This window comes from Amycolatopsis kentuckyensis, from assembly GCF_041679295.1.
Classification (GTDB): Bacteria; Actinomycetota; Actinomycetes; order Mycobacteriales; family Pseudonocardiaceae; genus Amycolatopsis; species Amycolatopsis kentuckyensis_A.
Window position 1 is genome coordinate 1 of record NZ_JBGDMD010000007.1, and the last position, 114,764, is coordinate 114,764.

The window sequence follows — 114,764 nt, forward strand, 5'->3', positions numbered from 1 at the left end:
GAGTTGCCGGTCTACACGCGGCTAGGCGACACCCGTGAGACCGCCCTCACCTGGGGCAGGATCGCCGACATCCTCTACCAGCGGGGAGAATATGAGGAGGCAACGTCTCTCCAGCTCAAACGCTTAGAGACGAACACTGGCCTAGGCGACCTCGACGGTATCGCCGCGGCTAACTGGGACTTGGCCACGATCCACCTTGCGCAGCAAGACCACGAGTCCGCGGCGCCCAGGCTGATCGAGTCCTACACGATCTTGCGCCGTCTTCGACGCGCCGATGGACTCGCGGTCGTCGCCCTGACCTTGGCCAGCTTGCTCGCGGCAGCCGATCGGATCCCCGAAGCCCAGCACGTAGCCGGCGAAGGCCTTCAGTCAGCTACGAAGATCGGCGCGAGCGACCTAGTAGAACAGCTGACGAACCTGCTCGATAACCTCAGCCAAGGGAACGACGAACGATGATCATTCACATTGAAAGTGACACCACCGCCGGCCTGGAATCCGCGAAGGCCACCCTCGACGAGCTGATCGGCGAATGGGGATACTGCGTGCACGAGACCCCACTCAGCGCGACGGCTTTAGGGGATCCTGCCCGAGAGAACGAGAAGTCGGTCGACCCGGTCGCGCTGGCAGCGTTGATCGTTTCCATTCCCTCAGCCGCGCTGGCCGTGACCGACCTGACAGACCGCATCCGCAAGCGCCGACGAGCACAAAGCCTCATCGACAAAATCAGAAACGACCTCGACGGGAACATCACCCTCACGCTGATCACCGACGACGGCCCACGTCACCTGTCTGAACTGAACCCCGACCAACTCCTCGATCTGCCAAAACCGGAAGATCCGTCGGCGTAGCTCCTCGCCGACCCGCCGCACCGATCCGGACGAGCTCCATCGGCTGCCCGTACAGAACGCACTCCCATGCCACTGGTCGTGCGCCAACGTCCTGTCATGCCGCCGAGCGGACGACGACACAGTCACGATCGATGCAGTGCGCTCCGCCTGGCCTGAGGTTTCAGTCGGGCATGACCGACGCCGACCAGGCGCCGTCGAGATCAAATCTTCGATATGGACTCCGCGTGCGGCGAGACAATGCCGGATCCAGCCCTGTTGATGCAGGCTTCGGCTGTCCCAGGTGAACTGCAAGGCGTCTCGTGCGCCCAGTGCTCGCACGCGACATGCTCGGGCATTGCACCGCCGCACGTTCCAAACGGACGAGAGCGACGAGAGCGACGAGAGCGACGTACTCGCGATCCGGGTAAATGGGCACGCGGCCCGGCCCCGCGCAGCTGCATAGCCCTGGCCGCCCCGGACCGCCGAGCTCGCCGCGCAGGGCTGCGAGTTCATGGCGGCCACGCACTCGCCGATCCTGGTCCCCGTGCCGGGGGGCGCGGGTCCTGCAGATCGGCGGCGACGGCGTGAGCGAGCAGGTCGGCCACGACGAGACCGTGGCGGTCACCCTGGCCCGCGGGGTTCCTGGCCGGCCCCGACAGGTTCCTGCACCACCTGCTCGCGGAGGACTGACCTCGCCCCTCCAATGCTTGCGGGCGATTGAGCCCTGCTGGAGGGCGACGACGTGCTCAACGTTGCGGTGCAACGGGATCGCGAGCTCGGCGGGGTTGATCCCCAGCAGCATCTGCGCAGTGGGGATGCAGCTACAACAGCACCCTATCGATGTCGGCTCAGCAGACACCGGCGTACGGCACGCCGCGCCAGATCGTGAAGTAGTGCATCAACGACAGGCAGCGGCCAGCGAGGAAGGCCGGCGGCACCGACGCCTGCGTCACCGTGCCGGTCTGGGCCGAGATCGTCACCGTCGCCCCGGCCGGGCCGCCTTGGGCGACGTTGTCGGCCAGCAGCGACTCCGCGGTAGTGGGCTCGAGCACCGCGCCGGTAGCGGTGTCGGTGGCCTTTCCGGTGGCTGCGTCGATGAGGTAGTCGTGCCCGGCGGGTGGTTCCGGTGTGGCTGGTATCGCCGCAGCTACCAGCACCGACACTCCTGCGGCGGCGACGGCCAGCGAACCCCAGGTCGCCTTGCGCACGGTCCCTCCCGAGCCTGGTACGAAACTGCGACTCATGTTCGCGGCGCCGCGATTGCCGGCGCGGCGACCGCTAAACACGCGTGGGACAAACATGATCACTTGCGAAGGTAGCCGATCCGGCTCTGGCTGGCCGTGCGACATGCCGGAGTGACCGGACGGCCCGGCCCAGGTGTCGACGCTGCCGTGAGAAGCCACGTGCGCACCCGGGTCGAGCCGTGCTGGTGCTACTGGATGGACACCGAGGTGACGGTGACGTTGCCGGTGAAGCCCGCGGTCGAACCCGGGCCAAGGACCGGGCTGAACGCGGTGCCGCCGCCGGAGAGGGTGTAGGCGACCGCGCCGGTGTAGTTGCCGGTAGAGAACTGGTACGAGCCCGGCGCGTTGGTGCCGGTGGTACCCGAGTCAGCCCAGCACAGGTGCGCAAACGGCACGACGCGCCAGACCTTGAAGTAGATCGACGAGCTCGCGCAAGTAGTGGCCGGGATCGGCCGGATCGCCACCGTTGCCGGCTACGCCTCACTCACCTGACCGGCCGTGCCCGACGTGGTCGCCGCCGCAGCCGGCTTGAGAACCTCGCCAGTGGCAGTGTCCGTAGCCTCGCCGGTGGCCACGTCGATGAGGTAATGGCGTCCCGTCGGCAGCGCCGGCGCGGCCGAGGCGACCGGCGCCATCAGCAGCGATATCCCGGCTCTGGCGCCGCCAGGGCACCACAGATCGACTTTCGCATGATCCCTCCCGAATCTGACGCAAAACATTCCGGCCCGCGGTTGCGGCGCCGGGATTGCCACTGTGGCGACTGTTCGCCCGGTCGAAATACGCATGATCAAGAATCACTGCATCGGCTCAGACGGTAATCAACCACGCAAAATGCCGAGATAACCGGACAACTGCCGGCGTCACGACGCTGGTTGATACTCCGTTTTACCTGCATATTCCACATCTTTCCGCGGCGCGGCAGAAACAAGACAAAAAGGCGAATTGCACGCCACTGTCGGTCGTCGTTAGCACGCAGAAGACCGACTTCGCGTGTAGTTGATCACCGCCGACTGGTGGCTGCTTGTCCGGTTCGTGCCGTGGTCAACTCTTTCGGCTGGACGGTGAACACCGGATCGGCGCGGTGACGCCTCCCAGGCTGTCGATCAGCTACGCTGCCCTCGAGCGCTGGCTACACTGCGACAAGCAACGATTGCTGCAGGTAGCAGTACTCGGGATGTGTGTCGGAGCGTGGGGAGGCGATGCCGACGTGGTGTTCAACGCGGACGTGATGCGGCGCCAGGCCGGCGAGCTGGACGCCGAGCTCGAGCAGGCCCGGTTCACCGGCCATTCCCGCGACCGTGCGGTGACCGCGGTCGTCAGCGGGCACGGCCGCCTGATCGACCTGAAAATCAGCGCGGCAGTGATGCGCGGAGCACACCCGCAGACTGTCGGTCCCGACGTGGTGGAGGCGGTGTCGGCCGCCCGTCGCGCCGCCTGCGGTCCCGCGTTCGCGAAGATGCACGCCGTCCTGGACAAAGACCAGGTATGGCAGCCCCAACCCGCCGGAGCCCGTCCGGACCAGCCCCAGCCCGCGCCCGGCTACCAGCCACCGGCGGCGTCCCCGGCTGCCGAGCGGCGGCCGCGGGAGGACGTCGTCGAGGAGGACTTCGACGAGCTGGACTTCTTGACCGACGACGACAGCGACGACGAGGACCGGGGGCGCTGGTGAACTACCAGGACGAGCTGCACAACCTAGCGCGCGAGATCGACGCCGCCACGGCGGCGGTCGCCCAGACCGCCCAGCAGGCCGAGCACCAGCCGCTGCAGGTACCGCTACCAGGTGATCTGGGGTCGATCACGGTGTCCGGCGCCGGCGAACTCACGGCTGTCACCCTCGAGAGCACCGAGTTGCACCAGTACTCCGCCGATGCCCTCTCCCGCACCCTGCTGCGCGCCATACAGGACGCCGAGACCCAGGCCGAACGCCGCCGCGCCGACACCATCGCCGCCGCGGTGGCCGAGACGGGCCTGGCATGACCTTCGACCCCAACGACATCACCGGCCGCGGCTACCGCGTCTACCCCGAATCCCTGCGCAAAGCCGCCGACGACGCCACCACCGCCGCCGAGTTCGTCACCACCTTCGCGCAGCAGGACCTGGCCGGGACACTGCTCGGCGAGTTCGACCTGGGGCTGCCCGGGACCCTGACCGAGATCATGCCCAACAAATACGGCGCGGGGACCGTCGAGCAGTACAACCGGGCCATCGAGACCATCCGCGGGATCTCGAGCAAGAACGCCGAGACACTGCACCAGCTGGCCCACGCTCTGCAGACCGCGGCCTCCTACTACGAACAGCAGGACGCCGCCGAGTACGAACGGCTCAAGAAGCTCGAAGGAGGCCTCCCGTGAGCGCCTTTCCCCCATCATGGTCAAGCGCCCCTCCAGCGCCGGTCACACCGCCGCAGGCCGGGATGCCCTACCCCACCGACGCCGACGCGAAGATCCGCTATTGGGCCGACTTCATCGGCGCCCACGGCATCATCACCTTGCTGGACAAACTTCGTGTCTTCATCGCCGGCGACATCGGCAAGGTCCTCCACCTCGCCGACACCTTCGCCACCGAAACAGCCCTGACCAAAGCCGCCGAGCAGCTCAACGCCGCCCAGCTGACCCTGGCGAAGGCCTGGCACGGCGACGCCGCCGACCAGTTCAACACCTACGCCGGCAAAGCCGTGACCGCCCTGGACAAGAACCAGAGCTCGATGATCACCCTGACCAGCACCATGTCCTCGATCGCCCAGACGATCATCGACACCTACAAGAACCTGCTCATGACCATCGGCAAGTGCGCGATCAACCTCGCCCAGCTCGGCGGGAAGATCGGCATCGCCGTCGTGGAATCGGCTGCTCTGCCGCCACTGGCCATCATCGGGTTCAGAGACGTCGCCGACGCAATCAACTCCGCGTTCGCGACATTCTGGAACGACTGCCTGGCCTTGCTCGGCGGGCTGATGAGCAACATCGGCAGTCTACTGGGCAACCGCATCCAGCTGACCACCATCGAAGCCACCTTCGCCAGGCTGCCCGACGTCGGGGACAGCACCGAAGTCATCGACGACCCGGGTCGCTGGCGGGTCAAGCCCGGAGCCACCCACACATGATCGATCACCGAACTCTCTGCGTTGTCGCCGCCGTGCTGGGACTGGGGCTGGGCGCCGGCTGCTCGCCCGGTCGATCGCCGGCTCCGGCAGAGCCGTCAGTGTCGATCCCGCCGATCCCCGGGACCGGGATGAGCGGGGCCGGGCGGTTCCGTGCCGATCCGTGTGCCGCGGTCACCGTCGACCAGCTCACCGCCATCGGCTTCGCCGGCGGCGAACGCCGCCGCGACGGCAACCGATGCGTCACCACGTTCGGCGCCGTCGCCAGCGTCAGCACCGCGAACCGAGGTAACAGCCTGCGCACCCTGTATCAGGAGCATGCCTTGGGCCACGACACCGGCAACCACTGGGAACCGATCACCGTCGAAACCATCTACCCGGCAGTCATCGTCACCATCGAAGAGAACGTCCCCAGCAAGCAGGCCGAGGGCCCGCTCGGGTGCACCCTCGCACTCGCCGCCGACGACACCACCCTCGTCTACATCAACGCCGCCACCGCCGACGAGCCCGAAGCCGGCCCGTGGCAGCACGACCCCTGCGGTGCCGCCACAAAGATCGCCGCCCTCACCGTCAACAACCTGACCGCGTAACCGCGCCACACTTTCAGTTGCCTGTCCCGGCTCGGCCGAAAGGGATTTTCCGCGCCTGACTGGGTTCCATGCAGCCAGTAGTGCGGGCGGCCACGGCAGAGATCACATGGCTCACAACCAGGCTCTCTGCGGCTGGTTGAAGCTGCCGAGATGCGCGCTCATGTCGAATTGAGCGCGTCGCCGAGGGACCTGTCCGAGTGACGGTGATCGCTGGTCTCAGGCTGGTGCTGACCTGGTGTTCCGCGCAGGCTATGAGGTCTCGGCCGACAGTCCCCAGACGGGGCGGCACGTTCCCAGGTAGTCATGGCCTGGACGTCTGGCCCCTAGGAAGGTCAGACCTCACCCGGGCGCAGTAGTTGCGGCCTTCCATGACAAGCCGGTCAAGCCAGTCGCGCAGTAGTGCCGTTTCGGCCGACCGGAACGGAAGTTCGTCCTCCGTGGCGGTGTCGCGCCCGTGAGCGCACCGAACGTCAGCAGTGACGCCGCGATCCGTTTCCCGCACGGAAACTTGTTGCCATAAAGGGACTCCCGTCGATTATGGCGCGTCGCAGCCGCCCGGAAGAACAGCTCGTTTCGGCGCGAGGGCAGCGCCTCGTCAACGCACGCACGGAAACCGACGTTCAGCCCAGGCCGGTCTCCTGAGGCCCAGAATCCGTCGGCCGCCGAAAGCGGCGACAGGTCGCCGACTGCTGAAGTTTCGGCTCGGGAGAGGCGCCCTCCCCAGTGCCCTCTCCCGAGCCGGGAATCCTTGTACCGCCGGGGGTTGAGAGCGGTCCAGATCCCCGGAAGGGTCCACTGTGGTCACTCCCTGTGGACCACAATGGATCACCTTCTACAACCAGGGTGCCCCAGGACCCAGTAATTCGCCACAACTGTTGCGGATTTTCTGATAATAACTTTGAGTGTCACCCTGTGCACGAAACGCAGCACCCGGCGACGACCTCTCCCACCAGACGACCACGGCTGGGCGTGGCTGCAGCGCAGTGCAGCAGACCCGCGGCCCGGGGCAAGCCCACCGTCCACGAGGGACACGACCGTCACCCTCCCGCCGGCTTGCCCCGGCCCCGCGGGGCCCGCTGGCCAAGGGCCGCGTCCAGCGCCCACCCGGGCCGCCGCGGCCACCGAGGAGGAATCCGTGTTGAAATACTTCGTCTCCACCCACCGCACCCAAGGTGAACGGGACAACGACTCCAACAGCCTTCCCGGTACGGAACTGGTCGATCTTCCCGGCGAATGCCACGACGACCCGGACTCACCCATCTGCGGCTGCGCCCGCAGCTTCGTCGGCATCACCAGCCGGCAAACCTCCACCACCGCCGAGGTCATCGAAACCAACATGACCGCCGCTGAATACATCGGCCGTTTTCACGCCGGCCTTCTCGCCCTCGGCTGGAAGGACACCGTGGAGACGCGCAACGGTGTCATCGATGCCGCGGTGGAGCTGCTGCTGCTCGCCGCCCTGTGGCCGGTGGGCACCGTCGTCGAACGCCGGGGTCGGGAGATCCGCGTGCGGAGCTTCCCCACCGAATCCTGACCGCCTGCCGCCGGTTCATTAGCCCGCTCGAGGGAGTCCTTCATGTCTTGTTCTGCCGATGCACGGCGTGCCCGCGCGTTCCTCCAGCACGCCGCCGAACCCACCAACCCGGTCATCGCCCGCTACGTCGCCGAGGTCGGGCCCGTCGACGCCGCCCACCACGTCTCCGAAGGCTCCGCACCCTCCGGCGTCCTCACCGAATCGCGCCACGACGTCGGCTGGATGCGCGCCGACGCCGTCCTGCGCACCGCCGCCGAGCTCGGCGCCCGCTTCGTCGTCCCCGAAGACGACGAGTGGCCGGCCGGCGTCGTCGGCGGCCTGAGCACCCTGGCCGCCGACGACGCCACCCTCGGCGGGCTGCCTCTGGGCCTGTGGATCCAGGGCGAGCCGCGGCTGGACGAGCTGGCGTCGGCACGGTCGGTCGCGGTCGTGGGAGCACGGGCGGCCACCCAGTACGGCGAACACCACGCCGCCGAGTTCGCCTACACGCTGGCGTCTCGGGGTGTCACGGTGTGGAGCGGCGCGGCTTATGGCATCGACGGTGCCGCCCACCGCGGAGCGCTGGCCACCGATCGCCCGGCCTGCACTGTCGCCGTCCTGGCGTGCGGGATCGACTACGGCTACCCGGCCGGACACGTGGGTCTGCTCAAGCGGATCGCCGGCTCCGGCGCGGTCGTCTCCGAATACCCGCCCGGCACGCCGCCCGCGCGGCACCGGTTTCTCCAGCGCAACCGGATTCTGGGTGCGTTCACCCGGGCAACGGTGGTGATCGAGGCCGGGCGGCGCAGCGGCGCCCTCCACGCCGCGCGCTTGGCCGACAAGCTCGGCCGACCCGTCCTCGCCCTCCCGGGTCCGGTGTCCTCCGTCGCGTCCGCCGGGTGCCACCGGCTGATCCAGGACGGCACGGCCCGTCTGGTCACCTCGGCCGACGATGTCATCGCGGTGATCGAGGAGTCCGAGCGGGAGGTGGGCGCGGAACCGGAGGCGGGCGTCGCGACGGATGTGGCCGATCGACGCTAGCGCACGCCCCGACGGCGGCCCGCACCTCGCGCTGACCCGGTGACCTCGCGCACTGTCCCGGGCCGCCGTCGGACGCGCGCTCAGGGGCGGTGGCGGCTCACACGTTCGTGGGCCGCCACCGCCTCCCCGCGGCCTACACGCCGGGGAGGCCGAGCCGAGGAGCGCCGCTACGTGACCCAGTACCTGACCACCGGTGAACTAATCGGATCGTTGCCCGACACCTGTGCCGACACCCTGCACGTCATCGCTCTGCCCTCCGACGCGGACAGCACATCGGCGGGGCGGCTGACCTCACCGTTCGGCGCTGCGTTCCCGGTCACCCTGGTGCGGGACATGACCACCACCGAGATCGCCGGGCACGTGCGGGACGCCCTGCCGGCCCACCGCGACATCGACCTGGTTGTCGTCGTGATCGCCGAGAACCACTCCCGGAACCGGCTGCCGCTGCGGGCCGCGATCGCCGCGCTCGAGGCCGACCTGCGCCCCGCCGGGCACACCGTCGTCGGCCGATACTGGGCCCCGCACACCCGCCCCGGCGCTCCCTGGCGCGACTACCGCCGCTCCAATCACCTCGGCACCGTCATCGCCCCGCGCACCGACCTTGACTTCGCCGCCCCGGTCCAGCTGAGTGGCGATGCCCCGACCCCGACCTGGGGTCTGCCCTTCACCGAATCCGGTGACACCTTGCCGGCCGACCTCGGCCGGTTCGCCCGCCGGATCGTGCCGTTCCTGGTGCGTCGTGGGGACGAGGCGAACCGGATCGTCGTACACGCCACCATCCAGGCCGGCCGTGGCGAGTTCATCGACGACGTGACGGCGTTCGCGGTCACGACTGCGCTGGCTGACAACGCCGTCTACGGGCCGATGTTCCTGCCGCCGAACGAGGTCGATCCTCAGCGGGTCGAGCAGCTGTGGATGGCCTTCTACCGCGGCACCACCGACCCCAACGCTCGTGCCCGGCTGGCCACGCTGATCGCGGCCAGCGCCCTACGCCGAGGCGAGCGCCATCTCACCGCCTGCGCTCTCGCCCACGCCCACGGCGCAGCGGGCGCCGCCACCGTCGGGTTGCTTTTCCAAAAGCACGCCAGCACCGACGTCGTCGAGCAGCAGCTGGACCAGACCGCCGGCCGCGTCGCGGCGATGCCCGGGGTCCGCGCGAACCGCTGGTAGCGCCCGTCCGGCAAGCCCAGTTGGCCGCAAGGGTCCTGGGGCGTCGTTGCGCGCCCCAGGACCCTCACGGCCTCTGCCTTTCAAGAGGCCACCTCGTGCATCACGTGATTCAATCGTCTGGCGGCATCGGTTCCTGGGCCGCCACGGAGCTCGTCTGCCGCGAGCACCCGGGCGACCCGATTATCCTGCTCTTCGCCGATGTACTGATCGAGGACAGCGACCTCTACCGCTTCAACGCCGACGCCTCACATCGGCTCGGGATCCCGATCACCCGGGTCTGCGATAGCCGGACACCGTTCGAGCTGTTCACCCAGCGCAGCTACCTCGGCAACTCCCGCATCGCCCCATGCTCGCAGGCACTGAAGCAGAAACCCTGCCGACGGTGGCTGACCGAGCACACCGACCCAGGCGACACCGTCCTCTACGTCGGGCTCGAGCCCGACGAGCAGCGCCGAGCGCCGGCGGTCACAGCCGGGTGGCGGCCGTGGCGCGTCGAGTACCCGCTGATGCAGCACCCCGACCTCACCAAGGACGACCTGCTGGCCTGGTGCCGGGGCGTCGGGTTAAAACCGCCACGGTTGTATCGCTTCGGGTTCAGTCACAACAACTGCGGCGGCCTCTGTGTGCGCGGGGGTCAGGCCCACTGGCGACGCACCCGCGACGTCTTTCCCGATCGGTTCGCCTGGTACGCCCAGCTCGAACAGGATTTCCGTGCTGCCCACGGGGATGTGGCGATTCTCAAACACCGCCGCCACGGCCAGACTCACCCGTTGCCGCTGCGCGCCCTGCACACCGGGTCCGCAGCCGCATCGCCCCTCACCGAACTGGACATCGAGCACGTCCTGCGCCTGCTCGGCCTCGGCGAACGGTCTGACGATCGTCGACGCCGTCTCCAGGTGGGATCCCTTGCCACGGCGGGAGATCGGGCCGGGTGACGTCCCCGCGCGCCTCTCGCGCCCCGGTGGAAGGCGGTTGCGGGGTGCTGGGCGTTCGGCCGTCGCGGTGTGACCGGACCGAGGGAACCAGGCCCGCGCCGGCGGTGCACACCCACTAGTCCACAGCACCGGCTCGCTTCGCGGTTCCGGGGCGTGGTGCACCGCCGGCGCTCGGCCTGGTGATCCGTGGCCGTCCACCCGCGAGCCCGCCGCCCCGCGCGGCGGGCAAGCACCGGCCACGACGAGAGGACCCTGACCGTGTCGAAGGAAACCAGCACGTGGCTCAACACCAACGTCCTTATCGGATTCACCGACAAGCGCGGCCACGCCTGGCACTACCGGGCCGAAGATCAAGGTGCCGAGCCGAATCACTACCCCGGACCGATCCCCATCACCGACGTCAAACGACGCCTGTTCGGCTGGAGCGCCGAACCGGCCCGGGTGTTCGTCGAAGACCGGTTCGGGCTCCGCCTCGCCGAGCACCACCTGGGCGTCACCACCTCCGACACCGGCGACCTTCTCGCCATCCACACCGACGAATACGGCATCCACCAGTACGGCACCTGGCTGCTGGACAACGTCGCCGCCCTGCTCGACGACGGCCTCGCCATCGGCTCCGCCGGGCTGCTGCGCGAACGCAAGCAAGCGTGGGTCAGCGTCGAAGTCCCCGACAACGTCACCACCCCCGAAGGGGTGGAGTTCCGGCCCAACCTGCTCGCCTGCTCCAGCCACGACGCCAGCCTCAAAACCCGCTACAAGCGTGTCGTCACCAACGTCGTCTGCGACAACACCATGAGCATCGGCCTACGCGAAGACGGCCAGGAAGTCGCCGTCGTCCACAAGCGCAACAGCTCCCTGCAGCTGCTTTCCGCCCGTGAGGCCCTGCAGATCGTGCACACCGTCGCCGACGACTTCGCCGCCGAGGTCAAGAAACTGTGTCAGACCACGGTCACCGATCGAGCCTGGAAAGCCTTCCTCGACGCCCACACACCGATCCCCGACCAGCCGGGCCGGGGGCGCACCAACGCCGCCAAGAAACGCTCGGCGCTGACCCGGTTGTGGACCAGCGACAGCCGGGTCAGCCCGTGGAAGAACACCGGGTGGGGTGTGGTGCAGGCGGTCAACACCCACCTGAACCACGAGGCCGTCATCCGCGGTGCCGGCCGCGCCGAACGGAACATGACCCGGGTGATGACCGGTGAACTGGGCAAGCACGACCGCAACGCCGCCGCGACCCTGCACAAGATCCTCGCCGCCGTCTGACAGCTTTCCGGTCCCCGCCCTTGCTCGCTGTTCCGGCTCACGAAAGGACTCCTGCCATGGGCACCAGCACGATCCCGCCGATGACGTGCGGCACAGACGGCTGCACGAACACCGGCCACGGAATCTCGATCGCGGTGTCGCGCCCGAGTATCTACCGCTACCGCGACTGCATCGCCTGCTTGGACGCGCTCGCCCCTCGCTGGATCAGCGGGTTCACCGACGAGCGTGCCTACGCCGACCGCAACAATGAACTCGGGCGCCTGAAAGCGACAGAGCTGCGGGCGCAGGCCGCGCCGCTGCTGGCCGCGATCAGTGAGGCGCGGGAGGCGTTCACGATGCTGGCCGACCTTGTCGGTCCGGTGCTGGCCCGCGACGCGGTCACCGCGATCGTCAACGCCGGCGACCACGTCGTCGACGGCTCCGTCACCAACTGGTGGGCCGCCTACCGCTACCCCGAGCACCACCCGCGCACCGCACCGGCCCGCGCGGCGTACCGGTTCGATCACGTCTGGACGGTGCGGGTCGACGGCCTCGCCGTCGGGACCGTCCGTCGAGTCACCGCCGGCGTGCTCGACCGCTACGAACCCCGCACCCTCACCGGATCCGTCCTGCGTCCCGATCTGCCCGAGGACGAGCAACCCGCCTACGACTCCGTCCACGCCGCCGCCGACGCCCTCATCGCCTGGACGGACGGACGCGAGCCTGCACCCGATGCCGTGGCTCCCGACCACTCGTGACCTCGCGGTGTCGTGCGGCCTCGATCACGCGACCAGGTCCCGCGACACCGGTCAAGGCCACACCTCGACACATCAACGTTCCGACCCCAGGCACGGGGCCTTGACCGGTGCCACGGCGGGACCTGGGTGACCGCGGTCGTCCGCACACCACCCCACGTGAGGCCACCTGAATGAACCGGGAATCCCCGAGCGGCACGCCTTCCCCCGGGCGAGCCGGCTCCCGGTTCGGGGCTGGCCGGGCCAGCGCACGCGCCGCGCTGCCCGGCCAGCCCCCTCACCTCGCTACCTGCCCTCGGAGATTCGAGCATGTCCCAGCCCGCCACACTGACCGCTACGGAGCGGGAGGTCCTCGACGACGTCGCCCGCGGCCTGAGCAACCTCCAGATCGCGCTCAAGCAGTTCCGGTCACACGAGACCATCCGTACCCACGTGAAGAACATCCTCGCCAAGCTGAAGGCCCGCAACCGCGCGCACGCCGTCGCTATCGCCTACGACACCGGTCTCCTCCGGTGCCCGCTACCGCACCTGCCGACGACGCAAGCGATACCGCGGCTGGTGTCGCCGCCGGGCCACGCCAGGTGCGAACCCGGGCAGCCGGGCCGGGCAGCGACCGCACCTGCTCGTCACGACGTCCGCGAACGGCCAGGGCCGCAATGACCGAGCCAACGCTGTTCTCGCTGGAGAACCAGCGCGAGAGCCGTCCGCTCGACGTGGTGTCCTGGGGTGCCGGTGTGGAAAGCCCCGCCTACCTCACCGAAATCCTCACCAACCCCACCCGGCACGACGTCGACCCCGAGAATCTGGTCGTGCTGCACGCCGTCGTCGGCTCGGAGTTCACCGACACCATCACCTTGTCGCATATCGGTAATCCTGGCTATCAGAACTTGCGGACGTCTCGAAGCTCGGGATCAAGGCATCCGGTAGCCGGTCACGTGCAACATCAGCCACGGTCGGCCGAGGTCCCTGAAGCTCAACAGGGCCGGCGCCTGCTGGCCTCCGTCGATGTCATAGCTTGCGCCGTCCGGACCCCGATCGGTCAACCTGTCCAGGACGCCGAGGCGTCCTGCGGCGGCCCCGGCCGACACCGTACAGCGCGATAAAGTACCCACCGGACCTGCGGCCGGCTGGGCGCTCGACGATCACCGTTGTCCAGCCGATCTGCTTCAGCCCCAACGCTGTCGCGGTCCCCGCCGGCGCCCAGTCCGACCACCAGTGTCTGGCGTCCGCCGTTGTCCACTGTGTCCATGAGGCTCTACTCGTCAATCCATCCGAGTTCGACGGCGAACTCGTGCATGGTGTCTTCGACTGCGGGCAGTGTGAGGAACGAGATGGCATACAGGACAACGAGGAGCCCGATGGCAGCGACCCAGGAGCGAACAGGGGTCTGCGGCGCGGAATGATCCCGGCGAAGCCGTGTCTGCGGGAGCCGGCGGTCGGCCGGCCTCAGCACCCACGACGCGATGGCACACACCGCCAACAGCAGCGGCGGTCCCCACGCCGCGGGACCGTCACCGGCTACCCAATGCGACAGCACAGCACCCGACCACAGGAAGAAGGCGCCCGCGTACGCCCATTCCTTGACCAGCGGGAACCTGGGCACGCCGATCGCGACGGCTGCGGCTGCCTGCCACGCGCCCAGGAGGTAGGCGAAGAAGTGCGGGTATCCCAGGTGGTGCAGCTGGATTTCCACCCACTCGATCGTCAGGAGGTTCCAGACCGACCCGGCAGCCAACTCGAAGACGATGACGAACGTGATGGCCCAGAAGGCGATGGAGCGAACCCGGCTTGAGTTCCGGTCGCTTCGTGCGACGGTCGCGGGCTTCTCACCGGTCGCGTGCTGCGACATTACGGTCATTTGAGTTTGCATTTCGTTCTCCTTCGAAGTGAGGACCGGAGGGGCCGACCCACGTCGTGAGGGCGGTCCGGAGAGCGTCCACGTCTGGCCGTTCGCCGGCGCGGGTGACCCAGGCGACATGTCCATCGGGACGGATGAGTACGGCGTCCGCGCCGAGTCCGGAGCCCTTGGCTGGACGGACGCGGACGAGATCGACGCGATCCGCCCAGCCGGTCACGACGGCATCGAGGGGCGGGAGACCACCGAGATCCAGCAGAACCGCGCGGGCGCGGTGCAGAAGCTCGTAGACGCGGCCGTGTTCGAGGTCGAGGTCCGGGATCCGCCTGCCGAGAAGGTCGTCCGTCCCGGCCATCGGATACTTGATGTCGGTCGCCGTGATCATGCCGGCAAGACGCAGCCGCACCTCGTCGATGTCGATGAGATCGCCCAGCACCTCGCACAGAGCGGAGGTGTGCTCGTCCGCCCGGTGGAGTGCGGTCTGGGCGCGAGTGTTCTGCAGGACCCGGGCGGCGACGGGGTGGCGTTCGGTCTGATAGGTGTCGAGCAACAGGTCCGGGGCCTGGCTGCGGACGACGGCGGCGAGCTTCCAGCCGAGGTTGACCGCGTCCTGCACACCGGTGTTCAGGCCCTGACCGCCTGCCGGGAAGTGGATGTGCGCGGCGTCGCCGGCGAGAAGAACCCGGCCCTCGCGGTAACGGTCCACCTGGCGCGCCGCGTCGCCAAACCGGGAGAGCCAGCGTGGCGAGTGCAGCCCGTAGTCCGTCCCGGCGATCTTGAGCAAGGCCGCGCGCAGGGTCTCCAGGGTCACCGGCTCGTCCCGGTCGGCGACATGATCGAACTCGTTGGTCAGCACCCGGTACCAGTCCGGGCCGCGCGAGAGCACCGAGAAGACACCGTGCTCGCGCCGTTCCTGGAAGATGTCGTCCTCGGGCGGCTCGGCGAGCTCGACGTCGCCGAGCAGGGCGGTCATCGTGGCCGACGTGCCGGGGAACTCGATGCCCGCGAGCCTGCGCACGGTGCTGCGGCCGCCGTCGCAGCCGACGAGGTAGTCCGCCCGGACGCACGCCCCGGACGCGAGCTCCACCGTGACACCCGTTCCGTCCTGGGTGAACCCCACCACCTCGGTACCGCGTCGCAGCCGTACCCCGACCTCCGCCGCGCGCTCCGTCAGCAGCCGTTCCACCTCGGACTGCGCGATGACGAGAACGTACGGATGCCGCGTCGCCACATCGGACACGTCGAGCGGGATGGTGGAGAAACGCACGGCCTGGCTCGGCTGTCCGCGCTCGAGGAACCGGTCGAGAAGGCCCCGCTGGTCGAGCGTCTCCATTGTGCGGATGTGCAGACCACCGGCGCGCGATTCCACCGTTCGCGGCTCCGGGAGACGCTCGAGCACGAGCACATCGACCCCGGCGAGTCGCAGCTCGCACGCGAGCATCAGCCCCGTCGGCCCCGCTCCGGCGATCACTACCTGCGTGTCGGTCACGGTCAACTCCTTGGTCATCATTTACCGGCTGATCTGCCGACGAACCGTCACCGCTAGGAGCTTGTCCGGATTGCGGACGGCGTAGAAGTTGGTGATCTTCCCGTCGATGATCTCGATCAGGAAGGCACCTTCGACGCGGCCGCCGAGGTGGGCGACGATCGCGGGGGCGTTGTTGCAGTTGACCATTTCGACCCGCAGGTCCGACATCTGCCACTTCTTGTGGAAGAGATCCAGGAGGACGGCGGCGACTTTCTCCGCGCCCACTACCGGGCGGCGTGCCGCGGTGGTTTTGCCGCCGCTGTCGGCGGTCCAGGTGGCGTCCGGCGCGAGCAGCGAGAGCAGCCCGGCGAAGTCACCGGTGGCCGTGGCGGCCATGAACTGCTCGGTGATCCGCGCGGTCGACGCGGTATCGGCGGGCTCGAAGCGCTTGCGTCGTGCGTGCACGTGTTCGCGGGCGCGGTGGGCCACCTGGCGTACCGTCGCCACCGGTCTGCCGACTGCCGCGGCGATGTCGTGGTGGTGGAAGCCGAACACCTCGCGGAGCACGAACACCGCACGTTCGTCGGGGGTAAGGGTTTCGAGCAGCACGAGCATCGCCATCGACACCGACTCGGCGAGCACGAGGTCGGCCGCCGCGTCGTGCTCGTCGAGCAGCAGCGGCTCGGGCAGCCACGGGCCGACGTACTCCTCACGTCGCCGCGCGCTCGCTCGCAGTGTGTTGAGCGCCTGCCGGGTCACCAGCCGCGCCAGGTACGACTTGGTGTCCCGCACCGTCGCGAGGTCCACCTCGGCCCAGCGCAGGTAGCTGTCCTGCAGCACGTCGTCGGACTCGGTCGCCGAGCCGAGGATCTCGTAGACGATGGTGAACAGCAGCGGCCGTAGCACGGTGAACCGCTCGGCATGCTCGTCGGTGGTCACGCGACCTCCAGCGTGGTGAGCACGGGACGGGGGCCGGCTTTCGGCCAGATCAGCGAGCCTGGCTTACGGGCCTCGCGGCGGGTCTTCCAGACGGCGAGCTTGCAGGTCAGCTCCTTGATCGCCGCGCCGACAACGCCGCCGAAGTAGGCGTTCACCGGGGTGTCGTCCTTGCGGGCGATCTGCCGGACGGCGCTGTGCCGGCCAAGGCTGACACACGCTCCCGAGAAGCGCAGGCTGATCACGGACGGTTCGGTGCCCGCGATCCGGCTCAACACGGTGTCGGCGGCCTGCGCCCCGAGCGGCCCGGCCGCATAGCAGCTCATCCGCAGCGGCTGGCCCGACGGCGCCGCGGCGTCGCCTGCCGCGACGATGCGGTCGTCGTCGACGCTGGTCAGTGTTTCGTCGGTGAGCAGCCGGCCGAGCGTGTCGGTGCGCAACCCGCTGACCCTGGCCAGTTCGGGCACGCCGAACCCCGTCGACCAGATCGTCAGTGCGCTCAGCCGAACCGACCCGTCCGCGAGGACCACGGCGTCAGGCCGGACCTCGGTCACCGCGGCCTTGACCATGGCCACACCATGCTGGGACAGCCACCGGACCACCGACCGGCGACCCGGCTCACCGAACCCCGGCGCCAGGGGTCCGCCATACACCAGCGTGACCGCACGCCCCTGCTCGGCCAGCTCGGCGGCGGTCTCGATACCGGTCAACCCCCCGCCGACGACGGTGACCGCGGCGTTGAGGGGCAACTCCTCCAACCTGGCGCGCAGTTGCTGCGCGGATTCTAACTCGGCCAGGGGAACGGCGAACTCGGCTGCGCCGGGCACCGCTGACGGTGCCGTTCCGGTGCTGCCGACCGCGTAGATGACATAGTCGAAGTCCAACGCCTGACCCGACGCCAGCTCCACGGTGCGTGCGGCGGTGTCGATCCGGGTGGCGTTGTCGATGACCAGCCGGACGCCGTCGCCGAGCAGCGTGCCGTAGTTCACTTCGGCCTCGCCGGTACCGGCCACGAACTGGTGCAGCCGGACCCGGTCGACGAACCTCGGACGAGGGTTGACCAGCGTGATGTCCACGCCGCCGTACTTCCGTAGCCGGTTGGCCGCAACCGTTCCGGCATAACCTCCGCCGATCACGACAATCTTGATGTTTCGTGTGCTGTGCTCAGACATGCCTCCCAAGACACCGCGGACCCACCGAAACGTGACACCACCCGACGTGACGCGGCACACATCATCCCGAATGCCCTGCTTGTCCTGTTCCGGTGGCGCCGCGAGAGAGTTCCGCGGCGTATCCCGAGCACGTGTTGCCCGCCAGTTCGTTCCAGGCGGTCGCTGTTCCGATGTGGAGATTGAGAAGGCCGGACAACACTGTGGCGGGTAGCTGGGCGGCGAGGTCCATCAGCGCGGTGTTGCGGCTGAGCCGGGCCTGAATGCCCAGGCGGTTCAGGCGGCGCATGAGCTGGCGAGCGCTGATCGGCCGCTCTGCGGCTGGAAGTACTCCGACTTCAGGTGGCTGACCCATTCCGGCTACGTGAGGTCCACCGGCAGGAACTCGGTCATCGTTGGCTTCAGGTCGATGACGGAGGTGCCCGAGATCGTGTCGAGGCCGACCACCGTCGTCAGTTCGCGGCGGGGCACGGATTCGATCCTCGCCACGGCCGTAGATGCGACAGAACAACCGGTCCGGTTCGGCGTGCACCCGCTCAACCACCAGCGGGTGTTCTGGTTCCTCACCATCCGCCAGGATCAACCCGGCGTCCGCTAGCCGGCCGCAGCGCACCTCGACCGCGCGGCCGTCCTGCCGCTGGAGGCCGACGACCCGCTGCGGCTGTCCACCGCGCTGTCGTTCTCGGCCGACCGCGCGATCCGGCGCCGGAAGTTCCGCGCCGCCGATGCGCTGTCCGACGCTGCGCGCCGCGACACGCGCATCCATCTCGGCCTGCGAACCTACGAAACCCTTCAACGCGCCAAGATCCTCGCCCACCTTGACGAGCACGCCGAGGCGCTGCGGCTGTTGTCCGGCACTGACAGCATGATCGAGCACCTGCCGCCCGCCGACGAACTGCCGCCCTCGGGCTACTGGTACATGGCGCCGTTCTTCCTCGGCCAGCGCGCGTTTGCCCTCAATGCCCTCGGCGATCGCACCGCCGCCGGCCAGGCCGCCCGTGATTGTCTGGCCGAGATGCCCCCCCGTATGGACGTCATCGGAGTGGGCGTCTCGCCGCCGTGAACTTGCCGAGCTGACCTGACCAGCCAGTCGACTTAGTCTGGATAGGACCGCCGGTCTGCTGTGTCTGATGGTTCGTCGCCGTGGCATAGCGGGTGTACCGTGGAGATACCAGATCTTGGTATGGCCTTCCCCATGCATTGAGTGGCATGAGGACGGTGGTCACGATGACGCTGCTGCGGCAGAACCGCGAATTGAAACGGCTGGGAATCTGGAATTGGTCCCTGCCCGCCTTCGCCGGGAAGCTACCGGACGGCCGTAACTACAACGCCTGCCCCTCGGCCGGGGTGTGCGCGCAAGCGTGTTACGCCCGCAACGGCACCTACCTTTTTCCTCAGGTGAGGGCACGGCATCAGGAAAATCTGCGCTGGACCTTGGACGACCTAGCGGGCTGGCAGCACGCGATGCTGGATGAGTTGTCGCACAAGCGGTTTATCGACGCGTGGGTGCGTATCCACGACAGCGGCGACTTCTACTCCAGTGCTTACCTGTCCGCGTGGCTGGAGATCATGCGCGCCCGTCAGCGCACCCGGTTCTACGCCTACACCAAGGAAGTAGCCGCGTTTCGGGAGCTGGTTGAGCCGAATCCGCCGCGGAACTTCTGGTGGGTCTACTCCTACGGCGGCACCCAAGACTCCACATTGGACCCTGCAGTGGATCGGGTTGCCGATGTTTTCCCTGATGAGCAGTCGATCGCGGCCGCGGGCTGGCATTCGCAGGAGGAGTCCGACTTGCTGGCCGTGCTCGGGCCGACACCGGTCGGGATCCCGGCGAACAACATCGCGCATTTCAAGGCCCGCCAAGCCGGGCGCCGCTGGAGCCGCTGGCAAGCCGGCGTCGACGCCGCCCGCGCCGCCCGCCGCACCGCCGCCCGGTCCACCGCAGCGCCCGGCGATGACCGGCCGGACACGTCCGAGGGCCCACGGTAGCGCTGCCCGGGACCACGGCGGCCGCCTGCTGCCCAGCGGTGCCGGTCAGGTGCAGCGCCGCCGTGGCCACGGTCTGCGCTGTCACCGGCTCCACGACGTGCCGCCCCGGGGCCGCCGGGGCCGCGATTGCGGCACCGGCGACCGGATCTGCACACCTCACGATCGATGAGGAGACCTGAAGATGTCGAACGAGTTGATGCCGTATCTGCACGCCGTCGCGGAGGTGCTCGGTGAGCCGTGGCGTGCCGCCACACCCCTCTGTGTCGGTGAGGACGCCGCTTTGATCGGCCCGGACGGCGGGTGAATCAGCGTGACCGTCGCGTCGGGCGCGGCGCGGGATCGGCTGGTTTTGGAGGCCTGGCTGGACTCCGAGCTCAGTCCGCACCAGCCCACCGGAATGGTCCGGCCGTCGGTGACCGTGGCGCGTACCCGGCCCGCCGACGCGGTCGGCAAAGACCTCGCCCGGCGGCTGATCCCCAACGTGGTCGAACTGATCGACGCGGCGAAAGACCTGGCGCACCGGCGCGCATGCGACGCCGCCGACCTCTCCAACGTTCTCGCCGCAATTGGCGCGGGCTTCGGCACGACCCCGGCGGCAGGGGCGAACACCGTGTCGGTCGGTGCCTACGGTCAGCCGCTGTTCGCGACCGCGCAGGTGCTGCAGCCGGTCTGGCGCGACCGCCAGCGCCGGGTGCGGTTCAGCATCGACGTCACCGTCGAGAATGCGCTCGCACTGGCCGCGCTCGTCGGTGAACGCGCCGCCGCCGACCACGCCGCGCCCGACACCTTCCGCTGACCTTCGCCGCCGCAGCGACTGCACGTCCCCGACTCCGGCGCCCTACTGGCGCCGGAGTCCTCTTCATCTCCCTGGAAGGACGATGCCATGGAAGCCCTGACCCGTGTGATCACCCTCTCCGATCACCAGCCCCGGATCGTCGACATCCGCGCCGACCTCAACGTCGGCGACGCCACACTGCGCGTGCACGGCCTCAGCCCGAGCGTTTCGCGCGAGACCCGCGACCGGGTGCGCGCGGCCATCCGCAACAGCGGCCTGTCCTGGCCCGACGGCGTCGTGCACCTGACCGCCTCCAGCGCGCACCCACGCTCCGACGTCGATCTCGCCGCCGCGGCCGCGGCGCTGCTGGTCACCGGCGCCGTGCCGGTACGGCGGCTGACCGCGACCGCGCTGATCGGCGAACTCGGCCTCGACGGCACCGTCCGGCCGGTCCCCGACATCCTGGGCCGCGCCGTCGCCGCCGCCGACGCCGGTTTCACACACCTCGTCGTGCCCGCGGCCAACGCCGCCGACGCACGCGCCGTCCCCGGTCTCACTGTCATTCCTGTCGCTCGCCTGGACGACCTGATCAGCTGGCTGCGCAGCAGCCCCGCACCGGCCCTCCTCCCCGAATCAGGCGTACAAGGACAGCCACGCACGTCGTGGGCTCCCGAAGCCTGGGCTCAGCTGTCGTCCACCGCGGTCCGAGCCGCCGCTGTCGCGGCAACGGGCGGACACCACATCTTGCACGTCGCCGATCCTAGTGATCCGGTACTCCTGTTGCCGCGGCTGATCCGGACGCTGATGTCCGACCTCTCCGACGCCGACACCGTCGAAGTCAACAGGTTGCACTCCCTGGCCGGCGAACCACTGCCCGACAACGGCGGGTTCACCCGCCCGCCCGCCGTGTCCCTGCACCCCACCGACACGATCGCCGCGATCGTCGGCTCGTTCACCCGGCCCGGACTTCTCACCCTCGCCCACCGCGGCGTCCTGACCGTCGAAGACCTCCCCGACTTCTCCGCCTCGACTCTCGAGGTGCTGCGTCCGGCAATGGATAACGGCAGCCTGTCCATCGCGGACGCAGCCGGCACCGGGTCGCACCCGGCTGGGGCACGCATCGTGTTCACCACCCGGGACTGCCTCTGTGGCAGCGCCCGGGCCGAAGAGTGCCGCTGCCCTCCGGCTCAGCGTGCCCGCCACCTCGCACGGATCCCGCTGTGGCTGCTCGACCGCGTCGACTTTTTTGTCCGGGAGGTCACTGTTGCCGAGCCCGATCCGTCGCTGCCGTCGCTGGAGTCATTGCGGGAGGGCGTCGCCCGGGCCCGGCAGCGCGCGCGCCACCGGTGGGGTGCCCTACCGGAACCCGGCGCCGAGTTCGACTACACAAAAGCCGTCGCTGGCCTTCCTGCCAAGACGGTGGACAAGCTCGATGATGCGATCCGGCACGGCCGGATTACTTCCCCCACCGCAGCGCGGTGTCTGCGGCTGGCCTGGACACGTGCCGACCTGGACGGCCGGGCGCATCCGGACATCGCCGATATCTGGCTGACGCTCGCGCACCGCAGCGGAATGCTGGACCTGCTGCGGAATCCGGCTCCGAGGTGAGCTGCACCAGAGATCGCGTGTGAGGCCCGAGCCCGATGGGGACAGTGCCGCTGCAGTTGAGCTCAGGAGAAAGTTGAGGAACGCGTTGCTGCGCCGAGAAAGCGGGCGCGGGTGTTCCGGTCGGGCCGACGCACTCTAGCGGAGCCTGACGTCAGCGGAAGCCCGCCCGAAGACGACTTCGGCGGCGGATGGGCAGAGATGGGGCGGGCTTGCCGCCGACGCGGGCGGCCCCGCTCGGGCGAGTGCGTCCCGACCGGGACACCCCGCACTCCGCTCCTTCTCCACCGCCACGCGGTGATGGAGAAGAAGGTGGTGCGGGGTTCGTGACCGGTCACCGGATCCATCTCCGGTGACCGGCCGGCCCGTCTGAAGGAGCACCTTCGTGACCAGCACGATGGATCTGCCGACCCAGCGCGACACCGACACCCCCACGACGCCGGACACCGAGCCCGCCACGTCCACTCTGGACGCTGCTGCCACCGACCACCCCACCGCCGACGACGCATCGTCCACCGACGTCGGGGACACCCCGGTCGCGGAGCTGTCCGACGAGGACCGCGCGGCGCTGCACGCGACGTGGGACGCCGAGGTCGACACCGTCCAGCACGTCGACCCGCACGAGGTGCTGCTCGCCGAGAACGTGCGCACCGACAACGCCGAGGCCGACGAAGAAACCACGGTGAACTTCAAGACCCACGGCGTCAAGACCGCGGTCAACGGCTACCGCGACTACGACACTGGCACCATCGTGGTCACTGAAGGCCAGCGCCGCGTCCTCAACGCCCGCGAGGCCGGCTGCACCGTGCCGGTGTGGATGAAGACCCCGCCGCCGGCCGACGAGCGCAAGGCCACCATCGAGCGGATCGTCAACCAGCTCATCGAGAACGACGCCGCCCTCCGCAAGCCCGTGACTCTGGCCGACACCGCCCGTGCCCTCAAGCAGCTCGCCGCGTTCAACCTCAAGCCCGCCGGGATCGCCCGCAAGCTCGCGCTCGGCAAACAGGGCAAGACCTACGTCGAGAACGTCCTGCAGGCCGGGCAGAGCGAGCTGGCGCTCAAGGCCGCTGAGCGCTACGACCTCGATCTGCTGCAGGCCGTAGTCGTCGCCGAATTCGACGAGGCCGGCGACACCGACACGGCCAAGGAACTCATCTTCACCGCGCGTACGGCGCCGAACAACTTCGCCCAGCTCGCCGAACGCAAGCGCACCGAACGCGCGGACAAGCAGCGGCTCGCGGCCCTGACCGAGGACCTCACCGAGGAACTGACCGCCGCGGGCGTCACGATCTTCGACGAGAGCCTGCCCGACAGTCACGGGGACGCGCGCACGCTGGACCGGCTGCGCCCCACCCCCGAACACGAGCCCCACACGGAGCTGACCGTCGAGGACCACGCCTCCTGCCTGGGACACGGCGCGTGGATCGAGACCGACCACTACGACGAGCAGGGCAACCAGATCCCGGTGGCCGTCTACGGCTGCGCCGACTTCCTCGCCCACGGTCACGCCCTCAGCTACGCCCCGGCCGGCCGCGCGGACTTCACCCCCGTGCCCAGCAGCACCAGCACATCCGTCGACCACGAGTCATCCGACGAGGAGGACGCAGCCGGGCAGGCCGATGAGGTCGCGAACGCGCGTGCTGCCCACGCCGCCGCCGAACTGGAGCGCCAGAAGGCGCGGATCATCCGCAAGTGGGTGATCCAGAACAACAAGGACTGGGACGCCTCGCAGGCCCCGCGCCGGCAATGGCTGGCCGCGCTGGTGCAGCGCAGCACCGCGCCCAAGGGTGCGCAGTTGTTCCTCGCGCTGCAGAAGGCGCACGGCGGCTACGCGCTGCGGCGCGCGTTCGAGCGCAACCACCCGCTGGGGATGAAGCTGTTCGGCATGCCGGTGGGGGCCACGCTCGCCGACCTGACCGACAAGATCGCCAAGGCGCCCACCGCGGGGAAGGCCACCCTCTACGACCTGGTCCTCACCCTGTGCGCGATCGAAGACGACCTGTCCCGCAACACGTGGCGCAACCCCTGGGGGCCGGGGCGGGAGTACATGACCGCGCTCATCGGCTGGGGCTACCCCGCCTCCGACGTCGAGCGGAAGGTCGTCGACCCCGAGACCGAGCAGGACGTCATCGCCGCGCAGCTCGGCGACCTCGCCACCGACGCCACGAGCGACGGCGGCGAGAGCGGCGAGAGCGGCGAGAGCGGCGAGGCCGACGGTGCCGAGGCCCCGGACGACGACGTCTCCGACCACACCGACGTCGAGGACCCCGCCGACGACCCCACCACCGGGATCGACGGCGTCAACGATGACGCGAGCGCGGACGGCCAGAGCGACACGGCGACCGACCACTCCGATGACGCCGCCGACAGCGGCCCCGATCACGAGCCGGTCAAGCAGGACACCGAGGCCGAGGCAGAGCTGATCGGCGCCGCGATCTAGCCGGACCGTCGCCGGACCCGGTTCCTCGCCAGGGGCGGGCTCCGCACTACTGCCGGGCCCGCCCCCCGCTCCTACCTATCCCGTCGTCCTCGCCTCCCGCCGGGGCCCGTCGCCAGCCCCGCGCGTGAACGGAGTTTTATCCGATGCATCCGCACCTTCCACCGGTCTTCAATCACATCCACCACACCAGCACCTACGCCGCCGGGCACCACCCCGTCTGGCCGTATGCCCCGCTGCCGCCCGGCCCGTGCTGGACCCACGCCACCTGCCGATGTGGCTGGGCCGAGATCGCCGAATCCCACAGCGACGCCCGCGCCCTGGCCCGCGACCACCGCCGCTACGCCGCCGACCACCCCGCTTACCTGCCCGGTTCGGCGCTGCGCATCGGCGGCCGCGCCCATCAGGCCGACGCCACCGGCACCCACGTCTCCCGCGTCGGTGCCCGCCACGGCTGGGCCCTGGCCGACGGCATCGGCGACTACTCGCTCGCCGCGCACGCCGCGGGCAGCGCGGCGGCGACCGCCGCCTCCGTCGCCGCCGACCGTGGCGCGGTAGCCGGGCTGCTCGCCGCCACCGCCACCCTCGCCACCGTCCACCCTGGCGACACCGTCATGGTCGTCGCCACCCCGCTCCCACCCGAACGTGGCAACGGATGGGACGTCGCCTGGGTCGGAGACTGCCGCGCCTACGAATACGACTCCCACACCGACGTCCTCACCCAGCTCACGGTCGACCACACCGAAGGACAGGAACTCCGTGACAGCCTCGCCGCGCACTACCGCGATCGGCCGCAAGAACTCGAGGACCTGGCCGCCAGGCGAGACAATGTCGTAACCAGCTCCGTCGCCACCGCTGACCACGACTCCCTCGGCCACGTCACCACGACCGGGCCGCGCCACCGGTTGCTCCTCACCAGCGACGGCGTCCACAAACCCGTCCCGCACGCCTCCCTCGTCCGAGCGTGCCGCACCTTTAGCGACCCGGCGGCGTGCGCGAACCGGCTGACACTCGCCTCGCGGTACCACGGCGGCACCGACAACGCCGCCGCGATGGTCATCGACCCCGTCCCGGCCCCGGTCGCGGCCGAGCTGGTGCCATGACCACGACGACTGTGTCGGCACCGGCACCGGCACGCCTCAACGCCACCGGAGATCTGCTCGGCGCTGCCTTGAGCGCCGCGGGGCGTGGGTGGCCGGTGTTCCCGCTCACCCCGCGCGGCAAGAGGCCCGCCATTCCCGACTGGCAGCAGCGAGCCACCTGCGATCCCGACCGCATCCGCCGCTGGTGGCGCCGCCACCCGAGACATAACGTCGGCATCGCCTGCGGGCCCGCGAGCCTGCTGGTGCTCGACCTCGACGCCGCCCACGGACCGATTCCCCGCCCATGGACCCGCCTTGGCGTCACCCACGGCCGCGACGCGCTCGCGATGCTGGCCCAGCAGGCCGGCGAACCCGACCCGGTGGACACCTTCACCGTCGCGACCCCACGCGCCGGCGAACACAGATACTTCGCCCGGCCACCCGGGTCGCGGCTGCGCAGCACCGTCGGCGCCCGCGGCCGCGGGCTCGGCTGGCACGTCGACACCCGCGGCCCCGGCGCGCTCATCGCCGCCCCGGGCTCCCTCGCCGTCGTCCACGGCGCCCTGATGCCCTACACCGTCATCTGGGACCTTCCGGTCGCCGTCCTGCCCCGCTGGCTCATCACCGCCCTCACTCCGCCACCGGCACCGCCGCCGGCTGCGTATCCGCCACCACCGCCGCTGCCGGCGACCAGCCGCCGGGTCACCGCCTACGTCCGAGCCGCCGTCACCGCGGAGTGCCGCAACGTCGCCACCGCCACCGAAGGCCACCGCCACATCACCGTCTACGCCGCCGCAGCGGCACTGGGCGAACTGCACGGCAACGGCTGGATCAGCGCCGCCGCGATCACCCACCACCTCACCAACGCTGCCCGCCACCACCTCGGCGTCGCCGACTTCGACTCCCGCGAACTGACCAGAACCATCCGCGACGGCATCGCCGCCGGCCGCGAACACCCCCGCATCCTCACCGACCGCCCAGCACCTCGATCGCGACTCGCCATCAGCTGAAGGGAGAAATTCGCCATGCCCGAAACCGTGTCATCGGATCCCGCCGCCACCCCCGGCACACCGGAGCTGCTCTGGCTCTGGCAACGGCAACCGGACAGCACCGACCTGAAAAAGGCCCTCGTTCCCGCCCACCGGATTCCCGCGGGCTGGCTGCCGTCGCTTCAGCACCACTACGCCGAGGGCGACCGTGTCGACTTCGCCTGGGACGGCCAGCAACAGCCGGGCACAGTCGTGCGAGACCAGGGCATGTACCTGGCCATCGCCGGCGAGCGCCCCGGCTCGGGCTTCGCCATTCACAAGACCGACGTCCGTCCGCACGGCGCCGAACCCGCCGCACCGGCCGATCCGGTCATCGACGCCGCGGTCGACCCGCATCCCCATCCCGTTGTCCGCCGGGAAGGCCACACCGCGACCGCGTACTGGAACCTCGGCCGCCCAACCGCCGACGGCTGGCTGCCCTTGGCGCGGCTGCACATCGCCTTCCAGCCCGACATCGGGTTCGTCGCCACGCTCTCCAGCGTCGAAGAACTCGACCAGGCCGGCGAACACCGCGAACGTCAGCGGCCGCTCGACCCGGTCGTGGTCCACCACCACCCGACGCGCCGCCCCAGCCACCACGCCGTGCGCACCTGCCTGCGCGACGCCATCGCCGTCGTGATCTCCGCCGCCGCACAACGCCAACCGGTGGTCTGCGCCCACTTCGTTCCGATCCTCGCCACCACCGTGCAGGGGAAGTAGCCGGCAGTCGGCCGGGACCGGGCGCGCCGCGCGGCGCGCCCGGTCACCAGAAAAGCACAGCGCGGCCCGGGCCTCGCCACGGTGCCGATCCACCGTCAGGCCGTCGTCGGCCCGGACCGCGCTGTGCTCGCGAGGGCCCCCGTTCACCACCGGCGGCGCCGTCCGCCGGTGACCGACCGTTCACGGAGGGGCGCATGACAGAGCCGACAATCCAGGTTCCCGACGGATACTGCCCAACTCGCCTGCGTGGGCTGTGGGCCCTCGTCGGCTGCCTCGTCTGCGGCGGCAACGGCGAATTCCTGGTCAGCGACCGCGACGACACCATCGAGCCGTGGGACTGTGACGAGCCCGAACCGACGTATCCGCAGCCCTGCGACTGCCTCTGGTCACCCCCGCCGGAGGACGTGCGCGCGCTCGACGAGGCACAGACGCGCCTACGGCGTCACCGGGAGCGGATGCGCGAGGTTTTCGACGCGATCGGCCCGCGCCAAGTCGGCGGCACCTACTGGTGCGACTACTGGTATCGCTGGTACCTCGTCGAATCGATTGAGATCCGCTTCCGCGACGGTGACCTGACCGACCCGAGCTGGTCGATCACCGCGCGCTGGGCCAGCAGCGACCGCGGCACGCGCCACACACCGTGGGATCCCCGCTGCCACAGCACATCCGTACCCGTGTGCCAGCCCGGTCCGGCTCCGGCACCGCCGGAACTGCGCTACCCCGCCGCGGTTTCCTGCCGGTGGTGCCGTTCTCGGTTCGCGCTCGTGCGCGCCGTCCACCACGCGTTCTTCGCCCGCTGAAGGGAAATCCCGATGTTCGCACTTTCTTCGCCTGACGTTCTCGGCCGTGCCGGGGCCGCCTTCTCTCGCCGTCCCGCGGACGCAACAGCTGACGACGGGGTTGGTGTCCTGCGCCGCCGCGACGAACCGGTCCGCTGGCACGGACGCGACGAGGCGACCCGGGAATACGTCCACCCGGGCCGCACTGTGATCGAGGTGCCGAACCGGCCCTGGCCGATCAGGAGCCCGGAGGACTGCGACGACCAGACCTCCACTGGGCTCTGGTTCGACGCCACCGGCACCCCAGAGCACGCCCCTGACGACCGCACGGCGTCCGATGGTGTCGTGCTGCTGTGCCGCCGATGCGGCCTGGACTGCACCTGACGCCCGCGAAACCGACACCGTCATGTCCACTGCAGACATAGGTAGGACCCGATGCCCAACCACATCACGCCGCATGGCCTCCCCGCCGACGTTCTCCGCGTCGACGAAGGACTGGTGTGCGGTGACGACCAGCCCTACTTCCCCGCGCAGTTAGGCGAGCCGACGTTCGCGGCCCACGACGAAGACGGCCGCCGCTACTACACCGTGACGCCGCGGTTTCGTCGTGTCGTCACCGAGTGGATTGCCATCACCGTCGAAGCCACCTCCGACCACCTGCGCTTCCGCTGGGACGGCGACGACCTGATCGTCACCGACCACGACGCGCTCCACGACGACACCGACCCGACAAGCGGTCCCGCCGTCGAACGCATCAGGCCCGACACTGAAAACCGGTACGTCTTCCCGACCTGGCTGTGGCACGAACACGACACCACCACCGAACGCCTCGACGACACCGCACGCGCCGCGCTGGCCGTCCTGGCTACCGACGACCCGCTCCACGTCGACACCGTGATCCGTTACGTCACCGAAAACACCTACCCCGCGCCCGATCCACAGACGCTCCGGAACATCCGCACCCAGCACCGGACGCTCACGGGGTCGCCCACGACGCCAGCCGACGCCACCGAATCCGAGGAGAGCCACATTGAGTAGCGACTACGCCGGTATCCCCACAGGATGCGACGTCACGCTGGCACGCCCGGGCGACGAGGCCGGCGCCAAACTGCTCTCTGACGGCGACTTCGCCCTCGTCCTCGCCGATCACGACAACGACACGGTGATCACCATCGAGGGCACCCCCGCCGAACTGCTCGACTTCGTGCGCCGGACCCAACTGGCGCTGGAAGAAGAAGGGGACCGCACCTCCCTACCGCCCGCCGACTGACCGTAGCCCGCGATCAGGCACTCCGGCCGGTGCGGACGACCGCCGCCACGTCGCTTTCTCTCGCATTATTCGTCCACTGTAGGCAGCGAGGTTCCCTGATGCCCGAACCGATCTATCTGACCGACGAGAATCTTCTGGCCGCCATCCCCGCCCTGATCAGGTTCAATCCCGTCGACTCGCTCGTGATCGTCGCCGCAGTCGTGCACACCGACGGCACGGTTCGCCTTGGCCGCACCACACGATTCGACCTCGACCTAGCCATACGACTGCCCGAGAGGGTCGTCACGCACCTCAGCCGGGCGCTGGGCGACCGGCCTGTCCAGCGACTCATCGGCGCCGTCGTTCACGACAGCGCCGACACCACCGACCTGCCCTACCGGCCCCAGCTTCACCAACTCGCTCACCTGCTGCACCAATCCGGATTCGTCAACGTCGAGCTGCTGCACCTGCCCAACTTCACCGCCGGCGCGGTCTGGTCGTGCTACGACGTCGCCGATCACACCGGCTTCCTGCCCGACCCTGCGCTCTCTCCGCTCACCACCGCTCGCGTGGCCAACGGCCACCGCGTCTACAGCAACCGGGCCACCTTTCTCACCCAGTTCGTCCCCGCGCCCGCCGACGTCCGCGACAGCATCGCCGCCCTGGCTGACCCGATCACCGAAGAGGTCCAGGTCGAAGAACTCACCGGCGACTTCCCGCGACTGCGCCGGCGCCTGGAGCGGCTCGACGAGGCCGTCACCGCCGCCACGCTCGGCCAGCTGCCCAGCAGCGCCGACGAGATCGCCGAACTGATCGCCGCACTGTCCAGCTTCCTCCTGCGCAACATCCACCTCGTCCAGTCCACCGAGGAGCGTCGCGGGGCAGCGCAGTCGCTGTGGCTGCACCTGTGGCGACACGCCCCGGCTCGATACGCGCCCACGATGGTCGCCCTCACGGCCATGGCGGCACACCTGCGCAAGGACGGCAGCACCGCGAGCGCGATCCTTCAACGCGATCCGCAACCCACCAAGCTCAGCCGATTGGTCCGCCGATGGATCGCCGACGGTGTCGAACCCGCCGTTGTAGCACCGGACATCACTGCTGTCGCACAACAGATGCGAGCGACGCTGACCGATCTCGCCGAGAACTGAGCCAACCAAGCAACAAGGGGATGCCATCCCCAGGCTCGTGCAGTGCGGGGCGTCGGGAGCACAGCACCCACAGCCCCGGGGCGGCCTGAACCCGGCGCCCGGCCACATCCGGCGCGGGTGAACCGGCGCCGCGGCAACGCGCACCCCTCACCTCCCCTGTCGCCGGTTCGCTCCGGCCGGACGAGCCCGCCGGGCTTCACGCCCCGAGGCCGCGGGCGCTCCGAGCACGTCACGTCCCGCACACCCACGAGGCCCCGGAGAGGCCACGTACTTCCCGACACAGCACTAACCGCGGCCAATCCGCGTCACGCGGGTGCATCCGCCGATCTCCTCAACTCGGTGTCCCGTCCGGAACCTCCCTGCCCGGCCGGGACACCGTCCCCGAGGGTCGGTAGCGCGGTGCGCGCCGAACACCCCAACGCCGCGCTACCGGCCCTCCCACGTCCACGCGCACCTTTTCGGCTTCCACGCCGGAGAGGGGTGTTTTCACGTTTCGAGCGCGAAAGGCCACCACCATGACTACCCCTGTCCAGGACGCCGTCCGCTGCGACGACTGCGGCAACATCACCCTGACGCCGTTCTACATCACGTCCACGGTGGCCAGCTGCGATGACTGCGTTCAGGCTCTTCATCGGTGCAATGAGTGCGGGCAGATCACCGACGTCACCTCCGCCACCGACGGCGACGGCCGGATCTGCGACTACTGCGAACGCGCCGAACCGTACTACACCTGCGATCAGTGCGACATCCTCATCCGCGACGGCTCCACGTGCCGAGAACACGCCGTCGACGAGGCCGACGACTCCTTCACGTGCTCGCGGTGCGACGACACCTTCTCCCGGCGGCTGCACGAACCGTGCGAGTCCACCGGGGACCGCCAGTTGTGCTCGCCCTGCGCCGTCGGGTTCGACCTCTGCGACTACTGCGGCCTCTACGACGACGCACTACGCAGCACCGACACCGACCGCGAGATGTGCGACGACTGCGCCAGCCGGCTCGACTACTACGAGTGCAACGTCTGCACCACCCTGATCGACAGCGGAACCTCCTGCGAAGACCACCGCGACGACCTCGACGACCTGCACGACTACTCCTACAAGCCCGCACCGGTCTTCCACGGCATCGGTCCCCGCTACCTCGGCCTCGAACTGGAAATCAACGTCCCCGACGGCGACCTGGGCCGGCGCATCGACGACACCGTCGACACCCTCGCCGGACTCGGCTACCTCAAAGAGGAAATGTCCATCGACTACGGGTTCGAGCTCGTCACCCACCCGATGGCCTACCGCTGGGCCGTGGACTGCTTCCCCTGGCATCTGCTCGAACAGCTCGAGCTCGCCGGCTGCAGCGGAGACGGTAACGGGCTGCACGTCCACATCAGCCGTGCCGCCTTTACCGGCCCCTGTCACGTGTTCCGGTGGATGAAGTTCATCTACCGCAACGCCGACGACGTCCAGACCCTCGCCGGCCGCTCCAGCAGCTACGCCGCGTTCCGCGACTCCGAACGCAACCACATCAAGGACGCCTGCAAGGGCACCTACTGGGCGCCGCGCAGTTCCGCCATCAACACCCAACCCGAAGAGACTTTCGAGCTGCGAGTCTTCGCCTCCAGCCTCGACATCCAGCGCGTGCAGGCCGCTCTCGCCTTCGCCGACGCTTCCGTCGCCTACACCCGCGACCTCACCATCCACGACATCACCCAGGCCGGCGGGTGGACCTGGGCCGCCTTCACCCAGTGGCTGCGTACCCGCCCGCAGTACGCGCCGCTGACCGCCGAGCTGGAGGTCATGGCATGTGCATGCTGACCTACCTGCCCGCCGGAATCCAGCCCGACACCGCCGCCCTGACCAACGGCAGCGTCCACAACAACGACGGTCACGGCTACGCCATCGTCGACGGTGACCGCATCATCACCGGCCGCGGCATGAACGCCGCCGCCGTCATAGACGAGTTCGCCGCCCTGCGCGGCCTGCACCCCGACCAGCCCGCGCTGTTCCACAGCCGCTTCGCCACCCACGGCCCGGTCACCGAGGACAACATCCACCCGTTCCCGATCGGCGGAGATCCCCGCACCGTCCTGGCCCACAACGGAGTCCTGCCGGAGATGGCGCAACCGACTCGATGGGATCCGCGGTCGGACACCCGCATCGCCGCCGACGACATCTTCTCCGCGAAACGGTTCCTCCCCATCGATTCCCCCGCGACCCGGCGGCGCATCGAGTCCTGGCTGGGCACGTTCAACAAACTGGTCATCTTGACCGTCAACCCGCGCTACCCCGAGAACGGCTACCTGTTCAACGAGAAGGCCGGGCACTGGGACAACCAGATCTGGTACTCCAACCGCGACTACCTCGACACCCACCCCGGCCACACCTCCTGGTGGGGCCTCGACGACGGCTGCCTCTACTGCGGCGTCGCTGACGCCGTCGACCCCGAGACAGGACTGTGCCTCGCTTGCGGCGCATGTCCCATCTGCGCCGCCGACAACCAGCCATGCCCATCCTGGTGCTTCCGGTTACTCGCCGGCGTTTCCTGCTTCAGCTGCGGCGAAGACCTCGACGACTGCGGCTGCGTTGTAGCGCCCGCACTGAACGGCTGACCCTCTCGCATTTCGGCTGCTGGCCGGGTGCGGCGTCTGCCGCTGCGCCCGGCCGAAAGGGACCGCCATGCCCGCACACCCCGCCCCCGCGGACGCGACTCCACCGATTCCCGCTGCCCTCGCCCACCTGCCGACCGTCGGCGGTCTCGTCGTTCCCTGGGTGACGCCCCGCACCGCTGACGGCCGTTACCTGCTCGGCGCCGTCGACGCCGCCAAGACCCGCACCGCGATCCACCGGCGACTCTGCGGCGTCTGCGGCCGCGCGCTGGCCGGCCGCCTGGTCCTGCTCCTGCGTGAATCCGACCTGCCCCGCTACGCCAGCACCGAGCCCGGGCTGCATCCGCATTGTGCCGCCTACTCCATCGTCGCGTGCCCCATGGTCGCCGGGCGCCGCAGCCACTACCGCGCCAGCGCCCACCAGATCGGCGACGACGCCGTCCACGGCGCCGACCTCGACCAGCGCCTCGGCGCCCCCGCCGAACCCTGGCACGCGGTCTGGCTCACCCGCTACACCGTCATCACCCTCCACGGCCACCCCGCCGCGTCCTACCTGCTCATCCCGCCATTGCGCATCCGGCCCATCAGCGCTGCCCCACAACGCATCTCCTGAACGCCAGCCCAGTCCAGAAAGGACCGGTCCATGCCGCCTGCCGAAGCGCTGGTGTTCATCGCCAGCAAACACACCAACCCCGTCCGACGGCGGGTGCTATGGCGCGTCAGCGTCACCGACGCCAAGAAGATCTGCAGCGATCCCCGCACCGCCGGCCCGCACTACATGCTGTGCTTCACCACCGAGAACATCGACGACCCCGCCTCGTTCGTGTACGTACCGGACAACGGGCGCCACGCGGACGTCCTTCGCGACCACCGCATCCGCGTCCTCCGCGACCACACCACGCCGCGGCCAGCCGCGACGCGGCAGCCGCAGTAGCGCAGCACCTCAGATCAGTGTCCGGCGGTGCAGCGGCCGGCCACAGGAACGGACGGCCGGGTGCCTCGCGGTCGGCGCGGACGTTCGCTGCCAGGAAAGCACACCCGAGCCCCGGCGCCGGGCTTCCGTCGCTCGGCCACGACACGTTGCCGGGCGCCGGAGCCCGGGTGTGCTGGGAGGGCGCGGTCATCCGCACCCGACACCGACGAGGCTCCCGTGACCGCATCCACCGTCCACGACAGCACCGACCACAGCGAGTCCGCCTACGAGCAGGCGTGTCGGCTGATCGAGACCGAACTCGGCGGCCGCCGCCTCACCACCGACCCCGCACAGCCACACGACCGTACCGCCGGCGCGCGCCCGGCTGGTCGGGGCGACGACGAGAACACGGCGGTGAACTGACGATGTCCGAACATCAGCTGTGGTTCACCCCGTATGACTGGAGCCGCTCCTACCTGCTGCCGGAGTCGGTCACCTGCAACATTCCCCGTCGCGGCGGCGTCGGCGGCTACGGCGCGCACGACGTCGCTCGCGGTGTCCTCGTCGAGCTGTGCCGCGCGCTCCCGGCGACGCCGGTCTCACTGCTCTACGACGAACCCGTCCAGCGCCGCGACTGGACGCGCACCGCGATCCGGATCACCGCGCACGCCCGATGCACCGACGGGCGGGACGTCCGCGTGATCTACCGCAGCGAACGCACCGACACCGAGCCCTGGGCCGAGTTCTGGAGCATCGCTGTCAACGGGTTCATCCCCGCCACCGGTCACGACGTCGCGCGGCCGTCACCGCCGTGGATCGCCCACACCGCCGCTCAGACGCTGCGCGCCGAACTCGGCCGCTGATCCACAACCCGGTCCCCGCCGACAGCCCTTACCCCTCTTGTTCGGAAGGACGCTCATGTCGCTCACGCTCGCCAGCACCACGACCATCGTCGCCAGCCTCCCGGCGCTGCTCGGCTTCATCCCCGACGACTCCCTGATGCTGATCACCGCGCTCACCGACCACGATGGCTCGGTCACCACCGGCCCGCTCGCCCGGATCGACCTCACCCGCCTCACCGGCCACGCCGACGACTGCGCGCGGCACTTCAACCGGCAATGCGGCAACCTGCCCGTCGTCTGCGTCATCGGCATCGTCGTCCGCGCCGTCGATGAGGACGATGCCGGCGACGGGTCGCTTCCGCAGCGCACCGACGTCGACAGCGTGATCGAGCAGCTGGCCGAATACGGATTCACCGATGTGGACGTCGTGCACGTGCCGGCCGTCGCCGGAGGCGCGCGCTGGCGCTCCTACCGCGACGCCGACCGCACCGGTGTCCTGCCCGACCCCGCGGCCGCCGCGGCCGCGGCGGCCTCCGTCGCCGCCGGACACACCATCGCCGCCAGCCGAGACGACCTCGCGGCGCGGTTCACCCCCGCGCCCGAGAACCTCCGCGCACGGCTGCAGCCCCACATCGCCGACGCCGTCACATCCGCCGCCATCGACGAAAGCTGGCACCTCGCCGCACACCTCCGCCTGGCCCGCGCCGACGCCGCGATCCGCACCGCCGCCCACGGCGAGCTGCCTACCGACGATGCCGCCATCGCCGATCTCGCCGCCACCTTCTCCACCCTGTCGTTCCGCGACGCGCTGCTCGCTGTGCCCGATGACGCGACGCGCCTGGCCGCCGAGAACCTGGTCCTGCACCTGTGGCGCCACAGCTGCGACCCGGTCGCCGGTCAGCTGGCCGTCGTCATCGCTGTGCACGCCTACCTGCGTGGCAGCGGAACCGTAGCGCGGATCGCGCTCGAGAACGCCGACCCCCAGCAACCCATGACGCAGCTGCTCTCCACAGTGCTCGACCACGCCATCGCACCGCCGGAGATCCGCCACGTGATCGAGAACGCCAGCGCCGACACTCGCCGCACGCTGCTCAGCGAGCCCGCGATCGACCAGGCATGACGCCCACCCCGCCACGCCGGTCGCACCACTCGACGAAGTGGCCACAGGTGAGGCAGCATCCCCGCGGACCGAACTCCTGCCGCACGTGCTCAGGACCGTCGGGGGTGGTGGCGCGACGGCGGGTGGGGTCACCGGCGCTGGCCTCGCCCCGGCTCGCCGGGTCGTGGATCGCCCGAAGGTAAGCACACCCCGGCCGGGGGCAGTGCGTCCCCGAAGCCCGGCCCGATCCGCCCGGGTGAACCAGCGCCCTCACCTGCCGAACTCCGCTGCCGGTCGAGCAGCGGGCTGGTTCACGCCGGGCGGATGAGCCCGGCCGGGGACGTCGCCTGACGGCGACCCCCGGCCGCCGCGTGCTGAGGCTGCGCCGCGTTCCACACCCCAACGAGCACCAGGGAGACACACCATGGCCGGCGACACCATCCTCACCATCATCGGCAACCTGACCGACGACCCGACCAGCCGCTTCTTCGACAGCGGCTCCTTCGTCACCAACTTCACCGTCGCCTCCACCCCGCGCAAGCTCAACCGCGCCACCGGCGAATGGGAAGACGGCGACGCGCTGTTCCTGCGCTGCAACGCCTGGGGCCAGCTCGGCGAGAACATCACCAACAGCCTCCGCAAGGGCCACCGCGTCATCGTCCAGGGCCGGCTGCAGCAGCGCACCTACACCACCAAGGACGACGAGAAGCGCACCGTCCTCGAACTCAACGTCGACGAGATCGGCCCGTCCCTGCGCTACGCCACCACCGAGGTCACCAAGAACGGCAAAACCACGCAGGCCCGGGTAAACCCGGACCTGGTCACCAGCACCCACACCGCCCCGGCCGAGGACCCGTGGAGCTCCGACACCGGCCGCGACCTGGTCGGCGCAACCGCCGGTGGCTCCAGCGACGAGCCGCCGTTCTGATCAGACCCGGTGTCCGGCCGGACCTTCCCCTCCGGCCGGACACCACCCCCAAAAGGCCGGGGCCCGCCTCACGGCGGGCCCCGGCCTTTCCCATGCCAACACCGCGCTCCGGAGGCCACCGTGTCCGCCACCCACAACACCACACCGTCCAGCCGATCCGATGCGCCGACGAAACGCCCTGTCTCTCGCGAGATACTGATTGCCCTGGCCCAGAAATCACCCTTTCAGGGCGCGGAATCGCTTTACGCTCGCAGAATGAGCATTCGTTACGGCGTCACGATCCCCGGGCTCGTCCTCGCCGGAGGAACCGGCTTCTACCTCACCGTCCAGCCTTTCGGCTACATCGGACTCATCGCTACAGCCTTCACCGACCCCGCCGGCCTGCTTGCCCTGCCCGGTGCTCTCGTGTTCGGTGCGCTCCTCGGGCTCGGCGTCGCCTACCTCAGCCGCAACCGCATCACACCGAAATTCGCCCACCGCTACCGCCGCGGCGCCATCCTCGGCGCCCTCACCCTGCCCGGCTACCTGTTCATCGGGCACTTCCCCGGCGCCGAAAGCGGCAGCACCGCCAGCCAGTGGGCCGTGGCGATCCCGTTCTGCTGCGGCATCGCCGCGATGATCGTCTACTGCCAGCGACGCAAGCGCGCCTACCTCGCCCGCCGCGCCCGGCGTCTCGCCGGACAGCAGGCCGACCAGCAGACCGCGACGCGCTGAACCGTCGCCAACAACGAGAAGAGGGCGGTGGCACCATCAGGTGCCACCGCCCTCTTCACGTGCCCGGCACGCCTCGACGATCAGTCCGCTGAAACCTTCACCTCGGGATGTGGCTCCGGCACCACAACATCCTCGCCAGCCGGCTCCTCGGCCGCGCGGTCCTCGCCCGACGTCGTTGCGTTCACCGCGTCCGTGCCCGTGCTCGTGCCCACGGCGGCCGCGTCACTTCCCTGACCGCCGACCTCCGACAGCGCCGCAGCGCTACGCGACAACGCGGTGACCGCCTTCGCCGAGATCCCCAGCAGCGCCGCCGTCTCCGCCGCGCCGACCTCCGCCGCGCGGATCTCCGCGACCGAGGTCGCCATCACCGCGCGCCACTCGCCGATCTCCATCTCCGCATCCGCCCGGACCTGCTCAGCCGAGCGCTCGAACTCCGCGACCCTCACCGCACGTTGCCGGTCCAGCTCCGCCAGCTTCCGCTCCAGCTGCGCCCCCAGCGCGCCGATCCGGTCCTCGCGCCGGCGCTCCACCGCCTCGATCGCCGTCACCGCCTCCGCGAACGGCCCCAGCGCCGCATCAACACGTCGCTCGTTCTCCCGCTCACGCTCCAGCTGCTCGGCGCGACGGCGCCGCGCCGCCTCCAGCCGCTCCAACGTCGCCGACGACCGACGCTTCCGCCCCGGGGTTCTTGTTTGACGTTCAACCATGACGCACCTCCCGCGCGGGGAGGGCAGCAGTAGTAGCCGCCAGCTTACTAGCCTGCACAGCGCCACCGTGCCGCAGCAGCGCGACGCCCACGCCGCCAACGAGAGGACCGGTCGCATTTGCCGTAGCAACAGCGATGGCCTGCAGACGAGGAGAAGGGCGCGGTACCGCCGCAGCAGCCCCGAAGGGCCACGCCACCGAAGTGGCAAGCCGCAAAACTCGCGGCGGCCCGCTGACGCTCCGCGACAGGGCACTCACACGCCCACGGAGCGCTGTCAGCAGCATACCCGCAGACGCCGAGCCCAACCGTGCCCCTGCAGGACGAGCCGTCTCGGCTGGTCAGGCGTCTATTCCTAGACCACGCCTGCGCTGGGGAGCCTTCCCGTGCTTCGTCGCGTCCACGGGTGGTGGGTGGCCCCGAAATTGTATCGGTCGTCCCCCCAAATGCAAGGGCACCCCAAATTATTTTTGACCGAAAAGCGTGGCCAAAAATAATTTGAGGCCCCACCCTTGCATTCGGGGCCCCTACTCCCTAGGTCAGGCGTTAAGGCCAGGCCGGGGGCCTGCCCTCGTTGCTTCGGGGCCACCCACCACCCGCTCAGCACGTGGGCACCCTCACCGCCCTTGACCAGCAGCCCAGGCGGCCGCACGGCGACCACCTGCGGGCCACCTACGCCGCCCAGAGGGCACCGGAAAGCAAATAAGCTTCAGTAGATCCACAAGGCGTCAGAATTGACCGAAATGCATCGCAGAAAAGTCCATTCCAAGTAGAATGAACAGCAGCAATCGGGTACTATCGAAAGCACAGGGCGATCGGGACCGCAAACCCGAAAGCCCAGCAAATTAACTCACGAAAGTTGGATCTCATGGTTTCGACCATTCACCCCAAGCACCGTCAGAGCATCGAACGCGTCGTTCAGGCATTGCAGGCGCAGCCGCCGCGCATCCGTCCCGCGCTGCAGGAACTCAAGCGGGTGTTCACCCGCAGCGGCGCGAACCCGCCCGCGATCCTCGCCGCGTGCGCGACGCTGCTCAACACCGACGCCGCGCTCAGTGGTGACGTTCTCGCCGCCGTGCGCACCGCCCACGCCGAGTGGGACAGCTACGGCGACGCAGAGCGCGAGCTGTTCAACCAGTGTGTCTGGTCCAGCGAGACCCGCCGGGACGTGGCGGTAACCGAGGTCAACGACGTGACGGTGATGCTGCGCGAGACCCCACCGCGCGTCGCCGACGCGCTCAACGGCTTGCGGTGGCTCAACGCCCAGACCCAGTACGCGCACCAGCACGTGTTCACCGTGTGCGGGACGCTGCTGAAGAATCCCAGCGCCGACCACCCCGCCATCGTCGAGGCCATCCAGACTGCGCACCAGTTGTGGCCGAGCCTGGCCGAAGACCTGCGCACCCTGGTGATGACGTGCGTGTACGCGAGCAAGGCCCGCGCCGCCCACGCGCGCGCCCGCACCGCCGCCCGGCAGCAGGCCAACGAAGCCGAGTCCGGCGACATCCACCGGTGCGGCAACTGTGACGGCAACCTCGCCGGGCTCCCCGAAATGCGCTACTGCTCAAGTACGTGCGCCACGGACGCCGAGAGCGCCGAGCGCCCGACCACCGGCGAGCACACCACGACCGTGCCCGCCCACCGGATCGCCGCCCCGCACGAGCCGATCGAGCAGCGCGCCGCACGCCGCTACGTCGACAGCGCGGCCGAGCCCGGCTATGACGAGCAGTGGCGCGAAATCGAGCAGGCGATCCCGTCCGCCGGGCTCGTGCGCAAGAACGAAAGCGGCGTCGACGCCTACGAAGGCGAACGCGAGCGCCACCGCGACACCCACGACAGCCGCGAAGCCGTGACCGACCTGACCGGCCGCACGGTCACCGCAGACGACTACGACCGCCTTGCCCTGCGCAGCATCGACCCGGACGCGCTGTGCGTGGCGTGCAACCTCGAACGCACCCCCAGCGAGCAGCGCACCCCGAGCACCGACGACCGGTGCGAGATGTGCCGAGACCGGAACACGCCGCCGCTGGTCACGTTCGCGCCGTCGCGCGAACTCGCCGCCGTCGCCTGACCACTCACTCGCCAGCGGGGGCACCCGGACCGGGTGCCCCCGCCCCAGAGCCAGGAGCCGCCACCGTGCGCACCTTCGATGATCTTCTCGCCGACATCGACAGCGAGATAGCCGCCGACACCATCCCAACCGACGCGCCCGCACCGGTCGCCGCGTACCTGCGGGCACTACTCGACCGCCACACCCAGTGGACCGCCAGACACGACGGCACCGTCACCGAGGTCATTCCCGCCGACGCGATCCGACGCGAGCTGTCCCGCCTCACCACCGCCACCCAACCCAGCACCGGGCGCGAGGAACGCAACGGCCGTGCCTGCCACATCGGATGCAGGCACATCGATTGCGACGACCGCCCGTTCTAGCCCCACCCGAACGCAAAGCGGCCCGCCGATCTCCGAATCGGCGGGCCGCTTTGCTGTGTCGGCACAGCCCCGGGACCGCGCAGGCGCCGGCAGACGGCGCCAGGAGCGCCTTAGTGCAGGCGCCGGCGCTCGACCGCAATTTCGGTCACCACCACCACACCCCACCAACCGCACCCCGCCCACCACCACACCCCAGCCCACACCCACCCCGCCACCCACTCACCCCGCCGACCACACCACCGCCCCCACCTCACCCAACCCACCCCCACCACCGCACACAGCACGTCTTGCAGACGTTCTGAACCAGGTGGGCGGCTCCGCCTTTTCGGCGTAGTCTGGTGTGGACATGATGGGCTTGCGGAAGCTGAGCCCTGGTGGTCATGAGTACCTCACGAACACGGTGGCGTGCGCCGATCGCAGCCGTGAGCTCGCACCCGGCGAGCTGTTAAGTGACTACTACCTCTCCCGTGGTTACCCGGCAGGCCAATGGTTCGGCGCCGGAGCAGAGCACTTAGGACTCTCCGGCGCAGTCACCCCTGCCCAGATGAACGCCCTCTTCGGCGAAGGCCGCCACCCGAACGCCGACGCCATCGAAGCCGAGAAGATCGCCGACGGCGCCACCGCCGCCGAAGCCCTGAACGCCACCCGGCTCGGCCGGCGGTTCCCCCAATACTCCGCACTCGATCACCTGCGCAGCCAAGTCTCCCAGGCGTACAAAGACCACAACCGCCTCAACGGGCACCCGGTCGGCGCGCCCATCTCCGCGGCCACACGGGCCGAGATTCGCCGCGGCGTGCAGCTGCAGGCCTACCACAAAGCCCACAAGAACAACGATCCCGTCAGCGACAAAGAGCTGAACAAGTGGCTGGCCGAGCAGAAACGCAACCTCAAGTCCGCGGTCTCCGGATACGAGGCCGTGTTCAGCTACGACAAAAGCCTCTCCATCGTGTGGGCGATGTCGTCGCCGGCCCAGCAGAAACGCATCGTCGACCTGGCCCGCCAAGCAGCCCTCGACACTGTGACCTACATCGAACGCAACATCGCCTACACCCGCCGCGGGAACATGGGTGAGGCCCAAGTCGATGTCAACGGGATCACCGCGGCGATGTTCGAGCACTGGGATTCCCGTGCCGCCGACCCGCACCTGCACTTCCACGTGCTGATCTCCTCGAAGGTGCAACGCAGCGACGACGGCGAGTGGACCGCGCTCGACGGCCGCACCATGTTCGCCGCGACCGTCACCGCGTCGGAGTACTTCGACAACCGGCTGCGCGACCTGTTCCGCGAACAGGGCGCCTCCTGGGTGCAGCGCGGCGCCGAGGGCGTGGACATGAAGCGCCCGGTCTGGCAGCTCGAAGGTGTCCCGCTGGAGCTGGTGAAGCTATTCTCCCAGCGCCACCGCCAATTCGAGGCAGCTCGCGCGAAACGCATCGTCGAATTCCGCTCCAAGTACGGCAAGGAGCCGACGCCGAAGGACATCTTCGCCATCGACCGCGCCGCCCAGTACGACAACCGACCCGGCAAACAGCCGCCCAAGACGTTGCCGGAACATCTCAAGGCCTGGCGCGAGCACGCGCTGACCATCGTGCCCGCCAAGATTCTGGACACCCTCGCCCACCGCGTGTTCCTCAGCGGACGCACGGAGCCCGACGCGTTCGACATCGCGAAGCTCGCTCAGGCGACACGGGATGTGGTGTCGGACAACTACAGCCACTTCTCCTGGTGGAATCTCGCCGCTGAAGCTCACCGCCAGACTGCGCACCTGAAGGTGCCGGTCGACAAGCGCGAGAAGCTCGTCGACGACGTTGTCGACACCATCCTCGCCCAGCCCGACACCCTCGCCCTCGTCGGCCCGACCGCGGTCAACGAGCCGGCCTCGTTGCGTCGCCGAGACGGCGAGTCGGTGTTCGTCGAGCACCACTCGACCCGCTACACCACGACCGCGACCCTCGCCGCCGAAGGCGACCTGGTCGCCTTGGCACGCCGCGGCGGCGGACACCGCCTGCGCGCCGACACCGTCGAGAAGGCCCTGACCGGTCAGGGACTGAACGCCGGGCAGACGGAGATGGTGCGCCAATTCGCCCGCTCCGGACGCCGGCTACAGCTCGCCTTGGCCCCGGCCGGGGCCGGGAAGACCTCGGCGATGAAGGTCCTGGCGACCGCGTGGCGACGCACCGGACACCGCGTCTACGCCTTCGGCCCCTCCGCCCGCGCGGCCCAGGAACTCGGCGCATCGATCGGGGCAAAGCCGCACACACTGCACCAGCTGACCACCGCCCTGTGGTTCCGGTTCGCCCGCCGCGCGTTCCCCATGGAAGCCGGGGACCTGGTGATCGTCGACGAGGCAGCGATGGCCGGCACCCACACCCTGCACAAGGTCGTCAAATACGCGCTCAACAACGGCGCCGACGTCCGGCTGATCGGCGACGACGCGCAGCTGGCCGCCGTCGAAGCCGGAGGCGCGATCCGGCTGATCGCCCACGACGTCGGCGCGGTCCGCTTCACCGAAATTGTGCGGTTCCGCGGCGAAGACCGCAAAGACCAAGCCGCAGCGTCGCTGCAGATCCGCGCCTGGAACCCCAAGGGACTCGAGTACTACTTCGACCGCCGGCGAGTCTCCGACGGATCGCTGGAGACGATGCGTGACGCCGCGCGCTCACGGTGGCAGGCCGATCTTGACGCCGGCGTGCAATCGCTGTTGATCGTGCCGACCAACGAGGACACCGTCGCGCTGAACATCGACGCCCGCGAACGGCGCCTCCAACAAGGTGCAGTCGACCGCGGCCGGGAGGTCGAGCTGCACGACGCCACCACAGCCAGCGTCGGGGACTGGGTCGTCACCCGGCACAACCAGCGCCTGCTGTCGCTGTTCGGCGGGAAGGATTTCGTCAAGAACGGCGACGTCTGGACCGTCACCGACGTGCACGCCAGCGGCAAGATCACCGTGCAACACAAGGTGCACAAGGCCGCGATCACGTTGCCGGCCGGGTACGTCCAGGCCCACGTCGAGCTCGCCTACGCCGCCACCATCAACCGCGTGCAGGGCATGACCAGCACCGGCAACGCCCACCTGCTCGTGCCGCCGACGATGACCCGCGAGCAGTTCTACCCCGGCATCACCCGCGCCATGCTGCGCAACTTCATCTACGTCGTCACCCACCACCACGTCATCGACCAGCACCGCGAAACCCCCGAGCCGGTGTCGGCGTGGTCGGTGCTGACCGGGGTGCTGAACCACTCGGGTGCCGAAGTGTCGGCGACCGAGACGCTGCGGGAAGCTCAGGACGCGGCGGTGTCGATGGGCACGCTGGTGCTGCGCTACAACTACACCGCAACCTACCGCGACGAGGACCGCTACCGCGCCATCCTCGCCCGCCACGCCCCCTCCACGCTGGACCTCGACAGCGAACCGGCACTCATCCAGACGCTGCGCAACGCCCACGACCTCGGCTGGGAACCCGACCCCCTCGTCGCCGCCGTCATGCGCTGGCGCCAGTCCCTGAACGAGGCCGACAACCCCGGCGCGGCCCTGCAGGCCCGGATCACCACCCACCTCGCCCGCCGCCAGCCACCCTCGGCGACCGCACCGCCGCAGCCGGCCGACGTGACGCGCTGGCGGGGCGTCGTCGACGCGATCGCCCCGCACGTCGCCGTCGAAGACCCCGACTGGGAGAAGATCTGGGTCCGCGCGGCCGGCGCGCTGGCGCTCGGGTTCGACGTCGACGCCGCGCTGACCGTGGTCGCCCACCAACTCGCCGCGCGTCCAGCGGTGCCGGATCCGATGCCGGATGACCGCTACGCCGACGCCGCGCTCGCCGCCGAGCTGGAGCGCCGACGTGACCGCGGTGAGGCCCACGTGCGTGCTGTTCCCTGGCTGGCCCGTCCTGACTTCGCCCACGTGCGTCACCATCCCGGGCACGCCCAGTACCTGCACGAGATGAACCTCGCGATCGCCGACCGCGTCGAGCACCTGCGCGCAGCGGTGATCCGCGAGCAACCGGAATGGGTCTCGGGGCTCGGGCCGCGGCCGGACAACCCGATCGCGGCCGAGGAGTGGGACGACCTGGTCGGCCTAGTCGCCGCGTACCGCGAGACCTTCCGGATCAGGAGTGAGGCGCCGCTGGGCGACAAGCCTGACAGCCGCGGGGCGCGGGCAGACGCTTGGCGCACCCTCACCGAGCGCTGGGAGTCCTACGGCCAGGAGCACGAGCCAGCCTCAGCCACACCCGCGCAGCCTCGCCCTGCGGCTCGACAGACTGAGTTGGACGAGGTGTTCGCCGAGTTCGATCACGTCGAGGAACGCGTCGTCCTCGAGCCCCTGAACGTGCTCATCCGCCGCTACGAGCTGCTGGCCCGTGACGGCGACGAGGACCGCTACCTCGACGTCCTGGCCCGCTACGTCCCCGACGCGGTCAACGCCGGTGCCGAACCGGCCGCGCTGGCAGCGCTGGCTCGCGCCCAGGACCGCGGGTGGCAGGCCGAACGCATCGTCCGCGACCTGGTCGACGACCGCGGGTTCAGCTGGGCCGAGGACCCGGCCGCAGTCCTCGCCAAGCGGATCAACGACCACGTCCGGACCCACGATGCGCCCGCCCGGATCGCCCCCGCCACCGACGAGCAGATCGCCCGCTGGCAGCAGATCGTCGCCGCGCACCTGCCCGACGCCGCGGTCAGCGAGGAAAAATGGGGCATCGTGTGGCGCCACGCCGCCGGCGGCGCCACCCGCGGACTCGACCCCGACACCGCGCTCACCGACGCCGCCCGCCAAGTCGCCGCGACCACGACCGGCGCCGACCACGCAGATCCCCGCAAGACCGGCGTGGCACTGGTCAGCGCGCTCGTGCGCCAGCACGACGCCGGCGCCGGGCACCACTCCGCCCTGCCGTGGCAGGCCCAACCCGACCTCGCACACGCGGCGAGCCATCACGGTGCCCTGGAGCGGCTGGCAACCATGAACGCGGAGATCACCGCGCGAACCGACCAGCTGCGGGAAGCCGCTATGCGGGAGCAACCGCCGTGGCTCGCACGCTTCTGTGCCCGCCCCGACGACGCCGCGCTCGCGCGGCAATGGGACCAGGTCGTCGGGCTCGCTGCGGCGTACCGTGAAACCTACGGCATCACCAGCACCGATGCCGCCTCCCCGATCGGCAACCAACCGCCCGGCAACGACCTTCGCGCCGACGCCTGGCGGGACATCACCCGGCGATGGAGGCACCTGATGACCACACCTGACCGCGAAGACGCCGCATCGGACGTCATGCTGACCCGCGAGTCACTGAGCGACGCCGCCGACGACTACGCCGCACGGTTCTTCGCCGGCCTCGCCGCCGAAAAAGCACAGGAAGAAGAAGCCGAGGCAGACGCCGCCGCAGACGCACGGCGCACTGAACTGGAAGAAGAGCTCGTCGACGGCCACGAGGCCGGCTACGGCGAAAGCTCTCACCGCGGACTCACCTACTGAACCCGGCGGCAGACGACGTCCGGCGAAGACAGTCACGAATCGTGCATATGGCCGTCGCCGCCGGACGTCGCCGTCCTGCCTTCATGCCCAGGCGCGCTATGTCAGCGTCGTCACCTGGCCGTCATTACTTCTTCGTGGCGGCGACCTTCTTGCGCGGCGCTCGCTTGCGCGCAGCAGGGGCGGGTTGGTCGACGACGATGGGCTGGCCGTCGTTCGCCTCGAACGCCTCGATGATCTCGCTGGAAAGACGGCCACGCTCGGACACGGTGTAGCCGTTGTTGTTGGCCCACTCCCGGATCTGGCGTGACCGTTCCCGGTCCGCGGCAGCGGTGCCGGGCTTCTTCGCCTGCGCCGACTCACCTGCCGCCAATCGCACCTTACGGCCGCCGATCCGTCGCCCCGCGGCGACATAGCGGGCGAGTTCATCGCGTAGCGCGGCAGCATTGTCGTCGGACAGGTCGATCTCGTAGCTCACCCCGTCCAGGCTGAACGGGACCGTCTGGTTGGCCACGCCACCGTCGATGTCGTCGACCATCTCCACGAGAACTTTCTGCGCCATAACGGCAAAACCTCCAGTGACTCCGGCTGCCAATGAGATGTGCCGGACGGTGTCACTATAACTCACCACAGTCGGGCTACGCCGCGGTTGTCATATCGTTTCCGGATGTTCCGATCGACTGGAGGATCTTCCGTCGCCAGCGAAGGGCGAACTTCACGCAGTTGTTGCATCGACGGTGGCCGTGGCATTCCGTCAACGGCGGCTCCCACCGCGCAGCGAACGACCAGGCGAGCGAGTCGGAGCTGAAGATGCTGTCCGCATACCGGGCCAGGCCCAAAGTTTTCGCGCCGAAGGCATGCAGTCGATAGCCGCGCTGGGCGAGTGAACGCACGACACCCTCGACTTCTGAGGTGTGCTGACGCCGGCAAATACTTCCGACTCCCACCAGAGCAGCGGCGGCGAGGTCGACTCCGCGTTGCTCGTAGCGGTCGGCGCAGCGGTGATAGTCCTCGATGGACTGACCTTGCAAGACCGGGATGAACGGCAGTTCAGCGTCGAGGGATCGCAGCTCCAGGTAGTTGCTGATCGTCAGTTCCTGGTGCTGTGCGACATCGAGCCCTGTGCGCGCGAGGATCGCATCCTCGCACATGTGGTCCTGCGGGGCAGCCCAGAGCAGGCGACCGATCTCGTCGCGGTAGCGGCGAATCCGCGCCGCATACTCCCGCGGGCTGGGACCGCACGCCCACGTTCCACACCGGGAAAGCTGACTGAACCCGCCGGAGTCACACGCCCAGTCACACGAGGCAACCGGCAAACTCTTGTACCGGCGCAGCGTTCGGTCGGACACGAACAACGGCATATCGAGCAGCCCCAGCCAATGCGGCCGATGCGTCCCAAGCAGAAACCTCATGACCGGCGACGGACCAGAGCGGTCACAATCGTTCCGACGACGACGCCATACGTCTTACCCAACAGGTGACCTGGTGTCAGCGCGAGAGAGGCAAAGGCGATCGCCGGGAACAGCAACGAGTCGACGGCGACACCCACGATCCCGCTGCAGAGCACCGCAACGACAACACCCCGCCGCCAGACGATGGCGGAGTACACGGCCGCGTCGAGCACTTCGCTGACCGCGAAGGACACCGCCGACGCCGTCGCGACGGCCGGGCCGGCAACCACAAAGGACAGCGCCGTGCCGACAGCGACAGCCGCCAAGGAGACCCGTAGCCCGGCGAGGCGTTGCACCCAGTCCCGGACCACGAGCACCGGACCCGCCACATACACCGCGGCCGCAGCGTGCAAGCCGAACCCGACGCCGACAGCGCCGACGTGCTCGGCCAGCCAGTTCGCGCCGACGACGCACCCGACATAGAGCGCGACTACCGAAACACGCACGAACCCGGTGCCCGTTTCGCGCCTGCGCGACCGGCGACGCGAACCGATGGTCATGGCCCGCTGGGCGTGATCTGCCGGTGTTCCAGAGTGAACCGGTCGGGACGAGCCGGTGCGCCGGCGGACTTGTGGCCGTCGGATCGGCAGCGTTGATGAACCCACTCGGTGGCCATCCGCTCGGCGAAGCCGGGCCGCCAATGGTCGTGCCAGTACTGCGCATCACGCGCGGTGGCCTTCTTGCCCAGGTGGGCTTCGCGCCAGGTGTAAGTGAGGCTGGCCAATTCGGCGACCAGGCCGGGATGCTCCAGCCAGCAGTCGGGAATGGCGACCGCGCGAGTCCCGGGATTGCCGACGTAAGTCTCGTTGTAGTACTGCACAAAGTGCGCGATCGTGAACAGCGAAGTTTCCCCGCGGTGCTCCGTGTCTTCGGCCGCATCCGGCGGCAGGAACATCAGCCACCGCGCCAGCCGCGGATCGCTCTCCGGCTCCTCGGTAAGCTCCGCGAGCTTCTTCGCCACCCGCTCGATCTCCCGGCCCAAGACCTCGGCCACGGTCTCCAGCCCGGCGACCACCTCGTCGAGCTCGTCCAGCGACCGCGGCTCGAGTTCCTCTTCACCGTCTGTTCGCCGCTCGTCGCCGCCGACGTCGTCCGGGCGTGCGGCGATGTCGTCGTCGTTCATCGCAGATCACCGCCACCGGGCAGGAGCAGCGGGTAGCCGTCGGGAGTGATCGCGGCCCGACCGGAGCGAATCGCGGCGACGTCGGCCTGCAGCTGGGGCCAGTCCGGGCGTTGTTCGACGTCAACGGTGCGGCCGAGGATCGGGCGCAGATTGCCGTGCAGGATCAGCACCCGCCCGCGGTCGAGGGTGCGGATGTCCCCAGCGCGCAGCGTCGGGACGGTCTCCTCCCCGCTGGCGCCGCGCCCGACGCTGAACAGCCCGTCGCTGTGGTGCTGATGAGTGCGGCGGCGGTGCTGCCCAGACAACGTGGACAGCCACTCCAGCGTCTTGTCGTCCTTCAGCCCCGGGAACGCGGTCAGGGTGAGGGTGTTGTCGATCAGCTGCAGCCGGCCCGGTTCGCCGTAGAGCTCGTCCAGCTGGGAGCGCGATTGCGCGGACCAGTGGATCAGCACGCCGCGGCCAGCAGAGTCGGCGATGATCGCCGGCAGCCGCGGCACCGGCGTGCCGGCGAACAGCTCGTCCAGGATTGCCGTGGTCGGAGGTTCCAGCCGTCGGCGTTCGTGGCGTAGTGCGGTGTCCTGGGCGGTGGTGAGGATCTGCTCGACCAGGGCGGTGAGGACCGGCCGGGCCTGCGGGGCCTGGTGTTCCCCGGCGATGATGAACAGGCTGCCGCGGCGGCGCAGGAACTCGTCGATGTCCAGTTCCTCGGCCTGGCTCGGGGTGGCGAAGTAGCGGATCGCCGGGTTCATGAACGGCTCGATCGCGCGCCGCACGCTCATCCAGACCGCGTCGGAGGTCTCGGCGACCATCCCGATCTCCGACTCCAGGTTCTGCGCCAGCTGCGGATACTGCCGCTCCAACAGCTCAACGGGCTCGCGGTCGGCGGGTTTGGCGATCGACCACCGCACCAGGTGATCGACGGTGCGGTGATGGATGGCGGCGGCGAGCAGGTAGGCCTGCATGACGATGGTGGCCCGGCCGCGGAACACCGCGTCATTGCCGCCGACGTTCTCCAGCCCGAGCGAGGACACTTCGATCAGCGTCTCCGCCCGCCGCAGCGCGACCGCGGGGTCGGCGCAGCCAGTAACCGGCGACCAGCGGGCGTGCGCGGGCCAGAACAGGGTGCCGGTGGCGTCGATCACCAGCACCGGCCCGGCGTCGGGGCGGCGGGTGCGGGCCAGTAGGCACCATTCGGCGAGGTCGTTCTTCGTCGTCGACGCGACCAGCGCGCCCGGGGCGCCGAGGACCTTGTGCACCAGGTCGGTGCGGCTCTTGCCCGAGCGGGTCGGTGCGATCGTCCCGGTCGGGGTCTCCAGTGAGGTGACCAGCTGTTGGAGGCGGGGGCCGCGGTGCAGGGGGACCGCGATCTGCTCGAGGGGCGCGGTGCGGCGTTGCTCGTCGGTGAGGTCACCGCGGGTCCACACCGCGGTCTTGCGTGCGGCTGTGACCGACAGGGTCTTGGCCATCTCGCGGCGGGTGGCGTGGCCTGAATCGGTCGGTGCGACGCGTCTCCAGACCGGGATCGCGGCGCCCACGGTGAGCCCGGCGGTGAGCATGGTGATGGTGGTGAACCAGATGTAGAACGCCAGCTGGTGCTCGCTGACCGCGCCCGACCACGGGACCGGCAAGCGTGGCCCCGGGTCAGCGGCGTGAAAGGCGACCGTGAGGGCGAAGCCCGCCCATGCGGTGATCGGCGGCCACGTCCACGTGCCGGTGAAGAACCCGGCCACCAGAACGGCCGCGGCGACGACGATCGCGCCGAGCGCGCACAGGATCGCCAGGGCGGCGACTGCGAGACCCATCAGGGCGACGTCGCGGTCGAGGTTGAGAGTGTCGGTGCGTGTGCGCGGCATCGGCCGCTCCTCCCGGACAGCGGGAGAGCGGCACCACGGTGTTCATCGGAGTGGGCTCCCTCCCGGCGGCGGGGAGGGCAAATCTGGGTCGGCGATCCGGCGGATCGCGACGATCTTCGACGTCCAGGCGGAGAGGGGTTCGAGGATGACGCCGGTGTCGGTGTCGTAGGCGTCGACGATCAGGCCGTGCCCGGCGTACATCCCGACGTGCCGCGGCACCTGCGCGGTCCCGAGAGAACCGGGGATGAACAGCAGATCCCCCGGCTGTACCTGCTCCAGCGACGAGACGGCGTAGCCGGCGTGGACCTGGCTGATCGTCCCGGCCGGAATACCGATCCCGGCAGCAGCCCAGGAGGCAAGCATCAGCCCGGAGCAGTCGTAGGCGTCCGGGCCCTTCGCGCCCCACACGTACGGTTTGCCGAGCTGGCCCAGCGCGAAGCCGACCGCGGTCCGCTGGCGCACGTCGGTGGGCAGCGTGTACCCCGGTGGCAGCTTCCTCGGGTCGAGCCGGCCCGGGTCGCGGGGGACGTCGGACCCGCCCTGGTCCGGGCACAGCGTCTTCGCCTGCACGGCCTGCGTACCGCTGCGGGGTTGCGGGGTCGGGTTGTCCGGCCCGGTCCAGAACCGCTCCACGATCGCGGCGGCAGCAGGTTCGCGTGGCGCGTAACGGTCCGGGAAACCACTGTGCTGCACCGCTTGCTCCGCCTGCCCCGGTGCCATGGAGTCCCAGCCGGGCAGCGCGATGAGGGCGTCGAGGAACTTGGCGGTGGCGTAGACCGGGTTGAGGATCTGCGCGCGGGTGCCCCAGCCCTGGCTCGGGCGTTGCTGGAACACCCCGAGTGAATCGCGGTCGCCGTAGTCGAGGTTGCGCAGCCCGGACTCCACCATCCCGGTCGCGATCGCGAGGACCGCGGCGCGCCGCGGGAGCCGGCGTTGCTGGACGACCTCGACGATGGTGCGGGCGATGTCCATCTCCTCGGCGCCCAGCTGCTGGCGGTCGACCACGATGGAGCCGCCGCCCGGCCCGCCCTGCTCGCACCCGCTCAGCTGCACGATCGTCGCGGTCGCTGTGGGCCCGATCATCAAGGCCAGGACGAGGATCGGCAGGAAGACCAGCCCGCCCAGCGCGCTGGTGACACCCGCGAGCATCCCGTGGGGCTTCATGACGACGTCGCCGATCCGGCGTTGGGCGGTAGCGGGTTCGGCTTCGAAACGAGCTGGCTGTTGGTGTCGAAGATCTGCCGCTCGATCCGGCTGAGCACCGTCTGTACTTTCAGGCCGGTCCGATTCTCGATCTTCCACAGCGCCCGGCCCTGACGGTCGTTCGCCCACCCGGTTGTCGCCTCATGCTCTTTCTCCGACAGCGCCAGGACATCAGCCAGCTCGCTTGCCACGCGGGTCGACTGTCCAAGCAGGACTCGAATCGAGCACAGGGCGAGCAAATCGCGGGCGATGGCGACTTCCTGAGAGCCGGTGGCACCGACAGAGAGAAAGTCGCCGGGCTTGTGACTGACCAGCACCTGAATCTTGCGTTCCGCGCGCGACAGCCGCAACTCGCTGTCCACCGCCTGCACCGCACGCAGCCCCAGCCGCAGTTGCCGCCAGATCTCGTCCCGGACGACGATCCGCAGCTCCCCGTCCTCCTGCAGATCCGTCGCCAGCGACGACCACGACCCCAGGCACGTCAACGCGACGGCGATGGCCTGGTCGCCGCGGGTGCGTAAGCGCGAGAGGTCCAGGCTCTGGATCGGGGCGTCCCAGTCGACGGTGAAGTTCGTGGCCGCGTCGAACAGCCCGGCCAGCGGGCCGCTGATCAGGTTGGCCAGCGCGTCAGTGATCGACCGGAGGTGGTCGAGGAATTGGCGGCGGCCGGCGAAGCGCAGCTCCTGCCACAGCTGCTCGTCCGGATCGGCCAACGCCCGATGGACGTCGGGGATCGTGATCGGCGTGAGGCGGGTGTAGCCGTCGTGGACGCCGAGCAGCTGCCGCAAAACGGCCGAAAGGGCGGCTTCGTCGGTGACGGTGGGCCGGTAGCCCTGTGCTTCAGCCAGCGCGACCAGCAGCTGCACCCACCGGCCCAGCACCCCGTCCAGCTCGTCGCGTTGCCGCTCGGTCGACCAGGTGTCCCAGCGCGCGGCCAGGGGACCGAGGTCGAGGGCGTTGAGACGGGCGCTGCTGCCGCGACCGAGCATGATCGGCGTCACCCCGAGCGCGTGCAGCACCGGGGTGTATTCGCCTTTGACGTCGCCGGAGATCAGCGTGCGGACACCGGTGAGCATCATCCGCAGCAGAAACGCCACCACCGTTGAGCTCTTGCCTCGTCCGGGTTCGCCGAACAGCACCATATTCGGGTTCGTGCAGATCGCACGCAGGACGAACTCGACCGGATGCAGGTAGAACGCGCCGCCGGAGTGCACGTCGTAGCCCATCCGCGCCCCGACCGCAGGCAGCGGGCTCGCCGCCAGCAACGGGAACAACCCGCCGATCTCGTGCGTCCCGGCCTGATACACCTGCAGCGGCGCCGCCACCGGCGACCAGCCGTGTCCGGGCCGGGCGAACCCGCGCCGTGGCGCGGCCCGCTGATTGAGGCGAGCGCCGCGGCCGTCCGCGCCTCGGCGGCGTCCGGACGGGCGTGTGCTGACCGCGGGACCGAAGGTGGCGAGCAGTTCCGCGGCCGTCCGCTCGTCGCCACGGCGGCTCACGACCCACCGCCCCGCAGGCGGGGCAGCCCGACACCGACGGGCAGGACGGCGGCGACGAACCCGGCGTCCTGGGCCAGTTCCATCCGCAGCAACTGGAAGCGGCCGGCGATGTCGTTTTCCAGCTTGGCCGCGTGGTCCTCGACGTTCCACGTCTCCGGGAGCGTGACCGCGGCGGCGACGGCGAACCGGACGATGCCGTGCCCGGCCGCGACCGCGTGCTCCTGCGCCCGCGCCCCACCGGCTTCGCGGGCTTCGGCGGCGCCGGAGTTGAAGCCCTTCGAGGACTTCCAGTCCCGCATGACGCCGGTGCGGAACCGCAGCCGACGCACGGCCTTGCGAGACCGGTGCTGGGACAGGGTTTCGTAGTGGATGGCGAGGCTGCGGCGCTCGCCGGCGGTCTTGACCGCCAACAGCCCACCCAGGGACCCGAACACCGTCCCGGCCTCGGGCATCAGCACCGAGTAGGACACCGTCGCGAAACCGTCGTGGTAATACGCCCGCGGCGAGGGGGCCGGGGCGTGCACCGGTCCGGCGGTTGCCCAGCGGACACCGGCATAACCGGCCTGGTGGCGGCGCGCGGCGAGGACGGCGGCGCTGGCCGGGTTGAAGCCGGTGCGGATCGCCACCGCCAGCTCCGGACCGGAGAGCCACTTCACCGCGGTGGCGCCGAGGGACTTGAGTTTGTCCTCGAGCCCATCCAGCACCCGGTAGAGCACCGCTGCGCGGCCGGCGACCCCGCCGCCAGCGGCGGCGGCCGGGCGGCGGAGGGCGTCTTCGGTGCCGGAGAGGGTGACGAACACTTCGTGCCGGACCGACACCGCGCCGACCAGCTGGTCCAGCTCCTGCGACGCCTGGCGCGCGAGCGCCGGCGCCGTCGGGATGTCGTGCTCGGCGCGCCAGGCCTGGTAGTCGGCGCCGTCGTCGGGCACGGTGCGGACCAGCAAGGTCATCCGGTCGATGACTTCGCGGTGCCCGATCGACAGCAGCAGGTTCCCGAGCCGGTTGGCCAGCCGCTCGCACTGGGCGTCCGACAGCATCCCGACCCCGGCGTGGGTGAGCCGTGCGGTGGCGCCCCACCGTCCGTCGCCGGTGTCGTGGATCAGGCACACCCGGCCCAGGTCTCGCAGCGGCGGCCCGTCGGGGAACCGCAGCCGCGCCAGCACTCCGGGCAGATCGGGCTCGTCCAGGTCTGCGGCCTGTCCGGCGACGGCGCGGGACTGCCATCGTGACCAGCCCAGCGCGATGCCGGCGCGGTAGAGCAGCAGATGCGCCAGCCACCGCAGCGCCGGGCGACCGCGGACCGGCACCACGACCAGCGCCGCCGCTGCGCCGCAGAGACCACCTAGGGCCAACGCTTGGCCGAAACGTCCCGCCGCTAGCGCGAGGATCACCGGCACAGCCAGCCCGACACACACCAACGCCTGGACCGGAGTGAGACCGACGATCCAGCCTGCCCGCTCCCGACGGGATAGACCTTTGTAGATTCGGGTCGCGGCGCTCACAGCAGCACCGCGGCTTCCTCAGCCTCGCCCGCAGCAGCACCGCCGCCATCATCGGGCGGACCACCCGAGGGCTTCGGGGTCGGTGGTGTCGGCGGACCGGTGTCGCCCGGCGGTTCGACAGGTGGCGGCTGCCCGTCATCATCACCGTCCTCGACCGGGCCGGCCGCGCTCGCGCCGCCGCCGCCGTCCGCACCGCCGGCACCGTCCGCGCCCCCGGCACCATCTGCGCCGCCGGCGGCCGAGTCCGCCGCCTCCGTAGCCAGCCCGGTTCCCGGCTCGCCCACTCCGGAACTGGAGGAGCCGGCGTCGGTCGCCTCGTCACCGGATGAGCCGGCGGCATCTTTCCCGCCGGACGCGCGGTCGTCGTCGGGCGTCGCGACGGTCGCATCGTCGTCGGCGGCGGCCTGGTCGAAGCGGTCGACGTTCGCCTGCTCCTGGCTATCGCCGCCGTCCTCGTCGCTGTCTTCCTTGTCCCCGAACTCCTTGCCGACCTTTTTCCCGTATGCGCGGGCCATGCGCCCGGCGATGCTGTTGGCACCGTAGGAATCCAGGCCCGCGTCCGAGAGCTTGTCTCGGAACGCACCCTGCGGGTCGGCGTCGGAGTCGACGAACGCGAAGAGCTTGAACAGCACCAGCGGCACGCACAACGCGACGAACAGCACGCCGATGCCGGCCAGCAGCCCGGACAGGCCCTGCGCGCCGCCGAGGATCGCGACACCCAGCACCACCACGAATGCCAGGGCCGGTTTCATCACGATGGCGACCAGGCCCCAGCGGACGACCTTCCAGTACCACCGCGCGGTCACGTCCGCCACGAGCCCGGCCGCGGCGATGGGCACGGTGGCGACCAGGACGTAGATCGTGGCTTCGCGGAACACCGCCTCGACCGCGAACCCCAGCCCGGCGGGGATCACGCCGAACGCCCCGGCGAGACCGAGCACGACGTTCTTGACCTCGTCCGAGAGCGCGTCGGTGAAGCCGGTCATGTTCAACGCGTCGCGGAAGTTCCCCACCCGCAGGCCCGTCGACAGGATCGCTTCGGTCAGACCGTCGGCGGCGGCGAGGAACGCCGCGACCATGCTCACGGTGAGGGCGAGAGCGATCCCGTACTGGACGGGGCCGATGATCAGGCGGAGGAAGCCGCGGCCGCCGTGCAGGACAGCGGTGACGATCTGCCAGAAGAACAGGCCCAGCGCGATCGCCCCGGAGATCCACAGCGTCAGCGGCCACAGGATCGACACCGGCCCGTCCGTCGTGGACACCGTGAAGAGAGAGAACTGGTCGACCAACTCGAACGCGGTGCGCAGGATGAACAGGGCCGCGGCCCAGGTCGCCGCCATGAGCGGCTCGAGAACCCCGCCGGCGAGAGCCCCCACCGCACCGCCGGCCAGCTTGCCCAGTTCGTCCAGCAGGTCCAGCGGGTTCACCGGGTACCGTCCCGTATCAGGGGCCGGTACCCGGCCGCGACCGATTCGATGCTGCCCGGCCACGCGCACGCGGCGTAGGCGGCGCGAGCACCGGGGGCGATCCGCCAGGCGGTCCCGGTCCAGCGCAGGGCCTGGCAGTCGCCGATGCCCATGCGGGTGCTCTGGCCCTCGTAGTCGAAGCTCAGCTGCCCGAGCGTGCAAACGACCGCGAACCGGCCCTCCTCGGCGGTGCCCTTGATCAGCCCCTGCGTGACCTCGTAGGTCACCGTCAGGCCGGGCTTGAGTTCACCGGCGCGGAGGCCGGCTTCGTCACGGAAGGAGGTGAGCAGCGCGAGCAGGCCGTTGCCTTGCGGGGACGGCGCGTGCGGGAGCGCGGACTCGCCGTAGGCCCGCAGATAGGTCGCCGGGCCGCCGCCGCGCAACGCGGTCTCGTTGAAGTCCGTCAGCCAGCCGAGTGCGCCTTCCGGAGTGGCCGAGAAGCTGTCGGAGATCACGCGGTCCGCGATCGGCGCCGGCCGCGGGACGGTGATCGGCGGACCGGCCGTGGCGGTGGTGAGCTCGTGGGGCAGGGCTGCCTCGGGCGACAGGGTCAGCATGGGGCGGGTGGCCAGCGCGGTCGCCTCGTCGACCGGCGCCGTCGGTGTCGGCGAGGCCGCGACGCCGGGCGCAGTCGCAGCCGGCGGGGACGACGGTGGTGCGGTTGCCTGCCGGGCAACCAGCACCACGACGGCCGCGACGACGAGCAGGACGACGACGATGATCAAGCGGCGCGTTCGCGTGCGGGCGCGCGGCGATTCGGCGGTGGTGAACATGGCTCAGCCGCCCGCGAAGCTGTTGATCAGCGACCAGCCGATGCCGTAGAGGATCGCGCCGGCGACGGCGCAGAGCATCATGACGACGCCGACTTTCCCGGCACGATGGTGATCCACCCAGCGACCGCCGACCCAGACGATCAGCCCGACGAAGAACCCCAGGATGAGCGCGACGGCCGCACCCCACTTGACGTTGTTGAGCAGCCCCAAAATCTTGTCGCCGCCGACCGGGGGCTGAACCGGTGTCGGATTCGGGATCTGGCCGAGCCAGTCGATGACAATGTGCGCGGACATCGTGCCCTCCACATCGCACCGCCCGACGTCACGTCAGGCGGGTCAAGTGGGAGGGCGTTGAAGTTCTTCTCAGCTGAGCGACGGGAGGCGCTCAGCTGGTGTCGCGGTCGGCGACGGGACTGCCGTTGCCGCGGCCGATTCGCGGCCATCTCAGAGACAGGCGGCGTGTCCGCGGTGGCAGCACATGCCAGGAACGGAGCAGCTGCTCGGCGGGCGCGCGCAGCGATGACGGAGTCACCTCTTCGGTGACCCCGTGCTCGGCGACGTCGCGGTCATGGGGAAAGAACACCGTGTCGGGTAACAGGATGCTGGTGCGGCGCCCGGCGGTGCCAGCCACGCCTGTCGGCCACCGGCGCGCGCCCACGACAAGCAGTTGCGTGGGCGGAGTCACCGCAGCGGTCCGCACCCACGGCTCCAACCGGGCCAAGACCTGCTCGGCGTGCGCGAGCCCCGGCACGGTAGGCCGCACCACCAGCGCAGGGATCGGTGACGGACTGCCGACACGCAGCCACTGGCCCGGTCCAAGGACGGGATCAGTCGCCAGCCGCCACGGGTCGTGGCCGATGTCGACCACGGTGACGTCGACCTCGCGACCGCCGGGATGCCAGTACGGCGGGGCCGGGAAGAGCACCGGCTCCGCGGCGAGATCGGCCACGTCCAGCCGCGCCAAAATCGCGTGGGCGCGCCGGGAGAACCGGATACCTGTGGCGGAGCCGGGTCCATCCCGGCGTGGCCCGTCGGCCCGTGCGGCACGTCCGAGTCCGGATCGGACGGGATCGCCGGCGTCGACGAGCAGCACCGATCGGCCCGCCAGCTGGAGCGCGTCGGCGATCGCGACGGCGGCAACGGTGGCGCCGGCCCCGGGCGACGCGGCCAAGATCGGCAGCACGCGGCCGAACGGTGACCAGTCGACCAGCTCGACAGCGTCGCCCGTCGACGTGGTCTGGTGCGGCGTGGTGGTCGGCGAGTCCACGTTGGAGCGAACATCCGCAAGGTTCTCGGATGTGACCATGACGGGCCTCCCCTCAGCGGTGGTCGTGCGCCGGTGAAGGGTGCGGCGGTCACAGCGGGACCGTGCTCCAACCCCCTGATCGGGGTGGCGTGGGTTGCTTTCTCTCGACGTTCCGAAGATACTCGCAACAAGTGTTGTGCTTAACTTTGATAGTAGACGCAAGCTGCGATGTGTCAAATGTCTGCCAATGCGGGCTGCTACTCCACACATCAGTGCTTTCGCTAGACGTTGGGGGCGGACCGTGGCGCGAGCATCCGACGACGGAACGGGATCTGACGGGGACGTCCCGGTCTCGACGCCGTTGCCTGAGCTGCTTTCGCCGATCCCACGGCGCAAAGCAGCCGACCAGCAAGCACTCACTGTCGCGCTGCTAGACCTGGACACTTTCGCCGAGCGACTCGAGTATCTGTTCGACCACGCCTCGACTTACTACGCCCTGGGACGAGATCCTGTCGTCGATCCCGACGCGATCGACCGACTCACCGCCGAGGGCGATCCGGATTTCTCGACCCGCACGGCGCGGCTACCAATGGTCGCCCAGTGGGTGCGGGATCGAACCGGATTGCCGCTGACCGAGCAAGCACTGCGCTACTTCCGGACCGGCGAACGGCAGAACAGCCGACCTGCGATCACCCGTGCCTTAGCCGAGTTCTGGCGCATCCACCCGGACCTGCTCGACCCCACCATCCCGGCCACCGACTTCGCACCGCCCGATGACGAGATAGCTCGCAAAACCCATGATCTGGTGACCGAGCTCGGCTTCGTCGGGTTCAACGCACGTGACATCGCCAGCTTGATCGGCGATGTCCCCGACGCCAACCGCAAACATCTGCTGCAGGTGGTGGAAGAAATCGCGCGGGTGCGCCGTGCCGGGCGCGACGATCCCGCGTCCTGATCTCGTCGATCTACCGGCTCGCCGATTCCGCTTCCCGGAGCCTGCGATGCGTCGCGCTGATTCTCATGACCATGCGCTGGACTCGGCGGTGGGTCAATGCGTCGCCGACCTCGGCCAGCCACCGGATCCTCGCGGCGTCGTCGATGTGCAGGCGTTCGGTCTCCGGCCACCATGCCGGGGATTCGGCGTCGCCGCGGTCCCCGCCAGGCAGGTGTCCTGCGGACTGGTGGGACAGGTGCGCGACGATCGCGGCGAGCGCGATCTCGATGTCGACGGCTGTCGCCGTTCCCGGCGGGACATAGACGTAGAGGGCCAGGGTCTGCAGTTCGTCACGTATCGCGCGACGGATACGTTCGTCGACGAGCTGCTCGACGATCAGCAGGGCGTCTTCGATCTCGACCACCTTCTGGATGAGCGACAGTGGCGGCGGGCGGCGGTGGGCCAGCAGCACCCGCACCCGCTTCCACAGGCGTTCGATCGCGGCGTCTCGGCGCTGAGTGCGGCGCCGGGCGAGCCAGTCGAACAGCCGCCGGGTCGCCGCGGCGAACAGCGACCCGGCGACGAACAGCACCAGACCGGCACCGTCGGTGAAGACCCCGAAGTGCGTCCCGCGGGGCGGATGGTGTGGGTCGACCAGCAATCGGAGCGCGACACCGAGCCGCCAGGACAGCCCGACCAGCGACACCGCCACCCCCAACTGCGCCAGGGCAACCCCGCCCCTCACTCCGGCCACCTCGCCGCGCGCCACCACGGTCAGCCCCAGCAGGAGCATCGCCAGCCAGCCGACCAGGTAGCCCAGGTAGAGGGTGGAGTAGAGCTGGGAGGGCCAGGTCGGGTTCCGGGGCGAGGCGAAGAAGGACGTGTGCGCGCCGGCCAGCGTGTACAGGGTGACCATCGCCGTGGCGCACACCACGAAGATCGTGATCACTGCGGGCATGGGCAGGCGCAGCTCTCCGAGGGTGTGCAGGAACCCGGCGGTGAAGACCATCGCCAGCATCGCCAGCACGTTCTGCGCCACGACCGCGGTGTTGTGCAGGCCCGTCAGCTCGTCGACCCAGTCCAAGGTGACCGGCGCCCCGGCGGCCAGCGACAGCGCCATACCGGCGATGCCGGCGGTCAGGAAGTGCCGGCTGAGCGCGTACCCGCTACCCCGGTTGACCACCGCCTTGCGGACCGCCTCGACCACGCCCGCGGCCGCGGCGCCGAGCCAGAGCAGCGAGACCGCGTCAGACATCGGCGCACAGGTGCCGTCGCGACCCGAACGCCGCCCGCAGAGCCGTCCGGCCCGGCAGCCGATCGCGGTGGCGCGCTGCCCCCGCGTTCACGTGTTCGCGCAGCAGGCACGCGAACTGCTCGGCTTCGAGCTCCCACCGGTCGTCGGGGTGTGTGCGGCGGCCGCAGGCGTAGGTGCCGGGATGGCCGAGGATCCAGTGCCCGATCTCGTGGAAGGCGATGTGCGCGGCGTGCGCCGGGGCGGCTTTCGCGACGACCGTCAGCCAGCACTCCTCACGCGTGCGCGCCAGCAGGCCGCTGGCCCCGCCGCGCCGCAGAGGCATCCGGCCCAGGATCACGGGCATGCCCTGTTGCCGGCCCAGCGCGTCGAGGAAGGCCCGCAATTCGAATGGATGACGGATCGGCAGGGCGCTGATGATGTTTTCGCAGCGCCGGACGAACTCGTGATTCCTGTGGCCGGTAGTGCTCACTTTTGCCCCTGTGCGTTCGATATCCAGCCGGCCCCCGCCGGCACCCCTGTGTGATCCCCCGTCAAGCCGTGGTGACCTATATCGCGGCTGTTCAGGGCGTTGGAGCCATAGTGACGGACACGCTCCGCAACCAACGCCGCTTGTTGCCACAATCGGTCCACATGTCGGCGATGTGGAGTCCACATTCTTTTCCACAATGTCCCGCTAGGGCCCTTGACCTGCTTCATTCACGGCAAGTAGCCAGGTGGGTATGGTTCTGGAAACGGGGGGCGCTGCGGCGCAGGTGTCAGGGACCGATCCGGCAGATGTGGCGTGGTCGTTCAGCCATCTCGATCCGGCCGTCGCCGAGACCGTCTACGACACGCTGGGGGCGATCCGGCGCTCGTGTCCGGTGGCGCGCAGCGGCGAGCTGGACGGGTTCGTGCTGGTCACCGGGTACGCCGAGATCCGGGAGGCCGCGCGCGCCTCGGACCGGTTCAGCACCTATGTCGACGGGCTGGGCGCGGCGGCGGTGGTCACCGAGATGCGCGACGCCGTCGCGCCGCTGTTCGAGACCGACGCCGACCACCACCACCAGTGGCGGCGCCTGCTGCAGACGCACTTCACCCCGGCCATCGCGGCCGCGCAAGCCCAGTACGTACGGGCAGTCTGCCGCGAGGTCCTGCAGGAGCTGATCCCGCACGGTGCCGCAGACCTTGTCGCCGACTACGTCCGTCAAGTGCCGCCGCTGGTGATCGGGCGTCTGCTCGGGCTCGCCGAGCTGGAACGCGCGTGGCTGTCCGAGCACGTCCGTGCTGTCTACGGCGCCGAGACGCTCACCGACGCCCAGCAGACCGGGCGGACCTACGCAGATTTTCTCCTCGGGCAGATCCAGCAACGCCGCGCCCATCCCGGCCGTGATCTGCTCTCGGCGATGGTGCACGCGCAGGTAGAGGGCCACTCCGCTGACGATGACGAGCTGGTCAAGATGACCATGCTGATGGTCGCGGCCGGTCACCTGACCACCGCCGACGCGTGCGCCACCGCGCTCCTGCAGCTGCTGGAAGACCTGCCGCTGCGGGAGCGCATCACCACCGAGCCATCAGCCTTGGAGGCGTTCGTGGAAGAGCTGGTTCGCTACGAGCCGGCGGTCGCGGCGACCGGACGCACCGTGATCAGCGAGACGCATCTTGGCGGCATGCCGCTGTTTCCGGGCGACCGGCTGCTGTTGGCGTGGGGTAGCGCCAACCGCGACGAACGGGTCTTCGACGACGGCGACGTCTTCCGCCTCGACCGCGACCGCGGCGCTCCGCAGCACCTGGGGTGGGGTGCCGGCGAGCACCGCTGCCTCGGCCGCCACCTCGCCCGCGTCGAACTACGCGTCATGCTCACCGAGCTGCTGCGCGCGCTGCCCGGCCTCCGCCTGCAGCCGGGCACCACGGTGCGGCGGACGTTCGGGGTCATCCGCGGCGTCGCGGCCCTACCGGTGCAGTGGGAGAACCAGTAGGCGCCGACCGGGCCCGGTACCACTCGGCGAGCTCCCGACGTCCCGCCACGCCCAGCAGGCTATAGATCGTGGTCAGCTCGGTCTCGACCGTGCGCACGGAGAACCGCACAGTCGTCGCGATCTGCTGATTCTTCAGCCCCTGGGCGACCAGCCGGACGATTGCCCACTGCCGCTCGTTCAGCGTCGGCTCCGCCGCAGGGTCGGTGTCGCCGAAGGCGAGGGCCACGATCTGCTCATCGGTCAGCAGGCTGCCCTCGAGGTAGGCCGCCGTCGACTCCACCGGCCCGAGCACCAAGGCGATCTCGGCTTTCGCTCGTCCGCGGTGGGGCTTGAAGCTGGCCAGCCCGTTGTAGTGGACCCCGTGGCGGGCTTGCAGGCTGTCCGACCCGCCGATCGCCCGCGCCGCGCCGACGTAGTCTCCGTCCTTGGCCAGCTCCCAGGCTTTCCGCTCGACCCACCAGCCAGGCCCCCAGAGGTCGCCGAGGGCGATCTGCCGCCGCAGCGGCTCGGGATTGTCGGTGACGGGCTCGGAGCACGCGGGCAAGCCGCGCGTCCACTCCGCCCAGGTGACGGCCCATTCGGCGCCGCGGCGGCGGGCTTCGGCCAGGCAGCGTTGCGACATCCGGTCCGCCTCGTCGGCCGGCCCGAGCAAACCGGCTGTCATGGCGTGGAACAGGTCCGCCATGAAGGCGGGACCGTCGGCACCCGCGGCGCGGAAACCGGCGCTGGCAGCGGCCAGTTTCGCGAACCCGCTGCGCTGCCCGAGGGCGAGTGCCTCGTAGGTACCTTCCACGAGCTGGACTGCCGGAGCGTCGTACTTGCCCGCTTCACACGCCAGGCGCACGCATTCGTCCAGGAGCGTCTTCCCGCGGGCTTGTTCGCCGAGGGCGATCCACACCCAGCCGGCCATCGCCAGCGCCGCGATCCGCACATCCGACGCCGCCACCGGGCCCTCGCGCAGCAGCTCCTCGACTCGGCGGCACACCTGCACCTCGGTGGCGAAGAAGAACGGCGCGCGCGTCAGCAGGACGTCCACCATGATCGCCAAGCCGCGCTCGGTCAGGCCGTTGTCGGAGCACCATGCCACGGCTGCGGCGATGTTGCGGGATTCGGCGTTGACCAGGTCCAGCCAGCGGACCTCCTCCGGTCCGAACCACTGCTCGGCCGCCTGCCGGGCCAGCCCGGCAACCCAACGGCACAGCCGTTCACTGATCTTGTCCAGTTCGCCGGACGTGCTCAGGCTGCGCCGGCCGTATTCACGCAGAAAGGTGTGCTGACGGTAGCGCCCATCAGGGGAAGCACCTTCGATGATCGAGTGCCGCACCAGATGATCCAACATCTCCAGGATCTCGCCACGATCGATCAGCGCATCCGCGCACACCTCTTCAGCGGCGTCGAGAGTGAACCCGCCGGAAAAGACGGTCAGCCGCGCCCAGACCCGTTGCTGCTGCGGCGAACACAGGTCCCAGGACTCGGTGATCGCGATGTCGAGCGCGAGGTGATGCTTGGGGATCCCGCGCGCGCCGGGACCGTACTTCAGCGACGCGCCGCCTTGCAGGCGATCGAGGACGACCGCCGGTGCCCGTCCCCGGCCGAACTGGGCCGCGATGAGTTCGAGCACCAGCGGAATACCTGAGGACCAGCGGACCAGGTCGACAATGGCTTGCCAGTCGTCCTGCTCGGTCAGTGGCCGTCCGACCGCGGTGGCGCGGTCGGCCAGCAGCTGTACCGCGTCACTGCGCTCGGCCGCCGTGCGGTCGGCGTTCTCGGCGGGGGTCGATAAGGGGCCCAGGTGCACCCGGTGTTCGCCCTGGACGTCGAGGTAGGGGCGACTGGTGGCGATCACCTGCACCATGACGGTCTCGGTGATGATCCGGTTGACCAGCTCGGCAACCGCGTCCAGCACTTGCTCGCAGTTGTCCAGCACGATCAGCACGCGCCGGTCACGGACGTGCTCGATCAGCACGTCGGTGGGGCCGGCGTTCGGCTGATGGTGCGAGATACGCAAGGCTGCAATGAGCAAGTTGCAGATTCGCCGCTCGACATCCACCGTGTCGACATGCACACCGAGTTCGGCGAGACGAATGAACGCCGACGCGTCGTAATGCTCATTCATATGCACGAGCAGTTCGCCCGCTAATCGCGTCTTCCCGACGCCGGGTGATCCGGTCAGCGTCACCACCCTGTCACCGGCGTTCAGCCGTTCGCACACCTCGACCAGTTCGCGGGATCGCCCGAAGAATGTCGTCAGCTGAACACCAGCGAGCGACCGTTCAGCCGGTCTGCGAATGCGCTTATCCACCGCAATGGACGCAGTGACGCCAGCCGGCGCCGACTGCGGGTTTTGCCCGGCTCATGATGTCCTTCACGATCCCCTCCTCACGCCGGCACACCCCGCCCGCCCAATCGGCGGGCGGCGCTCGCCCGGCTCGTGACACCCTCCGTGGCAGATGTCGTACCACCTGTGGCCTGCGATGATCGACAACTTCACAACCAAACACCCAATCGGGTTAATCGTCAACACGCTGGCTACACCGAAGCGGCGCCAGGCCACGAAGGACAGTTTCGCTCATCCGACAGAAAGCAGATCACCCCAGAACTGGCCCCAAAGTTGCCGATGGCGAGCAGGTGGCGCCACCCTCTTCACAGCGCGAACCCATGTGACTACTTGCCGCAACAGTGCGCAGCATAAGCTGCATAGCCGAATCGTTTCTCCGACGGAATCGCCACAAGTGTTTGCATTTTCTTGCGGGGCCGGTTATCGTTCGTCTCAGCAAGGCTGACTTGTGCTCCACCCTGGGGAGGCGTGGAATCCGGCACGGTCCGCCCAATATTAGGGAGCATTCCCGTGTTTTCATCCTCCAAATCACGCCGGACGCCGGTCGCTCGCGGACCGCCGACAGCGCAAACTCGACAGCAACGCACTTCACGCGTCCGATACTGCTTCGGACTTCTCGATCAGCGAACTCCACAACCGGCCGCACATGGCCGGTCTTGTGGTCCCTTGACGTCTCCGCTCAGCCCCCTTCGCGCATCTCTGGCTGCGGCACGAGGCACGCCCTTCAGCACGTCCGTCAATCGACTGACGGCACGCTGGTCGGCTTTCCTTTTCATACAAGGAGAAACCTCGATGCACAGCCGTCTTTGGCATGCCCTGGCCGCGACTGCGGCCCTACTCGCCTCCACCGTGGCCACCGCCATCGCGGCGCCCACCACTATCGCCGGCGACACCGGCGACCGCGCGCCGCTCGCCGGGAACACCCCCGCTTGGGCCACTCCGCACACGGAAGTCGCCCGCAGCAACGGAAATACCGTCCGGCACATCCAGGTAGCCCTGGCACTGCGCGACCAGGCTGGCGCCGAGCACCTCGCCGCGCAGCTGGCGACACCGGGAAGCGCCGAGCACGGAAAGTTCCTGTCCTCGAAGGAGTTCCTTGACCGATTTGCCCCGACGCGGGACGCCGTCGACCAGGTGTCGCAGTGGCTGGCCAAGCAGGGCCTGCACGTGACCGGCGTCAGCGCGAACCGGCACTTCGTCGACGCCGAAGCCCCGGTCGCCGCGCTGGAGACCGCTTTCGGTACGAGGATTGCCGCGTTCCGAGCTCGCGTTGACGGTGTCAGCCGCACGCTCACTGCGCCGGCGTCGCCGGTCACCGTGCCGACTTCGCTGCGTGCCTCGATCACCGCGGTGCTCGGCCTGGACGACAGCGCAGCGCTGCTCAAGCCCCAGCACACCCGCCCCAACGCGGCGACCGCGGAGCAGCACTGCGCGCGGTGGTGGGGCGAGCAGAACAACACCGACGTCCCGCAGAAGTACCCGGCCGGATTCCAGTCCAACTCCCTCTGCGGCTACACCGGCACCCAAGTCCGAGCGATGTACAAGCTGGACAACCGCAACACCGGGGCGGGCACGACGATCGGTGTCGTCGGCGCCTACAACTCCGACACCGTCGTGGCCGACACCAACCAGGCCGCCGCCCAGCTCGGCGTCCCGCCGCTGGCGGACGGTCAGTACAGCGCGGTCGTGCCGCAGGGCGGGTTTACGGACGCGTCCGAGTGCGGCGCCGACGGCTGGAACGCCGAGCAGACCCTCGATGTCCAGGCTTCCCACACCATCGCCCCGAGCGCCAAGATCCGCTACTACGCCGGGAAAACCTGTAAGGGCACCGGGATCTACGACGCGTTCAACCAGGCCGTGACCGACAACGCGGTGGACGTGATCAGCAACAGCTACGGTAACGCCGACGGCGAAGCGTCCTTGCCGCAGGCGGCGCGAGACCAGTTCAACAGCATGGCGCTGCAGGCGGCGATCCAGGGCCAGACCATCACCGTGTCCACCGGCGACGCGGGCAACAACTCCGGCGCCGTCGGACACGCGACCGCCAGCTTCCCCTCCTCGAGCCCGTGGGTCGTGGCCGTCGGCGGGACCAGCGTCGGGCTGGACCAGAACGGCCAGCCGAAGGTGCTGACCGGGTGGGAGAACAGCGGCAACACACAGTCCGGCAACTCGTGGGCACCGCAGCGCGACGCGGACGGGCCGTTCGCCTCCGGCGCCGGCGGCGGCACCTCCGCGCTGTATGACGCGCCGGACTGGCAGGCCGGTGTCGTCTCCGGCGCGAGCGGGAAGCGGGCGGTGCCGGACATCGCCGCGCTGGCTGACTCCTACACCGGGATGCTGGTCGGGCAGACCATCAAGGGCCAGTTCGGCATCGGCTCCTACGGCGGCACCTCGCTCGCCTCGCCGCTGATCGCCGGGCTCGTCGCCGACGCCCAGCAGGCCCGCTCCGGCAATGCCCGCGCCGGGCTGCTCACCCCGGTCCTCTACAGCTTGAAGGGATCCGCTGCGATCGCCGACGTCACGCCGCAGAAGGCGGGAGTGTGGACGCCGATGATGCACGCCTTCGGCGGCGTCGCCGTCCCCGGCGGACAGGCCAGCTACCTGATCGACTTCGACGCCCGCCCGCAGAACCTGCAAAGCGGCCCCGGCTGGGACAACGTCACCGGCCTCGGCACCCCCGCCGACGGCTTCATCTCCGCGCTTTCCCAGTAACCACACCCTCTTCTCGCGGCAAGCCCGCTCCAGTGCGGGCGGGTTTGCCGCGGCCTCCATCGACCTCGAGGAAGGACAGTTCCATGTCGGAGACGCCACAGCCGCCAGCGAACCGGTTGCGGGTGCTCGCGCTCTGGCTGGCCGGAATCGCGCTGGTCGGCACTGCGGGTGTGCTGCTCTCACCGACAGGGCCGACGCCCGACGCCGCTCGCGGCGCCGACCCCGTTGAGCTGGGAGTCGAGCTGCACGTCCCGGTCGTGGCCGCCCGGGCGGTCCCGAATCTGACAGGGCTGCCTGAGGCGAGCACCTTCAGCACCATTCCGGGCGCTCCGCAGGACGCGATGACCGAGGAGATACCGGACGGGCAGCTCGTGCACCCGACCGAGCCGGTGCCGGTGTTCGACCAGCCCGGCGGTGCGGCCATCGCGGTCCTGCCGACCACCCAGCTCGGGTCCGACACGTGGCTGCCGGTGATCGAAGAGGAACCGGGCTGGGTGCAGGTGCTGCTGCCCTCGCGGCCCAACGGCTCCACCGGCTGGCTGTCCATCCAGGACAACACGCTCACGATCCGGTCGACGACCGACCAGATCGTCATCGACCGGACAGCGTTCCGGCTCACGCTCTACCGCAACCACCAGCAGATCGGCACCTGGAGCGTCGGCGTCGGCACCGCGGCCACGCCCACCCCGACCGGGCGGACGTTCGTCCTCGCGTCGATGACCGACGCGAAACAGAAGTTCAGCCCGGTGATCTTCCCGCTCGGCATTCACTCGGCCACGTTCACCACCTACGGCGGCGGCCCGGGGACCACGGGCATTCACGGCTGGCCGACCACCGACGTGTTCGGCCGCCCGTCCAGCGACGGATGCGTCCGCGTCCCCGCTGAAGCCCTCGCCACGTTCACGAATCCGGCAGATCCGGTGCCCATCGGCACCCCGGTCCTCATCCGCTAACCCAACCACGCCAACAGTTCTGGAGACATCAGCGATGAACACCACTCGTAGTGCCCTCGCCGCGGCCGGAGCCGGCGCGCTCCTCATCGGCACCCTCACCACGTTCGCGTCCAGCTGCACCCCAGCGACTGCGGCGCCGCCCGCCCTCTCAGCCGCCGCGGCGACGTCGACGGCGACGGGGATCTCCGTCTCCGGCGGTGAGCACCTCTCGGCCAGTCCCAGTGTGTCCAGCAGCGGCGCGATCAAGTCCGCCGGCGGCTCGGTGTCCACGCCGAGCGGCGCGGTCGTGGCCAGCGGCATCAGCCTGCAGGCCGGCGCCGGCTTCGCCGAAGCCCGCGTCGCGTCGGTGCGGGTCGGCGGGACCACGGTCGGGCCGTTCACCGCGACCTGCCGCAACGGCGCCATCACCACCAGCGCCCCCAAAGGCGGCAGCGGCAACCTCAAGGTCACCGGCGGCGGCCATGGCACGGCCGGGGTCATCACTGTCACCACCGGCACCGCACCCACCCGCACCAGCGGTACTGGCGGCCCGACGTCGGCCAAGCCGACCGTCGGCACGGCAATCACCGTCACGGTGGCGACCGTCAGCTGCGGCGCCGGTAACCCGCCGCCGCCGACCGGCAACCCGCCCACCGGCACCCGCCCGGCCCCCACGCACAAGCCCGGGGCACCGGGGACGGCGCGGCCGGGCGTGCCGGGCCAGCGGCACCAGCAAGGCGACAACCCGGGTGACCGGACCGCACCCAAGCCACAGCCCAAGCCCGGCCACGTGCCCGTCACCGGCTGACCCTCCAGACCGCGCGGGCCCACGCCCCACCTCAACCCCTCCAGCGCGGGCCCGCGCACCCCGTCCGCTCCCACGTCCCCGCCGGGCGCCCCTCCCCACGCCCGCACCACCACTCAACCCATCCAACCCGCCGAACCGGGGAGATCCTCATGTCCACACTCGTTTTCAGCCACGCCAGCACCGACTACCCCGACACCGCTACGTCCTCCGAAGACGACCGGGCTGTCCACTTCGTCGGCTCGCTGCCCGCCGTCCTGACCGGCGACCACCGCGGAACCATGCAGTGGTTCCTCGACCACAGCACCGACACCTCGCTGACCGGGCTGCCGTGCGATCCGGACCCGCGGTGGATCATCGACTGGCTCGACGGCCTCGCGGCCGTCGACGCCCTCGAACCGGTCCGCACCGGCAACTCCGCCGACTACGACGACATGCCGACCTACCGCCTCAAGCGCGACCGCTGGCTGGAATCCGAGGACCTGTCCCTCGGCCGCGCCGCCCACACCGACGCCGTCATGGCAGCCCGCGCCCAGCTGCACGACGACCGCGACTTCCCGCCGCACCAGGTGTCGATCCCGAACCCGTACGACCTGTCGCTGTTCACCTTCGGCAGCCCGGCAGCCGCGGTCACCCATCTGCCGGTGTTCCGCCAGGCCGTGCTCGACGACGTCCACACCATCCACCGGGAGCACGGCGCTCAGGTCGTGTTTCAGCTCGAGACCCCTGCTGTGCTCGCGACGCTGGATCGGACCCCGCGGCCGTTGTGGCCGGCGGCGGTGCGGGCGCTGGCCAAACAGGTCGCCCGCGTCTTCGCCGACGGCCCGCGCGACGCGACCTGGCGGATCCACCTCTGCCACGGCGACCTCGGCCACCAGCCCCTGTTCGAACTCTCTGACCTCGTTCCCGCTGTGCAGTTCCTTAACACCTTGCACAAGCAGCTGCGCCGGCTGCGGATCCCGATGCCGGCGGTGCACATCCCGATGTGCACCGGCACCCAGGCCCCGCCGACGGACCCGCGGTTCTACCGGGCATTGCGGCACCTGCGCCGCGACATCGACGTCATCGCCGGACTCGTCGACGAAACCCACCCGGAGGCCTCCCGCACCGCGCTCGGGCTGGTCGAGACCGAACTGGACCGGCCCGTCCTGGCGGTCGCCGCTGCGTGCGGCCACGGCCGCCGACTCGTACCCCAGGCCGTCGCCAACGCCGCGCTGGCCCGCGAACTCGCCCGCCACACCACCGACACCCCGGCCCGCTGAACCCACCTGGAGAGGAACTGCCGAGATGGACACCACGACCACACCAATACCGTCCGCGGCCGGCCAGCTTGCCGACGAACGCGAGACGCTCACCCCGATCCTGCGCACCGGAATCGTGCCCACCCGCGCGCTCTCCGGCGGCCGAATGCACTTGCCCGGCGCCACCACACTCGCGCCGCAACGGCACGACACCACCGAGACCGCGATCGCGATCATCAGCGGCCACGTCGCCGTCCTCTCCGGCAACGCCATGCAGCCCTTCCACCCCCGTGCCGGAGACATGATCTACATCCCCGCGACCCTGCCCTACGCGGTCGTGAACCTCAGCAACAACGCCTCCGTCCTCGCTCTCGTCTTCCGCACCGACCCCGGCTTCGACACCGACGTCCACCGCATGCCCGAACTCGACCGCGCCGTCCGCGACCAGATCCCCGACCTGCGCCGCGCCCACCACAAGGCGCTCCTCACACGGCGCAGCGGCCGCGCGCGCCGCACCTGACCCTGCTCTCACCCTCCCGTCCAGCACCACGCCACCCGCCGACCAGACCCGTTCGGCGCCTCCCCGCTCCTGGCGTGCCACACAACCGGCTCGATCAGGAAGACGTCATGCGCACCTGGATCACCGACACCACCCGCGACCTCCTCGACCACCCGCCGCCCGGCGGATCGGTCACGCTCGACGAGATCGCCGCCTGCGCGGGCATCACGACCCGTCAGCTGCGGGCCTACTACGGCTCGGTCGAGGCCATCGTCGCCGACATCCCCCCATGCCCGAGCCAGATGGGGCGGTGCTGACGATGCGCTGGACGAACCTCCATCTGCGCGGCGTCGGCGCCGCGCTCGGCGAGCTCGTGCCCGTCGACGACCTCGAGTCCAGCCGGACACTGCACGGAGCGACCAGCCAGCGCGCGGTGTCGATCGCCTCGGGCAGCAGCGGCGTGGATCTGGCCGTCCGCGCCGGCCGCAACGCCCTCGCGAGCATGGCCATGACCACGACAGGGCCGCTGCCCGTTCCGGACCTGCACTTCCACGCCGCGATCTGGCGCGGCAGCCGAGGCATCGACTTCTGGTCCCGCGCCGCCTACGTCCGCTCCCGCCTCGGCCTACCCGCCGGACGCGGCATCGCCACCGAGCTCAACGCCATGAGCAACAGCCTCGTCGGCGGCATCGACATCTCCGCCCGCGTCCTCGCCGGCAGCCCCGACATCCACACCGTCCTGCTCACCGGCGGCGAAACCTTCGGCCCACCCGCCTTCGACCACCTCACCGCCGACCACGGCATCGCCTACGGCGACGGCGGCTCCGCCCTCATCCTCGGCCGCCACCCCGGCCTCGCCCACATCCTCGCCACCAGCTCCTACACCGACCCCACCCTCGAACAACTCCACCGCGGCAACCACCGCTTCGCCCCCGCCGGCAGCACCGAACTCGGCATCGAACGCATCCGCGAGCGCAAACGCCAGTACACCGACGCCGTCGGCGCAGCCTCAGTCGCCCGCCGCAATCAGGAGGGTGTCCGCGCCGTCATCGGCGAAGCGCTCCGCGACGCCGACCTCGATCTCGGCCAGTTGCGCTGGGTGCTGCTGCCGCACTACGGACGGCACCTGCTCGACACCCAGTGCCTGCAACCGCTCGGCATCACCGCCGACCGCACCCTCTGCCACGCCGGCGACCAATGGGGCCACATCGGCCCCAACGACCAGATCATCGGCCTCACCCACCTGATCACGCGCGGCGCGATCATCCCCGGCGACCACGTCGCCCTGCTCGGCATCGGCATCGGCATGACCTGGACCGCCGCGATCCTCCGCATCGACGCGGTGCCACCCGGCCTGAGTGTCCTTGCCCCGCCCTTGCGCTGGCCCTGGCGCACCCGGGCCGACGCACAGCGCTGACCACCAGCCCGCCACGCCGAGCTCCCGAGGACTCCCGATGCCAGACACCTACCGACCGTCGCGCCTCGACCAGGCCGCCTTCGGCGCCCCCTTCATCGTCATCGACGCAGACAATCACGCACACACGATCACCCGCCGCCTCGACGACGCCACCACGATCCTCAACACCGACGACGCGGCCCGAGCAATCGTGGGCACCCTTCGCCCGCCCCTCCTTGCCATCGACATCGACCCCGAAGACACCGGCGCACATGCCGACGCGGGCGAGGTCGTCGCCGAACAGCTACTGCTTTGGGCCGATCGCTACGGCCTGCCGTGCCTCCGGCGCGCTTCCGGCCGCCCAGGGCACACCCACCTCGTCATCAAGACCCCGCCGTGCCTGCGTCAGGAACTGCAGCGCGTCGTTTACGTGGTCGCCACGAGGCACAGCGTCTCCGCCACCGTCCGGTCAACCCTCCGGCTCACGTCCTCACCGCATCGGCACGGGCTGTCCAGCCCGATCCTGAGCTGCACGCTGAGGACAAGCGACGTGCCGGAGCTCGTTACGTCCAGGGCCCCGCGGGTTATACGACCGGCGCGTCGCCGCGGCAATTCAAACGTCAGCAGGTCCGAAAGCGAGTACGGCCACGCCCTCGCACTCGCCCGCGCCGGCCACACCACAGCGCACGCCTGGGCCTTCGCCAACCTCGCCGGCACCAAAGCCCGCGAGATCGGGCAACAAGCCTGGCGACGCTGGTTCTGGGCACCCGCCACCACGATCGCCGCCGCCGAACGCGGCCTCACCGAGCAGCAGGCGTGGGACCTCTTCCACCAAGCGTCCCCGACGCAAGCCGCCCACGTCGGGCGAGACGCCTGGCGCCGCAACCGCTGGCTACCCGCAGTTCGCGAGGCGGGCGAACCTAGGCCGCGACGACGACGCCTGGGACCACCTCAAGCCGGCAACCACCAGAACGAACCGTCACCCCGTCAGCTACGACACATCCGTGCCGTGCTTAAGGCGGCCGTGGACAAGCACTTGTCGCGCGGAGCCAGCACGGTGGTGCGCACCGGCACGATCGCCGGCGTACGGATCACCAGCTTGCGCGCAGCTCTCGACGCATTCGCGCACGCCGTCCTCACGACACGGGGATCGCTCTCGATTCGCCACTGGGCCGAGCGCGCCAACCTCGATCCTAAGACTGTCCGGCGCGCACGAGATGCCGCTCTCAAACTGGGCATCCTCAAACGCGTGCACCAGTACACCGGAGGGGAGACAGACTGCGATGCATTCATCTTGGCTGAAAACGTAGGGGGAAATCCCAACGCAGAGTTAACTTCCCCCACTCCGTACACCCCCAGCCTCGGCCAAGCGGACCCCCTCAGGCTGAGGTCACAGCATCAGCGCGACAGACGCCAATTCGCCATTAACCACAGCCTGAGAGTCAAGGCCGCTGAAGTCGACGATGAGCAGCCCACAGTCGAGCTTTTACCTACTGCCACCACCGACGCCGTTCCTTATCGGCAACGTGAACTCGCTGGAGTCGACAGCGCGCATTTCCGATACAGCAACTTCCTCCATCGCGTCGATCGCTTTCGCAGGGATCGAGATACGCCCCCGGGTTCGAACCGCCGGAAAACCGCCCTCATCCACGGCACGGTAGATCGTCATGGCAGAAACGCCGAGCAACTCTGCCGCCTGACCAACCGTCAGGAAACGCGGCACGCTCAGATTGGATTCGGACATCACGGACCTCCGCCTACTTACGTGGCAAGGGGAGGGTGGCACCGACGGCCCAACTGACCGCCCACATCGACACCATCAACTTCAGCATCCGCCAGAAACATCAACTCGTCAACCTGGTCCCGATGCAACTAACTCAGACCGCCGCCGAGACTCACAACTCTTACTTCGGCCTCGATGAAGTACCGGCTGGGCTCCGCGTCGTCCCAGGGCGGCCGCCCGCCGAGGAGGACCCTCCGACTCGTCGCGGGCGACGTCACGCTCGGGTCGATGAGGCGACCATTCTGGCCAACTGAGTCGCCGCTGACGGATCCAAGCCTCCATATCAGCCGGGGGTGTGCAGTGGCGCTGCCGGAGTCACCATGCTCAGCGCGCACCGCACCGCCGTTGAGAGCTGTCATTGACCGTCACCACGCCTGAGGCCCCGCCGAGGGTTCTGTTACCCGTGACACCTCGGCGGAGCCCTATCCGCCTACGGCTCCGCCGTTGACGGTGCTCCCACTAGCCCTGCCCGCGATCCCGTTGCCGCCGGCCCGCCATCGGCTGAATCGGCGTCCTCGACTCCGGTGGTACCTGGGCCGGCTGCGGCCTGCAGTGTCCGCCGGACGTCTTTAGCCCACTGCGTCAGTGAGCCGTCGAGAATCTTTTTCATCTCAATTGCGAGCCGCTTATTGGCCTCAATTCCCAGATCGCGCTCGCGTGAACGCATGTCATCAGCTACGGCGGCAGCTATCTCCGTCGCTGCCGCGGCCCGTCGCTCGGCCTCGTCGCGATCCCGGACCTCTCGCCGCTTCTCGATCTTCGCCTTCTCGACTTCGGCGTCCTCGGCGGCGTCGCGGATACGCTCATAGGCCGACGGCGGCCCTGCGCTCGTCACGATCCTCACCAAGACTGGCAGCAGCTCGATCATGAAGAACAAACCGGCGACCATGTAGTGAGCTAGTGCGGCGCTGCTGTTGTCGTTGAGGTGTCCCAAGGCGACGATCTGTGCCAGTAAGCCACCATCGTCAGCGTTGGTCTTGTCGACGCTGTCTACGTTGCCGTTGACTTCGGCTTGGAGCTGATTCGCGCGTTGCCGCAGCACGGGCAACTCAGCGATGGCAGCGTCCTGCGCCTGCCTGAACGCGTCCCGCGCCTGCGTCGCCGCTGCCTGCCGGGCCTCTGTCAACGCTGCTTCCGCTTCGGCCACGGCCGTGCTCGCCGAGTCTGCCCGCCGCTGGGCCGCCCGGTACTCGCCTTCCCGAGCCTTTGCCAGGTTCCCGTTGCCTGCCACGTGGGTTGAGCCCTCGCACGATGACCCGTACAGCTCGCACTGCCAGGAGCGGTACTTCGACTCGGCGAGTCCGCGCGCTGACTCGTAGGACTGGCGGGCCTTGTCCAGGTAATCTTGCTGAATCTCGACTTCCGGGAAGGTTACGGCAGGTAGCAGACCCCGGAGCGTGTTCTCGTCGATTGCGATCTTCGTTCGAACTTCTTTGAGCTCCTTCGCCGACGGGGTTTCTTCGGCCAGCTTGCCGTCTCGCGCAGCCTGGCTGAGGTTGTCCCGCACGACCTGTTTCGCGATCTCGTCTTGGAAGATCTGCAGGACCAGAGGGGTGGAGATCACGATGCCGAGTAACGCGGCGATAGTCATCCGAACACCGACGACGGCGACTGCCTTCCTGAATCCGTTGCGCAGCTTCACGTTCATGATCAGGAAGCGGTCGATGACGGCGATCAGGAAGCCCCAAAGCAGGCCGCCGGACACAGCAAGTGGCACCGACAGTTGCATGCCATTGTGCAGGGCGAACGACATCGACACGATGCCGAGCCCCGCGGTACCCAGGACGACCAGACCCATTTGGACGAAGGAAGCGCGGTTGGTCGGCGCGGCCTGCAGGATGACGCGGTCTGCGCCACCAATCCAGACGAGTGCATCGCCGAACCGGCGTGTGGTGGCAGCCCACCGGGCGCGGGCTAGGGCTCCGTATCTCCGTATCGCAGAGCGGGGGCGACGTCGGTTGGCGCTCCGTCCATCCGATGCTGATGTGAGTCCACTACTATCCGGTGATCGGCCCTCGTCGTCGGAAATGAACTGGCGTTCGGCGGCGGTCTCATCTCGATGCGCAGCGCGACTCGCCGAGACCGCCTCCAGCTCTTGAAGGCAGATCTGCAGCAGCGGTTCTGCCTCAACGATATCCTGCTCGACCGCAGTGCGCAGCCAGCGCAGTGCTTCTTTTGGGTCGCCACGCTCGAAGTACCACACGCCGATCTTGAAGTGTTCGTAGGCGCGCTCCGCGTCGTCGGCGAGCGTGGGCCGATAGGTGCCGTGTTCGCCCAACTCGGCGACGTCCTCCTGGGCGGCTTGGTCCATCAGACTCCGCGCGTCGAGCCAGGTGCCCGAGCGCCCCTCGGGGTCGTTGATTGTCACTGGTGCACCTCCGCCGTCCCTGCGTGCCCGGCCAACCACCGGGATTTCCTCATGGTCGCGAGGCCCGTCTGCTGCGCATAATTCACAACGCCGGGCTTGCAACCCAACAACTCGGCCACGATCTCGACAGTCAAGTCGTGCAGAAACCTCAACACCAGCACGGCGCGCTGCCGGTGCGGCAGCTCCAGCAACGCTTCCGCGATGTCGTTTTTGGTTATCGTGTCTTCGACGAACGAGGCTCGTCGCAACGCGCTTGAGGCTGCATCGACGATTTCCTCATTGTCGAACAGGCTGGTCGGCTTGCGGCCTTGACGCCGAAACTCGTTGGAAATTCGCCTACGCACCGTGGCGAATAACAAATTTTCAGGTTCCTCCAGACTTTTGTCACGTTTCCACTTCTTGACGACCGCGAGGTACGCCTCAGCCACGATCGGCTCAGCGTCCGCGCGTTTGAAACCGCATTTCATGACGATGGCAAGCGCCCTGACGTCATGCCGCCGCACCAGCTCGTTCACCGCACGCTCACTGTAGGGCACGGCATCTGAATCACCGACAGTCACCGAGCCTCCGCGGCAGTGGCCGTTGGCGCTTCAGGCCGGGACGGGACGCTCACCATCCACCGATCTCCGTCGGCGCTTTGACTGGTCACCCTGCCACCACGATTGGAGTCGCTGAGGACTTGCGCTACTTCGATGATCATGTCGCCGCGTTCGAAGGCCCTGAGTCTCTCGCTACGCAGGCGGAACAGGGTCAGCAGCATGCGCATGAGGCTCCGGGGCCGCAAAATCCGGACGACATCGGCCTCCGGGTCGATCATGTCTATCGGATCCACAACCACTTCGGGGACCTCCTCCAGCTCGTTGCTGGGTAATCCACCGGGAGAGGCTTCCATGTCGAACTTCCGGCGAAAAATTTGGCCAGTGGCGGGGTGCATTGAAGTCTTCCTGGTCCGGTCCGCCCAGTAAATCGTGCTGACCTGGGCAAGCAGGAGGTCGGCAACTAAGTGCTACTACCGTCTCACTCACAGTCAGCTCTCGCTCTCCACACTTGGCCGTCGATCAACCGTAGTGATCGCAAGTTCGATGAGCGCAACAATGAGCGCAAAAGGATCTTGTTCAACGCCATCTAGACTGTCGCGAATGGCACGCCTTGATTCGCAGCCACCAGCTCGGCGATAAGGAGCGGAGCGCCTCACCGACACCCGCCGAACGCTGCGGCCGCGACAACGACGTTCTCCCGGTTGTCGCCGAAAAGGATGTGCTGCACGGCTGTCATGATCGCGGCGTTGACCGGCGCGCAGGACGCAGCGCCTTCGCCACCTACCAGTTCGGCATCGCCGACCCGCAGAAGGTCGTCGCCTCGAATGTAAGGCCACGGCCGAAGTGTGCCTCATCGACGCTGCCGGCGAAGGTCAAGTTCTCGAACCGCGTGCAGCCGTCGACGGTCGCGTCCTGGCACTCGGCGCGACCGACGAAGGTCGCGCCGACGAACACGGCAGCGTTCAAGACGGATCACGGTCGGGACCGACAGGAGCCCGATTTTTGCCACGCCCGATACCCTCGCGGGGCCAGTCAGCAAATGTTCGAACCGATATCGCTTGCGCGCTGTTCATGACTGAGCGTCCGGGAACACAATAATCGTCCCGTCTGGAAAGAAACCCGTCCGTGCCTGATTTGGGCTTGAGACCAGCCCATCGCTCTGCATCGGTTTTAGCGTGGCACGTTTGACATGGCTGCTAGTGTAGGGCGTTGCGGCCATGACGTTGTCGATGATGGATTCGATGGTTACAGCTTGACCCGCAAACCGGGCCAGTAAGTAATTGCGGAGCGGAATTGTGTCGACGACTTGCGAGAATAGAACGTCCCGGTTCGCGAGTCGATCCCGGAAGCTGAAGTCGCCCGACGGTGCAACCTTCCACATCGCGCCCTTCATGCGATCGAGTCCGATGAGTTCGCGGGTGCAGTAGAACAGGTCGTAGAGTCGTTTGCCGCGATTGTCGTACATCGCGAAGCTTTGGATGTAGGGGAACTTGCACATCTCGTGCAACTGGCGCTTGTACAGGTCGTGCACGTACTGGCTTCGCTGTACGCCTTGCAGCAGCGAAGCGCCCTTGTACTCGTCGGTACCGAACAGGTCCGTCAGCGCCTGGTCGATGTTGCCAGCACCGCAGAAGCGGGTGACAGCTTCGTGAGCGAAGTAGACGAGCAGTTCGCCTTTCGGGTAGTTGGTCAGGCGAGCGAGGATCGACATCGGGGTGGCTTTGACGCCGACGGGGTCGACGAAGGCGAACGTCGGCGCGAGCCGAGCGTTGCGTCCGTCCAGGTCATCGAGCATGTCGCCCGTGACTTCGATGAAGGTCTTATTCTCGATGCCGACCTTGACATTCGCCGGCCACGGAGCGTGTTTTGTCTTCATTTCGGCAATAAGGCGCGCCAGGTTGGCGCCGCAGGCCGGATCCTTCTCGTTGAACAGGAACAGAAACTCCGTTCCGCTCATGTTCGGAAGGTAGCCATGACCGAGCAGGGTGTCGAGCGCGATGATCGGCGACCCCGGGTACCGGGGATCGCCGTTACTGTATTCGCCTGGGCCGGCGAAGGCGTCGTAGTAGATGACGCGCCGGTTGTACTTGGCGATGATGGGGAACCAGGCGCCGAGGTAGGCGCGGAGCAGACTGTGCTTCGCGGCTGTGTGCGGCGGACGGTCCCACAGCTGGAGTTCGGCGGACCTGGACGTCGGCATAGATCAAGAGTCGCCGGCACCGCCACCTTTGTTACGGGATGTCGCTTCCAGGTGACATGACGTCGTTACCCGCCGATCCTGCATCAGGACTCGAGGCGGACGTCAGGAAGTCGCGTTGCCCGTGCTCGCTGAGTTCCTGAGCCCAGGCCCAGGCGGCGCTGGGGTTACGGATGTAGAACTTCCGGCGCGAGTCGCCGCGGGGTAGCGGGCTGATCAGTCCAGTGTTAACAAGGGCACGCAGCGGGCTCTGCAGGTTGCTGATCGTGATCTCGAGGGTCTTGGCTAGGTCGGTGAGGCAGACGATGCCGTCGTCGGTGCCGGCGATCGCCAGCATCAGCTCGAGGCGATACCGCTGTCCGAACGCATGCTGGGAGACCTGACGCAGCCGTTCGGCATCCATCTCGGTCACGAACTCGATGTTACGGGATCCTCGTTACGGATATCGCGTAAAGTTTCTCAGGCAAGGGGCGATGAGCGGTGCGCGAGCAGGAGTGACGATGAGCAGCAAGTCGGCGATCGAGTGGACGGAAGTCACCTGGAACCCGACGACAGGTTGCGACCAGGTATCGGCCGGTTGCGACAATTGCTACGCCCTCACTCTGGCCAAGCGGCTGAAAGCCATGGGCACGCCGAAGTACCAGAACGACGGAGACCCGCGCACGTCCGGCCCTGGCTTCGGTGTGACGGTTCACCCGGACGCGCTGGATCTGCCGCGGCGTTGGCGCATGCCGCGGGTGGTGTTCGTCAACTCGATGAGCGACCTGTTCCACGCCAAGGTGCCGACAGCATTCGTGCGAGACGTGTTCGAGGTCATCGCGGCCACCCCGCAGCACACTTACCAGGTCTTGACCAAACGCTCGACCCGCCTGCGGCGGCTGGCCGATCAGCTGTCGTGGCCTGCGAACCTGTGGATCGGCGTGAGCGTGGAGAACGCCTCACAGCTTGGCCGGGTCGACGACCTGCGCGACGTACCGGCGGCGGTGCGGTTCCTGTCTTGCGAGCCGCTGCTGGGACCACTGGACGGGCTCGAACTGGACGGTATCGATTGGGTGATCACCGGCGGCGAGTCCGGTCCCCGGGCGCGCCCCGTCGACCCTGCGTGGGTACGGGGCATCCGCGACCGCTGCCAGGACGCCGAGGTTGCCTTCTTCCACAAGCAATGGGGCGGCCGCACACCGAAGGCCGGCGGCCGCGAACTCGACGGCCGACTATGGGACGAGATGCCGCAGCTACTCGCTCACTGAGACGCCAGCCACTCGTTCACTGTCGTGATCAGCCGACCACCCAGTCTCGCACTTGCTTGGGCGTGCAGTCGATGCGGATCGTGCCGGCCTTGTGCAGCTCACGGGCGGCCTTGCGCACGAGCACGTCACCGGCGATGCCGTAGGCATCGCCGAACACTGCTTGCGGGTGGTGCGCCAGCTTGAAGCTGCCGTCCCGGCCGGCGAGCTTGACCAGGTTGCGCTTGATCTCCTCGATGGCGCGCTGCTCTTCGTCTTCCTGCTGGAACTCGGCGAGGTTGAACAACACCCCTTCTGGCGGGTCGGCGCCCGGACCGACTACGTCGAGCCACGCGCGTCGCGCCGCGGCGGCGCTGTGCCCGAAGACCCAGATCCCGTGCTCACCCCTGGTCAAGAACACCAGGTGATAGACCGGCTGGTGATGCATCTGCCGCCGAACCGGGACCACGACATGTTTCATGTTCGTGGCCGCGCCGAGCCGGCGCGCGTACTCGGTTACGACGGCTTCCGCTGCCGACTCCCAGTCTCCGCGGCGTGAGCTCTTGTGCGCGTCGAGCGCAACTTGCCGCCACCACGGGCCGCCGCAGACGGCGTCCATCGCCTGGATCGCAGCATGGTCGTGCAGGTTCTTGTGTAGGACGCCTGCGGCGCGGCGGGTGAAGTCGGCGCTGAAGTTCAGCAGTGCTTCGGTGCGAGGCCAGCTGCTACCGCGTGCCCGCCGGAGCAGACGATGCAACTCGACGAACGGCAGGATTGCACCGCAGGGGTCGAGGAACAAAAACAGCGGCATTCCGTCAGCACGGGACACGATCGCGGGCAGGTGATCCTGAACTTGACCGTGAAACGCTTCGACCTGCAGGCCTTGGTCACGGTACTCGGCGGCGACCGTCGACAGCCTTCGGTAGTCCTGTCTGTTGCGTTCGACCAGCAGCACCTCGACCCGGGTGGACGTGCGCGCGCGGTGTGCTGCTTTCAGCAGCAGCTCGGCCGATGCCGGTCGTCCATCGTCGTAACGGCCGCGGCCGGCGTAGCCGTCCACCACCATCGCCCGCCGACCTGGGATCTTCGAGGCAGTCATCACGACGAACGGAAGGGCGTAGCCCCGAAGCAGCTCGTGCTTGAACACCGATTGAGCCTGCTGGTTGTCCAGGAGGCCAGCACTGGTGCCTTTCGCCATAGGGAGGCCCTCCCCGCAGCCGATCTTCCGATCGTCACATGACCAGCGGTGAGAACGAAGTGACGCTCCGGAATATCGCCCGCGCGGCCGAACCGTCCTGCGAACACCTGACCGACTAACATCTCGAGGGCCGCTGCAGCAATCGAACACGCATGTCGACGACTCGCGCTATGGGCGCCAGTCGGCTTCGTCTAGCTCGACGAACAAGGGACAACGTTGATCGTTGTAGCCGCGAGGTCGGGATCGGCTTCACCGAGTCTTCCGCACCAGGCTGGTGTAACCAGCGAGCACCAGGGTCGCAAGTGCCCAAAGTGCTGCCTGCAGCAGCCACACGACGACCGTGAATCGTTGCCCGGCCAGGCTGGCGGTGTCCAGGTCGCAGCGCGCCCTGATCCCTGTGCTTGCCAGCGGAAGCCCTCGATCGATACCAAGACCGACCAGTTCAACCGATGAACATGCGCCAAGCCCTCCCGGTCGCTCTGCGGCGTAGCGACCGGGGCCGGTAGCGGTGTGCCCGGCCCACAGGCCCAGTCCGGCAGCGAGTGTCACCACAATAAGGAGTGCTGCAGCAGTCCTGCCAGTGCGGTAGCCGTATCCGGCAAGGCCACCCCATATCGCATGCACCGCGCGCCTTAACCGATTTCCGAAGTCTCCACGAACTCGATGGTCTTGTTGCTGGATGATGAGAACTTCGCGCACGTTGCGATCATGTCCGGTGGCAGTCAGGGAGGCGGCCAGTTGCTGATATGGCAGTGGGCTGTAGTTCTCTGTGTGACAGCGCAGCAGGTGCAGCAGTTGCCGCCAATCCATGCCAGCAAAGTCGTTAAACACGAACCTGTCGACTCTGACCTGCCGCGCAGCGTGGCGGCAACTCCGGCCGGTCGACCGTCCCTCCGGGCAGATCAGGTGGGCCATCAGGACAGCATCAGTGCATTTCATGCCCTGCAGATCTAGAACCGGGCCCGTACCGGTGTTGATGAGCTGCGCTCCCCGTAAGCTTAGCTGACCCCCGATACTCGCGCCGGACAGGCGGACGGCGCCGAGACTTCCTGCTCCGGTTCCCGCAAAACCGTTGCGCATGTATAAGCTGGCTTCGACCCGCACACGTTCTGCATGCAGGGCAGGGCCCGTAGCGTTTGTAACTTGCGCGCCCCCCAAATCGAGGACACCTCCAACGTGCGCACCCAACAGTCGCACCGCACCGGAATCACCAGCACCGATAGCGGTGAATCCGTCACGCAGAAATAAGCTGCCGTCGACCCTCAGCAGTTCCGCGGCCAAGGCTGGCCCCGTCTGATGTGACAACCTCGCACCGTCCAATTCAAGGTTGCCGCCAATTCGCGCGCTCAGTAGGCGCACCGCCCCGAGTGGGTCGACGCCAGAACAGGTGAATCCGTCCCGCAACAACAGGTCCCCGTCCAGGTGCAGACCGTTCGCGCTGAACCCGCCGACCCGAGTGCCGACGAGATACAGCCAGGGCAGGTGTGCTCCCCGGAAGCGTGTGGAGCCGTCCACAAGGCATCGGTGCAGGCACAAGCCGACCTTGGCCTCGGCGTAGCGCAGATCAATCTCGCCGATGATCCGCGCCCCCTCCACCCACACGCCACGCGGGTCCAACTCCCCGTGGTGGCCCAGGAGCAGCTCGCGGACTACTTGGCCACGCAGGCAGTACTCAGGAGCGTCAGTTCCGTGCAACTGGTCTAGATCCAGGTCACTGCACTTCAGAGTGGTTCCGCGGCGGGCCGCATCAACCAGTTCCCGCTCCAGGTCGGTGAGGTCGGGCAGCATGTCAGGGTGCGCGTTCGTGGCCACACGTGGTATGTGGTTAACAGCCGAAAATTCGTTACTTCCATGCGCCGAGCCAGCGTCACTACTGGTAAGCGGCTCGGCTCGGACCTCACCCCGACGGATCACAGTGTCACTGTCGCGTAGCAGGGCGGTTGCGGGCCTCTTCGATCCGGTACCAGCGAACCGCGACTGCATGGTGCTACCTAGAATGACCGTTATGGCCGTCTACGCGAACCGGCACAGGAGTATCGCAGCACCCAAGAGAGCCAGCGAGACCGTGGCCGAATTCTACGACCGCATCGCCGGCTCCTACTGGGACCAAGTCCGTGAGGTCATCAACGCGTGGTGGACGCGCTTCCCTGCGCACGCGCAACAGGCGCTGCGCAGCCGGTTACTAGACCGCAACTCCGACGCCAACGTGTACTCCGCGATGTGGGAGCTCTACCTCCACGAGATGCTGCTGGGCTCGGGATGCACCGTAGAGGTCGAGCCGAACATCGGCACACGCGGCAAGAATCCCGACTTCGTAGCTACCCTGGATGGACAGTCGTTCGTCGTGGAGGCGATCTGGCGCTCCGAACGCATCGACAGCTCAGCACACGGCCCCCTGGCATCCCAGCTAATGGATGCCATCGAGAGCGTGCCGAGCCCCAACTTCGTGCTCGCCGTCTCAATCAACCGGGCTGGAGTAACAGCTCCGCCCCAGAAGCGACTGAAGATCGAACTGGCGACGTGGCTTGCCTCGCTCGATCCGGACGTCGCTCTCGCTGATCAAGAGAAAGGGCGCCGGCGCTTCCCCCGCCATACGTGGCTTGAAGCGGACTGGTCGATCTCCTTCGAGGCCATCCCGCGTAGTCCTGGTAAACGTGGTGCTCGCTCAAACCGGACTATCGGGTTCTACCCGGCTCTAACCTACATCGGTGGCCGGTCGGAATCGGTGCTTGACGCGGTCAAGAAGAAGGGAAGCCGGTACGGCACCCTCGTGCATCCTTTCATCGTGGCAGTGGGCAATTCGGCATTGTTTCCGGATGACGAGGATGTCGAGACTTCGCTCTACGGTTCATCCGTCGAGTACGCTCATACCGCCGCCGCACCCACCTTCGGCCGGCAGAAGGACGGATACTGGCATTCCTCTCGTGAACGGCAGCACTCCCACGTAAGCGGTGTTCTCGTCGTCGACAACCCTTCACCAGGAACCTGGGCGAGAGCCGTACCTACCTTGTGGCGGAATCCGGACCCCAGTCATCACCATTCACCAGTCCTGCCGACATGGGCAATCGCTCAGCTCATCGGCGTCGCAGTCGACCACCAGCCAGCCGCGGCCCCGCCTTACACCGCGCTCGGTCTGGATGAGGGCTGGCCGACGGGTGAGGCGTTCCCGCGGTGACACGCGGGCCTCGAACAATACCCCGCACCAAGGCGGGGTCGTCTTCGCGTCGAGCGCCCCGCACAAGTCGAAGTCCTGCTGCGGACACTGTTCACACCGCCGCTTGGATCCGGGGCCGCGTAGAGCGCAACCACAGACGGCGGACTCTCGCTACGAGAGCGCCGCACGTGTGTCGACACGCTGTCTCCGTTGTGGCATGCGCCACACTTGAGGCACCTCCGCGCGACCCATTTCGTGACCCGAAACCGTGTTGAACCGTGTGACTTCTGAGGTCATACGAGGCAACCCTGAGGCCATCATTGCTGGTAGAGGCCTTGGACGGCGCCGTCGCCCACTCTCCTAAAGCGGGCGTCACAAGGTCGAATCCTGCGAAGGCTCCGAATGCACCTTCCTACCGCCACAGTCACCGCCGATGTCCTCCGAACATGTACAACAGCTTCGAATTCCGCGCTTCACCTCCCTCGCACGCGAGATCATCCTCGGTCACCTCCTGTCGCGACAGGACGTGCAGCCTTGCCGACTGTCCGCCCACGCGGCACCATGGAACTAGGTGAGTCATAGCCCTCACCGGCGCCCTCCCACACGAAATGCCTGGAGGCGTCATGTCAGCACAATGGTCCGTTGCGGAACAGTTCGAGCGACGTGGGGCCGCTCCGGATATCTCACAGTTGGTCCGTACGTCATGAAGCGTTCTCGCCGACCTCAGCAAAACTTCAAGCGGCCAGACGAGGCCGTCACCATACAGGCGCGCGCTGACGAGCCGTATGACCAGTTCATAATGCGCTTAATCTCTCACTCTGGACAACCGTCGCCCGACGAGTCGACACGACTGAGGCAGTTGCTTCCACTTTCGATTCCCTCAGATCCCGCCCAAGAGGTTAAGTCACCACAAACGTCGCCCCGTCCCGACGAGACAGACGCCGCGAAGAAAAGAACTCAGACAAGGCGCCGCCGCAGCCAGCACGACGAATTCCCCTAACTACGATAACTCGCGTCCGCACTCAGCGGCCGATAGAAACGCGTTCGATGCATCGCCAAAATTGGGACTTTCCGGCGCCCCGGACCAATCGGCAGTACCTGAAGCTGCCCAAGACCAAGTGCACCATCAGGCGTCGCTGCGAGAACAATCTTCGCCAGAGCACGCTTCGTCGAGAACTCAGCAGCCTGCCATTGCGACAGAACCGCGCCGCCAGGTTCGATCAGACCGGACAGCACCGCCGGAGTCTGCAACTCTCGCTCCTTGGCCTCCAGCTTCTCGATCTGATCCTCGAGCGCAGCTGCTACCGTTGCCGCGAAGCGACTGCGCGTACGCTTACCAACGACCGACGCTGCCAACTCATCAAGTTCACTCCTTGCCTCCGCCAACTCGGCCCGCACGGCTTGCAACCCAGCAGTTCCCTCGTCAACCGCCAGATGAGGGGACAAGGTCGTCAGGTACGCCAAGATCGCGTTTTCCGCATACGTTTCGAGCTCGTACTTGTCAATCGTCACACAGCCACTCTTGACGCAGACGTATCTCCAATACTTCTTTTGCTTGCGATTGACTCGCAACCCATCACCACAGGTACCGCACACAACAATGCCAGACAGCAAGTGAACTACCGCACCGGGATTTTCGTTCGTCAGCCTAGCCGGATCACGCAAGATCTTTTTCACACTATAAAAATCTGCAGGACTGACCAGTGCCTCCCACTGACCTTCGACAACGGAGGCGCCTGGCGTCAACGGGTGGTAAGGGCTCTTCCGTGCCGGGTCGTGCACTCTCAGCCCGATGTAGCACTCCCGGAGAAGCATCAGACCGATATTCTGCGGCACCCACTCCCCACCACCTCGCCGGCGAAGACCCCGTTTGTTGAGGTCGCGCGCGATAGCCTTCAGGTGATGCCCCCTCTTCACACGTCGGTACATCTCCTGAACGATCGGCGCCTCCGCCGGATCAGGCTCCTGGACAACCAACTGCTTGGTCCGGTCGTCATATATGCGGCGATAGCCAAACGGGATCCGCCCATGGGGAAGCCCCTTCCGTGCGGAGGCCTTCGTCGTGCGCCTGATGTTCTGGCTCATCTCGGCGACGTCGAGCTCCGCCTTGCTCGCGTCGTCGATGAGCTGCTTACGGTCGCGGGGTTTGCGGGGATCCACGATGCGGTCGTATTGCTCGACCCAGAACACGACGTCCCGCTTCGCGCAGAGGTTGATCAGCTCCAGCCACTCCTCAGTCTGGCGGGAGCCGCGGTTGCTGGCATAGAGCATCAGCACACGCGCGGTGAACCGGTCGGCCTTCAGGTCGGCGATCAGCCGGTCGAACGCTGCGCGTGCCTTGCGCTGGTACTTCGACGCGGATCCGACCTCGCGGTACGTCGGCGTCTGAAGGCGCCACTCGAACCGTTCGCACGTTTCGAGGTGCCCGTCGTGCTGCTCTTCCGGCGATCGTTCAACGCCGGACTCGTCCTTCGAAACCCGCTCGTAGGCGGCGACCTCTACCCCGGTGAGCTCCATGATCCCAAAGTACCTACGAAGGCTACTTGTCGAACGAATCGATGTTCCGCGCGAACCGGGTCCGGCTGGGGCTCGGGTTGACGTCGGTGGCGGGCGGGCACCTGCACACGCCAGTGCTGGGCCAGCCGACCGGCTTGACGGACCCGGCGTTCGAAGCCCGCCGTCAGGCGATCGCCGCCGAGGTGGTCGAGCTGGCGACCGCCGCGGCCGGCGGCGCCGCACCGGCGGTTCCGTTGCCGGTCAAGGAATCCGCACGGGCGGCGCTGGATTCGTTGCCGGGCACGGTGCTGGGCCGCTGATCCGGCGGATTTCGCGCGCAGGCCACGGATTCCGGTCCCCCCGATCAGATCAGGTCCAGCGGATCCAGCTGGATGCGGATCGGTTCCGTGGCCTTCTTCGCGTCCCGCCGCGCCGCCGCCGCGTGGATCGCCGATGACAGCGCCCTGCCCTCGGCGCGGGACACCCGGACCAATGCCCGTTCGCGAGCAGCGTTGCCCTCTTCATCGATTTCACCGAGGGGTACCGGGCCGAGAACCTCCCCCGACGCCGGCAACGGCAAGTCCGCCAGCAGCGAAGCCACCGCGTCGGGACTCCCCTCCACGCTTGCCATCCGCATCGCCGGCGGAAAGCCCAGTTCCCGCCGCTCCGCCAGCTCCTGACCCGCGTGCCACGCGGGATCCCAGCGGACCAGCGCCTGGACCACCGCCAACCCCGCCTCGGCCCCCACGATCACCCGGCCGCCGGACGACGAAGGACGCACCAACGCCGCCGCCGCCATCCAGCGGCGCAGCGTCTCCTCGCCCGCCCGCAAGTCCTGACGCCCCAACAACGCCCAGCCGTCCAAGAGCAGCGCCGCGCCGTAGCCGCCCTCCGCCACCGGCTCCGCCCCGGGCGTACAGACGACGAGCGCCGGCTTGCCCGGGACCGAGGCCAGTACCTCCGCCGCCCCCGACGTGCGGACCGGGATGCCCGGGAACGCGCGCCCCAGCTCCTCCGCCGTCCTCTTCGCCCCCACGATCACCGCGCGCAGCCGCACCGAGCCGCACGCCGTGCAGCGGAACGCCGTCTCCGGGACGCCGCACCAGCGGCACGCCGGGGGCTTCGGCTGCCCGTCCACCGAACCGCCCGGCAGCGCCAGCGGCCCCGCGCAGCGGCGGCAGTGCGCCGGGGTGCGGCAGTTGCCGCAGGCCAGGCCCGGGACGTACCCGCGCCGCGGGACCTGGACCAGCGCCGGGTGGCCCGCCGCGAACGCCTGGCGCGCCGCTTCGAACGCCACCGCCGGCAGGCGCGCCACCCGCGCCGCCTCGTCGCGGGCCACGTCGAAGTCCTCGCCGACCGGTGTCACGCGGGGTGCCGCGGCCCGCAGCACCGTGCGGTCCGCCAGCACCGGCGCGGCCCAGCCGGACTCGACCAGCAGCTGCGCCTCGGCCGTCCGGGCGAACCCGCCGACCAGCAGGGACGCCTTCGCCGCGTGCGCGCGGTCCATCAGCACGTCCCGGACGTGCGGGTACGGCGCGTGCTGGTCGAGGTGCAGGTCGTCGCCGTCGTCCCAGACCACGAACAGGCCCGGGTCGTGGACCGGGGCGAACATCGCCGCCCGCGTGCCGACCACCACCCGGACCGCGCCGCGCAGCACCGCCAGCCAGCGGCGGTAGCGCTCGGCGGGCCCGAGGCCGGCGATCAGCGCCACGACGGCGTCCTCCCCCACGACCGCCGCGCACGCCTCGTGGACCCGGGTCAGGTCGCGGTGGTCCGGCACCACCAGCACCGCGCCCCGGCCCGCCGCGGCCACGACCCCGGCCGCCTCGGCCAGCCGGCGCGGCCAGTCCTCGCCCGGCAGGGCCTGCCAGACGGCGTTCGCGGGCTTGCCCTCCCCCAGCGCCTCCAGGAACGCCGGGCCACGCTGGTAGCGCGCCCAGGGCGCCGTGTCGGGCACGTCCGGAGCGGCCGCGGGCGCCACGGCCGGCTCTCCCTCGGCCTTCGCGTGCCGGGGCGGGATCGCGAGGCGCAGGACGTCGGACAGCGTGCCGCCGTAGCGGTCGGCGACCGCCCGGCAGACCGCGTGCAACGAGGGCGGCAGCACCGGCTCCGGCGAGGTGACGCGGTCGAGGAACGCCAGCTTGCTGCCGTAGTCGCTGGTCTCGCCGCGCTCGATCAGGTAGCCGTCGACGAGCTGCCCGGCGAACCGGACGCGGACGCGGCACCCGGGCACGGCGGTCTCGTGCAGCTTCTCCGGCACGAGGTAGTCGAACGTGCGGTCCAGGTGCGCCAGCGGGATGTCGACGACGATCCGCGCGACCGGCCGCTCGGGCGCGGGTTTTTGCGCGCCCTTGGCCTTCGCTCCCGGCTTCGCCGGTTTCCGGGCACGCGAGGGGGCCGCCTTCGGCGAAGGCGGCGTCTCCGGGAGCTCCCAGAGGGCGGCGGGCTCGGAACTGCTCACCCCGAGATCTCTACCAGACCCCTCCGACAGCCCGGACGCCAGGAAGGCCACCCCGAACCGTGCTCGGGGTGGCCTTCACCGGATCGTGCGTCAGGCGCCGGCCGCGGCCTTGAGGGCCTCGGCGCGGGCCGTGCTCTCCCACGGCAGGTTCAGCTCGGGCCGGCCGAAGTGGCCGTACGCCGCCGTCGGGGCGTAGATCGGGCGCAGCAGGTCGAGGTCGCGGATGATCGCCGCCGGCCGGAGGTCGAAGACCTCGGTGATGGCCTGCTGGATCTTCGACGGGTCGACCGTCTCGGTGCCGAACGTCTCGACGAACAGGCCGACCGGGGCCGCCTTGCCGATCGCGTACGCGACCTGCACCTCGGTCCGCTGGGCCAGCCCCGCGGCGACGACGTTCTTGGCCACCCAGCGCATCGCGTACGCGGCGGACCGGTCGACCTTGGACGGGTCCTTGCCCGAGAACGCGCCGCCACCGTGGCGGGCCATGCCGCCGTAGGTGTCGACGATGATCTTGCGGCCGGTCAGGCCCGCGTCGCCCATCGGGCCGCCGATGACGAACCGGCCGGTCGGGTTGACCAGCAGCCGCGCGCCGGAGGTGTCGATGCCCAGGCCCTCGAGCTCGGGGCCGACGACGTGCTCCTTGACGTCGACGCTGAGCATCTTGTCCAGGTCGATGCCGTCGGCGTGCTGCGAGGACACGACGACCGTGTCGAGGCGCACCGGCTGGTCGCCGGCGTACTCGATGGTCACCTGGGTCTTGCCGTCCGGGCGCAGGTACGGCAGCACGCCGTCCTTGCGGACCGCGGTCAGCCGCTTCGAGAGGCGGTGCGCGAGCGCGATCGGCAGCGGCATCAGCTCGGGGGTGTCCGAGCAGGCGTAGCCGAACATCAGGCCCTGGTCGCCGGCACCCTGGCGGTTGATCTCGTCCTCGTCGGACTCGACCCGCGACTCGTAGGCGGTGTCGACGCCTTGGGCGATGTCGGCCGACTGGGAGCCGATCGCGACGTTGACGCCGCAGGAGTTGCCGTCGAAGCCCTTGGCCGAGGAGTCGTAGCCGATCTTCAGGATGACGTCGCGGACGATCGTGGGGATGTCGGCGTACGCCTCCGTGGTCACCTCGCCGGCGACGTGCACCTGGCCGGTGGTGATCAGGGTTTCGACCGCGACGCGGCTGCGCGGGTCCTTCGACAGCAGGCCGTCGAGGATCGAGTCGCTGATGGCGTCGCAAATCTTGTCGGGGTGCCCTTCGGTCACCGACTCCGAGGTGAACAATCTGCTGCTAGACGCGGTCACGGTGGCCGTCACTTCCTCACCTTGTCGTCGGATGCCCCGAAAGTTAGGCACCCCTTACCTGTGCAAGCGTACTGACTATCGCTCGGGGGACGGTCAACGCTTCATGAAGCTCACAACAGCGTCCCACAGAGTGGACGCCAGTTCAGCCTTCGCGCCGAGGGGTATGGGGATTTCCGTGCCGTCGGACCCGAGCAACCAGCCCGAATTGTCCTCCGTGCCGAACGCCTTGCCGTCGCCGACGGCGTTCACGACCAGCAGATCCGCGCCTTTGCGCTTGAGCTTGACGCGGGCGTGGTGGAGGACGTCGCCGTGCTCGTCGCCGGTTTCCGCGGCGAATCCCACGACGACCTGACCGGGACGCCGGTTTCGCACCAGTTCCGCGAGGATGTCCGCATTGCGGTCGAGCGTGATCACGGGGTCGGGCTGGTCGTCCGACTTCTTGATCTTGTGGTCGGCCCGGTTCGCCGGCCGGAAGTCGGCGACGGCGGCGGCCATCACGACGACGTCGGCGCTCTCGGCCGCCGCGTGCACGGCCTGACGCAGCTCCTCCGCCGTCGAGACGTGCGAAACGGTCGCGCCCGCCGGGTCGGGCAGCGCGACGGTGTGCGCGGTGACCAGGGTGACCTCGGCGCCGCGCTGGGCGGCGACGCGGGCCAGCGCGTAGCCCTGCTTGCCGGACGAGCGGTTGCCGAGGTAGCGGACCGGGTCGAGCGGCTCGCGCGTCCCGCCGGCCGACACGACGACGCGGACGCCTTCGAGGTCGCGCGGGAGGGCGTCGGGGCGGGCCAGCAGCAGCCGCGCCAGGTCGACGATCTCGGCCGGGTTCGCCAGCCGGCCCTTACCGGTGTCGACGCCGGTCAAGCGGCCCGAATCGGGCTCGGTGACGATCGCGCCGCGTGAACGCAGCAGGGCGACGTTGTCGCGGGTCGCGGGGTGCTCCCACATCTCCGTGTGCATCGCCGGGAAGAAGGCGACCGGGCACCGGGCGGTGAGCAGGGTGTTCGTCAGCAGGTCGTCGGCGAGGCCGTGGGCGGCCTTGGCGAGCAGGTTCGCCGTGGCCGGGACGACCAGGACGAGGTCGGCTTCCTTGCCGACGCGGACGTGCTGGACCTCCGGTACCTCGGTGAACACGCCCGTGTGCACCGGGTGGCCGGAGAGGGCTTCGAAGGTGGCCGCGCCGACGAAGTTCAGCGCGGCATCCGTGGGGACCACGCGGACGTCGTGACCGGACTCGGTCAGCCCGCGCAGGACCTCACAGGCCTTGTAGGCGGCGATCCCGCCGCCCACGCCCAGGACGACCTTGGGTTTACTCACCCTCGGTGTGCTCGAGCAGGCCGCCGTGGATCTCGCGCAGCGCGATCGAGAGCGGCTTCTCGCGCGGGCCCGGCTCCACGAGCGGGCCGACGTACTCGAGCAGGCCCTCGCCCAGCTGGGCGTAGTAGTCGTTGATCTGGCGGGCGCGCTTGGCCGAGTAGATCACCAGCGCGTACTTCGAGCTGACCTTTTCGAGCAGGTCGTCGATCGGGGGGTTGGTGATGCCCTCGAGCTCTTCGGTCAGGGTTACCTGGGTGGTCACTCGCAAAGCTCCGCATCTTCGGAAGACTGATCAGTAATCAAGTTTAGCAAGTGCTCGGCCGCCTCCCGCACGTCGGCGTTGACGAGGCGGTGGTCGAACTCCCCCGCCGCCGCCAGCTCGCGCTCCGCTTCGGCCAGCCGGGCCTGCACCGCGGCCTCGCTTTCGGTGCCGCGCCCGGTGAGCCGACCGACCAGTTCCTCCCAGGACGGCGGCATCAGCATCACCAGCCGGGCCTCCGGCATGGCCGCGCGGACCTGCCGGGCGCCCTGCAGCTCGATCTCCAGGACGGCCGGGCGCCCCTCGGCGAGGGCCTTCTCGACGGGCTCGCGCGGGGTGCCGTAGCGGTTGCCCGCGAACTCGGCCCACTCCAGCAGCCTGCCGTCGGCGACCATGGCGTCGAACTCCGCCCGGTCGACGAAGTGGTAGTGCGCCCCGTCGACCTCACCGGGGCGTGCCGCGCGCGTGGTGACCGAGACGCTGAACCAGACGTCGGGCTCCAGCTTCCGCAGCTCGCCCACCACGCTCGACTTCCCGACCCCCGAAGGCCCCGATACGACGGTGAGCCGGTGCCGGGGGATGTCCCCCGCCACCGGCTCACTGCCGCGGTCGGTGCCCGGGTTCACCGGGTAGTCACGACCGGCGCCGTTCACTCGCCGCTGAACTCGGCCAGCAGCGCCTTGCGCTGCCGGTCGCCGAGGCCGCGAAGGCGACGGCTGGGGGCGATCTCCAGTCGTTCCATGGTCTGCTGCGCGCGGACCTTGCCGACGCCCGGGAGGGCCTCGAGCAGAGCCGAAACCTTCATCTTGCCGAGGACTTCGTTCTCCTCGGCCTGCTTCAGCACGTCGACCAGAGTGGTACCGCCCCGCTTCAGCCGCTCCTTCAGCTCAGCACGGATCTTGCGAGCGGCGGCGGCCTTCTCCAGCGCCGCAGCGCGCTGTTCCTCTGTCAGCTGGGGAAGTGCCACGTTTTCCTCCGGTAGTTCTCAAATCTGGGTGGGTGACGCGACGGTACCCACCCGTGAGCACCGGCCACAATGCGGGGGTGCCTGGTGGGACCCGGTTCCGGGCCCTGCTATTGGCCGTTTTCCTGCGGGTCGGCCAGCAGTTCGGCGACCCGTTCGACCGCTTGGCGCAAAGCCGCTTGCTCCGGACCGTGCTTCAGGATGTCCCGGGACGACGCGGGCAGCACGCCCGGCAGTCCCGGTCCGAAAAGCGCCTTCAGATCGGCCACAGTGGCTCCCTGGGCCCCGAAACCGGGTGCCAGCACCGGTCCGTTCAGCCCGGAAAGATCCAGGTCCCCCGGCGCGATGGTGGCGCCGACGACGACCCCCACATCGCCGAGCGGTGCCGCGGATGCGTTGAGCGCCGCCGCGGAATCGACGATCGACTGGCCCACCGTGCGCCCGTCGGGCAGCTTCGCGTTCTGCACGGCGGCCGCTTCGGGGTTCGAAGTCCGCGCAAGCACGAAGATGCCGCGCCCCGCGGAGACCGCCGTTTCGGCGCATTGGGCCAAAGAGCCGAACCCGAGGTACGGCGAAACGGTGATCGCGTCGGCCGCGATCGCCGCCCCGTCGGCCACGTACGCCGCCGTGTAGGCCGCCATCGTCGAGCCGATGTCGCCGCGCTTGACGTCCAGCAGCACCAGCGCGCCCGCCTCGCGGGCCGCCTCGACGACCCGCTCCAGCACACGGACGCCGGCCGCTCCGAAACTTTCGAAGAACGCCGACTGCGGCTTCACGACCGCCGCACGGGCCGCCAGGACCTCCGTGGCGGACAGCGCGAACCGTTCCAGGCCCGAAGCGTCCACCGGGAGCCCCCAGGCCTCGAGGAGGCCCGGGTGGGGGTCGATGCCGGCGCACAGCGGGCCCCGGGCCGCGACGGCCTTCGCCAGCCGCGCCCCGAACCGCTCTCCCCCGCTCACGACTTCGCCTTCAGCGCCGCCTGGAGCTCCTGCAGGGACTTGACCCCGATGTCGCCCCGGATCAGCGCTTCGATGCCGTGCACGGCCGCCGCGGCGCCCTGCACGGTCGTCACGCACGGGATGTCGCGCGACACCGCGGCGGTGCGGATTTCGTAGCCGTCGACGCGCGGACCGCTGTTCCCGTACGGGGTGTTGATCACCATGTCGACGTCGCCGGCGAGGATGACGTCCACGATGTTCGGCTCGGCTTCGGTCGACCCCTCGTAGTGCTTGCGCACCACCGTGCACGCGACCCCGTTGCGCCGCAGCACTTCCGCGGTGCCGGACGTGGCGAGGATCTCGAACCCGAGGTCCGCCAGCCGCTTCACCGGGAACACCAGGGAGCGCTTGTCGCGGTTGGCGACCGAGACGAACACCCGGCCGGACGTCGGCAGCGAGCCGTACGCGCCGCTCTGCGACTTGGCGAACGCCTTGCCGAAGGAGACGTCGACGCCCATCACCTCGCCGGTGGACTTCATCTCCGGGCCCAGCAAGGAATCCACGCCGTGGCCTTCCGGCGTGCGGAAGCGGTGGAACGGCAGCACGGCTTCCTTGACCGCGACCGGCGAGTCGGCCGGCATCTGCCCGCCGTCGCCCTCGGCCGGCAGGACGCCGTTCTCGCGCAGGTCCTTGATCGTCGAGCCGGTCATGATCAGCGCGGCGGCCTTGGCGAGCGGCACGGCCGTCGCCTTGGACACGAACGGCACCGTCCGCGACGCGCGCGGGTTGGCCTCCAGGACGTACAGGACGTCGTCCTTGAGCGCGTACTGGACGTTCAGGAGCCCCCGCACGCCCACGCCCCGCGCGATCGCCTCGGTGGAGCGGCGGACGGCCTGCAGGTCCGTGTGGCCGAGCGTGATCGGCGGCAGCGCGCACGAGGAGTCGCCGGAGTGGATGCCGGCTTCCTCGATGTGCTCCATGACACCGCCGAGGTACAGCTCCTCGCCGTCGAAGAGCGCGTCGACGTCGATTTCGATGGCGTCGTCGAGGAAGCGGTCCACCAGCACCGGGTGCTCGGGGTTGATCTCCGTGGCCCGGCTGATGTAGCCGGCCAGGGTCTCCTCGTCGTAGACGATCTCCATGCCGCGCCCGCCGAGGACGTACGACGGCCGGACGAGCACCGGGTAGCCGATCTCGTCGGCGATCCGCTTGGCGCCCTCGAAGGACGTCGCCGTGCCGTAGCGCGGCGCGGGCAGCCCGGCGTCGGTCAGCACCTCGCCGAACGCGCCGCGGTCCTCGGCCAGGTGGATGGCCTCCGGCGGCGTCCCGACCACCGGGACACCGGCGTCGGCGAGCTTCTTCGCCAGCCCCAGCGGGGTTTGGCCGCCGAGCTGGACGATCACGCCGGCGACCGTGCCGGACGCCTGCTCGGCGTGCACGACCTCGAGGACGTCCTCGAAGGACAGCGGCTCGAAGTACAGCCGGTCGGACGTGTCGTAGTCGGTGGACACGGTTTCCGGGTTGCAGTTGACCATGACGGCCTCGAACCCGGCCTCCCGCAACGCGATCGCCGCGTGCACGCAGGAGTAGTCGAACTCGATGCCCTGGCCGATCCGGTTCGGGCCGCTGCCCAGGATGAGCACCTTCGGCTTGTCCGACTGGACGGCCACTTCGGACTGCGCGCCGGGGTCGGACTCGTAAGCCGAGTAGTGGTAAGGCGTCTTGGCCGCGAACTCGGCCGCGCAGGTGTCGACGGTCTTGAACACCGGCCGCACGCCGAGGCGGTGGCGCAGCGCGCGGACGCCGTCCTCGCCGGCCAGTTCCGGCCGCAGGGCGGCGATCTGGCGGTCGGAGAGGCCGGTGCGCTTGGCGCGGCGCAACAGGTCTTCGTTGAGCACCGGCGCGTCGCGGACTTCGGCGCCGACCTCGCCGATGAGGGCGATCTGGTCGATGAACCACGGGTCGATGCCACTCGCTTCGTGCACCTGCTGGACGCTGGCGCCCAGCCGCAGCGCGAGTTCCACTTCGTACAGCCGGCCTTCGTGCGCGGTGCGCAGGGAGTCCAAAGTGGACTCGACGGTCGCACCCTCGGGGTCGGGCAGCGTCCAGAACCCGGTCGCCTTGGTCTCGATCGACCGCATCACCTTGCCGAGCGCCTCGGGGAAGCTGCGGCCGAACGACATCGCCTCGCCGACGCTCTTCATCGTCGTGGTCAGCGTCGGGTCCGCGCCCGGGAACTTCTCGAAGGCGAACCGCGGCATCTTGACGACGACGTAGTCCAGCGCGGGCTCGAACGACGCCGGCGTCTCGCCGGTGATGTCGTTCCGGATCTCGTCGAGGGTGTAGCCGATGGCGAGCTTCGCGGCGATCTTGGCGATCGGGAAGCCGGTCGCCTTGGACGCCAGCGCGGAGCTGCGCGACACGCGCGGGTTCATCTCGATGACGACCATCCGGCCGTCGGCCGGGTTGATCGCGAACTGGATGTTGCAGCCCCCGGTGTCGACACCGACCTCGCGCAGCACCGCGATGCCGACGTCGCGCATTACCTGGTATTCGCGGTCGGTGAGCGTCATGGTCGGCGCGACGGTGACCGAGTCACCGGTGTGCACGCCCATCGCGTCGACGTTCTCGATCGAGCAGACGACCACGACGTTGTCGCTCTTGTCGCGCATCAGCTCGAGCTCGTACTCCTTCCAGCCGAGCACGCTCTCCTCGATGAGCACCTCGGTGACGGGAGATTCGGCGAGCCCGGTCGAAGCGAGCCGCTCCAGGTCCTCGGGCGTGTGCGCCATACCGGACCCGAGCCCGCCCATGGTGAAGGACGGCCGGATGACGACCGGCAGGCCGAGTTCCTTGACCGTGTCGCGGACCTCGTCCATGTCGTGGCAGACGCGGGAGCGCGGGACCTCGGCACCGATGGTGCGCACGATGTCCTTGAACTTCTGCCGGTCCTCACCGCGCTGGATGGCGTCGATGTCGGCGCCGATCAGCTCGACGCCGTACTTGTCGAGCACCCCGCGCTCGTGCAGGGCGACGGCGCAGTTGAGCGCGGTCTGCCCGCCGAGGGTGGCGAGGATCGCGTCGGGGCGCTCCTCGGCGATGACCTTCTCGACGAAGTCCGGCGTGACCGGCTCGATGTAGGTCGCGTCGGCGAACTCGGGGTCGGTCATGATGGTGGCCGGGTTCGAGTTCACCAGGGACACGCGCAGGCCTTCACTGCGCAGCACCCGGCAGGCCTGGGTGCCGGAGTAGTCGAACTCCGCGGCCTGCCCGATCACGATCGGCCCGGAGCCGATCACCAGCACGTGCTGGATGTCCGTCCTCTTCGGCATCAGGCCTTCTTCTCCATGAGCGAAACGAAATCGTCGAACAGGGGGGCCGCGTCGTGGGGGCCGGCCGCGGCTTCGGGGTGGTACTGGACCGAGAACGCCGGGACGTCGAACGCCCGCAGGCCCTCGACCGCGCCGTCGTTGGCGCAGTAGTGGCTGACCTGGGCCGCGCCGAACGGGGACTCGAAACGCTGCCCGGGCTCGCCTTCCAACGCGAACCCGTGGTTCTGGGCCGTGATCGCCACCTGGCGCGTAGCCACGTCGATCACCGGGATGTTGATGCCGCGGTGGCCGTAGCGCATCTTGTACGTGTCCAGACCCAAAGCGCGGCCGAGGACCTGGTTGCCGAAGCAGATGCCGAACAGCGGGATCTCGCGGCCCAGGACCTGCTTGGTCAGCTCGGTCGCGTGCGTCGTCGTGGCCGGGTCGCCCGGGCCGTTCGACAGGAACACCCCGTCCGGCTCCACCGCCAGCAGCTCGTCCAGGGTCGAGGTGGACGGCAGGACGTGCACCTCGATGCCGCGCTTGACCATCTGGCGCGGGGTGTTGGACTTGATGCCCAGGTCCAGCGCGACGACCCGGAACCGCGTCTCGCCCTCCGCAGGAACCACGTAGGGGCGAGGCGTGGTGACCTGGCCGGCCAGGTCCGCACCCTCCATCTTCGGGCTCTCGAGCACCGAAGCGACCATCTCGTCGACCGTGCCCAGCGCGTCACCGGAGAAGACCCCGGCGCGCATCGCACCCAGCTCGCGCAGGTGGCGGGTCAGCGACCGGGTGTCGACCTCGGCGATGCCGACGATCCCCTGGCGCACCAGCTCTTCGTCCAGCGTCCGGCGAGAGCGCCAGTTGGACGGCGTGCGCGCGGGGTCGCGCACCACGTAGCCGTTGACCCAGATCTTCGAGGACTCGTCGTCCTCGTCGTTCCAGCCGGTGTTTCCGATCTGCGGCGCGGTCTGCACCACGATCTGCCCGTGGTAGGACGGGTCGGTCAGCGTCTCCTGGTAGCCGGTCATGCCGGTGCAGAACACCGCCTCGCCGAGGGTTCGCCCCTGCGCGCCGTAGGCAGCGCCGCGGAACACCCGGCCGTCTTCGAGTACCAGTGCGGCCTGAGCGCGCGCGTTCACTGGGCACCTCCCTTGATCTTGAGCTGTTCGATCCACTGTGGATAGTCGTCGAGGTCGTCGCCGCGGAAGCCGGTGTCCAGCTCCGCGTCGCCGAGCCGCCAGGTGAGCACGAGCAGCGCGTCCGTGCCCATCACCTTCCCGGCGATCTTCTTGTCGCGCCGGACGCCCGTGACGGCCTCCCGCGGGATCCAGAAGTCCGGTGCTCCCCCGCGCTCGACGGCGATCCCGCCGTCGTGCAGCCGCCAAGAAGCAGCAGTCCGCAGCCCCGCGCCGCGGGTGACGACCCGGTTCTGCCACTCCCCCGCGAAGGTCGTGGCGAGGTAGACGCCGGTCGATTCCAGCAGCACCTCGCCGGCGTCCGACGGGATGGCGGGGAAGGGCGGCACCTGGGCGCTCTGCGAGCGGGACTTGCGCCGCCAGCCGGCGTACATGCCCCAGAGGCAGAGCAGGAAGAAGGCGACGATCGCCAGCACCAGCCAAAGGCGTTCCATCAGCAGATCTTCCCGTCCCGGGCGGTGACCCGCCCGCGCAGCAGCGTGGCGGTCACCACGCCGGGCAGCCGCATTCCCTCGTACGGGGTGTTGGCCGCGATGCTGGCCAGCTCGGCGCCGCGGACCGTCCACCCGGCGTCCGGGTCGACGAGCGCCAGGTTCGCCGGCTCGCCCACCGCGATCGGCCGGCCCTGGTCGGCCAGGTTGCCGATCTCCGCGGGCCGCTCGCTCATCACGCGGGCGACGCCACGCCAGTCGAGCAAGCCGGTGCGGACCATCGTCTCGGCCACGATCGACAGCGCCGTCTGGAGCCCGAGCATGCCCGGCCGGGCCGCGGTCCACTCGGTGTCCTTGTCCTGCACGGCGTGCGGCGCGTGGTCGGTGGCGACGCAGTCGATGGTCCCGTCGGCCAGCGCAGCCCGCAGCTTCTCCGCGTCGGACTCGGTCCGCAGCGGCGGGTTCACCTTGTTGACCGGGTCGTAGGTGGCCAGGCGCTCGTCGGTGAGCAGCAGGTGGTGCGGGGTGACCTCGGCCGACACCTTGGTGCCGCGGTCCTTCGCCCAGCGCAGCACGTCCGCCGTGCCCGACGTCGAGACGTGGCAGACGTGCAGCCGCGCGTTCGCGTGCAGCGCCAGGAGGCAGTCGCGCGCCACGATGGACTCTTCCGCGGCGGCCGGCCAGCCGGTATAGCCGAGCCGGGCGGCGCGCTCGCCCTCGTGGGCCTGGGCGCCGACGGTCAGCCGCGGCTCCTCGGCGTGCTGCGCGATGACGACGTCGAGAGCGGTCGAGTACTCCAGCGCGCGGCGCATCAGCAGCGGGTCGGCGACGCAGAGGCCGTCGTCGGAGAACACCGTCACCCGGGCCTGCGCGTTCGCCATGGAGCCCAGCTCGGCGAGCTTCTCGCCCTTGAGCCCGACGGTGACCGCGCCGACCGGGTGGACGTCGACCAGGCCGACCTCCCGCCCGCGCCGCCACACGTGGTCGACGACCACGGCGTTGTCGGCGACCGGATCGGTGTTGGCCATGGCGAACACCGCGGTGTAGCCGCCGAGCGCCGCCGCGGCCGAGCCGGTGTCGATCGTCTCGGTGTCTTCGCGGCCGGGTTCGCGCAGGTGCGTGTGCAGGTCGACGAAGCCCGGGAGCAGCACCTGGCCGTTCGCTTCGAGGACTTCGGCGTCTTCGGGGACCTGGACGGCGCCGATCGCGGTGATCACCCCGTCCTCGACCAGGACGTCGACGGGGTCGCCTTCGCCGTACGGGCGGGCGCCCTTGATCACGGTGCTCACGCGGCGGCTCCTTCGCTGGCCAGGAGGTGGTAGAGGACCGCCATGCGCACGTGGACGCCGTTGCGGACCTGTTCGGTGATGGCCGAGGCCGGGGAATCGGCGACCGCCGAAGCGATCTCCATCCCGCGCAGCATCGGGCCGGGGTGCAGGACGACCGCGTGGTCGGGCAGCAGCTTCTGCCGCCGCTCCGAAAGGCCGTACGCGATCGAGTACTCGCGCGCGCTCGGGAAGAACCCGCCGTGCATGCGTTCCGCTTGGACCCGCAGCATCATCACCGCATCGACGGCGGGCAACTCGGCGTCCAGGTCGTGCGAGACGGTGACCGGCAGGCTTTCGACGCCGTAAGGCAGCAACGTCGGCGGCGCGACGAGCACCACCTCGGCGCCGAGCGCCGAGAGCAGGTGGATGTTCGAGCGGGCGACCCGGCTGTGCAGGACGTCCCCGACGATCGCGACCCGGCGGTCCTTGAGCGAGCCGAGCCGCTCCCGCAGCGTGGCCGCGTCGAGCAGCGCCTGCGTCGGGTGCTCGTGGGTGCCGTCGCCGGCGTTGACCACCGAGGTGCCCGGCTCGGCGAGCCACTCCGAGAGGCGCTGGGCGGCACCGCTGGCCGGGTGCCGGACGATCACGCAGTCGGCGCCCGCGGCGGCCAGCGTCAACGCGGTGTCGCGCAGGGATTCGCCCTTGTTGACCGAGGAGCTGGACGCGGAGACGTTGATCACGTCCGCGCTCATCCACTTCCCGGCGATCTCGAACGAGACCCGCGTGCGCGTCGAGTTCTCGTAGAACAGCGTGATCACCGTGCGGCCGCGCAGCGTCGGCAGCTTCTTGACCTCGCGGCCGAGCAGCGTGTGCTTCAGCTCGTCGGCGGTGTCGAGCACGGCCGTGGCCAGCGCCGGGTCCAGCCCGTCGGTGGCGAGCAGGTGCTTCAAGACTCTTCTCCCGGTGCTTCCGCCGCGGCGCGGAGCAGCACCGCGTCACGGCCGTCGATCTCGGCCAGCAGGACGGACACGCCCTCGGAGCGCGCCGTCGGGACGTTCTTGCCCACGTAGTCGGCGCGGATCGGCAGCTCCCGGTGACCGCGGTCGACCAGCACGGCCAGCTGCACCGCGCGGGGACGGCCGTGATCACGGAGGGCATCGAGCGCGGCCCGGATCGTCCGGCCGGAGAACAGCACGTCGTCGACCAGGATCACCACCCGGTCGTCGATGCCGTCGGTGGGCAGCTGCGTCTGCTCGAGCGCGCGCGGCGGGCGGCGGCGGAGGTCGTCCCGGTAGAGGGTGACGTCGAGGGCGCCGGCCGGCGGCCGGACTCCGGAGAACTCGCCGATCTTGTCGGCCAGCCGGACGGCGAGCGGGGTGCCGCGGGACGGGATCCCGAGCAACACGGGCGGGGTAGTGCTTTCCGCACCGTTCGCGGTCTTTTCGATGACCTGATGGGCCATTCGGGCGATCGTGCGCGCGACATCGCCGGCCGTCAGGAGCTCGCGCTCCCCGGCCGAACCAGCCGCGCCACGCGGACGTGACGACACTTCGGACTCCTTCCCCGCCTCACCGGACGGGTCCTTAAAGGACGTCTGTTCCCCTGCTGGTCGGGGCTTTCGCACCGACAGTAGCAGGCACTTTGCTCAGTCTTACGGGTGGTGTGAGGTGATTCGCGGCAAGCTCGCGCTTGACCTGGTGACAACAATGCGTAACCATTACTCTGAGTATTCGACTCGAAGAGTCCCCTGGACCGGTCACCCCGACCGGGAGGGGGTGGAGAACGGAGAACGACCAGATGGGCGATTACGCCAAGGCGCTCGGGGCCAAGCTCCGCGGGATCCGCCAGCAGCAGGGCCTGTCCCTGCACGGGGTCGAGCAGAAGTCCGGTGGGCGCTGGAAGGCCGTCGTCGTCGGCTCGTACGAGCGTGGCGACCGTGCCGTCACCGTGCAGAAGCTGGCCGAGCTGGCCGACTTCTACGGTGTGCCGGTGGTCGAGCTGCTGCCCGAGGGCCGGGTCCCCTCCGGTGCCGAGCCCGCCACCAAGATCGTCATCAACCTCGAGCGCCTGCAGCAGCTGCCGGCCGAGAAGGTGGGCCCGCTGGCCCGCTACGCGGCGACGATCCAGAGCCAGCGCGGCGACTACAACGGCAAGGTGCTCTCGATCCGCACCGAGGACCTGCGGTCCCTGGCGATCATCTACGACATGACCCCGGGCGAGCTGACCGAGCAGCTCATCGACTGGGGCGTCCTGCCGCCGGAGGCGCGTCCTTCCAAGGAGGACTGATCCGCTCGTGTTGTTGCGCCGACGCAGTGAGCGTTCCCCGGTGGGGCACCGGAGACGCTCACTGACCTCGTCGGGGGGCTCGCAGCAGACTCAGAGCACCGCGCGGAGGCGGTCGGCGATCGTGCCGATCCGGCCCAGCACGCCGTTGACGAACCGCGGCGAGTCGTCCGTGGACAGTTCCTTCGCCAGGCCGACGGCCTCGTCGATCGCGACCGGGTCCGGCACGTCCTCGGCCCAGAGCAGCTCGTAGACCCCGACCCGCAGCACCGCGAGGTCGACCTTCGGCATCCGCTCCAGGGTCCAGCCCTGCGCGTGCTCGGCCAGCAGCTCGTCGATCTGCGGCTTCCGGCCCGTGACGCCCTCGACCAGGCTGATCGTGTAGTCCGCGATCGGGTCGACCTCGGTCGCGCCGACCCGGTCGGCCAGCAGCGTCACCGCGTCGGTGTCGCGCTGCGCGGCCTCGTACAGCATTTCCACCGCGCGGCGGCGTGCCTGCCTGCGGCTGATCGCGCCGCCGCGGTTCGGGTGGGGTTTCGACGTCGGCATCAGCTGGAGACGCGGCCCAGGTAACGGCCGTCGCGGGTGTCGACCTTGATCTTCTCGCCGGTGGACAGGAACAGCGGGACCTGGATCTCCGCGCCGGTCTCCAGCGTCGCCGGCTTGGTGCCGCCGGTCGAGCGGTCGCCCTGCAGGCCCGGGTCGGTGTGCTGGATGACGATCTCGACCGACGTCGGCAGCTCGACGTACAGCGGCTCGTTCTCGTGCACCGCGACCTGGACCTCGGTGTTCTCGAGCATGTAGTTGGCGTTGTCGCCGACGACCTCGGCCGGGACCGTGATCTGGTCGTAGGTGTCGCCGTCCATGAACACGAAGTCCTGGCCGTCCTTGTACAGGTACGTCATGTTGCGGCGGTCCACCGTGGCCGTGTCGACCTTCGTGCCCGCGTTGAACGTCTTGTCGACCACCTTGCCGGTGAGCACGTGCTTGAGGGTCGTGCGCACGAAGGCGCCGCCCTTGCCCGGCTTGACGTGCTGGAACGCGGTGACGGTCCACAGCTGGCCCTCGAGGTTGAGGACGAGCCCGTTCTTCAGGTCGTTGGTCGTGGCCACGAGCTTGCAGTCTCCTGTGTCGATCTACGGTTCGCGGCCGCTGTCAGACGACCACGAGGTTCTTGGTGCTCAGGGTGAGGAGTTCGGGCTCCCCAGCCCGCACGACGAGCGTGTCCTCGATGCGCACGCCACCGCGCCCCGCGAGGTAGACGCCGGGCTCGACGGTGACCGCCATACCGGCGGACAGTGTACCGACGCCCGTGGCGGCGAAGCTGGGCGCCTCGTGGATCTGCAGGCCGACGCCGTGCCCGAGCCCGTGCGCGAAGTGCTCGCCGTGGCCCGCGTCCGCGATCACCTTCCGCGCCGCGGCGTCCACATCGGACACCTCGACGCCCGGCACGACGGCGTCGACCCCGGCCGCCTGGGCGGCGTGCACGAGGTCGTAGACCTCCCGCTGCCAGTCCGCGGGCTCACCGAGGACGAAGGTGCGGGTCATGTCGGAGTGGTAGCCGTCGACGGTCGCGCCGAAGTCCATCTTCACGAAGTCGCCGCGCTTGAGCTCGGCGTGCGTCGGCTGGTGGTGCGGGATGGCCGAGTGCGCGCCGGCGGCGATGATGGAGGCGAAACTGGGCGCGGACGAGCCGTGCTCCAGCATCCGGTTCTCCAGGTCACGGGCGATTTCCAGCTCGGTCCGCCCGGGCCGCAGCCCCCCGGCGGCGAGCAGGTCGTCGAGCGCCCGGTCGGCGGCGGCGCACGCCTGGCGCAGCGCGTCGACCTCGGCTTCGTCCTTGACCAGGCGCAGCCGTTCGACCAGGCCGGGGGTGCGTTCGAGCGGCACGTCCTTCTTGAGGGCTTCGTACTCCTCGACGCTGACGTGCTGGCTCTCGAAGCCGACGCGCCCGTAGGTCTTGGCGTCCTTCGCGGCCTTGGCGACGAGGGCGGCGGCGCTGGCCCGGTCGACGACCGTGTCGAGATCGGGCACCTCGGCGGCCGACTGGGTCGTGTAGCGGCCGTCGGTGCAGAAGAGCGTCTTGGCGTCACCCTCGGCGTGCAGCAGCACAGCGGCGTTCGACCCGGTGAACCCGGTGAGGTAGCGGATGTTGAGCAGATCGGTGACCAGCAGCGCGTCCAGGCCGGCTTCGGTCAGAAGCCCGCGCAGCGCCGCCCGGCGTCGTCCATGGGTTTCAGGCACGGTCCCAGCCTAGTGGGCGCTGGCCGGGCAACTCGCCGGTAACCTGGCCTACACTCCGCAGGATGAGCGCTTGGGTGATCCGCGGACTCGGCATGGCGCTGCTGCACGGCGTGGCGCTGACGCTGCTGGCCAAGTACGCCGTGTACCACCCGACGGACCAGACGCTGATGACCTCGGTGGCCTTGGCGGTGCTGGTGGGCGCGGCGGCGCTGTGGAGCGCTTCGGACGCCTGGCGGGGGTTGGCCGACCGCGGCCGCGCGTGGTTCATCGCGGCGCTCGTGGCGGGGGTCGTGTCGGGGATCCTGTACGTGATCGGCCGGGCGGTGTTCGTCGACCAGACCGGGGTTTCCGAGCTGGGCGGCGCGTTGACCGGCGGGGCGGCGTTTTCGGCGTTGCTGGTGCTGATCCCGGCGGGGCTCGGGTTGTTCGTCGGCGGGCGGATCGGGCGCACCAAGCCGGCGGCCGACGAGGATGGTCCGGCACCGGAGGCGCCATCGCCGCGGCCGCGCCGCCGCGCTCGGACCGCGGACGAGAAGGACTCCTCCACCCAGCCGCGCCGCCAGACCCGGACCGCGGACGAGAAAGACTCCCCCACCCAGCCGCGCCGCCAGGCCGCGGACGAGGAACCCCTTACCCGGCCACAGCCCGTGGTGACCGACGAGGAACCGCTCACCCGGCCGCAGCCCGTGGTGACCGACGAGGAACCGCTCACCCGGCCACAGCCCGTGGTGACCGACGAGGAGCCCGCACCCCGGCCGCACCCCCGCGTCCGGACTGCCGGCGAAGGTCTCGCGCCCCGGCCGTCTCCCCGGATCCGGCCTCGCAGCGAGAACCCCCGCGCCTAGCACTGCTCCCGGCGTTCGGCGTGGTGCCTCGCCGGCCGCCGGTCCCGCCGCTGGTCGAACCTGCTTCCCCCGCGTCAGCCGACCAGTGAGGGGCCTTGCGGGGAGCCGTCCCACTGGGCGTCCGTCAGCGGGCGGGCCGTCGAGCCGTTGCCGGCCACGATCCCGCCGTCCGGGATGCGCCACAGGCGGCGGTCGTCGAGGACCAGCGCCAGCCCTCGGCCCGGCGCTTGCACCGCCTCCGCGCCGGAGCGCAGCCGCGTCGCCACCGGGAGCGCCGCCACCTCGGGCGGCTCCTTCTCCAGCAGCTCCCCGGCCAGGGCCGCGGCGACCCCGCGCCGGTCGACCCGCACCTTCTGCCCGGCGCGGACCAGGTCCATCGTGCGGTCGGGCGAGGGCATCGTCACGCCGTCGAACGTCGCCGCTACCCGGCCCGGATTCGCGCAGGCCTGGCTGCCCAGCAGGTCGAGCCCGTAGTGCCGCAGGTCGGTCGGCGCACCGGCGGAGCCGATCGTGGTCGCGCGCACGACGTCGAGCGGCACCCGGTCGCACGGCGCGGCCGACGACAGCGGCGCGTGCCCGTCGGCGCGGCGCACCAGCCCCGGCCCTTCCTTCCACGGGCCCGGGATGACCACCGGCCGGTACGGGTTCTCGGTGAAGTCGGCGGTCCAGAAAGTCAGCGTGGTTCCGGTGTCGGTCTCGTGCGCGATGACGAACGCGTCCAGCGCGCCCACCCACATCAGGTCGGCGCTGAACCCTTCGACGACCGAACGCCCACGCGGCGCCGACGTCGTCGCGACCGGCACGAACCCGCCGACGTCGAGCGCCTGCACCCCCGAGCCGAACGCGGGATCGCGCGACCGCAGCACGAACTGCCCGGCCCCGTTCCACGCCGCGGCGCGGCCGGTGGTGTCGGTGAACATGAGGTAGAACCAGCCGTCGAGGTAGACGGCCGAGGGCTGGCCGGCGCCGTAGACGTTGTCGCGGTGCACGTCGTGCGACGGCCCGAGGATCGGTTTCCCGCCGGCGGCGCGGGTCCAGTGGACGCCGTCCTGGCTGGTGGCGAGCCCGACGGCGTTGCCGAGCGCGTGATCGCCCGCGGCCCCGGTGTAGTAGAGGTAGTAGGTCGTGCCGACGCGCAGGACGGACGGGTCGCAGGTGTGCATGCCGTCGAACTGCCCGGGCGCCCCGGAGAAGACGGCGGCCGGGATCCCGTCCCCGGGCCCCGCGAACGGCCCGTCGATCGACTGGGCCTGGGCGTAGAGGATGTCGTCCCCGGCGGGCCCGGCGCCGCCGTACTGGCTGCACCACCACATCCGGGTCTGCCCCCGATCGAGCATGACGGAGGGCCCGTAGTTGTAGACGGCGTCCGCCCCACCGGCGGCGATCACACCACCACTCTGCCGGGGGTCACCCGAACCGAGCTTGACATCGACGGGCCGCGGCTTTTCGTCGGTTTTCCCGCCGGCGATGGCGGGTTTCTCCCCCGCGGCTTGGGGCTGGGCGTAACCCTCGGTGCACCCCGCAACGAGCAGCCCGGCCAGAACACTGGCGAGCAAGGCACGACGAGACGGGCGCACGACACCGGAGTGTAGCGAGAGCTGAATCGATCGGGTGACGGCACGCCTGGTCGACGGTCCCTCGGTCGGGCTCAAGATCGCGGGCGGGGTAAGGGTTTTCGGGGTATGGGCCGGTCAAGCAAGGTGACGACGCGGCCGGGCGCGGGCTTCGCCGCGCTCCGCGGCCGGGGCGCGGGCTTCGCTGCGCAACGCGGCCGGGTGCGAGAAGTGCGGCTTGGGGAGTTGGCCCTCGCCGAGCGGAGCTGCCACCCGGTGCGCGGGCTTCGCCGCGCTCCGCGGCCGGATGCGGGGGCTTTCGGTGTCTTGAATGACTCATTCAGGTCTTCGGAGGTCCTGAATGAGTCATTCAAGACAGTTGCCGGGAGTTCGCTGCGATCCGGCGCCGCGTCCGCGCCGCACTGCACCGCGCCACAGGGGACCGGCACCGGCACCCGGACCGGCAACGGCAACGGCAACGGCAACGGCAACGGATCACGGCATCCTCGGACTTCGCCGCGTTCAGGGCCGCGGGTCGAAGCTCAACTTCCTGCCGGTGGGCCCTCGAGCGCGACCAGCTCGACCTCGAAGCCGGCCTCGTTCTCGAGATACGCCGCGTAATGCGCTTCCCCACCTGCGTACGGGTAGCGGTCGGCGAACATCGGACGCCAGCCGTTGTCCTCTGCTCGCTCGGTCAACGCGTCCACCTCGGCGCGAGTCGCCACGTGGAGCGCCAAGTGGTTCAACCCCGGCCGCGTGCGCTCGTGGGCTCGAGCGCTCATCGCCGGGGACGCTTCGACCACCAAGTACGTGCCGCCGCGGCGCCAGCTGACTCCCGCCGGCCAACGCTGGAACTCTCGCCAGCCCAACTCGCCCAGCAGCCAACCCCAGCTTTGCTCCGCCTCCGCCAAGTCCGGCACCCACAGCTCGATGTGGTGCGGCCGCCCGGCCACCGGCGCCGGCGCGACCAGCACCCGGTGCAGGTCGCCGTAGTGGATGCCGCTGCCCACGTCGAGGAAACCCAAGCGCGCGGCCACCTTTCGGCTTGCCGCGTTGTCCTCGTGCACCAATGCCCAGACCGCCGGGAGCCCGAGCGCGTCGAGGCCGTGGTCCAGGACCGCCTGCGCCGCCTCGGTCGCCAGGCCCTGGCCCGCGTGCGCGCTCGCGATGTAGTAGCCCAGCTCGGCCACTCCGCCCGGCAGTTCCGACGACGGGCGCAGGTGCGCGACGCCGATCACCTCGCCGGCGTGCTCGACCACCCAGTGGCCCTGCCCGGCCGGACCTCGGTAGGACAGGCGGCGGTCGACCATCGCGCTCGCCGCGGCCGGGTCGGAAAAGTCCGCCGCGAAGAACCGGCTCATCTCCGGGTCGGAGAACACCTTCACCACGGCTTCGCGGTCGGCCTCGACCAGCCGGCGCAGCGTCAGGCGCGCCGTCGTCAGCGTCGGGAACGTCATCCCGGGTGCGCGGCGAGCCACCGCAGGGCGAGCGGGTAGCCGTCGACGCCGAGGCCCGCGATCACCGCGGTCGCGATGTCCGACAGCACGCTGTGGTGCCGGAACGCCTCCCGCTTGTGCACGTTCGAGATGTGCAGCTCGATCAGCGGCGCGGACAGCTGCGCCGCGGCGTCGCGCACCGCGATCGAGTAGTGCGTCCACGCTCCCGCGTTCAGCACCACCGGGTTGCCGCCGTCGGCCGCTTCGTGCAGCCAGCCGACCAGTTCGCCCTCGTGGTCGGTCTGCCGGACCTCGACCTCGATGCCCAGCTCCTCCCCCGTCTTGACGCACAGCGCCGCGAGGTCGTCGTGGGTGGTCGAGCCGTAGACCGACGGCTCGCGCTTGCCGAGCCGGCCGAGGTTGGGGCCGTTGAACACGAACGCCTTCACAGCAGCACGCTCCCGCCGGCCTTCGGGGAGTCGGCAGCGATCGCCGAGTACGCGGCGGCGAGCAGCGCCGGGTCCGGGCCCTCGAGCCGGCCGGGCTTGCCCAGCGCGTCGAGCACGACGAACCGCAGCACCCCCGAGCGGGTTTTCTTGTCGCCCTTCATGGTTTCCAGCAGCTGCGGCAACGCGTCGGCGTCGTACGTCGTCGGCAGGCCGAGCAGCTTGAGCACCGACGCGTGGCGCTCGGCCGTCGCGTCGTCGAGGCGCCCGGCCAGGCGCGCCAGCTCGGCGGCGAACACCAGCCCGACGCTCACCGCGGCGCCGTGGCGCCACCGGTACCGCTCGCGGCGCTCGATGGCGTGGCCGAGCGTGTGCCCGTAGTTCAGGATCTCCCGCAGGTCCGACTCGCGCAGGTCGGCGGCGACGACGTCGGCCTTGACCTGGATCGAGCGGCGGACCAGCTCGCCCAGCACTTCGCCGGCCGGGTCGAGCGCGGCGGCCGGGTCGGCCTCGATCAGCTCGAGGATCCGCGGGTCGGCGATGAAGCCCGTCTTCACGACCTCGGCCATCCCGGCGACGAGCTCGTTCGGCGGGAGCGTCTCCAGCGTCGCGAGGTCGACGAACACCGCGCTCGGCTCGTGGAACACGCCGACGAGGTTCTTGCCCGCCTCGGTGTTGATGCCGGTCTTGCCGCCGACCGCGGCGTCGACCATGCCGAGCAGCGTCGTCGGCACGTTGATCAGCCGGACCCCGCGCATCCACGTGCCCGCGACGAACCCGGCGAGGTCGGTGACGGCACCGCCGCCGAGCCCGACGACCACCCCGCGCCGGTCCAGCCCGATCCGGCCGAGCACCTCCCAGCAGAAGCTGGCGACCGTCAGCGCCTTGCCGTCCTCGGCGTCGGGGATTTCGACGCGGTGCGCGTCGAGCCCGGCCGCGATCAGCTCCTCGCGGATGGCCTCGGCCGTGGTGGTCAGCGTCGGCGGGTGGATCAGCGCGATCTTCGAGGCGTCGGCCAGCCGCGCGGTGAGGTCGCCGAGCAGGCCGCGGCCGACCACGACGTCGTAGGGATGGGCAGTGGCGACCGGGATGCGCACCGGATCGGACACGGGGAAGATCACTCCTTGGCTTCGGCGGGGGCGAGCCGCGCGGCGAGGTCCGCGACGATCTCGGCGGGCGTCCGGTCGTCGGTGACGACCTCGACGGTGGCGACCTCACGGTAGACGGGCACCCGCTCGTCGAGCAGTTTCTTGAACGTGGCGCGGGGGTTCACCCCGGCCAGCAGGGGCCGCGCACTCGACAACCCGGTGCGCTGCACGCCGGCCGCGAGGCCGACGTTGAGGAACACGACGGTGTGCTCGGCCAGCCGCGCGCGGGTGCCAGGGGTGAGCGGCGCGCCGCCGCCGAGGGAGAGCACGCCCTCGTGCTCCGCCAGCGCCGTCGCGACGGCTTCTTCTTCCAGCGCGCGGAAAGCGGGTTCGCCGTCTTCCGCGAAGATGTCGGCGATGCTGCGCCCGGCGCGCGCGACGATGTCGTCGTCGCTGTCGCGGAATTCGACGCCGAGCGCCCGGGCGAGCAGCGGGCCGACGGTGCTCTTGCCCGAGCCGGGCGGGCCGACGACCACCGCGCGAGGGCTCACCAGCGCTCCTCGAGGGCCTTCAGGTACGCCTCGGCGTTGCGCTTGCTCTCCGCGAGGGAGTCGCCGCCGAACTTCTCGAGCGCGGCGTCGGCGAGGACGAGCGCCACGACCGACTCGAGCACGACGCCGGCGCGCGGCACGGCGCAGACGTCCGACCGCTGGTGGATGGCGACGGCCGGCTCGCCGGTCTTTACGTCCACTGTGGACAGTGCTTTGGGGACGGTCGAGATCGGTTTCATCGCGACGCGCACCCGCAGCGGCTCGCCGTTGGTGATGCCGCCTTCGAGGCCGCCCGCGCGGTTGGACCGGCGGGTGACGCCGACCGGTCCGGTGCCGCGGTCGATCTCGTCGTGGGCCTGGCTGCCCCAGCGACGGGCGGTGGTGAAGCCGTCGCCGACCTCGACGCCCTTCATCGCCTGGACACCCATCAGCGCGCCGGCGAGGCGGGCGTCGAGCCGGCGGTCCCAGTGGACGTGCGAGCCGAGGCCCGGCGGGAGGCCGTAGGCGAGGACCTCGATGACGCCGCCGACGGTGTCGCCCGCCTTCCGCACGGCGTCGACCTCGGCGACCATGGCGTCGGTGCCTTCCTGGCTGAAGGCGCGCACCGGGCTTTCGTCGATGGCGGCGAGGTCGCCCGGCTGCGGGAGGGGCCCCTCGGGGGCGTCCGCGCCGCCGATCGAGACGACGTGGCTGAGGATCTCGACGCCGAGCAGCTGCTTCAGGAAGTTCCGCGCGACGGTGCCGAGCGCGGTCCGCGAAGCCGTCTCGCGGGCGCTGGCGCGCTCGAGGACGGGGCGGGCCTCTTCGAAGCCGTACTTCTGCATGCCGGGCAGGTCGGCGTGGCCGGGGCGCGGGCGGGTGAGCGGTTCGTTGCGGGCGAGGCCTTCGAGGATCTGCGGGTCGACCGGGTCGGCCGCCATGACCTGCTCCCACTTGGGCCACTCGGCGTTCTCGATCTGGATCGCGACCGGGCCGCCCTGGGTGAGGCCGTGGCGGACGCCGCCGAGGAAGTCGATGTGGTCGGTCTCGAAGCCCATCCGCGGGCTGCGCCCGAAGCCGAGGCGGCGCCGGGCGAGCTGCTCGGTGACGTCGGCGGTGGTGACGCCGACGCCGGCGGGCATGCCTTCGAGCACGGCGGCCAGCGCGGGTCCGTGCGATTCACCTGCGGTGATCCAGCGCAACATGGGCTCAATCCTGTCACGGGGGCCGGGCGGGCCCGAAGAGTGTTCCGGTCATGGCGCACCCGGGAAGAGGGCGCACAGCCAGGTGGCGGCGAGGAGGGCGGGACCGTGCGGCACGCGGGGGCCGCTGAAGGGAGCAGTGGGGGGTGGGGTGGGCGCTGGTCGGGAGGTTGGCGTGGGGTTCCGGGCTGGGGCGGGTGGCGGTGGTGTGGCCTGGTGGCTGGCAGGTTCCGGCGGCGTGGGGTCGGCTGGGTGTGGGTTGGGCGCTGGTCGCGGACCGGTTGCCGGCGGTGCCGGACCGGCTGGGTGCAGGTCGACGGAGAGCCTCGCTGAGTGCGGGGTGGGCGCTGGTCGCGGGTCGGCTGCGGCCGGGTGAAGTGCGGTCGCGCGGAGTGCTCGGGCGGTTGCCCGTCGTTGGTGCGCGCTCGTCGCGGTTGCGAGGGCCAAGCTGAACAACGCCGCCAGGACCGCCGCCAACGCGAGGGTGGGCCAGCCCGCCGCGCCCAGGACCATGCCCAGGCTGCCGGACAGCTTCACGTCGCCCGCGCCCAGACTGCCCGGCGCCAGGCGGGCCACCAGCGCATGTGCGCCGCCGAACAGCAGCGCGCCAAAGACCGCACGCGCCGCCAGCGACGGGCCGCCACCGCCCAGCGCCGCCGCTCCGATCGCGGCACCGAACAGCGGGTAGGCGGGCAACGTGAGCACATCGGGGAGGCGCAGGTGGCGTAGATCGGCGAGGACGAGCGGGACGGCGACGACCGCGAGGACAACCGGAACCGGCAGCCACCACGTCGGCCAAGCCCCGGACGCCCAGCGGACGGTGGCCGCCGCGGTTGCGAGCGTGGTCAGGACGGCCGCCGGCCTGCGCGGGATCGGGGCCCGGGCCCGGTCGAGCGCGCTGGCGGTGACGGGTGCGGTGGCCGCCGCGGCGGCCATGAGCAAGATCGGCAAAGGCATGAACCCAGGCTGCCGCGAACCGGCTGACCAGGGCAAATGCCGAGCGTCGCGAACGGACCGTTCGCGACGCTCCTGCCCTGAATTCACTCCTGTGGGCGACAACCGCAACGCACGGCACACGTGTGCCGGAACCGGCGACCAAAAAGCAAGAGGCTCGTCCGGGACCCCCTGCGTCCCGGACGAGCCCCACCCCGTCACAACGTCAACCGCAGCAACGGGCGCCCACTCCCCCCGCGCACCTCCAACGCCGCCAGGTCCGCCCTCTTCAACGCCGTCCCGATCACGATCCGGGCCGTGTTGTCCGGGACCGCCTTCCACGTCGCCAGCTGGGTCTCCGCCCCGGAATGCGAAATCGCCACCAGGACGTACTCGCCGCTGCTGCGGTCGCCCGTGTAGCTGCACGACATGTCGACCTGCGTGCCCCACTCGAACGCGTCCAGCCGGGCGTCCGCGCGGACCGGGAACTGGCCCAGCGCCGTCATCGCGATCCCCGGGGACGGGGGAGGCGCCGACGCCACCACCGCCAGTGCCACGCACGCCGAGACCGCCAGCGCCGCCGACACCGACGTCACCGCCCAGCGGATCCGGCGGCCTCGGCGGACGCGCCGGAGCACCGTCGGCAGCAGGTCCGGCGGGGGTGCCGACAACTCGGGCGCGACCGCCGGGGCGTCCACCCTCGCCAGCAACCCCGGCAGCCCCGCCAGGTCGCGCACCGAGGCCGCGCAGCGGTCGCACGTCCGCAAGTGCGCCTCGAAGCGCTGGCGGTCCTCGGGGGACAGCGCCCCGAGGACGTACGCCGCGTCGAACGTCGCGAACGGGTCCTCGCTCACTGGGTCACCCCCCTCTCCTCGAGCACCAGGCGCAGGGCGCGCAACGCGTAGTGCGTGCGCGACTTGACCGTCCCTTCGGCCACTCCCAGCCGCTGTGCCGCGTCCGCCACTGAATAGCCCTGGAAGTAACACAGGAGCAGCACCTCGCGGTGCCGTTCCGACAGCTCCGCGAGCGCCTCGGCCACCAGCCAGCCCTGGACCGCGCGGTCGGTGCCGTCCGCGACCGCCCGTTCCGGCGGCTGGTCGGTCACCACCTCCGAGCGGGCCGACGCCGAGCGCCAGCCGTCGATCGCGATGCGCCGCGCGACCGTGAACAGCCACGCCCGCGCCGAGCCCGTCGACTGGTCCAGCACCGTCGTCGACCGCCACGCGCGCAGCAGCGTCTCCTGGACGACGTCCTCGGCCCGGATCCGGTCCCCGGACGT

Annotated in this window: 111 protein-coding genes and 2 pseudogenes (1 of these 113 running past the window's edge); 55 read left to right on the forward strand and 58 right to left on the reverse strand. The window is 69.5% G+C overall.

All coding sequences use genetic code 11. The features are described 5' to 3' along the window. A partial coding sequence (locus ACERZO_RS28825) for a tetratricopeptide repeat protein (RefSeq protein WP_372667916.1) occupies positions 1 to 456 on the forward strand: 456 nt, incomplete at its 5' end. After that, the gene (locus ACERZO_RS28830; RefSeq protein ID WP_372667917.1) at positions 453 to 848 is read left to right on the forward strand and encodes a hypothetical protein; all 396 of its coding nucleotides are present in this window, start codon (positions 453 to 455) and stop codon (positions 846 to 848) included. The genes ACERZO_RS28825 and ACERZO_RS28830, both read left to right, overlap by 4 nt. A gap of 827 nt (positions 849 to 1,675) precedes the next feature. Here the strand turns inward: ACERZO_RS28830 and ACERZO_RS28835 are convergent. Both ACERZO_RS28835 and ACERZO_RS28840 read right to left on the reverse strand, forming a co-directional pair. After that, positions 1,676 to 2,035, reverse strand: coding sequence for a hypothetical protein (locus ACERZO_RS28835; RefSeq protein WP_372667918.1), 360 nt, complete (start codon positions 2,033 to 2,035; stop codon positions 1,676 to 1,678). A 224-nt stretch (positions 2,036 to 2,259) separates the two neighbouring features. After that, on the reverse strand, positions 2,260 to 2,535 hold the full coding sequence (locus tag ACERZO_RS28840) for a hypothetical protein (RefSeq protein ID WP_372667919.1): 276 nt from the start codon (positions 2,533 to 2,535) through the stop codon (positions 2,260 to 2,262). 557 nt (positions 2,536 to 3,092) lie between these two features. On the opposite strand from ACERZO_RS28840, the gene ACERZO_RS28845 reads away from it, so the two are divergent. From ACERZO_RS28845 to ACERZO_RS28905, 13 genes are all read left to right on the forward strand, one after another. Then, the gene (locus ACERZO_RS28845) at positions 3,093 to 3,740 is read left to right on the forward strand and encodes a YbaB/EbfC family nucleoid-associated protein (RefSeq protein WP_372667920.1); all 648 of its coding nucleotides are present in this window, start codon (positions 3,093 to 3,095) and stop codon (positions 3,738 to 3,740) included. Next, positions 3,737 to 4,048, forward strand: a complete 312-nt coding sequence (locus tag ACERZO_RS28850) for a hypothetical protein (RefSeq protein WP_372667921.1) — start codon at positions 3,737 to 3,739, stop codon at positions 4,046 to 4,048. The genes ACERZO_RS28845 and ACERZO_RS28850 overlap by 4 nt, the downstream gene beginning before the upstream one ends. Beyond that, complete coding sequence (locus ACERZO_RS28855; protein ID WP_372667922.1) at positions 4,045 to 4,422, forward strand: hypothetical protein; 378 nt, start codon at positions 4,045 to 4,047, stop codon at positions 4,420 to 4,422. Before ACERZO_RS28850 ends, ACERZO_RS28855 begins: the two co-directional genes overlap by 4 nt. Positions 4,423 to 4,484: 62 nt before the next feature. Further along, positions 4,485 to 5,174, forward strand: a complete 690-nt coding sequence (locus tag ACERZO_RS28860) for a WXG100 family type VII secretion target (protein WP_372667923.1) — start codon at positions 4,485 to 4,487, stop codon at positions 5,172 to 5,174. After that, positions 5,171 to 5,761, forward strand: a complete 591-nt coding sequence (locus ACERZO_RS28865; RefSeq protein WP_372667924.1) for a DUF3558 family protein — start codon at positions 5,171 to 5,173, stop codon at positions 5,759 to 5,761. The genes ACERZO_RS28860 and ACERZO_RS28865 overlap by 4 nt, the downstream gene beginning before the upstream one ends. A 1,135-nt stretch (positions 5,762 to 6,896) precedes the next feature. Continuing rightward, the gene (locus tag ACERZO_RS28870) at positions 6,897 to 7,295 is read left to right on the forward strand and encodes a DUF7715 family protein (RefSeq protein WP_372667925.1); all 399 of its coding nucleotides are present in this window, start codon (positions 6,897 to 6,899) and stop codon (positions 7,293 to 7,295) included. A gap of 42 nt (positions 7,296 to 7,337) precedes the next feature. Next, complete coding sequence (dprA, locus tag ACERZO_RS28875) at positions 7,338 to 8,315, forward strand: DNA-processing protein DprA (protein ID WP_372667926.1); 978 nt, start codon at positions 7,338 to 7,340, stop codon at positions 8,313 to 8,315. 171 nt (positions 8,316 to 8,486) lie between these two features. Continuing rightward, entirely contained in the window at positions 8,487 to 9,485 is a 999-nt protein-coding gene (locus tag ACERZO_RS28880) for a DUF4192 family protein (protein ID WP_372667927.1), read from the forward strand. A gap of 95 nt (positions 9,486 to 9,580) precedes the next feature. Further along, the gene (locus ACERZO_RS28885) at positions 9,581 to 10,420 is read left to right on the forward strand and encodes a hypothetical protein (protein WP_372667928.1); all 840 of its coding nucleotides are present in this window, start codon (positions 9,581 to 9,583) and stop codon (positions 10,418 to 10,420) included. Positions 10,421 to 10,678: 258 nt separating this feature from the next. Next, on the forward strand, positions 10,679 to 11,683 hold the full coding sequence (locus tag ACERZO_RS28890; protein WP_372667929.1) for a DUF932 domain-containing protein: 1,005 nt from the start codon (positions 10,679 to 10,681) through the stop codon (positions 11,681 to 11,683). Between the two features lie 56 nt (positions 11,684 to 11,739). Continuing rightward, a complete protein-coding gene (locus tag ACERZO_RS28895) occupies positions 11,740 to 12,420 on the forward strand; it encodes a hypothetical protein (protein WP_372667930.1) in 681 nt (226 codons plus the stop codon). A 306-nt stretch (positions 12,421 to 12,726) separates the two neighbouring features. Beyond that, the gene (locus ACERZO_RS28900) at positions 12,727 to 13,077 is read left to right on the forward strand and encodes a response regulator transcription factor (protein WP_372667931.1); all 351 of its coding nucleotides are present in this window, start codon (positions 12,727 to 12,729) and stop codon (positions 13,075 to 13,077) included. Then, a complete protein-coding gene (locus ACERZO_RS28905; protein WP_372667932.1) occupies positions 13,074 to 13,520 on the forward strand; it encodes a hypothetical protein in 447 nt (148 codons plus the stop codon). Before ACERZO_RS28900 ends, ACERZO_RS28905 begins: the two co-directional genes overlap by 4 nt. Positions 13,521 to 13,672: 152 nt before the next feature. Here ACERZO_RS28905 and ACERZO_RS28910 read toward each other — a convergent pair whose 3' ends face one another. The 5 genes from ACERZO_RS28910 to ACERZO_RS28930 all read right to left on the reverse strand — a co-directional run bounded on the left by ACERZO_RS28910 (position 13,673) and on the right by ACERZO_RS28930 (position 18,674). Continuing rightward, positions 13,673 to 14,266 (reverse strand): DoxX family protein, encoded by a 594-nt coding sequence (locus tag ACERZO_RS28910; RefSeq protein WP_372667933.1) that lies wholly within the window; start codon positions 14,264 to 14,266, stop codon positions 13,673 to 13,675. Then, positions 14,244 to 15,761: an FAD-dependent monooxygenase gene (locus tag ACERZO_RS28915; RefSeq protein WP_372667934.1), complete on the reverse strand. Its 1,518-nt coding sequence runs from the start codon at positions 15,759 to 15,761 to the stop codon at positions 14,244 to 14,246. The genes ACERZO_RS28910 and ACERZO_RS28915 overlap by 23 nt, the downstream gene beginning before the upstream one ends. Before the next feature lie 21 nt (positions 15,762 to 15,782). Beyond that, positions 15,783 to 16,679 (reverse strand): RNA polymerase sigma factor SigJ, encoded by an 897-nt coding sequence (gene sigJ, locus ACERZO_RS28920; RefSeq protein ID WP_372667935.1) that lies wholly within the window; start codon positions 16,677 to 16,679, stop codon positions 15,783 to 15,785. After that, positions 16,676 to 17,848, reverse strand: coding sequence for an NAD(P)/FAD-dependent oxidoreductase (locus ACERZO_RS28925; protein ID WP_372667936.1), 1,173 nt, complete (start codon positions 17,846 to 17,848; stop codon positions 16,676 to 16,678). The genes sigJ and ACERZO_RS28925 overlap by 4 nt, the downstream gene beginning before the upstream one ends. A gap of 61 nt (positions 17,849 to 17,909) precedes the next feature. Beyond that, positions 17,910 to 18,674, reverse strand: a complete 765-nt coding sequence (locus ACERZO_RS28930; protein ID WP_372667937.1) for a hypothetical protein — start codon at positions 18,672 to 18,674, stop codon at positions 17,910 to 17,912. A 36-nt stretch (positions 18,675 to 18,710) separates the two neighbouring features. Between ACERZO_RS28930 and ACERZO_RS28935 the strand changes: the two genes are divergently transcribed. The 23 genes from ACERZO_RS28935 (at position 18,711) to ACERZO_RS29045 (ending at position 37,752) form a co-directional block, all read left to right on the forward strand. Further along, a complete protein-coding gene (locus tag ACERZO_RS28935; RefSeq protein WP_372667938.1) occupies positions 18,711 to 18,908 on the forward strand; it encodes a hypothetical protein in 198 nt (65 codons plus the stop codon). A gap of 164 nt (positions 18,909 to 19,072) precedes the next feature. After that, a complete protein-coding gene (locus tag ACERZO_RS28940) occupies positions 19,073 to 19,834 on the forward strand; it encodes a GP88 family protein (protein WP_372667939.1) in 762 nt (253 codons plus the stop codon). Between the two features lie 181 nt (positions 19,835 to 20,015). Next, the gene (locus ACERZO_RS28945) at positions 20,016 to 20,138 is read left to right on the forward strand and encodes a hypothetical protein (RefSeq protein WP_372667940.1); all 123 of its coding nucleotides are present in this window, start codon (positions 20,016 to 20,018) and stop codon (positions 20,136 to 20,138) included. A 6-nt stretch (positions 20,139 to 20,144) separates the two neighbouring features. Then, a complete protein-coding gene (locus tag ACERZO_RS28950; protein ID WP_372667941.1) occupies positions 20,145 to 20,630 on the forward strand; it encodes a hypothetical protein in 486 nt (161 codons plus the stop codon). Between the two features lie 87 nt (positions 20,631 to 20,717). After that, positions 20,718 to 22,217 carry an ATP-binding protein gene (locus tag ACERZO_RS28955; RefSeq protein ID WP_372667942.1) on the forward strand — a complete coding sequence of 500 codons (1,500 nt, stop codon included), beginning with the start codon at positions 20,718 to 20,720 and terminating at the stop codon, positions 22,215 to 22,217. A 382-nt stretch (positions 22,218 to 22,599) separates the two neighbouring features. Further along, the gene (locus tag ACERZO_RS28960) at positions 22,600 to 24,654 is read left to right on the forward strand and encodes a ParB/RepB/Spo0J family partition protein (protein ID WP_372667943.1); all 2,055 of its coding nucleotides are present in this window, start codon (positions 22,600 to 22,602) and stop codon (positions 24,652 to 24,654) included. 143 nt (positions 24,655 to 24,797) lie between these two features. Beyond that, positions 24,798 to 25,754 (forward strand): PP2C family protein-serine/threonine phosphatase, encoded by a 957-nt coding sequence (locus ACERZO_RS28965; protein WP_372667944.1) that lies wholly within the window; start codon positions 24,798 to 24,800, stop codon positions 25,752 to 25,754. Further along, positions 25,751 to 26,743 carry a bifunctional DNA primase/polymerase gene (locus ACERZO_RS28970; protein WP_372667945.1) on the forward strand — a complete coding sequence of 331 codons (993 nt, stop codon included), beginning with the start codon at positions 25,751 to 25,753 and terminating at the stop codon, positions 26,741 to 26,743. Before ACERZO_RS28965 ends, ACERZO_RS28970 begins: the two co-directional genes overlap by 4 nt. A gap of 15 nt (positions 26,744 to 26,758) precedes the next feature. Beyond that, complete coding sequence (locus ACERZO_RS28975; RefSeq protein ID WP_372667946.1) at positions 26,759 to 27,481, forward strand: hypothetical protein; 723 nt, start codon at positions 26,759 to 26,761, stop codon at positions 27,479 to 27,481. 194 nt (positions 27,482 to 27,675) lie between these two features. After that, entirely contained in the window at positions 27,676 to 28,281 is a 606-nt protein-coding gene (locus ACERZO_RS28980) for a hypothetical protein (RefSeq protein WP_372667947.1), read from the forward strand. Between the two features lie 12 nt (positions 28,282 to 28,293). After that, a complete protein-coding gene (locus ACERZO_RS28985) occupies positions 28,294 to 28,644 on the forward strand; it encodes a hypothetical protein (protein WP_372667948.1) in 351 nt (116 codons plus the stop codon). Positions 28,645 to 28,695: 51 nt separating this feature from the next. Next, entirely contained in the window at positions 28,696 to 29,298 is a 603-nt protein-coding gene (locus ACERZO_RS28990; protein ID WP_372667949.1) for a hypothetical protein, read from the forward strand. Continuing rightward, positions 29,291 to 29,530, forward strand: a complete 240-nt coding sequence (locus ACERZO_RS28995) for a hypothetical protein (RefSeq protein WP_372667950.1) — start codon at positions 29,291 to 29,293, stop codon at positions 29,528 to 29,530. Before ACERZO_RS28990 ends, ACERZO_RS28995 begins: the two co-directional genes overlap by 8 nt. Before the next feature lie 98 nt (positions 29,531 to 29,628). Beyond that, the gene (locus ACERZO_RS29000) at positions 29,629 to 30,660 is read left to right on the forward strand and encodes a DUF4192 domain-containing protein (protein ID WP_372667951.1); all 1,032 of its coding nucleotides are present in this window, start codon (positions 29,629 to 29,631) and stop codon (positions 30,658 to 30,660) included. A gap of 515 nt (positions 30,661 to 31,175) precedes the next feature. Continuing rightward, the gene (locus ACERZO_RS29005; protein WP_372667952.1) at positions 31,176 to 32,465 is read left to right on the forward strand and encodes a hypothetical protein; all 1,290 of its coding nucleotides are present in this window, start codon (positions 31,176 to 31,178) and stop codon (positions 32,463 to 32,465) included. Further along, on the forward strand, positions 32,453 to 33,259 hold the full coding sequence (locus tag ACERZO_RS29010) for a hypothetical protein (protein WP_372667953.1): 807 nt from the start codon (positions 32,453 to 32,455) through the stop codon (positions 33,257 to 33,259). Before ACERZO_RS29005 ends, ACERZO_RS29010 begins: the two co-directional genes overlap by 13 nt. Before the next feature lie 67 nt (positions 33,260 to 33,326). Beyond that, positions 33,327 to 33,869: a hypothetical protein gene (locus ACERZO_RS29015; RefSeq protein ID WP_372667954.1), complete on the forward strand. Its 543-nt coding sequence runs from the start codon at positions 33,327 to 33,329 to the stop codon at positions 33,867 to 33,869. Positions 33,870 to 33,899: 30 nt separating this feature from the next. Then, positions 33,900 to 34,190 (forward strand): hypothetical protein, encoded by a 291-nt coding sequence (locus tag ACERZO_RS29020; RefSeq protein ID WP_372667955.1) that lies wholly within the window; start codon positions 33,900 to 33,902, stop codon positions 34,188 to 34,190. A gap of 216 nt (positions 34,191 to 34,406) precedes the next feature. Next, on the forward strand, positions 34,407 to 34,592 hold the full coding sequence (locus tag ACERZO_RS29025; protein WP_372667956.1) for a hypothetical protein: 186 nt from the start codon (positions 34,407 to 34,409) through the stop codon (positions 34,590 to 34,592). A gap of 2 nt (positions 34,593 to 34,594) precedes the next feature. Next, the gene (locus tag ACERZO_RS29030; RefSeq protein WP_372667957.1) at positions 34,595 to 35,032 is read left to right on the forward strand and encodes a hypothetical protein; all 438 of its coding nucleotides are present in this window, start codon (positions 34,595 to 34,597) and stop codon (positions 35,030 to 35,032) included. 55 nt (positions 35,033 to 35,087) lie between these two features. Continuing rightward, a complete protein-coding gene (locus ACERZO_RS29035) occupies positions 35,088 to 36,131 on the forward strand; it encodes a DUF4192 domain-containing protein (protein WP_372667958.1) in 1,044 nt (347 codons plus the stop codon). A 403-nt stretch (positions 36,132 to 36,534) separates the two neighbouring features. Beyond that, positions 36,535 to 37,038, forward strand: a complete 504-nt coding sequence (locus ACERZO_RS29040) for a single-stranded DNA-binding protein (protein WP_372667959.1) — start codon at positions 36,535 to 36,537, stop codon at positions 37,036 to 37,038. Positions 37,039 to 37,293: 255 nt separating this feature from the next. Then, positions 37,294 to 37,752, forward strand: a complete 459-nt coding sequence (locus ACERZO_RS29045) for a hypothetical protein (protein WP_372667960.1) — start codon at positions 37,294 to 37,296, stop codon at positions 37,750 to 37,752. Positions 37,753 to 37,832: 80 nt separating this feature from the next. Here the strand turns inward: ACERZO_RS29045 and ACERZO_RS29050 are convergent, their stop codons facing one another. Continuing rightward, a complete protein-coding gene (locus ACERZO_RS29050) occupies positions 37,833 to 38,405 on the reverse strand; it encodes a hypothetical protein (RefSeq protein ID WP_372667961.1) in 573 nt (190 codons plus the stop codon). Positions 38,406 to 39,323: 918 nt separating this feature from the next. Here ACERZO_RS29050 and ACERZO_RS29055 point away from each other — a divergent pair. The 3 genes from ACERZO_RS29055 (at position 39,324) to mobF (ending at position 46,349) form a co-directional block, all read left to right on the forward strand. Further along, positions 39,324 to 40,526 carry a hypothetical protein gene (locus ACERZO_RS29055; protein ID WP_372667962.1) on the forward strand — a complete coding sequence of 401 codons (1,203 nt, stop codon included), beginning with the start codon at positions 39,324 to 39,326 and terminating at the stop codon, positions 40,524 to 40,526. 65 nt (positions 40,527 to 40,591) lie between these two features. Then, positions 40,592 to 40,888: a hypothetical protein gene (locus ACERZO_RS29060; protein ID WP_372667963.1), complete on the forward strand. Its 297-nt coding sequence runs from the start codon at positions 40,592 to 40,594 to the stop codon at positions 40,886 to 40,888. Positions 40,889 to 41,234: 346 nt separating this feature from the next. Beyond that, complete coding sequence (gene mobF, locus ACERZO_RS29065) at positions 41,235 to 46,349, forward strand: MobF family relaxase (RefSeq protein ID WP_372667964.1); 5,115 nt, start codon at positions 41,235 to 41,237, stop codon at positions 46,347 to 46,349. A gap of 124 nt (positions 46,350 to 46,473) precedes the next feature. On the opposite strand, the gene ACERZO_RS29070 is transcribed toward mobF, so the two are convergent. The 12 genes from ACERZO_RS29070 to ACERZO_RS29125 all read right to left on the reverse strand — a co-directional run bounded on the left by ACERZO_RS29070 (position 46,474) and on the right by ACERZO_RS29125 (position 58,522). After that, positions 46,474 to 46,908, reverse strand: a complete 435-nt coding sequence (locus ACERZO_RS29070) for a histone-like nucleoid-structuring protein Lsr2 (RefSeq protein ID WP_372667965.1) — start codon at positions 46,906 to 46,908, stop codon at positions 46,474 to 46,476. A 76-nt stretch (positions 46,909 to 46,984) separates the two neighbouring features. Continuing rightward, positions 46,985 to 47,758 carry a deazapurine DNA modification protein DpdA family protein gene (locus ACERZO_RS29075; RefSeq protein ID WP_444843237.1) on the reverse strand — a complete coding sequence of 258 codons (774 nt, stop codon included), beginning with the start codon at positions 47,756 to 47,758 and terminating at the stop codon, positions 46,985 to 46,987. Continuing rightward, positions 47,755 to 48,297: a VUT family protein gene (locus ACERZO_RS29080; protein WP_372667967.1), complete on the reverse strand. Its 543-nt coding sequence runs from the start codon at positions 48,295 to 48,297 to the stop codon at positions 47,755 to 47,757. The genes ACERZO_RS29075 and ACERZO_RS29080 overlap by 4 nt, the downstream gene beginning before the upstream one ends. Next, on the reverse strand, positions 48,294 to 48,920 hold the full coding sequence (locus tag ACERZO_RS29085) for a hypothetical protein (protein WP_372667968.1): 627 nt from the start codon (positions 48,918 to 48,920) through the stop codon (positions 48,294 to 48,296). Before ACERZO_RS29085 ends, ACERZO_RS29080 begins: the two co-directional genes overlap by 4 nt. Next, positions 48,917 to 50,773: a type IV secretory system conjugative DNA transfer family protein gene (locus ACERZO_RS29090; RefSeq protein ID WP_372667969.1), complete on the reverse strand. Its 1,857-nt coding sequence runs from the start codon at positions 50,771 to 50,773 to the stop codon at positions 48,917 to 48,919. The genes ACERZO_RS29085 and ACERZO_RS29090 overlap by 4 nt, the downstream gene beginning before the upstream one ends. A 42-nt stretch (positions 50,774 to 50,815) precedes the next feature. Next, a complete protein-coding gene (locus ACERZO_RS29095; RefSeq protein WP_372667970.1) occupies positions 50,816 to 51,937 on the reverse strand; it encodes a C40 family peptidase in 1,122 nt (373 codons plus the stop codon). After that, positions 51,934 to 53,475 carry an ATP-binding protein gene (locus tag ACERZO_RS29100; protein ID WP_372667971.1) on the reverse strand — a complete coding sequence of 514 codons (1,542 nt, stop codon included), beginning with the start codon at positions 53,473 to 53,475 and terminating at the stop codon, positions 51,934 to 51,936. The genes ACERZO_RS29095 and ACERZO_RS29100 overlap by 4 nt, the downstream gene beginning before the upstream one ends. Next, positions 53,472 to 54,977, reverse strand: coding sequence for an SCO6880 family protein (locus ACERZO_RS29105; RefSeq protein ID WP_372667972.1), 1,506 nt, complete (start codon positions 54,975 to 54,977; stop codon positions 53,472 to 53,474). Before ACERZO_RS29105 ends, ACERZO_RS29100 begins: the two co-directional genes overlap by 4 nt. Beyond that, positions 54,974 to 56,404 carry a hypothetical protein gene (locus ACERZO_RS29110; protein WP_372667973.1) on the reverse strand — a complete coding sequence of 477 codons (1,431 nt, stop codon included), beginning with the start codon at positions 56,402 to 56,404 and terminating at the stop codon, positions 54,974 to 54,976. Before ACERZO_RS29110 ends, ACERZO_RS29105 begins: the two co-directional genes overlap by 4 nt. Beyond that, positions 56,401 to 57,216 carry a hypothetical protein gene (locus tag ACERZO_RS29115; protein WP_372667974.1) on the reverse strand — a complete coding sequence of 272 codons (816 nt, stop codon included), beginning with the start codon at positions 57,214 to 57,216 and terminating at the stop codon, positions 56,401 to 56,403. Before ACERZO_RS29115 ends, ACERZO_RS29110 begins: the two co-directional genes overlap by 4 nt. A gap of 3 nt (positions 57,217 to 57,219) precedes the next feature. Continuing rightward, entirely contained in the window at positions 57,220 to 57,522 is a 303-nt protein-coding gene (locus ACERZO_RS29120) for a hypothetical protein (RefSeq protein ID WP_372667975.1), read from the reverse strand. A 79-nt stretch (positions 57,523 to 57,601) separates the two neighbouring features. Beyond that, positions 57,602 to 58,522: a hypothetical protein gene (locus ACERZO_RS29125; RefSeq protein WP_372667976.1), complete on the reverse strand. Its 921-nt coding sequence runs from the start codon at positions 58,520 to 58,522 to the stop codon at positions 57,602 to 57,604. Positions 58,523 to 58,823: 301 nt separating this feature from the next. On the opposite strand from ACERZO_RS29125, the gene ACERZO_RS29130 reads away from it, so the two are divergent. Next, a complete protein-coding gene (locus ACERZO_RS29130; RefSeq protein ID WP_372667977.1) occupies positions 58,824 to 59,417 on the forward strand; it encodes a hypothetical protein in 594 nt (197 codons plus the stop codon). 10 nt (positions 59,418 to 59,427) lie between these two features. Here the strand turns inward: ACERZO_RS29130 and ACERZO_RS29135 are convergent, their stop codons facing one another. Continuing rightward, positions 59,428 to 60,651, reverse strand: a complete 1,224-nt coding sequence (locus ACERZO_RS29135; RefSeq protein ID WP_372667978.1) for a hypothetical protein — start codon at positions 60,649 to 60,651, stop codon at positions 59,428 to 59,430. After that, positions 60,644 to 61,120: a hypothetical protein gene (locus ACERZO_RS29140; RefSeq protein ID WP_372667979.1), complete on the reverse strand. Its 477-nt coding sequence runs from the start codon at positions 61,118 to 61,120 to the stop codon at positions 60,644 to 60,646. The genes ACERZO_RS29135 and ACERZO_RS29140 overlap by 8 nt, the downstream gene beginning before the upstream one ends. Positions 61,121 to 61,427: 307 nt before the next feature. Here ACERZO_RS29140 and ACERZO_RS29145 point away from each other — a divergent pair, with 307 nt between their 5' ends. Further along, positions 61,428 to 62,606: a cytochrome P450 gene (locus ACERZO_RS29145; protein ID WP_372667980.1), complete on the forward strand. Its 1,179-nt coding sequence runs from the start codon at positions 61,428 to 61,430 to the stop codon at positions 62,604 to 62,606. On the opposite strand, the gene ACERZO_RS29150 is transcribed toward ACERZO_RS29145, so the two are convergent. Next, positions 62,560 to 64,908, reverse strand: a complete 2,349-nt coding sequence (locus ACERZO_RS29150) for an ATP-binding protein (protein WP_372667981.1) — start codon at positions 64,906 to 64,908, stop codon at positions 62,560 to 62,562. The genes ACERZO_RS29145 and ACERZO_RS29150 overlap by 47 nt on opposite strands. 885 nt (positions 64,909 to 65,793) lie before the next feature. Here ACERZO_RS29150 and ACERZO_RS29155 point away from each other — a divergent pair. The 7 genes from ACERZO_RS29155 (at position 65,794) to ACERZO_RS29185 (ending at position 72,550) form a co-directional block, all read left to right on the forward strand. Next, positions 65,794 to 67,656 (forward strand): S53 family peptidase, encoded by a 1,863-nt coding sequence (locus tag ACERZO_RS29155; RefSeq protein ID WP_372667982.1) that lies wholly within the window; start codon positions 65,794 to 65,796, stop codon positions 67,654 to 67,656. An 83-nt stretch (positions 67,657 to 67,739) separates the two neighbouring features. Further along, positions 67,740 to 68,609: a L,D-transpeptidase family protein gene (locus tag ACERZO_RS29160; RefSeq protein ID WP_372667983.1), complete on the forward strand. Its 870-nt coding sequence runs from the start codon at positions 67,740 to 67,742 to the stop codon at positions 68,607 to 68,609. Between the two features lie 34 nt (positions 68,610 to 68,643). Next, on the forward strand, positions 68,644 to 69,396 hold the full coding sequence (locus tag ACERZO_RS29165) for a hypothetical protein (protein ID WP_372667984.1): 753 nt from the start codon (positions 68,644 to 68,646) through the stop codon (positions 69,394 to 69,396). Positions 69,397 to 69,545: 149 nt separating this feature from the next. Further along, a complete protein-coding gene (locus ACERZO_RS29170) occupies positions 69,546 to 70,655 on the forward strand; it encodes a hypothetical protein (protein WP_372667985.1) in 1,110 nt (369 codons plus the stop codon). Positions 70,656 to 70,680: 25 nt separating this feature from the next. Next, positions 70,681 to 71,154, forward strand: coding sequence for a cupin domain-containing protein (locus ACERZO_RS29175; RefSeq protein WP_372667986.1), 474 nt, complete (start codon positions 70,681 to 70,683; stop codon positions 71,152 to 71,154). Positions 71,155 to 71,261: 107 nt separating this feature from the next. After that, complete coding sequence (locus tag ACERZO_RS29180; RefSeq protein ID WP_372667987.1) at positions 71,262 to 71,450, forward strand: hypothetical protein; 189 nt, start codon at positions 71,262 to 71,264, stop codon at positions 71,448 to 71,450. Next, positions 71,423 to 72,550, forward strand: coding sequence for a 3-oxoacyl-[acyl-carrier-protein] synthase III C-terminal domain-containing protein (locus ACERZO_RS29185; protein WP_372667988.1), 1,128 nt, complete (start codon positions 71,423 to 71,425; stop codon positions 72,548 to 72,550). Before ACERZO_RS29180 ends, ACERZO_RS29185 begins: the two co-directional genes overlap by 28 nt. Before the next feature lie 1,465 nt (positions 72,551 to 74,015). Here the strand turns inward: ACERZO_RS29185 and ACERZO_RS29190 are convergent. The 7 genes from ACERZO_RS29190 to ACERZO_RS29220 all read right to left on the reverse strand — a co-directional run bounded on the left by ACERZO_RS29190 (position 74,016) and on the right by ACERZO_RS29220 (position 79,828). Continuing rightward, positions 74,016 to 74,273, reverse strand: coding sequence for an excisionase family DNA-binding protein (locus ACERZO_RS29190; RefSeq protein ID WP_372667989.1), 258 nt, complete (start codon positions 74,271 to 74,273; stop codon positions 74,016 to 74,018). 469 nt (positions 74,274 to 74,742) lie between these two features. Then, positions 74,743 to 76,680 (reverse strand): DUF4407 domain-containing protein, encoded by a 1,938-nt coding sequence (locus ACERZO_RS29195; RefSeq protein ID WP_372667990.1) that lies wholly within the window; start codon positions 76,678 to 76,680, stop codon positions 74,743 to 74,745. Further along, positions 76,677 to 77,195, reverse strand: a complete 519-nt coding sequence (locus ACERZO_RS29200; protein ID WP_372667991.1) for an RNA polymerase sigma factor — start codon at positions 77,193 to 77,195, stop codon at positions 76,677 to 76,679. The genes ACERZO_RS29195 and ACERZO_RS29200 overlap by 4 nt, the downstream gene beginning before the upstream one ends. Before the next feature lie 41 nt (positions 77,196 to 77,236). Next, positions 77,237 to 77,614, reverse strand: a complete 378-nt coding sequence (locus ACERZO_RS29205) for a hypothetical protein (protein WP_372667992.1) — start codon at positions 77,612 to 77,614, stop codon at positions 77,237 to 77,239. Between the two features lie 385 nt (positions 77,615 to 77,999). Beyond that, positions 78,000 to 78,185: a hypothetical protein gene (locus ACERZO_RS29210; RefSeq protein WP_372667993.1), complete on the reverse strand. Its 186-nt coding sequence runs from the start codon at positions 78,183 to 78,185 to the stop codon at positions 78,000 to 78,002. Positions 78,186 to 78,288: 103 nt separating this feature from the next. Then, a complete protein-coding gene (gene tcmP, locus ACERZO_RS29215) occupies positions 78,289 to 79,419 on the reverse strand; it encodes a three-Cys-motif partner protein TcmP (protein WP_372667994.1) in 1,131 nt (376 codons plus the stop codon). Positions 79,420 to 79,450: 31 nt separating this feature from the next. Further along, complete coding sequence (locus ACERZO_RS29220; protein ID WP_372667995.1) at positions 79,451 to 79,828, reverse strand: hypothetical protein; 378 nt, start codon at positions 79,826 to 79,828, stop codon at positions 79,451 to 79,453. 88 nt (positions 79,829 to 79,916) lie between these two features. Here ACERZO_RS29220 and ACERZO_RS29225 point away from each other — a divergent pair, with 88 nt between their 5' ends. Then, positions 79,917 to 80,663 carry a DUF5131 family protein gene (locus ACERZO_RS29225; RefSeq protein ID WP_372667996.1) on the forward strand — a complete coding sequence of 249 codons (747 nt, stop codon included), beginning with the start codon at positions 79,917 to 79,919 and terminating at the stop codon, positions 80,661 to 80,663. 28 nt (positions 80,664 to 80,691) lie between these two features. Here the strand turns inward: ACERZO_RS29225 and tcmP (ACERZO_RS29230) are convergent, their stop codons facing one another. Both tcmP (ACERZO_RS29230) and ACERZO_RS29235 read right to left on the reverse strand, forming a co-directional pair. Then, entirely contained in the window at positions 80,692 to 81,837 is a 1,146-nt protein-coding gene (tcmP, locus tag ACERZO_RS29230) for a three-Cys-motif partner protein TcmP (RefSeq protein ID WP_372667997.1), read from the reverse strand. 249 nt (positions 81,838 to 82,086) lie between these two features. Beyond that, positions 82,087 to 83,625 (reverse strand): hypothetical protein, encoded by a 1,539-nt coding sequence (locus tag ACERZO_RS29235; RefSeq protein ID WP_372667998.1) that lies wholly within the window; start codon positions 83,623 to 83,625, stop codon positions 82,087 to 82,089. 217 nt (positions 83,626 to 83,842) lie between these two features. Between ACERZO_RS29235 and ACERZO_RS29240 the strand changes: the two genes are divergently transcribed. Next, entirely contained in the window at positions 83,843 to 85,012 is a 1,170-nt protein-coding gene (locus tag ACERZO_RS29240) for a hypothetical protein (RefSeq protein ID WP_372667999.1), read from the forward strand. 975 nt (positions 85,013 to 85,987) lie between these two features. On the opposite strand, the gene ACERZO_RS29245 is transcribed toward ACERZO_RS29240, so the two are convergent. Beyond that, positions 85,988 to 87,508 carry a recombinase family protein gene (locus tag ACERZO_RS29245; RefSeq protein ID WP_372668000.1) on the reverse strand — a complete coding sequence of 507 codons (1,521 nt, stop codon included), beginning with the start codon at positions 87,506 to 87,508 and terminating at the stop codon, positions 85,988 to 85,990. A gap of 23 nt (positions 87,509 to 87,531) precedes the next feature. Here ACERZO_RS29245 and ACERZO_RS29250 point away from each other — a divergent pair. Next, a pseudogene (locus tag ACERZO_RS29250) lies at positions 87,532 to 87,807 on the forward strand (hypothetical protein); the annotation flags it as partial. A gap of 44 nt (positions 87,808 to 87,851) precedes the next feature. On the opposite strand, the gene ACERZO_RS29255 reads toward ACERZO_RS29250, so the two are convergent. The 13 genes from ACERZO_RS29255 to pyrR form a co-directional block, all read right to left on the reverse strand. Then, entirely contained in the window at positions 87,852 to 89,948 is a 2,097-nt protein-coding gene (locus ACERZO_RS29255) for a primosomal protein N' (RefSeq protein ID WP_372668001.1), read from the reverse strand. Between the two features lie 90 nt (positions 89,949 to 90,038). After that, positions 90,039 to 91,241 carry a methionine adenosyltransferase gene (metK, locus tag ACERZO_RS29260; RefSeq protein ID WP_372668959.1) on the reverse strand — a complete coding sequence of 401 codons (1,203 nt, stop codon included), beginning with the start codon at positions 91,239 to 91,241 and terminating at the stop codon, positions 90,039 to 90,041. Positions 91,242 to 91,334: 93 nt separating this feature from the next. Further along, positions 91,335 to 92,555, reverse strand: coding sequence for a bifunctional phosphopantothenoylcysteine decarboxylase/phosphopantothenate--cysteine ligase CoaBC (coaBC, locus tag ACERZO_RS29265; RefSeq protein WP_372668002.1), 1,221 nt, complete (start codon positions 92,553 to 92,555; stop codon positions 91,335 to 91,337). Further along, the gene (rpoZ, locus tag ACERZO_RS29270) at positions 92,548 to 92,817 is read right to left on the reverse strand and encodes a DNA-directed RNA polymerase subunit omega (RefSeq protein WP_308671079.1); all 270 of its coding nucleotides are present in this window, start codon (positions 92,815 to 92,817) and stop codon (positions 92,548 to 92,550) included. Before rpoZ ends, coaBC begins: the two co-directional genes overlap by 8 nt. After that, entirely contained in the window at positions 92,814 to 93,467 is a 654-nt protein-coding gene (gene gmk / locus ACERZO_RS29275; protein ID WP_372668003.1) for a guanylate kinase, read from the reverse strand. Before gmk ends, rpoZ begins: the two co-directional genes overlap by 4 nt. Beyond that, positions 93,464 to 93,781 (reverse strand): integration host factor, actinobacterial type, encoded by a 318-nt coding sequence (gene mihF, locus ACERZO_RS29280; protein ID WP_013224622.1) that lies wholly within the window; start codon positions 93,779 to 93,781, stop codon positions 93,464 to 93,466. Before mihF ends, gmk begins: the two co-directional genes overlap by 4 nt. 107 nt (positions 93,782 to 93,888) lie before the next feature. Next, a complete protein-coding gene (pyrF, locus tag ACERZO_RS29285; protein WP_372668004.1) occupies positions 93,889 to 94,737 on the reverse strand; it encodes an orotidine-5'-phosphate decarboxylase in 849 nt (282 codons plus the stop codon). Next, complete coding sequence (gene carB, locus ACERZO_RS29290; protein WP_372668005.1) at positions 94,734 to 98,048, reverse strand: carbamoyl-phosphate synthase large subunit; 3,315 nt, start codon at positions 98,046 to 98,048, stop codon at positions 94,734 to 94,736. Before carB ends, pyrF begins: the two co-directional genes overlap by 4 nt. Next, complete coding sequence (gene carA / locus ACERZO_RS29295) at positions 98,048 to 99,169, reverse strand: glutamine-hydrolyzing carbamoyl-phosphate synthase small subunit (RefSeq protein ID WP_372668006.1); 1,122 nt, start codon at positions 99,167 to 99,169, stop codon at positions 98,048 to 98,050. The genes carB and carA overlap by 1 nt, the downstream gene beginning before the upstream one ends. Next, complete coding sequence (locus ACERZO_RS29300; RefSeq protein WP_372668007.1) at positions 99,166 to 99,660, reverse strand: PH-like domain-containing protein; 495 nt, start codon at positions 99,658 to 99,660, stop codon at positions 99,166 to 99,168. Before ACERZO_RS29300 ends, carA begins: the two co-directional genes overlap by 4 nt. After that, positions 99,660 to 100,946, reverse strand: a complete 1,287-nt coding sequence (locus ACERZO_RS29305) for a dihydroorotase (RefSeq protein ID WP_372668008.1) — start codon at positions 100,944 to 100,946, stop codon at positions 99,660 to 99,662. Before ACERZO_RS29305 ends, ACERZO_RS29300 begins: the two co-directional genes overlap by 1 nt. Continuing rightward, positions 100,943 to 101,875 (reverse strand): aspartate carbamoyltransferase catalytic subunit, encoded by a 933-nt coding sequence (locus tag ACERZO_RS29310; RefSeq protein WP_372668009.1) that lies wholly within the window; start codon positions 101,873 to 101,875, stop codon positions 100,943 to 100,945. Before ACERZO_RS29310 ends, ACERZO_RS29305 begins: the two co-directional genes overlap by 4 nt. Next, positions 101,872 to 102,474, reverse strand: a complete 603-nt coding sequence (gene pyrR / locus ACERZO_RS29315) for a bifunctional pyr operon transcriptional regulator/uracil phosphoribosyltransferase PyrR (RefSeq protein ID WP_372668010.1) — start codon at positions 102,472 to 102,474, stop codon at positions 101,872 to 101,874. The genes ACERZO_RS29310 and pyrR overlap by 4 nt, the downstream gene beginning before the upstream one ends. A 248-nt stretch (positions 102,475 to 102,722) precedes the next feature. On the opposite strand from pyrR, the gene bldD reads away from it, so the two are divergent. Further along, positions 102,723 to 103,211, forward strand: coding sequence for a transcriptional regulator BldD (gene bldD / locus ACERZO_RS29320; protein WP_003096372.1), 489 nt, complete (start codon positions 102,723 to 102,725; stop codon positions 103,209 to 103,211). 90 nt (positions 103,212 to 103,301) lie between these two features. Here the strand turns inward: bldD and nusB are convergent, their stop codons facing one another. The 3 genes from nusB to ACERZO_RS29335 are packed head-to-tail and all read right to left on the reverse strand — an operon-like array spanning position 103,302 to position 105,452. Continuing rightward, positions 103,302 to 103,757: a transcription antitermination factor NusB gene (gene nusB, locus ACERZO_RS29325; protein WP_086856367.1), complete on the reverse strand. Its 456-nt coding sequence runs from the start codon at positions 103,755 to 103,757 to the stop codon at positions 103,302 to 103,304. Continuing rightward, the gene (efp, locus tag ACERZO_RS29330; protein WP_372668011.1) at positions 103,757 to 104,320 is read right to left on the reverse strand and encodes an elongation factor P; all 564 of its coding nucleotides are present in this window, start codon (positions 104,318 to 104,320) and stop codon (positions 103,757 to 103,759) included. The genes nusB and efp overlap by 1 nt, the downstream gene beginning before the upstream one ends. A 43-nt stretch (positions 104,321 to 104,363) precedes the next feature. Beyond that, positions 104,364 to 105,452, reverse strand: coding sequence for a M24 family metallopeptidase (locus tag ACERZO_RS29335; RefSeq protein ID WP_372668012.1), 1,089 nt, complete (start codon positions 105,450 to 105,452; stop codon positions 104,364 to 104,366). A 62-nt stretch (positions 105,453 to 105,514) separates the two neighbouring features. On the opposite strand from ACERZO_RS29335, the pseudogene ACERZO_RS29340 reads away from it, so the two are divergent. After that, a pseudogene (locus ACERZO_RS29340) lies at positions 105,515 to 105,964 on the forward strand (B-4DMT family transporter); the annotation flags it as partial. Between the two features lie 407 nt (positions 105,965 to 106,371). Here ACERZO_RS29340 and ACERZO_RS29345 read toward each other — a convergent pair. The 9 genes from ACERZO_RS29345 to ACERZO_RS29385 form a co-directional block, all read right to left on the reverse strand. Beyond that, positions 106,372 to 107,853, reverse strand: coding sequence for a beta-xylosidase (locus tag ACERZO_RS29345; RefSeq protein ID WP_372668013.1), 1,482 nt, complete (start codon positions 107,851 to 107,853; stop codon positions 106,372 to 106,374). A 539-nt stretch (positions 107,854 to 108,392) separates the two neighbouring features. After that, on the reverse strand, positions 108,393 to 109,307 hold the full coding sequence (locus tag ACERZO_RS29350; protein WP_372668014.1) for a GNAT family N-acetyltransferase: 915 nt from the start codon (positions 109,305 to 109,307) through the stop codon (positions 108,393 to 108,395). After that, entirely contained in the window at positions 109,304 to 109,735 is a 432-nt protein-coding gene (gene aroQ / locus ACERZO_RS29355) for a type II 3-dehydroquinate dehydratase (RefSeq protein WP_086671145.1), read from the reverse strand. The genes ACERZO_RS29350 and aroQ overlap by 4 nt, the downstream gene beginning before the upstream one ends. Continuing rightward, entirely contained in the window at positions 109,732 to 110,841 is a 1,110-nt protein-coding gene (aroB, locus tag ACERZO_RS29360) for a 3-dehydroquinate synthase (RefSeq protein WP_372668015.1), read from the reverse strand. Before aroB ends, aroQ begins: the two co-directional genes overlap by 4 nt. A gap of 8 nt (positions 110,842 to 110,849) precedes the next feature. Beyond that, positions 110,850 to 111,371: a shikimate kinase gene (locus ACERZO_RS29365; protein WP_372668016.1), complete on the reverse strand. Its 522-nt coding sequence runs from the start codon at positions 111,369 to 111,371 to the stop codon at positions 110,850 to 110,852. Next, positions 111,368 to 112,555, reverse strand: a complete 1,188-nt coding sequence (gene aroC, locus ACERZO_RS29370) for a chorismate synthase (RefSeq protein WP_372668017.1) — start codon at positions 112,553 to 112,555, stop codon at positions 111,368 to 111,370. The genes ACERZO_RS29365 and aroC overlap by 4 nt, the downstream gene beginning before the upstream one ends. A gap of 48 nt (positions 112,556 to 112,603) precedes the next feature. Further along, positions 112,604 to 113,509: a prepilin peptidase gene (locus tag ACERZO_RS29375; protein WP_372668018.1), complete on the reverse strand. Its 906-nt coding sequence runs from the start codon at positions 113,507 to 113,509 to the stop codon at positions 112,604 to 112,606. A 194-nt stretch (positions 113,510 to 113,703) separates the two neighbouring features. Continuing rightward, entirely contained in the window at positions 113,704 to 114,339 is a 636-nt protein-coding gene (locus ACERZO_RS29380; protein ID WP_372668019.1) for an anti-sigma factor family protein, read from the reverse strand. Continuing rightward, on the reverse strand, positions 114,336 to 114,764 hold the 3' portion of the coding sequence (locus tag ACERZO_RS29385) for a sigma-70 family RNA polymerase sigma factor (RefSeq protein WP_086678273.1). Its footprint extends 84 nt past the window's final position; only the last 429 of its 513 coding nucleotides appear in the window; its start codon lies off the right edge, out of view — the gene reads right to left on this strand; it ends in the stop codon at positions 114,336 to 114,338. Before ACERZO_RS29385 ends, ACERZO_RS29380 begins: the two co-directional genes overlap by 4 nt.

What these genes read in the sequence shown, in the direction of transcription:
- ACERZO_RS29185 (WP_372667988.1), top strand. Translation starts at nt 71,423, where the DNA reads ATGCCCGAGCCAGATGGGGCGGTGCTGACGATGCGCTGGACGAACCTC.
- ACERZO_RS29240 (WP_372667999.1), top strand. Translation starts at nt 83,843, where the DNA reads ATGGCCGTCTACGCGAACCGGCACAGGAGTATCGCAGCACCCAAGAGA.
- ACERZO_RS29235 (WP_372667998.1), bottom strand. Translation starts at nt 83,625, where the DNA reads ATGCTGCCCGACCTCACCGACCTGGAGCGGGAACTGGTTGATGCGGCC.
- ACERZO_RS28975 (WP_372667946.1), top strand. Translation starts at nt 26,759, where the DNA reads ATGCCCGAAACCGTGTCATCGGATCCCGCCGCCACCCCCGGCACACCG.
- ACERZO_RS29000 (WP_372667951.1), top strand. Translation starts at nt 29,629, where the DNA reads ATGCCCGAACCGATCTATCTGACCGACGAGAATCTTCTGGCCGCCATC.
- ACERZO_RS29080 (WP_372667967.1), bottom strand. Translation starts at nt 48,297, where the DNA reads ATGACCATCGGTTCGCGTCGCCGGTCGCGCAGGCGCGAAACGGGCACC.
- ACERZO_RS29055 (WP_372667962.1), top strand. Translation starts at nt 39,324, where the DNA reads ATGGTTTCGACCATTCACCCCAAGCACCGTCAGAGCATCGAACGCGTC.
- ACERZO_RS28905 (WP_372667932.1), top strand. Translation starts at nt 13,074, where the DNA reads ATGACCGAGCCAACGCTGTTCTCGCTGGAGAACCAGCGCGAGAGCCGT.
- ACERZO_RS28940 (WP_372667939.1), top strand. Translation starts at nt 19,073, where the DNA reads ATGACGCTGCTGCGGCAGAACCGCGAATTGAAACGGCTGGGAATCTGG.
- ACERZO_RS29115 (WP_372667974.1), bottom strand. Translation starts at nt 57,216, where the DNA reads ATGTTCACCACCGCCGAATCGCCGCGCGCCCGCACGCGAACGCGCCGC.
- tcmP (WP_372667997.1), bottom strand. Translation starts at nt 81,837, where the DNA reads ATGGCGAAAGGCACCAGTGCTGGCCTCCTGGACAACCAGCAGGCTCAA.
- ACERZO_RS29045 (WP_372667960.1), top strand. Translation starts at nt 37,294, where the DNA reads ATGAGCATTCGTTACGGCGTCACGATCCCCGGGCTCGTCCTCGCCGGA.
- ACERZO_RS29085 (WP_372667968.1), bottom strand. Translation starts at nt 48,920, where the DNA reads ATGAACGACGACGACATCGCCGCACGCCCGGACGACGTCGGCGGCGAC.
- ACERZO_RS29245 (WP_372668000.1), bottom strand. Translation starts at nt 87,508, where the DNA reads ATGGAGCTCACCGGGGTAGAGGTCGCCGCCTACGAGCGGGTTTCGAAG.
- ACERZO_RS29040 (WP_372667959.1), top strand. Translation starts at nt 36,535, where the DNA reads ATGGCCGGCGACACCATCCTCACCATCATCGGCAACCTGACCGACGAC.
- ACERZO_RS28955 (WP_372667942.1), top strand. Translation starts at nt 20,718, where the DNA reads ATGGAAGCCCTGACCCGTGTGATCACCCTCTCCGATCACCAGCCCCGG.
- ACERZO_RS29070 (WP_372667965.1), bottom strand. Translation starts at nt 46,908, where the DNA reads ATGGCGCAGAAAGTTCTCGTGGAGATGGTCGACGACATCGACGGTGGC.
- ACERZO_RS29135 (WP_372667978.1), bottom strand. Translation starts at nt 60,651, where the DNA reads ATGTCTGACGCGGTCTCGCTGCTCTGGCTCGGCGCCGCGGCCGCGGGC.
- ACERZO_RS29300 (WP_372668007.1), bottom strand. Translation starts at nt 99,660, where the DNA reads ATGGAACGCCTTTGGCTGGTGCTGGCGATCGTCGCCTTCTTCCTGCTC.
- ACERZO_RS28895 (WP_372667930.1), top strand. Translation starts at nt 11,740, where the DNA reads ATGGGCACCAGCACGATCCCGCCGATGACGTGCGGCACAGACGGCTGC.
- ACERZO_RS29020 (WP_372667955.1), top strand. Translation starts at nt 33,900, where the DNA reads ATGCCGCCTGCCGAAGCGCTGGTGTTCATCGCCAGCAAACACACCAAC.
- ACERZO_RS29035 (WP_372667958.1), top strand. Translation starts at nt 35,088, where the DNA reads ATGTCGCTCACGCTCGCCAGCACCACGACCATCGTCGCCAGCCTCCCG.
- ACERZO_RS29010 (WP_372667953.1), top strand. Translation starts at nt 32,453, where the DNA reads ATGTGCATGCTGACCTACCTGCCCGCCGGAATCCAGCCCGACACCGCC.
- mobF (WP_372667964.1), top strand. Translation starts at nt 41,235, where the DNA reads ATGATGGGCTTGCGGAAGCTGAGCCCTGGTGGTCATGAGTACCTCACG.
- bldD (WP_003096372.1), top strand. Translation starts at nt 102,723, where the DNA reads ATGGGCGATTACGCCAAGGCGCTCGGGGCCAAGCTCCGCGGGATCCGC.
- ACERZO_RS28990 (WP_372667949.1), top strand. Translation starts at nt 28,696, where the DNA reads ATGCCCAACCACATCACGCCGCATGGCCTCCCCGCCGACGTTCTCCGC.
- nusB (WP_086856367.1), bottom strand. Translation starts at nt 103,757, where the DNA reads ATGCCGACGTCGAAACCCCACCCGAACCGCGGCGGCGCGATCAGCCGC.
- ACERZO_RS28965 (WP_372667944.1), top strand. Translation starts at nt 24,798, where the DNA reads ATGCATCCGCACCTTCCACCGGTCTTCAATCACATCCACCACACCAGC.
- ACERZO_RS29125 (WP_372667976.1), bottom strand. Translation starts at nt 58,522, where the DNA reads ATGGTCACATCCGAGAACCTTGCGGATGTTCGCTCCAACGTGGACTCG.
- ACERZO_RS29170 (WP_372667985.1), top strand. Translation starts at nt 69,546, where the DNA reads ATGTCCACACTCGTTTTCAGCCACGCCAGCACCGACTACCCCGACACC.
- ACERZO_RS29175 (WP_372667986.1), top strand. Translation starts at nt 70,681, where the DNA reads ATGGACACCACGACCACACCAATACCGTCCGCGGCCGGCCAGCTTGCC.
- ACERZO_RS28865 (WP_372667924.1), top strand. Translation starts at nt 5,171, where the DNA reads ATGATCGATCACCGAACTCTCTGCGTTGTCGCCGCCGTGCTGGGACTG.
- ACERZO_RS29350 (WP_372668014.1), bottom strand. Translation starts at nt 109,307, where the DNA reads ATGACGTTCCCGACGCTGACGACGGCGCGCCTGACGCTGCGCCGGCTG.
- ACERZO_RS28830 (WP_372667917.1), top strand. Translation starts at nt 453, where the DNA reads ATGATCATTCACATTGAAAGTGACACCACCGCCGGCCTGGAATCCGCG.
- ACERZO_RS28945 (WP_372667940.1), top strand. Translation starts at nt 20,016, where the DNA reads ATGTCGAACGAGTTGATGCCGTATCTGCACGCCGTCGCGGAGGTGCTC.
- ACERZO_RS28860 (WP_372667923.1), top strand. Translation starts at nt 4,485, where the DNA reads ATGCCCTACCCCACCGACGCCGACGCGAAGATCCGCTATTGGGCCGAC.
- ACERZO_RS29165 (WP_372667984.1), top strand. Translation starts at nt 68,644, where the DNA reads ATGAACACCACTCGTAGTGCCCTCGCCGCGGCCGGAGCCGGCGCGCTC.
- ACERZO_RS28910 (WP_372667933.1), bottom strand. Translation starts at nt 14,266, where the DNA reads ATGTCGCAGCACGCGACCGGTGAGAAGCCCGCGACCGTCGCACGAAGC.
- tcmP (WP_372667994.1), bottom strand. Translation starts at nt 79,419, where the DNA reads ATGCCGACGTCCAGGTCCGCCGAACTCCAGCTGTGGGACCGTCCGCCG.
- ACERZO_RS28970 (WP_372667945.1), top strand. Translation starts at nt 25,751, where the DNA reads ATGACCACGACGACTGTGTCGGCACCGGCACCGGCACGCCTCAACGCC.
- ACERZO_RS28935 (WP_372667938.1), top strand. Translation starts at nt 18,711, where the DNA reads ATGATCGAGCACCTGCCGCCCGCCGACGAACTGCCGCCCTCGGGCTAC.
- aroC (WP_372668017.1), bottom strand. Translation starts at nt 112,555, where the DNA reads ATGTTGCGCTGGATCACCGCAGGTGAATCGCACGGACCCGCGCTGGCC.
- ACERZO_RS28985 (WP_372667948.1), top strand. Translation starts at nt 28,294, where the DNA reads ATGTTCGCACTTTCTTCGCCTGACGTTCTCGGCCGTGCCGGGGCCGCC.
- ACERZO_RS28900 (WP_372667931.1), top strand. Translation starts at nt 12,727, where the DNA reads ATGTCCCAGCCCGCCACACTGACCGCTACGGAGCGGGAGGTCCTCGAC.
- ACERZO_RS29375 (WP_372668018.1), bottom strand. Translation starts at nt 113,509, where the DNA reads ATGCCTTTGCCGATCTTGCTCATGGCCGCCGCGGCGGCCACCGCACCC.
- ACERZO_RS29205 (WP_372667992.1), bottom strand. Translation starts at nt 77,614, where the DNA reads ATGCACCCCGCCACTGGCCAAATTTTTCGCCGGAAGTTCGACATGGAA.
- carB (WP_372668005.1), bottom strand. Translation starts at nt 98,048, where the DNA reads ATGCCGAAGAGGACGGACATCCAGCACGTGCTGGTGATCGGCTCCGGG.
- ACERZO_RS29015 (WP_372667954.1), top strand. Translation starts at nt 33,327, where the DNA reads ATGCCCGCACACCCCGCCCCCGCGGACGCGACTCCACCGATTCCCGCT.
- ACERZO_RS28925 (WP_372667936.1), bottom strand. Translation starts at nt 17,848, where the DNA reads ATGTCTGAGCACAGCACACGAAACATCAAGATTGTCGTGATCGGCGGA.
- ACERZO_RS29005 (WP_372667952.1), top strand. Translation starts at nt 31,176, where the DNA reads ATGACTACCCCTGTCCAGGACGCCGTCCGCTGCGACGACTGCGGCAAC.
- ACERZO_RS28855 (WP_372667922.1), top strand. Translation starts at nt 4,045, where the DNA reads ATGACCTTCGACCCCAACGACATCACCGGCCGCGGCTACCGCGTCTAC.
- ACERZO_RS29225 (WP_372667996.1), top strand. Translation starts at nt 79,917, where the DNA reads ATGAGCAGCAAGTCGGCGATCGAGTGGACGGAAGTCACCTGGAACCCG.
- ACERZO_RS29090 (WP_372667969.1), bottom strand. Translation starts at nt 50,773, where the DNA reads ATGCCGCGCACACGCACCGACACTCTCAACCTCGACCGCGACGTCGCC.
- ACERZO_RS29075 (WP_444843237.1), bottom strand. Translation starts at nt 47,758, where the DNA reads ATGAGGTTTCTGCTTGGGACGCATCGGCCGCATTGGCTGGGGCTGCTC.
- ACERZO_RS29180 (WP_372667987.1), top strand. Translation starts at nt 71,262, where the DNA reads ATGCGCACCTGGATCACCGACACCACCCGCGACCTCCTCGACCACCCG.
- ACERZO_RS29095 (WP_372667970.1), bottom strand. Translation starts at nt 51,937, where the DNA reads ATGAAGCCCCACGGGATGCTCGCGGGTGTCACCAGCGCGCTGGGCGGG.
- ACERZO_RS29160 (WP_372667983.1), top strand. Translation starts at nt 67,740, where the DNA reads ATGTCGGAGACGCCACAGCCGCCAGCGAACCGGTTGCGGGTGCTCGCG.
- ACERZO_RS28980 (WP_372667947.1), top strand. Translation starts at nt 27,676, where the DNA reads ATGACAGAGCCGACAATCCAGGTTCCCGACGGATACTGCCCAACTCGC.
- ACERZO_RS29190 (WP_372667989.1), bottom strand. Translation starts at nt 74,273, where the DNA reads ATGTCCGAATCCAATCTGAGCGTGCCGCGTTTCCTGACGGTTGGTCAG.
- ACERZO_RS29030 (WP_372667957.1), top strand. Translation starts at nt 34,595, where the DNA reads ATGTCCGAACATCAGCTGTGGTTCACCCCGTATGACTGGAGCCGCTCC.
- dprA (WP_372667926.1), top strand. Translation starts at nt 7,338, where the DNA reads ATGTCTTGTTCTGCCGATGCACGGCGTGCCCGCGCGTTCCTCCAGCAC.